Raw genomic sequence first — 115343 nt, 5'->3', positions numbered from 1 at the left:
GCGCAAGGGCTTCGATACTTTGCTGTGGCATATCAGCTATTTTAACGGCGCGGCAATCAAAAACAATATCGAGCTGGGAAGCTATATCGATGCAATGGCTACGCCAAGCATTAGCGCAAGCGTTAAGTCCGTGATGAACATGCAACCCGACACACCGGCGCGCACCAAGCACAAGCACCGCCGCATGTAATAGCACCGTAGAATCAAGGCCTCCGCTGAAGGCGATTGCAACAGACTCGCCACAATGAACGGCTTCGGCTTGAGCGGCTACTGACTGAAAAACTAGATGACTACCGGCTAATTCGCTTGAACTTTTCATGCAATTGAATCCTATATAAAGGCCAGCTTGCGTATGCCGCACAGCCTCTATTAGTTCTTAAGCGGGCCAGATTTATATTTTCCATAATTCATTAACCGTTCAAAGTGACGGGCACACAGATCATTTGCGCTCATGCCTTGAAACTGCCGAAGAGAATCGGCCAGCGCACGACGCAGCATTGCAGCCATGCTTTTAAGATCTCGGTGCGCACCACCCAGTGGTTCGTTAACAATCTTATCAATCAGGCCAAGTGCTTTAAGTCGGTGCGCGGTTAGGCTTAGAGCTTCTGCTGCTTCAGGCGCTTTTACCGCACTCTTCCATAAAATCGAGGCGCACCCTTCCGGAGAAATTACTGAATAGGTCGAGAACTGAAGCATTAATACGGTATCAGCGACGGCAATAGCCAACGCGCCACCAGAGCCGCCTTCACCAATGATTGTCGCAATCGTTGGCACCTTTAATTCAGCCATTACATAAAGATTATGACCGATTGCTTCGGATTGACCACGCTCTTCAGCTCCTACACCTGGATACGCACCTGGCGTATCGATGAACGTGAAAATTGGCAATTTAAATTTCTCTGCCATCCGCATTAGTCGCTCGGCTTTGCGATAGCCTTCCGGGCGTGACATTCCGAAATTACGCAAAGCGCGCTCTTTTGTATCCCGCCCCTTTTGGTGACCAATTACCATGCACGGATGCCCGTTAAAGCGCGCAAGACCACCGACAATCGACAAATCATCGGAAAATGATCGGTCCCCATGCAATTCTTGGAAATCTGTGAATAACTCGTTTACATAATCAAGTGTATAAGGGCGTTGTGGATGCCGAGAGATCTGAACTACTTGCCAAGGTGACAGGTGGGCATATATATCTTTTATCAGTTTTTGGCTTTTTTTAGATAGCCGGTCAATCTCTTCCGAGATGTTAATGGCTGAATCGTCTTGAACGAGGCGTAATTTTTCTATTTTTACTGCAAGCTCTGCAATCGGCCGCTCGAAATCCAGAAAGGTGATTTTCATTTATTTGAGTCCTTGAACTATCTGGTAGCACATATTTTAACTCTATGTTGTACTACCTAAATGAGCTCTAAACTCTCACATTAATATTCTAATAATTTTAGACGCAATATTAAGGGTGGATATTTCACTACCATGCTTAATCCAGGTTAAATAGCACTGTTTAGTCTAATCTTTTGGCGGTTCCAGACTGCGCCACATATACCATGTTGCAACAGTACGCCACGGCTCCCAATTCGCAGCGACTTCTCTGGCTTCACTGCGTGTGACTGGCTCACCGCTAAAATAATTAAGACTAATCGCACGAATTAGCCCAAAGTCATCTAGAGGAAGCACATTCGGGCGCATCAAGTTAAAAATTAGAAACATCTCCGCAGTCCAGCAACCAATCCCTCGTATCCGCGTAAGCTCGCCAATAACCGTTTCATCATCCATTAATGGCCATGCCGCGATATGAAGCACACCAGATGTAAAGTTCTGAGCAAGATCTAGGATGTATTCTGACTTTCGCTTAGATAATCCACACTCGAGCAATCGAGACTGCCCAAGCGTCATGATGCATGATGGCGCAATCAACGGGCATGCAGCTATGAGTCGCCCCCATATTGCTTCTGTAGTGTTAACTGATATCTGCTGACTGATGATAGAGCGAGCAAGCGCTACAAACGGATCACCGCACGCTATCAAATAAACAGGTCCAAACTGCGGGATTAATTTTCTAAGTATACGGTCGCAACGGACTAGGTCTTCGCATGCATGGTCCCAATATTCAGGTCGCCCGCCCCCTTCCCACTGCTGTGTAATGTGACACATCACGCTGTTTCTATTAGGATCATTAGCACGTGCCACATGCTCACAGGCAATACTGTGTTTTACCACTACCGGCGCCCTTACTTCAATGCTGCGCGCCGTTTTCTTAGCCGTTGCCATCCTGCCTCCTGACTACGGATTCATATCGATGTGCCGCGCCTTACACGCGTCGCCATTCAGTCATGCCGTTCGGTTTGTCTTCAAGTAAAATACCGTCATCAAATAATGCTGCTCGGATCCGGTCTGCTTCGATATAATTCTTCATGTGCTTAGCCTGTGAACGGACTTTAATTTGCTCATTGATCTGTTCAATATCGAGGGCTGGAAGTTTATCCGAAGCTAACGATTGTCCCTGTAAATACTCGCTGGGATCGCACTCAAGCATACCAAGTATGCTAGCGAGCCTCTTAAGCTGGCGCCCCAGCGCGGGATCGCGGGTGCGATTCAAATCCGAAACTAAGTCGAACAGTGTCGCGAACGCGGCCGGTGTGTTGAAATCATCATTCATAGCAGCGCGGAATGCTGCTGCATGACATTCACCCCAGTCTAGCTCTTGATTATCGGGCGTGACATCTTTAAGTGCTGTATAGAGCCGCATGAGCGCTGCTCGCGCATCGTCTAGACACGCGTCACTATAATTTAATGGTGATCGATAATGCGTGCGTAAGATTAGCATCCTTATCACTTCACCATCATAGCGCTTCAATACATCGCGTAGCGTGAAAAAGTTACCAAGCGATTTAGACATTTTTTCGTTGTCGACGTTGACGAATCCGTTGTGTAACCAGTAATTCACGAAATGTTGCCCAGTTGCCCCCTCGCTTTGCGCGATCTCATTTTCATGATGAGGAAATTGTAAGTCTTGACCGCCACCATGGATATCCAACCGATCGCCAAGTAACGCGCAACTCATTGCTGAGCACTCAATATGCCAGCCTGGCCGCCCCCAACCCCATTGGGAATCCCACCCAATATCGAGTAGTCTATCTTTTTTAAAACGCTTCCATAGCACGAAATCGAGTGGATCCTCTTTTAAATCATTCTGCGCAACTCGCTCCCCAGCGCGTAGGTTTTGGAGAGACTTGCCGGATAATTGTCCATATGCGGAAAATTTTCGCACGGAATAATTAATATCGCCATCACGCCCCTGGTACGCATAGCCATTACGCTTAAGTGCTTCTATCATGCCCAACATCTGCGGTATAAATTCTGTAGCACGTGGCTCATAGTCTGGTCGTTTAATATTTAGTGTGGCCTCATCTTCGTGCATTGCTTTTATAAAGTAGTCTGTTAGCGTGTAGATTGACTTACCGCTATTCGTCGCGCGCCGAATAATCTTGTCATCGATATCAGTAATATTACGTACATATGTAACTCGATAGTCTAGAGTACGCAACCATCGTTGGATCATATCGAATACAACCATCAGTCGACCGTGACCTACGTGGCAATAGTCGTAAACAGTCATACCGCACACGTACATGTATACCTCGCCCTTGCGCAATGGAACGAAGGTTTCTTTGTTACAACTGAACGTATTGTATAAACGGAGCCGATCCATATAGAAACGTTACGTGTGCCAAGCACTGTAAACGCAGTCGGCTAACACACTGACGCGGTGTAACCCTCGTCTTTAGTAAGAGTGGTAAATAGACGATGTTGTCATGGTTCGGAAATCAACTAATCGGATGCAACCTCGAGTGGTACGAGGACTGTCGACTGTTCTAGTTCTCGGCAACAGACCGAGATATTGTTAGAATAGATTAAAGTATAACACCGCGAAAAATCTATGAATACGACCCGTGTGCGTATCGTGCTTGCGGTAATAGTCTGCTTAGCTAGAATAGCGTTCGCACAACTCTTGCCTGCTGTCACTGATGTCAAGCAAGAGCTTGACGCCACACTCGCAAAATTCGACGATCGCGTCTTTATGAACCCGCGTGATGTACAGGCTCGCTTCAAGCGAGCTAATGTACTTGTACAGCTAGGCCGAGATGACGACGCAATCACTGCATATACAGCGCTGACGCAGACCTATCCGGAACTACCTGAGCCGTATAATAATCTAGCTGCTCTATATGCAAAGCACGGAAAACTAGAAAAAGCCCGTGCGTTACTTGAGATAGCAGTACACGCAAATCCAGGCTACGCGCTTTCACAAGCCAACTTAGGTGATCTTTATCTCCGACTTGGGGCTGAGTCGTTCAAGCGTGCAAGCGAGCTTGAACCATGTGACACGTATTCTGCGTGCCGCAGACAGCAAATCGAACGACTCCTGGGTCTGTCGAGTCTGCCGAAAATAGCCGGTTCAGCCACTACAAGATCTGAGCTTTTATCAATCACGATGCCAAAAAAAGAAGTATTACACTTCCCGACTATTGTTCCTAGCGCTAATACAGGGCCTTCGCTACTACCTTACCGAATACCGAAGATAATACAACCTTAATCCACCTCTCATCGTTGAGAGCATATTATATTACGCATTATCGTTGCTCAAAATATTAGAATCGAAAATATGAAATTGTTGAATTGCTTACTTGGATCGATTTCTACGAGTTATCTAGCGAGCTAGCTTTAGATGCTTTAACGTACTATTCAAGACAGTATCTAGGGATGTGTTCGCTCAAACTACATATCATCAAAATGTCATATACAATCTACAAATACTTATATCTAGCAAATATAACAATGCGCTCATTCATCGCCTTATTTTCCGATCCAGACTATAGGGCGAACTTACGCAAATACTAATTCGGCTAGAAGGTCTAAACAGATTTAGAAACACGATTAATTACTATCCTAGATAGTGAGCGCTAGATGTTTTTGTTTAGAAAACTCTCTGTTTTATCAAAGCTTAACCACTCTCTCGTATATTAAGAGGCGTTGATGTAAAAAGGCTGGAGACGGCACTATTTTATATGGGTAATAAAAAATAAAATTAATCGATAAAATACAGCACTATGCAGCTGTACCTGCGGATTCTATTAGAATGCACTGTCCGCAATGCTTTGATTAAAGAATCAAACATCGTTGTCCAAAACTGAAACGTGTATGTTGAATCTAACTGATAAAAACAGCGCATTGTGCTCGATATTATTAATATCCGATCTGCATTTGAGTGAGGCGCTGCCGCGCACTGTTGCTGCATTCGAGCATTTTATCTGTGTTACCGCAGGCGCAGTCGACTCAGTATTCATTCTTGGCGATCTCTTCGAGTATTGGATTGGTGATGACATGCTCGCCTTACCATTTTCACAATATATCGCCAAACTTATGCATACGCTATCTGAGCGCGGTATCACGCTGTATATAATGCATGGTAATCGAGATTTTCTACTCGGACCCAAATTTATGAAGACTGCAAGCGCAATACTGCTGCCCGACCCGTGTGTTATCACAGTTTTTGGCGAACGCATTGTACTCACACATGGTGATGCGCTGTGCACTGCTGATATCAGCTACCAACGATTTCGACGCGTTACTCGCACTGCTGTAGCACAAAGCCTATTTTTTGTACTACCGTTGCGCTGGCGTGAAAAAATCGGTGAAAATATGCGCCGAAAATGCCTTGTACAACCAATTCAGATGTCACCTCAGCATGATGTGACATCTAATGCGCTTTCACACTTATTCTCTAGAACCCATACCCATACTATGATCCATGGTCATACGCATTTGCCAGCTTACCATTACCACCACGGTACCGCACGGTGGGTGCTACCGGACTGGGAACTTGACCACGGTACGACACGCGGTGGCTATCTGAGGATTGATAAAAACGGTATCCACGTACTACCGCTTAGTCTTTAAGGTGGAGTAACTCGGGCCACTAATCTTCAATGAAATCTTGATATTTTCCAGGGTTATTGATTCTGACTGTATTCACCCGTTGATTTTTAATAATGCTTTCCAAGAAGCTTGGCCCCTGCTATCACTTTATCAAAAGTTAATCGCTTGCTAAGTGGCATTAGCTATAAATTTATAAAATATTAGTATTAATATGTGATAGCATTTATTTTTAATCTACATATAAGAAAAAGTTTTTATAAAATCTTTATTACATGATACTCACTCAGTAGTCTATTAGACATGGGTCGCATGTGATAGATTGTTAATCGTCGTCAGACTAATCTACACCTACTTTATTTCACGAGTATTATATACAATTTTTGTATACTACTATTAACTAGTATAACTACTCAGCACTCTCGCAGCAGCTTTCAGTATATGTATTGCCATACTCATTATCCATTTTAGCTATTTTCTAAATATCACACTCAGTCTATTGCGCTTACGCGCTTATCCCGTCATTGATAATATTCGTCGATCGACAATAAAATTAGGATTTATATCAATATAAGTAACATTGCATAAGGTATAACATCAAACGCTTTAAATAATGCTACTTCGCATTCTAGAAAGAATGCGATAGTACGCGAACGCATGAGATAACGATAATATCGTACAACTTAGAGTAAGAGATTAAGATGAAATAAATAGTGCGAATTATTTAATTAAGCTTTCTCGCCGAGAGCGTACTAATCTAACTTGCGTCAATTGCTAGTTATTACCACGGAATACCATAAGACTTCAGAAGGATATGCTTAGCGATACCATGAACGATCTTAATTTCCTCATGCTCCAGGTTAGCCCTCAAAAATACCCGTCGAAGCCGTAGCATAAGTTTTTTAGGGTTAGCGGGATTAAGGAAATCTAGTGCAATAAGTGCATTCTCTAGATGTTTGAACATATATTCAATTTCGTCATGGGGCACTATCGATGCAGCGATACTAGAAAGCGGCGTCTGATGCGCAGCACTCAATAGCGCTAAGCGTAACTCATAAGCGAGAATTTGAACTGCTTGTGCAAGGTTCAGTGAGCTATAGATAGGATTAGCTGGTATATGAGCCATCGCGTTACAGCGTTCGACATCAACATTAGATAACCCTGTGCGTTCATTGCCAAACACTAATGCGATATCGCCAGTCGCCGCTAGACCACGGGCACACAACGCAAGCATGCGGGGTGTGAGTATCGGCGGGCCCCACTTGCGTTTGCGTGCTGTAAGCGCTACAGACCAGTGAACATCTGCCAATGCATCAGCAAGAGTTGGCATGATTTTTGCGGCCGCTAATACGTCATCTGCGTTGCTAGCCATTGCTTTCGCATCGGGATTAGTGCATACCATCTCGATCCGAGGTGCAATCAGAACAAGGCGAGAGAAACCCATTGTCTTTAAAGCGCGGGCCACCGCACCAACATTACCAGGATGGCTCGGCTCAACAAGCACGAAGCGCACCGACGTAAAGCTTGCATCAAAAGATAGAGTATCGACATCTAGGCTTGCGTCAGCCGAAAATGATCTATGTACAGTAAGACTATTGTTCATAGTGTAGATTCATTAAAAAGATTTAACAATAGCTGTAATGTTCTATTACAAGCGTAACAGCACTAAGACATACACTGATGTACAGTGTGCACTTACTGATAGAATCACAAGTTCAGAGCGCCGCCGTACAACATTCATATGATGTTATGCTCCGCTCTTTATCAATTCGCGAGGTCTAGCTGCGCGGTATGACACCGTAGCAGTAGCTTGCATCTAAGGAAAGCCCATGCATCCAATGCTTAACACTGCTGTCAAGGCTACACGCCGTGCCGGGCAGATTATTAATCGTGCTTCATTGGATATCGACTTGCTGCAAGTAAATAAAAAGCAGCACAACGATTTTGTCACTGAAGTTGATAGATCAGCAGAGACAGTAATTATCGATACGTTACATGCTGCATACCCGGAGCATGGATTTCTCGCCGAAGAGTCTGGCGCTAGCGCTAATAAATCTGAGTATGTATGGATTATTGATCCGCTAGATGGCACGACAAACTTCATTCACGGATTTCCGCAGTACTGTGTGTCGATTGCTCTTTCTTATCGTGGAGTCATTACGCAAGCAGTCGTCTACGATCCAACCCGCAATGACTTATTTACAGCATCGCGTGGTTGTGGGTCGTTTCTCAACGATAGGCGTATCCGTGTATCACGGCGAGATCGACTAGCTGATGGGCTGATTGGTACTGGTTTTCCGTTCCGAGATCAAAGCGGGCTAGACGGGTACCTAAAGCTGTTCGGCGAAATGACATGTGCATGCGCTGGCCTTCGCCGCCCGGGCGCGGCAGCTCTAGACCTCGCATATGTAGCCGCCGGGCGCTATGACGGCTTCTTCGAGCAAGGCATTCAACCGTGGGACATTGCGGCTGGTAGCTTGCTTGTTAGCGAAGCTGGAGGACTAGTTGGCAACTATACAGGTGACTCCACTTTTTTGTACCAGCATGAAATTGTTGCAGGCAACCCCAAACAGTATGCACAGATGGTGCGGATTCTCAAGCCATATAGTCAAGTAAAAAAGGCAGTCTGAGCAAAAAGAAGTTAGTTCTAAGGTACTCTCAGAATATTATAAGTACCGCATTGAATTGAAGTAGAACCCGCCTTAGCCAAATAATCCGAACATCCACGGCGCTAAGAGTGCCTATGCATCTTTGTTATCTCTGCTTACTACGTGTTAGGAAACAGCGTCTAAATTAGAGGTGCGTCTAATATTAAGGAATATACAGATATAATCTAAGCAGCTAGATACCAGTGTTAATAGTGTTTATGGCTATAATCAGTGTTAGAACGGTTGATGCACATCTGTACTGATAAATACAGATGAACTTCCCTGAAAGTTATCGGGCTAATAATTGTTAGAATGCAGGTAGGCTATCTTCCTTTGAAAGAGTTACGCTTGACATGACATAGAAATACCAGAAAATATCAGAATAGCTAGAGACTAGCATACGCCCTGCACGACTAATGCAAATTTTACTAGTTAGCGAACACTCTCAGAACTACTCCTAATTACTATTCAAATTAATATAATAGGTTTAAGAAATAGCTAAGAGTCTAAACAACCTGCTCTCAGAAATAGTCATCGAAAATCACGCACTGATGATGCGTCTAAGTATTAAAGCTAATTACCCTGACACGATGGTGTTAAAATGAGTGGTTATTAAGAACAGTTCTACGAGAATTCAGAAAAAATAGTATGACTGCTGCTTTAGCTCTTGCGCGGTTCGGTATATTGACGGGTAGTTTCAATCAAGATGACTCGAGTACAGCATCATTCTCTTGAGCAGTACTTGGGAAAGTGTCGGGTCGCGACTGATCGATGTTAGCGTAGATAAGATACCAGCCGGAATCGGATATATTGGCTGCTTTATATGCTTGCAAACGATAGTGCTTCATAGCAACTAATTTTACCTAAAACCCGAGAACATGAACGTGATTTCTCACGTGGAACTTTGACCCCGCATTAGGTGTACAACGTCTATATAAATAATTAACAACTATAAAAAAATTTAACAGATTTTCCGCAAGAGCTTAGTACTGTATACGACACAGCCGACGTACTTTTGATGTACGCAGCATAGACCCAAAAGCAGCAGATTCCGCACGTCTGCTTACTAAATATATTAGGCTCGATCCAGCTACGCGCCGCAATCTTAGGTTAACTGAAACGTTGCAAGACATAGATTCTCGATGCTATTCTTGATGTGTGCTATACCCCGATAGGCAGTCGCCTACTGCTTTACTGGCTGTGAGTAGAGCTTACCGATTATTGATAATTAATTATTGCGCGAGCCATCGCGAGCGCGTCTACAACATGATGTACCGCGGTGTTACTGCATCTGACTACAATGCAGCATTAGACAAATAGCATGGTGTTTCATAGAATTTTGGATATTTTCTCGTTGATCTTAAAATGTATGAACGCATTCAAACCAATGTTCGAGTTGAATATAATAAGATCTATTTACGACTTCTATATTAAGGCGACTCATGTACATACTAACACAGTATCAGAAGACTACCGACACCCCCGATTTTAAAAAACGCTGAACGCTAAATCACTCCAGAGTCAATACTAGATAGTACCTTCTCCGAAGGACAAGCTATAGATAGTGAAAGCAGCGCTGATTATGTTTATAGCATACCTCGAAGGAAACTCTGTAACAGAAAGGTAGGTTAGTTTCGCTCTTGTTGACTAGATCTTTATACAAATCGTCGCTACTCATAACTTTATGGGCGACCGCTTGACTTTTATGATCGATATCGCTGAAGTTTTATAAATTCTAAACAACACGAAATCGCATAGTCTTGTACTAGTAGATCCAGTTGACTATACATCGACCTTCGATGGACGTGCTTTCGATTGGACTATTGCATGCTATCTACTCTCATATAAACAGAGCTATACGTTCTTCGCTATACATTACTTCAATTTACGCAATTACAATACTAAACAGTATCAAATATTTACTTTTATCATTAAAACATGAGTGTGGGCATATATTTATATGCCGCCTATGAAGGTCCAGCGAACTAAGGCTATAGATTATAAGTCGCTCGACTGGCTAGTGTCCTGCTTCCGTAATTTTATTAGAGCGCATTATCTATTACCATAGGTAGTCAGCTATTATCACAGCGCAATTGAAAGCTTTTCATATGTTAAGTAGTTTATAAAATATAATTTTTTATAATCCTAAGCTAATTAGCTATTCTTATTAAGAAATGTAAAATACAGGCGCCACTTGACACACCTACCTCCCTCATTTGCTATTTGGCTGTTACGACTAAAATAACTGTCTATGCTAAAGCTAAAAGAGAATTTTATCTGGTCAAGTAATCAATTTCTTTGCTTTATAAGCCCTATTGATTAGACGGCTGTATCATAATTCCTACATAGTAGGAATATAGTTATACTCTTTTTATTGAGCTAATTTTTTTAAAAAACAATTATATTTAAGGGTCATCGAATATGGTAATGCATTCTGGGAATAAAAAATTTCTATTACATTTTAGTTGCAATATCCCGGGTGCAAAGCACATTTAAGTTAAAATGAAGGGGGCGTATTAGTGGGCATCGCTTTTCAAGTAATTAGTCAATGGACCTTTCTAATGAAAGGTTCCTCATACCTTTATATGGATAATAATCGCACAAGCTAACCGTGACTTATTACCATGTTTTGATATCCGGACTAAACTAGCAATAGATTATTATTCTAAATTTTTAATAAAAAGAGATCAATGTAGTTCAGTTCACGACAGTACTACATACATTGGCATCTTTGGGCTTTTTATTATTACCTCAGCAGCATAATGATGAACCTAGTAAAGTTACTGAGACTATAGAGTAATAAGCATAGCCGCACGTCATCTGACATCGGACGAATATTGATTAGATGTACCCTGATGTATTAAGGCCACCCAGGTGGCTTCTCGCGAAGTAAGCATTAACCACACAAAATTAATCATTCAATAAATTAAGGACGCGCTAAGAGCAGGCCCGGTTGATATACTGAGCTATCAGTATACATGCTACTAAAACTACATCTGCACTTATTTCTACTGTTCCAATCGCTTACTCAATACGGAAAGTGCTTGAAGTCAATGCAGCGTCGGAAACAAGCCGTAATTATTCTCAATGACTTCTAGCCCACTATCATCATATGCACGCTCTTGCTCGACCTCATCAGCTGTAGCGTCGCGCACATCTCTAACCGTCAGTAGAAAACGCAAAGCTATGCCAGCTAACGGGTGATTGCCATCAAGCACAACTCTATCCGCAGTAAGATCAGTTACGGTATAAATTATAGGATCGACCCCTTCTTCGTCTTCGCTTTCGAACTGCATGCCCACTTCCAGTGGCTCAGGAAAGCGCTTTCGAGGCTCTATTTTAATACGTCTAGAATCATAGTCGCCAAACGCATCAATGGGCTCTAGCTGGATCTGCGTTGAAAACCCTGTCTCATGGCCCTCTAATACTTCCTCGATCCCCGGGAACGTGCCATTATAACCACCATGTAGATAAACTATCGGCTTATCGCTTTCCTCAATCAAGTTACCTTGTGCATCGGATAGTTTGTAGACAACAGAAACAACGGTATGCTTCGCGATTTTCATTTGCCCTTCCAAAATACAAGATTGATTATACGAAGCCTATAAGCTTTTCTTGACCAAGATTATAGGTTGTATCGCTCACTATTTAGACACTTATACTGATTATCTCGTTTGTGTTTGTTACTTGCTATTTCATGTCTATTTTCTCTTACCCGCCTTACAGCTTCACACTAGCATAGTACATGCGGCCGTGTAAGGCAAAGGTGCTTATGTGACACATGTAATTTAACAATGTCGAGTTTTTCATAATCTGCTAGGATGAATTGCATTAGCATCTCAAGCTGTTCCCGCTTTCTATCAGGTACACGCCAAAATAAAGTCGGCTGATTAATTATAGGATCCATATCCCAACCGAACAACAGATTCTTACTTAAGCTATAATGTCATTGCTGCTAGCTTTATTAAAAAAATCGAATAAGAAGCTTACTTCTTGAGATAAGAGACATGCTTTCACTTACCGAGAAATATTACATGCAATAGCACTGTACTAGGTGAATGTCTAACCTATTTACTCAACTTTGGTATCGCACTAATGTACGTTAGGTTTTATAATTTATTTCCGTCTTATTTTGCTGAAGATGCTGTGTACGCCTAAGCGCATCAGACTTCTACAAATACTTGACCGGCCAGCTATAATTGACTATCCGTCCACTATATTTACGGGGCTAGATGTGCACAACATAAATTTTGTTAGGCAGATGTGTTAGTCATACGAAAAGACCATAAAATTTTTTAGAAGCTAGTTTAGCGAGCTACAAATAGCGTTTGTATACAAAATACTATTTTTTATACATTCTTAGTTTTCTTGCTAAAAAACACACCTCCATCTAAAAACAATTTTTCGTATGAAAATATTCCAGAATAAAGAATCGATCACATTAATACAGAGCTTACTTAAAGTATTATTAAATAGCGTATAGTACGTTATTCTAGGAGGGGTGTAGTATCCTCTTGGTATTTATCCATGACACAATTGTTATACGAATGGTATCGTTCAGACTAGATGCGGATTGGCAATCTATAAAGACTGGTCCTCCGTATCTCACAAAGTGTAATTTTGTTTGTAAAAGGCAACGAACCGGACCGAGATTTATCGACGGGCAATGTGAAAGTACATATAATTCCTGCCCAAGCCGTAGGTGAAGAGATGCAACAAGCATACGACGCACTAGCGGCTATAGGTAGGTGTTAAGCACATAATATCAGTATTATTCTCGCTGTTGCTTATCTGTCACTATAAAAGGACGTGATCATGAAGAAATCCCTCCTCGCAGTATCTCTGTTAGCAGTAATAACTCTAGCGGCTTGCGGCAAGAAAGACGAAGGTGCGGGTTCAACTCCTGCTACCGATGCTTCTACCGCACTGTCTCCGACTGCGATTCTACAATCGCCAGAAGAAGGCGCTACTGCTTCGAGTAACACCACGTCAGCTGCTGCTTCAGCCTCTGGCGCAAACCAGTAGTTACTGTTAGAAAAAGAACCGACCTATGGTCGGTTCTTTTTGACACACTTCCAAGTATATTTCGGATAAATTCTGACTCTTGTGTTGCCGATAATTATATCAATCTCAAACGCAGCTAGAAAAAAGTTAAGATGGATTTTTATCCTGTAATAGCGAGCTATATTAATGCAGTGTGACTTATTTCACTCGATTACCCATTCTTATTATTGCTACATTTCTCTATACACTATAAATTCTGACTAGATGGATATAATCTATGCACGCACATCAGTAGATATAATTCTATTTTATTTATCGTAGCTAGATGAGCATCTTAGTTGAATAAGGTACCTACGGCATGAAATAGCTCACGCCTACCTTACTATAAGTGTATAGTAGTAGTATCTCCAGTGGCAATATTAACTTGCCCTCCGCAACAATGCGGTTCTTATATAGCTTGACAGCGTTTTTTGTAAAATAATGTATCAGAACCTCCAATCCTTAAGCATATAAATTGGCGTATGAGCTCAAACCAACATGTGAACGTTACAGTGATGTGCTCACTAGATGGTGTATGATAGCCTCTAAATACCGATTTTTACACGCATAGCGCTATTTATTAAATGGTTTATCAACTATCAACCGCTTTTGCACAGCCGCTACTAGCTGCTGTGCAGCGATAGATGCATCAGGTTGACCATTCGAATCAATTACCGAAAGTTGAGTGATGTACTCCCGTTTCGGTCTTACATGGATTAGATACTCCTTGACGAGGATATTCGGCTTACTACGATAAAGAAATCTACTAAATAAACGCTCTTTCTTAATCTCTTGCAGAGGATCTGAATAATGGACGTAATATATGCCGCGCTCACGATCACGATCGTCAACAACAAATAGTGTGTGATCAAGAATAAAGCCGATGTGTAACCACGCCCGGTCAAAAGGCTCAGCTATGTGAAGGATAGGGGCACCTGTACTGTTAAGTACTAGCTCTGCTTTTGGAGCAGTATACCGTGCATTACTGATTAACTGTTTGACCTGTTTTTCCGTGAGCCATAAATGCTGTATCAGTTTCACATAAAGAGCCGCCTCTAGCTTCTGATCTCGCGGACGCTTGACCCAGCACAAGAATACCTTATCCCGTTCAACCTGTATTTTTTCGAATGCAGTGTGCGATATTGTGATTACGGTGTCATGACCGTTCGCACTGCCCTCGACCAGCATACAGAATCGATTTCGGGAGATTGGTGAGTATGTGAAATACAATACTTTGTATACAGCGTTGAGAAACCAGTTGCCCGTATAGTTTTCAGACCAGTTTGTCTCTATGATCCCTGTTATAGGAGAGTTTATTTCTAGTATAAAGCCGTTCTCCTCCCAAAATGACCTGAGCCTAGGCCATAGCTCGCCTGGCATGACCCCGTTTATAACTAGCCATCGACGCGACCTATCACGCTCTAGGTATACCCCATAGAAATTCTGAACAGAAGGCATACTTGCAATCATATTTCCAGCTGAAATTGTCTCCAAGCTTCGCTGATCATCTGAGTCTTCAGTCGGGGGCGACAAAACATTATACTGGTCTAGAGGCATAGTTTTCAGATCAGTTGGCACTTGGAGCTGAGGTGCAGAAATTACGTTTTGATAATATATGCAGTCCGAAGCGATAAAATCTTTGGTTGTGTTGCAACCTGCTAGTGATAACGTAGTAACTACATATACAGTTAGGCGTGATCTCCGAGCAGAAAGATAAAAATCTTCTAGGAAATTCTTTAGCATACAGATAATACTAACTAGTCTATTTATGTAACTTGTCTAGCGTATCTAATAAATAACCTGCTCTACGTCACGTAATGCAGCGCGCACGGTTTCATGGTGTTGATTTGCAAGCGGTGTCAGTGGTAAACGGATACCTCCCCGGATTTTCGCCATTTGCTGTAATGCCCACTTAACCGGGATCGGGTTTGACTCCACAAATAAGTGCTTATGCAACGACAATAACTTCAGATGAATAGCCCGCGCAGTCTTCGCATCCCCTACGATTGCAGCACGACACAGTTTGCTCATAGCGCGCGGCACTATATTAGCGGTAACCGAGATATTACCGTGCCCACCTAATAGCATTAATGCAATAGCAGTTGGATCATCGCCACTAAAAATTGAAAAATTGACAGGTGCTGCTTTGATCAAATTTACTCCACGGTCGATATTGCCAGTCGCATCTTTCACACCTGCAATACCTGGCACCTGAGCAAGCCGTAAAATCGTCTCATTGCTCATATCAGCAATAGTTCGACCTGGAACGTTATATAGAAACACAGGTAAGTCAACTGCCTCAGCGATTGATTTAAAATGTCGGTATATTCCTTCCTGCGTTGGCTTATTATAGTAAGGCACAACCTGTAGTGACGCATCAGCGCCTACCTCCTTAGCCGCTCGGGTTAACTCAATCGCCTCGCCAGTCGAGTTGCCGCCTGCTCCAGCAATGATCGGAATGCGATGCGCTGCATGGTCAACCGCTGTTTTAACTAACAACACATGTTCTTCGACAGATAGCGTCGCTGACTCGCCGCTTGTGCCAACTACGACCAGTGCATCACTGCCTTCTTCGACATGCCAGTCGATTAGCGCCCGAAACGCTGGAAGATCCAGCGCTCTATTCTCTAGCATCGGCGTGACAATTGCCGGAATGCTACCGCTAATTAGCGTAGCTTTCATTGCTTGGTTCATGAAACTATCTGAAAGATCAATCGTTAAACTGAGATTGTAGCGGATTGGCTAGAAAAATCGTATCTCGTTATCCTGTCATACGGCTTTTCTAGTCACGTAGGTCAACAGAGGCTTTCTAAATAGAACTAAGCCGCTTCAAGAGTGGGCTTTTCATTGAATAAATATCTCTTACAATGCGAACTATGAATCATTGCACTACCTCTAGAAACTTATCTATTCATAATGAAGAAGAAGCTAAGTTTGAAAGCCTCTATAGTGTTTTATAGCTGCACTAATATATTTATACACTAGCACGCTATATCAGTGCTAGATATCCCGGACGCAGGCTATGAATAAAGGTAAAATCGTTACTGTATAATAACAACAGCCGAAAGTGCTAGTTCGCCTTAAAAATCTTGGTCAACGCATAAGATGTGCAATCTCAAAATTTAATCTGCCCCCCCTTATTACGATTAGATACGATTACTGGACGTGATATCAGGAAACCATTGCATATATAGTTACTGATAGACCCCTGCGTTAAGCGCGGCTCCGGATTAAGTTTAAGTTTCTTAAATATTTATTAGGAAGCAGTGCAGTCTCTATTAACTGTACGATAGTCCCATTGCCTCCCGCACGTCGCGCATGGTTTCATGAGCCAATTTCCGTGCTTTATCACAGCCATCAGAAATAATCGAGCGTAGCAGTGATGGATCATCGATATACTTCTGCGCTCGCTCAAGCATCAGCTGCTGCTCAAGCAGGATTCCTTCGATTACTGGCTGCTTGCATTCTAAGCAGCCAGCTTCAGCATTCTGGCAAATTTTCCATACCCATTTGTGCGTCGCTAGATTGGTATAAGCTTGGTGCAATCGCCATACCGGACATTTATTCGGATCGCCAGGATCACCACGTCTCACGCGCGCTGGATCAGTCGGCATCTTGCGTATTTTTTTCTCTATCGATACCCTATTTTCTCGAAGCTCAATCATATTACTATACGATTTAGACATTTTCTGTCCATTGAGCCCTGGCATTCGTGATGTCTCAGTTAACATTACCTCCGGCTCAACTAAAATGATCTTGCGTGAGCCCTCAAGATAACCAAATAGACGCTCACGATCACTCATTAACAGACTTTGTGACTCCTGTAGTAGTGCACGAGCTTGCTCTAGTGCTTCTTCGTCTCCTTCCTGCTGATAAGCATTACGCAATTCGTAGTATAGCTTAGAACGTTTGCCACCGAGTTTTCTTGCAGCCTCATTGGCTTTATCTTCAAAACCCGGTTCACGTCCATATAAGTAGTTGAAGCGGCGCGCGATATCTCGCGTCATTTCTACATGTGGAACCTGGTCTTCGCCTACCGGTACTAGAGATGCACGGTATAATAGAATATCCGCTGCCATTAGTACCGGATAGCCGAAAAATCCATATGTACCCAGATCTTTGTCATGTAATTTCTCAATCTGCTCTTTGTAGGTAGGCACTCGCTCAAGCCAGCTAAGAGGCGTACTCATACCTAAAAGCAGTGATAACTCCGAGTGCTCTTGTACGCGACTCTGAATAAATAATGTAGCCTGCGCCGGGTCAATTCCGCATGCAAGCCAGTCAATTAAAACTTCCCATACATTTTTTTCTATTATATCTGGTGTTTCATAGTGTGTAGTCATCGCATGTAGGTCAACTATACAGAAGAAGCATGGATACTCGGATTGCAGTTTTATCCAGTTCTTCAATACACCATGGTAATGACCAAGATGTAGGGGGCCAGTCGGACGCATGCCGGAGAAGATACGGTCGGGAAACATAGATCGAGGGGTCGAATGTGAGAAAATCGTCAGAGGTTAACCAATACTCATTTAAGACGTAGTCTCATAAAAATGAGTGGACGTAAGATTCTAAATACAATATCGTAGCCTGCGTTTAAAAGCAGATATAGCTAAAATATATTGAGCACCTTCGTCATAACTAGCGCTGTAATGATAAAAATCTGTAAGGTGCGATCTTCGTGAAGTCATAAACGGCACACACGGACAACAGCGTAGCAATCATACGCCTCCCATCGGGGGAGGCATCAGAAATAGGTTCGGCGTACATAGTATGATGTTCGCGGTGACGCCGGCTAACGACATGCGCACAGAAAGTGATTCTTCGAGGAGGGGATCGCGCAATCCGATTGCAACACATGCCCAAATGATTGCTTGCAATAAGTTGCAAGCAGGACCTGCCAGCGCAAGCCAGAGGCTATCCAAACGAGGATTTCGCGATCGGCTAAAATTAGCTAGCACTGGGTTTCGCATAGTCGAAGATGTACGCACCACTGGCCGTAAATATAACATTATTAGTAGAATAACGATCGTACCACCTATCAGATCGATAAACGTATTGGATTAATTAATATACGCTTTGTTAGGTATGCAGTATTCTCTCTCAAACAATTCGCGATAATACCGTGTGCAATTTTATGTAACGTAATCGCGAAGAGTAGAAGTAACACGCTGACCAAGGTTATCAGTATGGAAGAATCATTATATTAATGTAACAAGGCATCTATAGTCAGCCTCACCTACGGGCACCATGTTTTATTACGGGGTTCAGATTAAGACTCGCAGATAAAATTTATAGGATTCCAATAGGCCCTAGCTAACTAGAACCAGCATTTGCCTCCTCTTGTTTAAGAGAATAACAGTAGCTATCTTAGCTGCACTAGTAACCTATTAGTCAGTATAAATCGAGTTTTTGTATAGATTACTTCCGGTATGCTTAGCATTCATCTTTTCTCAACAAGCTGAACCTTAACGCAATTACCGGTCATTTCAGCTCTGCGAGCCCCGCTGCTTACTTAACCAGCATATTTTCTCTATGCCTTAATACGACTTAAGCGTTTTGCACTTATGTACTCTCTGGTTAGATAAATGCGGGTTATTAGCATGGCAAACCTTATAAGTTAATACGCTATAGACGCATTTGAATGCTTGATAGAAACTTGCCAGGTGGATGCAATATGCAGAACGATTGCACACCGGTGATTGATGTCAAGGTAGCTACTTTTATTTTTCACTTAGAATAGCTGAAATGCGATATTACGATGTACTCTAAGCAAAGTTGCGAAATCTGTCCATTATTTTTGGAGACTAGGCTATCGATTATCGGCTCTGTCCGAGCGGGCACACTCAAGAGCATTCGGTGATACAAGCTGCACGAAGACCTCGCCATCTTTAATCATTCTCATTTCATAGCGTGCTCGCTCTTCTATCGAAGCGGTCCCACCTTCCAGGTCTTGAACCTCTCTAGTAATCTGCTCATTAATCATTTTTAAATTATTGTTTTTCTTCTGTTGTGCCGCGAGCTGCTCCTGTAGCTCGCGCACGCGCAACCAGCCACCGTGGCCCCACCACAATGGAAACTGGATAAGCAAGATTAATCCTATTAAGATAGCTGTTACTATCCGCACAATAATCTAGCACTGAGTAGACGCGGGTTATATATAAGGGCACTAATCCCCTCGACTTTAGGGGCAATAGTCGTATGTGTCACAATAATTTTATTAAATTATTGGCTATAACGCTACATAGTCTAAATGCTATATCAGCGTAAATTATAAAACGCAGAGCGCCCGGAGTAGCTTGCGATGCTACCTAAATCTTCTTCAATGCGAAGCAGCTGATTATACTTAGAAATTCGGTCGCTGCGCGATAGAGAGCCAGTTTTAATCTGACCCACATTTAAACCAACAGCAATGTCAGCTATCGTCGAATCTTCCGTTTCGCCAGAACGATGTGACACGACAGCAGTATAGCTAGCTCGCTTAGCCATTTCAATGGCTTCGAATGCCTCAGTTAGTGTTCCAATCTGGTTAATTTTTATTAAAATAGAATTCGCGACGTTATTCTTAATGCCCTCCTGTAAGATCCGCGTGTTGGTTACGAACAGGTCATCGCCGACTAGTTGCACTGTCTTACCAAGCCGGTTGGTTAGCATCTTCCAGCCGTCCCAGTCGTTCTCATGTAGACCATCTTCAATCGAAATAATCATAAACTTTTCAGCTAATTTCGCAAGATAGTCTGTAAACTCTGAAGATGATAACTGTAGGTTTTCGCTAATCAGCTGATACTTACCATTGTTATAAAACGTACTAGCGGCACAGTCTAATGCGAGCAGTACATCCTCACCAGGTCGATAACCGGCCTTCTCAATCGCCCAAAGAATAGTTGAAAGGCATTCATCGTTACTCCTGAAGTTTGGCGAAAAACCTCCTTCATCACCGACTGCAGTGCTCATACCGCGGTCTGATAGAATATTGTGCAACGTATGGAATACCTCAGCACCGCAGCGAAGCGCTTCTCGGAAGGTTGGCCGGCTCACAGGTATAATCATGAACTCCTGAATATCAAGACTATTATTCGCATGTGCGCCGCCATTTACAATATTCATCATAGGCACAGGTAATTGCATTGCACCGGAACCGCCAAAGTAGCGATATAGTGGCAAACCCGCCTCTTCAGCGGCAGCTTTTGCAACTGACATTGATACGGCGAGCATCGCATTCGCGCCGATCTGAGATTTATTATCAGTGCCATCTAGATCTAGAAGCATCTTATCTAAGAAGGTTTGCTTAGATGCTTCTAGCCCAATAACTGCCTGAGAGATCTTATTGTTAACGTGCCCGACTGCCTTAAGAACCCCTTTTCCACTATAGCGACTAAATTCATCATCTCGCAGTTCAATCGCCTCGCGCGACCCCTTCGATGCGCCAGATGGAACCGATGCGCGACCTATCGCGCCTGATTCAAGCAATACATCGCACTCGACAGTTGGATTGCCTCGCGAATCGAGAATCTCACGACCAATAATGCTTACGATAGCACTCATGCTGTTTTCATAAAAAGGATGAAACGGTTTCGAGTATTTCAAGCTAACGGTGGGTAATTAGATCACGCCACACTATAACAAGATTTATTGGCGATATTACTAAGTGATACGTCTATGTTCAGGAAAAATTTTTTTCCTGAAATGGTGTAGATTTCACTACACGATCGAGAGTCACTAGCGTTTCTAGCAATGCATGCATTCTCCGTAATGGTACTGCGTTTGGGCCGTCAGATTTTGCCTGCGTAGGATCTGGATGTGTTTCCATAAACAATCCGGCAACGCCAACCGCGACTGCAGCGCGTACTAGAACTGGCACAAACTCTCGTTGACCACCAGACTGGGTTCCTTGACCACCAGGCAGCTGCACCGAATGAGTTGCATCAAATACAACTGGAGCACCGCTTTCTCGCATGATCGCGAGAGAACGCATATCAGAGATTAAATTGTTATAGCCGAAGCAAGTTCCACGCTCACAAGCTAGAAAGCGGTCCGCTGATAACCCGGCTGCTTGAGCTGCTGAACGCGCTTTTTCAATTATATTTTTCATATCATGCGGCGCTAGAAACTGTCCTTTCTTAATATTAACGGGCTTACCTGAACGAGCGCACGCACGGATAAAATCCGTCTGCCGACATAAGAATGCTGGCGTCTGTAGCACGTCGACGACTGATGCAACTGCATCGATCTCATACTCTGAATGAACATCAGTTAATACTGGCACGTTAATCTGGCGGCGCACCTCACTAAGAATACGCAAGCCTCTATCTATGCCGACTCCACGAAATGCCTTATCTGAACTACGATTAGCTTTATCGTATGACGATTTATAAATAAACGGAATGCGCATCGTATTACAAATCTCGCTAAGCTGGCCGGCAGTATCAAGTGCCATCTGCTCAGACTCAATTACACAGGTTCCAGCAATCAAGAAGATTGGCTTATCTAGCCCGACCGAGAAATCGCATAGTTTCATATTAATTTAATCCTACGTTAATAGGGTGTGCTTAACCACTACTTTCTCCTAGTGAGGATTTATTGTTGGTGATAGATAAGCGCTGCTTCCACGTAGGCGTTAAACAACGGATGGCCTTTACGCGGGGTTGAAGTAAACTCAGGATGGAACTGACAGCCGACGAACCATGGGTGCAGATCTGCTCGTAATTCCATCATTTCAGGCAGGTTTTCGATCGGGGTGCGCGCACTAATGATCATCCCACTGGCTTCAAGCACTGGAACAAAATTATTATTGACCTCATAACGATGCCGATGCCGCTCATTGACATCATTTCCGTAAATCTGCTCGGCGCGCGTACCCGGCTTAACCGGGCAGCGCTGCGCGCCCAGCCGCATCGTACCACCCAGATCCGAAGATTCACCTCGTTTTTCTATAGTTCCATCACGATCATACCATTCAGTAATTAGAGCAACGATCGGATTCGGCGTCGACGGCTCAAATTCGGTACTATTAGCCTGGTGTAGGTTTGCAACATGTCGGGCAAATTCAATGACTGCCAGTTGCATGCCTAGACAAATACCAAGATATGGTACTTTTGCCTCACGCGCGTAGTGGATCGCCCTAATTTTGCCTTCTGTTCCACGCTGCCCAAACCCGCCTGGCACTAAGATCGCATCTAAGTGGATAAGGTTTTGCACGCCATCTGCCTCAATTTGTTCTGAGTCAATGTACTCGATATTTACGCGCGTTAGAGTATGTAAAGACGCATGACGCAATGCCTCGATTAAGGATTGATATGATTCAACAAGTTCGACATACTTGCCAATTATACCAATCGAGACTTCGTGCTCTGGATGCTCAAGTCGGTATACAAGGTCTGACCATGACGTCAGATCTGCAGGATGCGGTGCAATCTGCAGCTCATCACAAATGATGTCGTCCAGACTCTGGTTATGCAACATCTGCGGGATCTTGTAGATGCTATCCACATCCCATACGGAGATAACCGCATCCCGCGGTACATTCGAGAATAGCGAGATCTTGGCTCGATCACTATCTTGAATCTGACGATCGGCACGACATAATAAAACATGTGGGGAGATACCGATTTCCCGCAATTTCTGCACGCTATGTTGCGTTGGTTTTGTTTTTAATTCACCGGCCGTAGCAATAAATGGGACTAATGTTAAATGTATAAAACAGGAACTGTGGCGGTCCAGCCTTAAACTCATCTGTCGGGCTGCTTCTAGAAAAGGAAGTGATTCGATATCACCAACCGTACCACCGATTTCAACGATCGCAGCATCAGGCTCACTACCCGTCGTCGACGCGGCACCACGCTCTATGAACGCCTGAATTTCGTTCGTGATATGAGGAATCACCTGGACTGTCTTGCCGAGGTACTCACCACGGCGTTCTTTACGAATTACCGATTCGTAGATCTGACCAGTCGTAAAGTTATTAGCACGCCGAGTTTTCGTGCTAATAAAACGCTCGTAGTGACCCAAGTCCAGATCTGTCTCGGCGCCATCCTCAGTTACAAATACCTCACCATGCTGAAATGGGCTCATAGTTCCAGAATCAACGTTAATATAGGGATCGAGCTTTAGCAGGGTGACTTTGAGACCTCGCGATTCGAGGATTGCGCCGAGGGATGCAGCAGCAATGCCTTTACCTAAAGAAGACACTACGCCGCCGGTGACAAATATATATTTGGTCATCGCTAGATGCTCGCTGAAAAGCCAGATTATATGAAAAAATTTATTCTTCTCTAAAAAAGCCTAGCTCTAGGTACCTCAGCAGTTTCCTGCTCGTGTGAGTGATGTTGAGAAGGCGCTTTATTGGGAATAACTTAAGCACTCATTCCAGAATAGAAGTAACCACCACGCATTGCGTTACATTACATTTAGTAGGCCTATAGTCTTCTACATCTCTCAAGATATAAAGTAGTCAATCTAATATTCTTTAAGTAATTCTGTCGGCACTAACATAGACATAGATCTTCATATACGTTGTTCTGTTACGGAAAAGCCGGCTGCGCTTTAGATGCTATCTACCCTTATAAGAACTCAATCAATATAGATATCCCGCTCATCTAGCCAGCCTGTAACTTTCAATATAAAATCAAGTATTATCACGCTTTTAATATAAAAAGCTTTCTTCGAGGTAGCCTTCACTGAAGATTTATATTTTTCATATTGAGGCTTTTGACGCTGATGCTAGTGCAAATCTATATAAACTGGTTTGTCGAATATGTGAACGTAGCGTATTCTACCTTTTCATCCTGCAGTATCCCATCTCGCAAACGCAGTACCCGGTCGCAGCGTGCAGCTAATTCTATATCATGTGTAACAATCACGAAGCTCGTTTCAAACGTCTTTGACAATTCCAAGATTAGCTGGAAGACTGCTTCCGCAGTATAGCTATCGAGGTTTCCAGTTAGCTCATCTGCCAGTACACATGCAGGTCGCGTCACTAGCGCTCGAGCAATGGCCACGCGCTGTCGCTGACCTCCGGAGAGCCTCCTGGGTCGGCATTGCGCAAGATGCGCAATGCCGACTCGCTCCAACATAGCCAATGCCTCGCGCTGCGCACTTTCGAGAGGCATTCGGCGAATTCTAAGTGGCATTGCGACGTTGTCCAGCGCAGTAAATTCCGGTAAAAGATGATGAAACTGATAGATAAAACCTAGAGCACTATTCCGTAAATTATTGCGTTCATGCTCTGTCAAGTTCGAGAACGGTTGATCTAATAGCACTACACTTCCTGCGCTGGGCTCATCGAGTCCACCCAGCAGATGGAGAAGAGTACTCTTACCGGAGCCAGACGACCCTACAATAGCTAGCTTTTCACCGCGATATACTCGTAATTGCGCGTTAGTTAACACTGGCACCGGCTGACCGTTCTGCATAAAGGTCTTCGATATACCGGTTGAAAATAGAACGATTTGCTGTTCCCTAATTATTTTACTCACAACGTAATGCTTTAGCTGGATGTACCCGACCTGCTCGCCAGCTTGGGTATACTGTTGCGAGCGCAGATAGCGTAAAAGCAATTGTGCTGATTTTCAACACGTCAACTATAACCAAGTCGCTTGGCAGCTCGCTAATAAAGTAGATCGATGGTGGTAGGAATTGAAATTTGAATGCATGCTCGATTAACGGTACCAGCCATGGAATACTAACGGCAAGGATACACCCGAGTGCAGTGCCGATGCTAGTGCCTACTAAGCCGATAGTGACTCCCTGAACTATGAAAATTTTCATAATAGATCTAGGCTGAGCGCCAAGTGTGCGTAAAATTGCAATGTCGGCCTGTTTGTCAATAACCGTCATCACTAAAGATGAGACAAGGTTAAATGTAGCAACAGCAATGATTAACATCAGAATGATAAACATCATCCTTTTTTCGATTTTCACCGCTGAGAACCAAGCTCTATTTTGTTGTGTCCAATCTCGAATATATAGATGACTGGATAGTGTCTGAGTAAGTTGTTGCGCAACTTCTGGAGCGCGTTGCATGTCCTTGATCCGTAGGCGTAGACCAGTAGGTGCGCTCGATCGTAACAATGCCTGCGCATCGACAATCGACACTAAAGCTAGAGTTCTGTCGAACTCGTAGTGACCTGACTCAAATATGCCAACTACAGTGAATCGCTTAAACCAGGACAGCATACTAGTCGGTGTGAATGGACTATTTGGTGCCACTAGTGTGACCTCACTGCCAACACTCACGCCTAGTATACTCGCCAAATCAACGCCGAGTATAATACCGAACGATGCTGGCCGAAGATCGACCAGCTTTCCTATCTTCATTTTAGTACTGATGTCAGATACCTGCGACTCTAGTACAGGATTAATGCCGCGCAAAATAATGCCATTAACTATATTTTTCCGAACTATCAGTGCTTGCGCGTCGACATACGGAGCTGAGCCGATCACCGATGAATTTTGGCGCGCTTCGTTACAGGTTAATTGCCAGTTTGGCATTGAGCCAACCGGCGATATAATTTCGATATGTGCTAGTACTGATAGCATTCGATCGCGCACTTCTTTCTGAAAGCCGTTCATTACAGATAGAACAACAATCAATGCCGCGACGCCGAGTGCAATCCCTAACATCGAAATCAAAGAAATGAATGAAATGAATCCATTGTCAGAAGAACGTTTACCAGTACGCGTATAGCGCAAGCCAATTTGCCATTCGTAAGGAAGTTTCAAATCAATCCTTTGATCTATACCAACCCTCACAGCTGCCGTACAGAGCCGCTAGTAATAGTGCAGTTTGCCATATATTTCCGCTTTTCTGCTATGTTTTATTTCTTAGAAATGATTTGACCTTAAACTCCTAAACTGCTATGCCCAGAAAATACGTATAATTCATTCTATTTTTCTGGCGTCCACTGTTTTAAATGAATAAAAAAGATAAACTAAGATTAGTATAGAATAGTTATCTATTGCAATCAGTTACGCCCGAAATATGTGAAATTATAGATAATTTAATCTCTTTAAAATAGATTAAATAAATTTTTCCTCTTTTAAGGGAATTAAAAGTTTTATAATTTTTTAATTACTTAAATATATTACCAATAAATATAGATTTATATACTTATAAATTTTATTGCCCCTCTTTTTTAGAAAAAAATTTCTTTTAAAAAGGAAAATACTTACAAAGTTAATATTTTTCTATATAAAATTTAATTAAGATGTAGATAAGTCTATAAAAATATTTTATATGCTTGTAATTAAATTTGAAAAATTATGCACGTAATTTCTATTGCGAATTTTTGTCTTTTCAATAAAGATTGAAAGAGATTCTTTAGTATGACTGACCGCATCGTGCATCATACGGAATTATGGTTAGCCGTTTAAATTTTAAATACACCAAATTGTCCTGACTATATTACGCTAAACGTAGTGAATAGATTTTTCAATAAGCGTAAGTTAGTATCTCTATCACAAGATAGAGAATACGAAATTAGATGGAGAGTCGATATGATTCGTACATTGTCCTACAATGTACGAATCATGCATGCTATATACCCTCTTTCTCGTCTTCACTTATTAATACCTTTTTCGCTACCGACATTAGCTAATGAACACCACGTTTTCCAAAATCTAAATAAGCCAGCGCTTAATAGTTTAATCGAACGCGCAACCCTCGTCGAACGCGTAGTCGGGAACGATATTCAGCGCTCTTTACCCCATGAAAAATGGGTCGCCAGTTGTTTTGATATCAGCCATGCTCCTACGACTTCTAAGTTAGTCCAGATATTAGGAAATGCAGTATCAAATAGGTTAGAAGATCCAACTGCAGCTGACATCGATGTGCCGATCGCTCCGTATATGCTTCTTGCAGACGGCGGTGAACCGAGGGATGCCGTCTGGATGTGCGTCGAACCTATTCATCTTCAGGTCACACAGACTCATCTACTTCTGAGTGATCCTAATATACTTCAGCTTTCAACGGATAATGCAATCGAGCTACTTTCCGTTGCGAGACCCTTGATTGAAGAACTTGGTATAGAATTAGAAGCTCCAACTCCTCTTCGTTGGTACTTATCAGGTGAGCAACTTGGCTTGTTAGCGAGCGCGACACCACTGCAGGCCGCTAGACATAATATAGAGAACTGGCTATCGAACGAGACCTATACCAGCCACTGGCCCCGCACGTGGATTAAACTGCAAAACGAAGTTCAGATGGCCTGGTTTAACCATCCGGTTAATCAAGCTCGAGAAGAATGCGGATTACTTTCCGTTAATTCAATCTGGCCTTACGCGCAAGGACGTATAATGCCAGTAACTCGACCCTTTGAATATGTGCTATCACGGTCAGCAGCTATACGTGGTCTAGCACTTGCATCCGCTGCCGCATTAGGAGTGCCACCCGTCTCCTTCGATATGCTGCCGCAACAAAGTAGTTTGGCCCCGACTTGTGATCCAAGCGGTGTGGTGCTAGTTGAACTGGATCAACTGAGTGCGCCATTCTTGCAGCAAGACTGGTTACGTTTTCGCACGGTGTTCGCGGTAATGGAGCACGATTGGTTTGCGCCGGCACTCGCAGCATTAAAACGCTATGAACTCTCAGAACTCACGTTGACGCTGTGCGGTGACACTATTGCAACCACACTCGCTATACGCCCTATTGAGATGAAAAAATTCTGGCGCCGCCGAGCGTTTACATCGCTTTTACTGTGATCCTGCGTCTATGACCCGAATCGTCACTCGAGCCTGCCCATTTTCTTGCGTGAATTTCCTTGTAGGAAAAGGAATCCATCCGGTGCTTGCGCGGCTATATGCATCCCGCGGAATTAGTACGCCTGCCGATATAGAAATTCGGCTGTCAAGACTCCTGCCGCCATCGCAGCTCTTAAGCGCCAGTAGCGCAGCAGCGCTGCTGGCCGATACAATTAGTATGCGACAGCGGATTCTAGTGATCGCTGATTATGATTGTGATGGTGCAACTGCATGTGCTGTAGCTGTGCGTGGTCTTCGTCTATTCGGCGCACATATTAACTACCTAGTACCAAACCGTTTTAAATATGGATATGGATTAACGCCGGATATTGTTAAGCTAGTTGCCCGACGCTCTGATGTAAGCCCTAATTTATTGATTACTGTCGATAATGGAATCGCTAGCATAGAAGGTGTAGCAGCTGCTAACAGGCTCGGTATCAATGTACTAATAACTGATCACCATCTGCCTGGCGATACGCAGCCTGCTGCGCATGTAATCGTCAACCCGAACCAGCCAGGCTGTACATTCCCCAGTAAAAACCTAGCTGGTGTCGGTGTGATGTTCTACGTATTACTAGCGCTACGCGCTCTATTTCGACAGCGAGGCGCTTTTAATGGTTATGTCGAACCTAGGCTAGATAGTCTTCTCGACTTAGTTGCATTGGGTACGGTGGCCGATATGGTACAGTTGGATGCAAATAATCGTGTTCTAGTTGCACAGGGCCTTCAGCGTATCCGTAACGGTAAGATGCAGCCGGGTATAGCTTCGCTTTTCCGGGCAGCTGCGCGCGATACACGCAATGCATCCACACTTGATTTAGGATTTGTGTTAGGGCCGCGCCTAAATGCAGCAGGGCGGCTTTCCGATATGTCTCTTGGCATCGAATGCCTAGTTACCGACGATATGCAACGCGCTGATATTCTGGCACGGCAGCTAGATATAATGAACCTTCAACGTCGAGAAATTGAGGCGAAGATGCAAGAGGAGGCTTTAGCTGAGCTTGTAAACTTCAACCCGAGTAATGAATCTACAATCACGCTATTTAACCCGATGTGGCACCAAGGCGTAATCGGTATCATCGCTAGCCGTCTTAAAGAGCGCTTTCATAGACCAGTAATTACGTTCACGTTAACTGACGAATCAGGCAAGTTTGTAAAAGGTTCTGGACGCTCTATTCCAGGGTTTCATTTACGTGATGCACTTGACATAATCTCCAAGCGAGAGCCCGGACTCATTGAGCGTTTTGGAGGACACGCGATGGCTGCTGGGCTTACGCTGCGCACTAGTGATTTGCCACGCTTCTTAGCTGTGTTTGAGGCTCTGGCGCGTGAATGGTTGCATAAAAATAAGCATACTCAACAAATTGAGACCGATGGTGCGCTGGAGGATGCATATCATGCGCTATCATTTATTGAGCTCATAGATAAAGAGGTATGGGGACAAGGTTTCCCAGTACCTGTTTTTTTATCGGAATTTGAGATTCTATCTCAATCACTTCTTAAAAAAAAGCACCTAAAATTGCAGCTTGCGCGAGGGCACTTACGTTTTTCAGCAATCTGGTTCAACCATATCGACGTGCTTCCAGCGCGGGCGTTGTTTGCTTATCGGCTCACGATCAACACCTGGAGTGGCGTGTCGCGTGTTCAGTTGGTAGTTGAGCATGTAGCGATCTAACCCTATCCGGTATAATTTAATCTTTTTTCAAATCCTAATTAATATGGAAGCAGAACGTTTGAACGCGATCGAGGCAACCCTTTCCGACCTGAAAAAACGAGCAGAAGAACTACGGAGGTATCTTTGACTTCAACGTGAAACAAGATCGACTAGCAGTAGTTAATCTAGCCCTAGAAAATCCGAACGTCTGGAACAATATGAAGCAAGCGCAGGCTCTCGGACGAGAAAAGAAGATGCTCGAGACAGTTGTTCACATGCTTTCGACGCTAGAGCGTGACCTAACAAACACGCGGGAATTATTTGATCTAGCCAATAGCGAACAAGAGAATAGTACATTACTTGCCTGTGAAGCAGATGCCTGCGCTCAAGCTCGTCAAGTAGCGAACATCGAGTTTCGTCGGATGTTTAATAATCCGGCTGATCCAAACAACTGCTTCGTCGATATTCAAGCAGGCGCTGGCGGCACAGAAGCACAAGACTGGGCATCAATGCTATTACGCCAGTATTTACGTTACTGCGAGCGTAAAGGCTTTAAGGTCGGACTGCTTGAGCAGTCCGATGGTGAGGTAGCAGGAATCAAAAATGCAACAATTAAGGTTGAGGGTGAGTACGCTTATGGCTACTTACGCACAGAAACTGGTATTCATCGCCTAGTTCGTAAGTCTCCCTTCGATTCGGCTGGCGGCCGCCACACGTCATTCTCGTCGGTTTTCGTATATCCGGAGGTAGATGAGTTGCTTGACATCGAAGTCAATCCGGCTGACCTACGAATTGACACATTTCGAGCATCTGGAGCTGGCGGGCAGCATATTAATAAAACTGATTCAGCGGTTCGTATTACGCATTTGCCATCAGGAACTGTCGTACAGTGTCAGAGCGATCGTTCACAGCATCGCAACCGTTCTGAAGCAATGGCGATGCTTAAGTCACGACTATATGAGGCAGAGATGCGAAAACGGCGGGCTGAGCAGGATAAATTAGAATCAAGTAAAAATGACGTAGGATGGGGGCAACAGATTCGCTCTTACGTACTTGACCAAAGCCGTGTAAAGGACTTGCGCACAAAAGTCGAAATAAGCAATACACGTGCGGTGCTTGACGGGGATCTTGACGATTTCATGATCGCAAGCCTGAGGCAAGGCGTATAACTATGGCGTAACAGACCATGACTGAAAAGAATCTAAATACTGCGCGGGTTAGCATTGATAGTGATAATAATGCGATCATAGCAGATCGCAGGGACAAGTTACGGGTGCTGCGTGAGCAGGGTATCGCATATCCCAATGACTTTTATCCTAAAAATAGCGCGGCGGATTTACATACTCGCTTTTCTAATTTTGATAAAAATGCCCTTGAAGAGCACGCGCTAAACGTATCAATTGCTGGCCGGATGATGCTAAAACGCGTCATGGGAAAAGCAAGCTTCGCGACCATACAGGATGGAACAGGTCAGATCCAGTTCTTCATTACTCCATCTAACGTTGGTATTAATGTATATGATACATTTAAGAAGTGGGATCTAGGAGATATTATCGCGACAAGCGGTATACTATTCCGGACCAACAAGGGTGAGCTGTCAGTGCGTTGCACCGGACTTCGACTTCTCTCTAAGGATATTCGCCCCCTACCGGATAAGTTTCACGGATTATCTGACCAGGAAATGCGTTACCGGCAGCGTTACGTAGATCTTATTGTTACACCGGAGGTGCGCCAGACTTTCCGGATTCGTACACGTTCGATCGCATCTATCCGTCAGTTTATGACGAATGCAGGTTTTATGGAGGTCGAAACGCCAATGTTACATACAATCCCAGGCGGTGCGACGGCCAGGCCATTTATTACACATCACAATGCTCTGAATATGCAGATGTTTCTACGTATTGCACCAGAGTTATACCTGAAGCGGCTGATCATTGGTGGGTTTGACCGCGTCTTCGAACTAGGTCGTAATTTTCGCAACGAAGGGGTCTCACCTCGGCATAATCCCGAATTCACGATGATGGAGTTCTACGCTGCTTATACCGATTACCGCTGGCTAATGGACTTTACTGAACAGTTAATCCAGCAAGCGGCACTGGACGCACAAGGTACGATGGAGATCTCTTACCAGGGGCGCATGCTACACTTGAACCAGCCTTTTCATCGTTTAACAATTACTGGCGCAATCCAGAAGTATGCACCAGAATATAATGATACACAGCTATCTAATAGCGATTGGCTACGTGCTGAATTGCTTAAACTTGGCGTCGACACATACGACACATCGCTCCGTAGTGCTAACGTGGGTGCTTTGCTGCTTGCTCTTTTCGAACAAATCGTCGAAACAAAGCTATGGGAGCCAACTTATATAGTTGACTATCCAGTTGAGGTGTCACCGCTCGCGCGAGCTTCAGATGAAGTTCCCAGCATTACCGAACGCTTCGAATTATTTATTGCAGGGCGTGAAATAGCAAATGGGTTTTCAGAATTAAATGATCCAGATGACCAAGCTATGCGCTTTAGAAAACAGGTCGAACAGAAAGATTCTGGTGATGAGAAAGCGATGTATTATGATTCTGACTACATCCGTGCGTTAGAGTATGGCATGCCACCGACAGGCGGATGCGGAATCGGTATCGATCGACTTATAATGTTGCTAACCGATAGTCGAAGTATCCGCGATGTAATCCTGTTTCCTCACCTTCGACACGAAGATTAACATAGCTACAGCTAATGTCTTAAATAGATTTCTGTGCTAATATTAACCCGGAAGCTACAGACGTGTACCTAAAATAGGTCAAAGAGATATGTAAAAAAAGTAGAGATAATACTAGAATGGTAATAAGCCGCGTTGCAGAGCACACTTTATTACATGCATACTACCTAAATTAAGACTAGCAAGATAATGTATGCTGAAGCGCTGTAACTTTGCATGGCGCACTTAAAGTGAATTAAGATATCTGTATGCTTGATTAGTCAGCGTCTCTAATCCATGCTAATTGGATCGCTTCAAGAATTTTTTCGCCTGAGAACTTAGGTTTATCATCAAAACCATCGAGTTTTATCACCCATTGATATAAGTCCGTAAAACGGATGTATTGAGGATTAATATCTGGGTATGAATTAATTAGTGCTACTGCAATATCGTTTATATCAGTCCACTTCACTTCCGCTATCCTTCCTGCACTTAATAGTTTTTTTTATATTAAAATTAACTGAGTATTTCGGAATTTCAATGACCAGATCTTCATTTTTTACTAACTTAGCCTGACATGCCAACCTGGAAGTTGGCTCTACTCCCCACGCCTTATCTAGTAGGTTATCTTCGCTCTCCTGCGGCTGCTCTAATGCATTAAATCCTTCGCGTATAATGATGTGGCACGTAGTGCATGCACAAGATTTCTCGCATGCATGCTCAATCTCGATCCCGCTATCTAATAACATATCACAGATAGTCATGCTAGGTTCGGCTTCAAACACCGCTCCCTCTGGGCATAACGCAATATGGGGCAAGATTACGATTTGAGACATTAAAAAATAGTCCTATAAAATAACGTTGTTAACAACAGTTAACTGATTTTATCAAGATTGTATCCTGCGAGTGCGACGCGAATACCTTTATTCATTCGCCGTTCGGCGAACTCAGCTGTCACAGCCGCCAGGGCTTTTTTCGCTTCATTAATGCGGGCTATGTCACTACTCCCACTAACGATTGTGCGCAGCTCGTTTAGCTTAGAGTCGACTTCAGCGCGCTCAGAAGCGCTAAGCAATTCATAATCAACCTCAAGCGCTGTATCGCTTGCGTCTATTAGACGCTGTGCATCAATTTGCGCCTCGCGCAGCGTCCTCAAATGCATATCGCACTCCGAGCTTCTGAAGCCATCCTTAATCATACGTGCGATATCGTTGTCACTTAACCCGTACGCAGGCTTGACAATTACTTCAGCTTGTGCCCCCGACTGTATTTCACGAGCAGATACAGATAGAAGTCCATCCGCATCAACCTGGAATGTAACTCGGATCCGAGCACTTCCAGCGATCATTGGCGGAATGCCACGCAACTCGAAACTCGCGAGCGAGCGACAGTCAGATACCAGTTCACGCTCGCCTTGCACGATGTGGATCGTCATTGCGCTCTGGCTATTTCTAAATGTTGTAAATTCTTGAGCCCGCGCCACTGGAATTGTCGAGTTCCGCGGAATAATCTTCTCCACTAATCCACCCATTGTTTCTAGCCCTAGGGACAGCGGTATCACGTCAAGCAACAACCAGCTATCGTCATCGCGTCGGTTGCCTGCAAGCATATCAGCCTGGATCGCTGCGCCTAGTGCAACGACTTGATCCGGGTCTAAATTAGTTAAAGGCATTTTTCCAAAATACTGTGCGACAGCATGACGCACGCTGCGCATACGCGTAGAACCGCCTACTAGTACAATGCCATCAAATTCCTGTGGTATTACTTTTGCATTTCGCAGCGCTTTACGTGTGAGCATTAGTGTACGCGCAACTAGTGACTGAGTCACAATATCGAATTCTGCCTCTGTTAGCGTCAGTGCGATATGACGGCTACAGGATAACCTGAGATTAATAAAAGCTTCGTCCTGTGTAGACAGTATTTCTTTTGCAACACGTACTGCATCTAATAGCGCCCGCACGTCTTGGGGTGGCAGAGTACTAAGCCGCATGCGGCTTAGTACATGCCGATATAGCGCATGATCAAAATCATCACCGCCCAGCATTGAATCGCCGCCCGTAGATAGTACTTCGAAAACGCCATGCGTAAGCTTAAGAACCGACAAGTCGAATGTACCACCACCTAAGTCGTATACTGCGTAGAGTCCTTGTGCCCCACTATCCAACCCATAAGCGATCGCAGCAGCAGTGGGCTCATTTAATAAACGCAATACATTTAAATTGGCAAGCTGTGCAGCATCTTTCGTGGCTTGCCGCTGTGAGTCGTCAAAATACGCGGGAACTGTGAGGACAACACCTATTATTTCATCACTAAGCGTATTTTCGGCACGATGTCGTAATTCGGCAAGAATCTCCGCGGAAATTTCAACTGGGCTGCGTACTCCATCTATAGTCTCCAACTGGATCATGCCAGAAGTATTAACAAAGTTGTAAGGTATATTATCTAGATCTTGTATATCAGCCTTACTGCGCCCCATAAAGCGCTTTACTGAAACAATTGTATTGCACGGATCTAGCACTGCATCTTTCTTTGCTAGATAGCCGATCTTACGTCTACCACCAGATAAATAGCGAACTACAGACGGTAGTAATGGTCTCCCCTTCTCATCACACAACACTTCTGGTATACCATTTCGAACTACGGATACCAAGGAGTGAGTCGTTCCAAGATCAATTCCGATAGCAACTTGGCGTTGATATGTCTGTAGAGCTGTTTTTGGTTCTAATATTTTTAGTAAAGCCATCTTTATCCATGTGAGGTGCGATACTAAGCATACAAAGGTCACATTAAGTATTGGGCAGCTGGCTTTGCACCAGCTCTATTTTTTCTATCTGAATATCGATTTCGTATATAACCCGCTCTATGAACATCAACTGTCGTACTAATTCGGCTGCTAGCTGGTTCGCATCAGAATCGAGAAATTCTCCAAGCCATACTAGACGCTCTGATTCTTCATTCCTTAACTCATATAGCAGTGTCTGAAGCGCGTTGTTATTAGATGCGGCAGCAGCATGTTCGATCTTCTCACGCCATTCTATTTGGTGTATTAGAAATGTAGGCTCCATCACGGTATTATTTTCTGCACCAACTTCTATACCACGCAGATGCAATAAATAGGTTGCACGTCGTAGCGGCGACTTTAGTGTCTGATAAACCTCATTCACACGCGTTGCCCATTGTGTTGCTATGCACTTTTGCGCATAGTCAGCTGAAGCGAAACGATCTGGATGAACTTGCGCTTGTATAGAGCGATAGGCATGTGCGAGAGCATGTGCATCTAACCCGAAGCGCTCGGGTAACTGGAAGAATTCAAAGTGGTTCTGAGTTAGGGACAACATGGTCAAAAATTTATAACTAGTGATACATTACTCAATAGCGCTAAGGACATACGCTGATAGCACTAAAGGCTACATGACAACTCAAACACGGAAAGACGCACCACATCCGCATGCATCCTTCATATTGGGGTTATTAAACTGGAAGCCTTCATTCAACCCTTCGCGCACAAAATCTAGTTCTGTACCGTCAATATACGATAGACTCTTTCGGTCAACGAAAACCTTAATGCCATGACTTTCAAAGACTATATCTCGAGAATCTAACTCGTCGACATACTCTAGTTTATACGCTAAGCCAGAACAGCCAGTTGTACTTACGCCGAGCCGTAGGCCAATGCCTTTTCCTCTGCGCATCAAGTATTCTTGTGCGTGCTGAGCAGCCTTTCCCGTCAAAGTGATTGCCATTATTATTTCCTAATCCGGCCGGCCATTTTAAATTTGTCTCTGCTAGGCTGCTTACTCTTCTAGTTCTATATAACAGATTCATGAGGTGTTATACATTGCTTCTTATAATCGGCCACCGCTGCCTTAATCGCGTCTTCCGCTAGGATAGAGCAGTGAATCTTGACTGGCGGTAGCGCTAATTCTTCAGCGATCTGTGTATTCTTAATTAAGAGCGCCTGATCTAGTGTCTTACCTTTGACCCACTCTGTTAGAAGCGAACTAGACGCAATCGCAGACCCGCAACCATAAGTTTTAAACTTTGCGTCCTTAATAATTCCATCTATGCCAACTCGGATCTGTAACTTCATTACATCACCACATGCAGGAGCACCGACCATACCTGTACCAACCGCGGAGTCGTCTTTTGAAAAGGATCCAACGTTGCGTGGGTTTTCGTAATGATCTAAAACTTTATCGCTATATGACATCACAGTACTCCTAGCTAATATTTACAGGGAATTTAAAAAATAGCTCAATGCGTAGCCCATTTGACTGTCGATAGGTCAATTCCTTCCTGGTGCATTTCCCATAGTGGAGAAAGCTCACGCAGTTTCGCGATTTTGTTATTTAACAACTCGATTACGTAGTCGACTTCCTGTATACGAGTGAAGCGACCTACTGTGAAGCGAATAGAGCTGTGCGCTAGCTCGTCGTTACGCCCTAGCGCTCGTAGCACGTATGAGGGCTCAAGCGATGCAGAAGTGCAGGCAGAACCAGACGATACGGCAACATCCTTGAGGGCCATAATTAGAGATTCGCCCTCAACGAAATTGAAACTTACATTCAGGTTATGTGCCACGCGTGCATCCATGTCACCATTTACGTATACCTCATCAATCTGCAGCAAGCCTTTAAGCAAATGGTCTCGTAGCATCCTCACTCGCTCATTCTCGCTAGACATTTCCTCACAGGTTAGTCGGAATGCCTCACCCATGCCAACAATCTGATGTGTGGCGAGCGTACCAGAGCGCATACCCCGCTCGTGGCCGCCACCGTGCATTTGTCCCTCAATCCGCACGCGCGGCTTGCGTCGAATATACAGCGCACCAATTCCCTTTGGACCATATATCTTGTGCGCAGAAAATGACATTAAGTCTACTTTTAACTTCTGTAAGTTGATTTCTACCTTACCAGTCGCCTGTGCGGCATCAACGTGAAATACGATCCCTTTTCTCCGGCAAATATCACCAATTGCTTCTATATCGTGAATCACGCCAATCTCGTTATTTACATACATCACAGATACAAGAATGGTGTTCGGGCGCAATGTTGCGCTGAATGTTTCTAGATCAAGCAGACCGTTCTCGCAGACATCAAGATATGTCACCTCGAAACCTTGCCGCTCTAGTTCGCGTGTAGTGTCAAGAACGGCTTTATGCTCTGTCTTCACGGTGACGATATGCTCACCCTTACTACGATAAAAATTTGCCGCGCCCTTCAACGCTAGATTGTTAGACTCGGTCGCACCGGACGTCCAGATAATCTCGCGAGGATCAGCATTTATTACAGCGGCTACCTGCCTGCGCGCCTGCTCAACTGCACGTTCGGCTTCCCAGCCGTACGCATGGCTACGCGAAGCCGGATTACCAAATTTATCGCGCAGATAAGGAATCATCTTATCTGCTACGCGCGGATCAATTGGCGTCGTCGCGCTGTAGTCCATGTAGATTGGCAGGGGGAAAGAGGGGGTTTTCATGTAGGAGGCTCCGCAAGTTGGTGTCTGCTTCCGATATATGTATTGCGTTGTTATCTACTCAGAACTAAGCGATATTGAACGTAGAATTCCGTCTTTTTATCCTAATGTAAACTACATCCTGTCTCTCTCGACTCGCCCGGCTAATCGAGATGTTCTAGCGACGTACTTTCTCATAAGTGCTGTTGGTCAACTAAGTTTTGTAGCGATACGGAATCTAGATACTCGACTATCTTCTGGTTCAATGTTGACCACAGTTTATGTGTCATACAATAGCCATTTAGCTGATTAGCTCCTTCGCACGCGCCCTTACCACCACATCGCGTCGTGTCTAGTTGCTCGTTAACAGCCATAACAATATCGGCTACAGTCACCTTATCCGCACGGCGTGCAAGATTGTAGCCTCCGCCTGGTCCGCGTACCGACTCGACAATCTCATGCTGCCGCAGCTTTCCAAATAGCTGTTCTAAATAAGACAGCGAGACTTGCTGCCGCTGGCTAATGCCAGAAAGCGTCACAGGACGCTGCTCTTTGCAAAGAGCTAGATCAATCATCGCTGTAACGGCAAATCGGCCTTTTGTAGTAAGTCTCATAGTGTAGAGTACCTGTGCCATTTTCATAAAGGATAAATATCCTAGCATTTTAGTCAAGTATTTCCAACTGTGACATAGTAAGAAAGGTACAGCGTTCTTGCGGAAACATATGCTGCTATAGGTATGTGTATTTTGGCGTCACTTAGATCGCATAGTGATGCCGTAACTTCGTGAGCAAACCATCGCAGGCGTCCTCGATTTCATCAAGAACACGATCGAAAGCCTTATGATCACCGAAATAAGGATCATTCACTACATTGGTATCGTGACGGCATGCAAATTTCATTAACAGCTGGATCTTATGTCTATGATCTAATGGACAATAGCGTCGAAGCTCAGCATCATTGTCATAATCCATTGGAAGTAATAAATCAAAACGTAAAAAATCGCTAGCTCTGACCTGACGAACGCGTAATGCATCTAATGTATAACCTCGAGATATTGCCGCACGGCATGCGCGAGGATCAGGTGCAGCACCTACATACCAGTCTCCAGTTCCAGCTGAGTCTAGGTAAATTCTTTTAGTTAGCCCGGCTGCGTGTACCTTGGCGCGCATTACTGCTTCGGCGGTTGGAGAACGGCAAATGTTGCCAAGGCAAACGAAAAGTAGAGAAATAGTTTTCATTAATTTGAATACTCAAAGGGCCGAAATTCTACGCGAGAATTAATGCTCATGCTGCATACTGATACTACTAAGCATAATTATCATTGCGAGTACTAACCATCTTGAGAACCTAGCTATTTCGCTATCGGCGTGTTAACCTCCTCCTTAAATTTTTCTTGACTTTATAGGCTTAGCTAGTGCGGCTCGCTTGCCTAATTACAGATCAGACTATTTTGCTAGTATCATTCATACGGCAATTCTCTACCTACTGATAACCTATAATTTTCATGCCCGTTCTTAGTATTAACATATAGATCAGGAAAACTTTGATTTGAGTTAGGATAGGAGTAGGCTATTACGCAATAGACCTCAAGAAAAGACTCCTAGAGAAGTGCTGTGGGTCAGTTAATTTACTTAGCTATGAAATAGCTAGTATTTCGCTGATATGCTCTTCATGTATTTTTTCAAGCACTGATTAGTTATCTATGATAATCAGCTATCTTCGCGTCTCTTCTCAGAAGTCTCCAGGATCGATCCGTGTCGTAAGACACTTTCTATCCAGGGAAGAGTTATATAACGTCTATTTCTGTAGAAATTCCTATAGTATTAATCCGCTAAACATTATAAGAAAATATATATCGTGGGGTACTAAATTCCTTGTGTGCGACCTCATAAGAAGCGGTTAATAAATTCTTGTACAATAATTACAACGATCTCCCAACCGAGTAGAAAGTATTAATTTGTATTATTATAAGCGTCCCTTACAATAGAAAATTGGGGTTTCTAATGCGATAGAATTGCACCTCAGTAAACCATGCAGAAATTAACTTCACCCCGATCGGAGATACTCAACCAAACAATACAAGTACTAGTAGCGCCATAGTATGCACTGATTTTAGCCTTAAGGCTCTTGAGACAACCCTACAAATTTCGTTATTCAGGTAGATGCTGAGTTACCAGCAATTAATAACGGGGGGTACCCACGTTATCGTAATATCTACCTGCGTTAGATGGTATAACCAGACAGCTAGACTTTAGCATAGCTAAAGTTACATATAAAATATAACCATGCTTTACTCACTTAACATATAATACTTATTGTTATTGTAAATAGTTAATGCGCTAAAAACAGACCTAGAATAGAGTGCCGCATAATTGCGCTGAAACTCTCTTAAGAAAAAACTAAACTTAGAATAGCCGTAGCATAGTTAATTCTTTATAAGCTTTATACTTTCTACCTATGTAGAGAGATTTACAATTATAGTTTCATTTAAAAACTAAATCAGTTAAAAGAAATTTTTAAATCAAACCTATAGTAAGGATAAAACTTAATACTAGATAAGTTATATAAAATAACGGCCAGCCGTAGGCTGGCGCAAAGCAGATTCTGCTATATGAGACTATCTATTATCCGTATAAGCGCATATTGCCAATACAAGATAAATTTGTTTAATTAGAGCATAGTGCTAAATCTAGTGGAAAATAATCTTTCTTTCAAAAAGTTACCTCAAAGATAAATAATCTTACTACTTATACTCTAAGTCTTAGGAAAACTCGCCAGCTATCGGGCGATGCTAATAAAAACTAGCTTGAGATCAGAATGCACTAATGTAAGAAAAATATATTTTTCTTACTAATTCCATGGCAGGTCTGAAAAACCTATACATGGTATTTTCAGCTATGTCCTACACATTTATGATGTAATACTATCGTCTGGCTAACTTCTAGCGAATGCATGAGCGACCATAACTACGGGCGCTGCGCAGTAGTAAGGATCTGGTACTACTTTTTGCGCTGCGGTGGTAGATCAGTGCAGATGCCTTTATATAGTTCTGCAGCCATCCCAACTGATTCACTAAGCGTCGGGTGCGGATGAATAGTTCTGCCGATATCTGTCGCATCTGCGCCCATTTCTATAGCTAAGCAAATCTCGCTAATCAGATCACCTGAATTGATCCCAACTATACCGCCGCCAATCACGCGATGGGTCTTCTTATTAAATAGAAGCTTCGTGAAGCCCTCGTCTCGACCATTTGCAATCGCGCGCCCAGAGACAGCCCACGGAAACACAGCCTTACCATATTCGACGCCTTCGACTTTTAGTTGCAACTCTGTTTTCCCAGCCCATGCAATCTCGGGATCGGTATATGCTACTGAAGGAATCTGAAGAGCATCAAAGTGAGATTTTTCTCCAGCAGCAGCCTCTGCTGCTACATGCCCTTCATGAACGGCTTTGTGCGCTAGCATTGGCTGCCCTACAATATCACCTATCGCATAAATATCCGGCATGTTGGTACGCATCTGCTTATCGACATCGATAAAACCGCACTCATTCACTGAAACACCGGCATGCTCAGCGCCGATACGCTTTCCGTTCGGGCTACGCCCGACTGCGACGAGCACTAAGTCATAGGGTTGGGGACCTAGTGGTGCATGCTCACCTTCGAAACTCACATAGATACCATCCGGTTTAGCTTCAGCGGCAGTGAGCCTCGTTTTTAGCATTATATTTTTGAAGCGTTTTGCGTTGAACTTTTCCCATACTTTAACAAGATCCCGATCCGCACCCTGCATTAAGCCGTTGAGCATCTCAACCACGTCAATACTCGCACCGAGCGTCGAATATATTGTAGCCATTTCAAGTCCGATAATTCCGCCACCTATCACTAGCATCCGCTTCGCGATTTTAGGTAACTCTAATGCTCCAGCAGAATCAATGATACGGGCATCATCTGGCAAGAACGGCAATTGTACGGCCCGGGATCCAGCGGCAATGATTGCCTTTTTGAACCATACCATCTGCTTACCACCCTCAGTACACACCTGGAGGCGGTAGGGCTCGACGAACTTACCAACTCCAGTTACTACTTGTACGTTTCGCGCTTTGACCATACCAGCAAGGCCGGTCGTAAGTTTACGTACTACGCTATTCTTAAACTCGCGTAGCTTAGCCAAATCGATTTGAGGTTTACCGAGCATAATCCCATGTACTGCTAGTGCTACTGCCTCTTCAACGACGGCGGCAATATGCAGTAATGCTTTTGACGGAATGCATCCGACGTTTAGACAAACGCCGCCTAATGTTGAATAACGCTCAACAAGTACGGTTTTTAAGCCAAGATCGGCGGCCCTAAACGCAGCTGAGTAACCACCCGGGCCGGCACCAAGAACCAGTACATCACACTTGATGCTATCGTTATCAAGATAAGTTACAGCCGCTGATCGTGCTGTGCTGCGTTTATCATCAGCAGATCTTTTTTGATTCACAACCTCTATAACTGCAATTACGGTACCTTGAGATACGTTATCACCAGCTATAACTTTGACCTCTTCCACAGTGCCGTTATAGTCGCTTGGCAGCTCTATAGTCGCTTTGTCGCTTTCTAGTGTTAACAGTGACTGTCCCTTATTAAGGGTATCTCCAGGGTGGACAGATACCTCAATCACGCTGAGATCTTTAAAATCGCCAATATTAGGAACTTTAATTTCAATAAGACTCATTCCGCCCCTCTTTTCTTATTTGTGTAACGGGTTAATAATGCCTAGTTATACCGTCACGCGGCGGAAATCTGCGAGGATTTCACTCAAGTATGCGTTGAATCGTGCGGCTTCTGCGCCGTCAATTACGCGATGGTCATACGACAATGAGAGCGGTAACATCAAGCGCGGGACAAATTGATTTCCATTCCAAACAGGCTTATAAGTACTCCTAGAAAGACCAAGGATCGCTACTTCTGGCGCATTAATGATCGGTGTAAAATGCGTTCCGCCTATTCCTCCGAGCGACGAGATTGAGATAGATCCCCCCTGTATCTGGTCCGCATTTAGCTTACCCTCACGAGCTAGTTTCGCTAACTCCGCAGTTTCTTTCGCGATGTCAAATACTCCTTTTTTCTCAGCATTCTTAAGCACTGGTACAATTAGTCCGTTCGGTGTATCAGCTGCAAAACCGATATTCAAATATTGTTTAAATATCAGATTATCTCCATCTAAACTAGCGTTAAAAGTTGGTAATTTTTTCAGCGCAGCGACGACTGCCCTAATTACGAAAGCGAGTATTGTTACCTTGATCCCTGTTTTCTCGTTTTCTCTATTTAGTTGTACGCGAAACGTTTCGAGATCGGTAATATCGGCCTCGTCATTGTTCGTCACGTGCGGTATCCTGACCCAGTTACGATGCAGATTCGCCCCAGAGATCTTCTTGATCCTAGACAATGACTTGGACTGTACTGGGCCAAACTTAGCAAAATCGATCTTCGGCCAGGGTAGTAGATCTAATTCTGTATCGTTTGATATGGTGGTTGAGCTCACAGATACACCGCGCTGTTTATGCATCATATCTTTTACATAGGCAGTTACATCCTCACGTGCGATCCTGCCCTTCGAGCGCGTTCCAGGTACGTGCTCTATCTCAATACCAAGCTCTCTTGCAAACTTACGTACTGACGGGCTCGCATGACTAGTATAGTGTTCTTGGGCCATTTGAATCTTTGGCGCTGCCATTGGCGCAGTCGGCAAGTCTAAGCGCTTTTGAGCCAATCTGGACACCGTATCTGATTTATGAGGCTCACTATCAGTGCTCTCTAGAATAACAATCAGCGCACCTTCTGACACCATGTCACCAACATTAACTTTTAATATTTTTACTATGCCAGTAGCCGGGCTCGGCACATCTATCGTAGCTTTATCTGACTCGAGCGTGATTAGCGATTGCTCTAGCTCGACGATATCACCTGGTTTAACTAAAACTTCTATTACAGGTACGTTCTTATAATCGCCGATATCCGGCACCTTTACTTCGATCGCTTCACTCATTTATTTGTCTCCAACAGCTACATTTTTTCGACTGGAAACCATCGCCGTCGCATATAGGGTAGGCAAGATATTTGTGCGACGTGGAAAATAGCGTTAGACAGTTATTGGATTCGGTTTAGCTGGATCAAGACGATATTTCTGAAGCGCTTGCGCTACTAGTTTGTAGTTATTTGTGTCTTCGTCAGCCAACGCGTATAGCGCGGCTACGGTAACCCAATAGCGATCGACTTCGAAAAAATGACGTAGATTTTCACGCGTATCAGAACGACCAAAGCCATCGGTGCCAAGCACTATATAGCGACGTGGTACAAATGCGCGAATTTGCTCAGCTAGCGAGCGTACATAGTCTGTAGACGCGATTACAGGTCCTCGCGTATTCTTCAGTAAGTTTTGCACATGCGATAGCTTAGGTTCTGCAAGCGGATTAAGTAGGTTCTGGCGCTCCACCGCATGCCCTTCGCGAGCTAGTTCAATGAAACTCGGCACACTCCAGAGATCGGCGGATATACCCCAATCATTCTTTAATAACTCAGCTGAAGCAATTACTTCATTTAGAATTGTACCGGAACCAAGTAATTGCACTCGCGGAGCATTTTGATCTGTATCAGCTTTTCGCAATAAGTACATGCCCTTAAGGATGTGTTGCACGACATCCTCACCTTCAGGCATACTTGGATGCTCGTAGTTCTCGTTCATTACCGTTAAGTAATAAAATACATCCTGCTGCTCCTGTAGCATGCGCCGCAAACCATCTTGTATAATCACCGCAAGCTCATAGCTAAATGTCGGGTCATAACTGATGCAATTAGGAATTGACGACGCCCACAATAGCGAATGCCCGTCCTCATGCTGCAATCCCTCTCCATTAAGCGTCGTGCGTCCAGCGGTACCACCCAGCAAAAAACCGCGCGATCGCATATCTCCGGCGGCCCAAGCTAAATCACCAATGCGTTGGAATCCAAACATCGAGTAAAAGATGTAAAACGGCACCATAATCTCATTATGCGTCGAGTATGATGTTGCCGCTGCAATCCAATCGCAAATACCGCCTGCTTCGTTTATGCCTTCCTGAAGAATCTGTCCAGTTATTGATTCCTTATAGAACATTAACTGATCAGAGTCTTCCGGAACGTATTTTTGCCCCTCTTGATTCCAGATGCCAATTTGTCTGAATAACCCCTCCATACCGAAGGTTCGCGATTCGTCGGGCACAATCGGAACGATTCGTTTACCGAGCGACTTCTCCTTTAGGAGAATGTTTAAGATCCGCACGAACGCCATCGTAGTCGAAATTTTGCGTCCTGCGCCGCTTCCATTGAGCATCGCCCCAAATGCGGACAGTGGCGGTACATCTAAAGACACATCGGCTTTCATCCTTCGCTGTGGCAAATATCCGCCAAGCGCTAGGCGGTGCTGACGCATATACTCAATATTTTTTGAATCTTTCTCGAACTTAAGGTAAGGTATCTCCTCGATTTTATCGTCTGAGATTGGCAAGCCGAACTGATCTCGGAACTTTTTAAGTTGGTCTACCTGCATTTTTTTTTGCTGATGAGTAATATTCATCGCTTGCCCAGCCTGACCCATCCCGTAGCCTTTTATCGTCTTTGCTAAGATAACAGTCGGCTGTCCAAGATTATGTTGTGCCGCGTGAAATGCAGCGTAAATCTTATGTGGATCGTGCCCGCCTCGATTTAAGTTCCAGATGTCATCATCCGACCAATCTGCTACTAGAGCCTTAAGTTCCGGTACGTTGAAGAAATGCTCGCGCACGTAGGCACCGGACTCCGATTTGTATGTCTGGTATTCGCCATCGACTACTTCCATCATCCGACGCATTAATACGCCCGTCTTATCTCGCGCAAATAGCGAATCCCAGCGACTGCCCCAAATCACCTTGATCACATTCCAGCCCGCACCCCGAAATTCGGATTCTAACTCCTGGATAATTTTGCCGTTTCCTCGAACTGGTCCATCTAGTCTCTGCAGGTTACAGTTGATCACGAACACAAGATTGTCCAGCTTTTCACGGCCGGCTATACCAATCGCGCCGAGTGATTCTGGCTCATCTGTCTCACCATCGCCTAGAAAAGCCCAAACCTTACGGCCCGAGGTCTTCACAATTCCACGCGCTTCGAGGTAGCGCATGAAACGCGCCTGGTAGATTGCCATGATGGGACCTAAGCCCATTGATACTGTCGGGAACTGCCAGAAATCCGGCATCAACCACGGGTGCGGGTACGATGAAATCCCTTTACCCCCTACTTCCTGTCGGAAGTTATCTAGTTGCTCTTCGGTAAGTCGTCCTAGCAGGAATGCGCGTGAATAAATTCCCGGCGATGAATGTCCCTGAACAAATACTAAGTCGCCACCATGTTGTGCGCTCGGCGCACGCCAAAAATGGTTATACCCGACATCATAGAGCGTAGCAGCCGACGCGAAAGATGCAATGTGCCCACCAACGTTTGTATTCTTACTAGCGCGCAGCACCATTGCTAGAGCATTCCAGCGTGTATATGAGCGAATCTGATGCTCAATATCTTGATCTCCAGGATTCCTGGCCTGTTCTAATACCGGAATCGTATTGATGTATGGCGTATTTTTAGAGAATGGTAAGTGTTCTCCATGAACGCGTGCAAATTCAATCTGCTTCTCAATCAAATAATGCGCGCGTTCAGGTCCTACAGCTGATAGAACACCATCCAGAGCTTCGAGCCATTCGACTGTTTCTTGTGGGTCATTATCTTTCTCGGCGGCGACATACTTTATTACTTCCTCGGGTACAACGGACATGGGTGTCTCCTAGTCCTGATATAGGGAACGTATGACAATAAGGCGACCAGCTACCACATCCTGGCCGGGTCTTTGCAAAGAATTGTAAAGACCCGGCCTAAGCCCGTGCAACAAAATTCTCATATAAGAGATGATTTCTCATTACCTGAAAATAGATGAGATATAACCCTAAAATTTAGTATCCAGCCTATTTCTATCGTAGAATTTCTGGAAACTGATTGCTTTACGCTTTTAATGCTTTCTCACACTCTTTTCATGTTAACTAAACGGCTTTTTAAGCCGCGTAGAGTATAGAGCACGCTATAACTCCAAGTGATTTAACTCCTACTTTTTTATGTAGCTCAAATAATTATGATAAGCCTAATTTTTTAAGATCTAAATTAGCATAAACAATAAAATCAAGAAAACGGGCTGCATTGTGCTGCTGTGTTGGAAGAACAGTAGAGTCCAGGCTTAAGAAGCATATTATTGCCTGTTATAGCGGCGAAAGAACCTTCTGGATAGTTATTATGATGTGATCTTAACTATCCAGTTATTTACATGAACTAGCTCGAAATTCTTGCCAAGCAAGAATAACGTGCGATTATATGATTCGATTCGCCCTTCCTCACTCAATAACGGACTTCATTTAGGTAGATTCGATTATTGACGTCTTATAATAAGTTGAGCAAATACGTTACACCATAAAATAGATCTTCTGGAGACGTGAATTTCTAGAAAGCGTGAATTTCTAGAAAAATAGCCGCTTGTTCTCTGTGTCAGTTAGGCTCAATCAAGATAGGTCAGCCGAGCCAGGCTAAAAGTATCCGATTCATAATTAAATCTAAAATTACTGCAAGCCATCTATGATATCTACCCGCCTGCAGTTACTGAATAAATGCTCATTTTTAACTTTCTGCCAAACTCGATAAACTCTAGGCAGGGAATGTATACACTGATCGCGGTGATGAACTCTCTAAACAATAAGCTAGTATAGCTATTACCGGCCTATCCTGTGTTATATTATAAAGCCTATAGGCTTAAAAGCGCGATAGAAGATCGTAGGGTATAGTGCACTACGCAAAAAATTTCTACGAATGATAGAAAACTTTGTACTAATTAATTTGCTTACTCTCAATTGAGATACTCTGAATTAGAGCTCCCCTTATCATTAGGCTTCTATTTTCGGGTACACTGTAAGGATAGTTAATATTTTGTGTACAACTCTATAGATCCCCCCCCGATCAAAAGCTTTAAGTGTTAGATGAGATGAGATAAATGTGTTAACGGCTTATTTTGCTAAACTTAACCAAGTATATCTTGGTAGCTAAGCTAAAACTAGTGCGAACTTTTCCGATGTGCTCTATGCTTAAACAGTCGCTCGATTCTAGAGATAACCTAGACTAATCTACTGTTTTCTAGACGCTATTGTCAACATCTATTAGGTATCTCCGGCGTGACTACCTAAGATTAGAGAGCTCTACATGTAATACGTCTTCTGGGCATGAATTAACTCAGTTGACACCGCAGTGCCAGCTTTCTAATTAGCGCTGTCAACGTGCCGTTAAAACTCGCGCTAGATTGAAGTATAAAGCACCTAAATATTAGATTGTCGGGTAATATAATCAGTGATTAACCCTCGGGCTTTATAAATTTTATTCTCATAACTATCTTATAGCGCAGGATAAAAATGGAGATTAAACTGGCAATAAAAAATTATACTTTATAAAAAGTAAGAGAGACAACTTCATTACGAATATACAGATCGGATTAGCTATTCGAATCCAAAAATTTGGGCTGCTAGTCGAAAACCTTTCAAAAAGTCTTTCAGTAATGCGTGTTAGGGTGATTCAAAATCTGTATCCGAGAATTTATTAATCCATAAGTCTTCGATGAAGGCTGCTAGTTGTTAGAGCAGTTCCACAATAAATCAGAACAAGTCTCCTAGATAAATTAAGCACTCCTAGAATCGATTAAAATTAACCTAGATTATGATTAATACACACCTAACACGGTTAATTAGGTGTGCAGATTTCATGTTTATATTGTGTCAGATAACAGAAAACTGTTGTAACGATTATGAAAACCCCATAGTAATATTAGCTGCTCTAATGATAACGTTTATTATTAAGCGCCCCTAATCACTAAATAGTTATTCAAGAGTTTCTCGATATTTATAAGTAGTCGTTAGTTGCCTGCCAAAACATGTGCGCACTGAGCGATAAACTACCTCAAGTCATAGATAATAGATGAGAGTTTAAATTAAAATATTAAAATTATTGACTAAGAGATGTATTAATAAATTTGTCAATAACAAAATTCTATATTTTCTAACAAAAATTATGCGATGCAGTCAAGCTACTCAGTTAACTGAGTACATAAAAAAGATGTGCTTAAATAAAAATAAATCATATAAAGGCAGGTTGCTACGTCATCGTCTTTCTAAGACTGATCTTAGTATCCTGGATTAGGATAGTCTTTAAAATGTATAGTGGGTGATTATGAATAAGTAAAGTGAACACAACGATAGACTAAGATAGACTAATCGCACTTAATCTTAATACGAATATTAGCGAACAGAAGCAACATATGTACAAACGAAATAAGTAGTCTGTGATCGTATAATTAAGCTTTCTAAGCTACGTGCAATCATTTTCTGTGTAAGCTAAATTTTGTATGCGCTGTCTATTGCTTTACGCCTCGATAAATTAATCTAATACTCGCTATGACAGCTAGAATCATCGATGGTCTTCTTCTTTCGAAACAGCTGCGTGCCACAGTAGCGCAACGTACTGCAGCACTTACAGCACGAGGTCACCGGCCTGGGTTAGCTGTTCTATTAGTTGGCGACAACGCGGCTAGTCAAATCTACGTACGCAATAAAATTAAGGCATGCGACAATAATGGATTATATTCGGTCTATGACCGCTATACAAATGAGCTTACAGAAGCCGATCTTCTCGCGCGAATCACAGTGTTAAACCGCGATCCTCAGATCCATGGGATCTTAGTCCAACTACCACTCCCGCCACATATAAATACGTATAAGATTATTGAAACAATAGCGCCCGAAAAAGACGTCGACGGTTTTCATGTCGCTAATGTCTCTGCATTAATAACTGGTAAGCCACTGTTTCGGCCTTGTACGCCATCGGGCGTTCTGAAAATGTTAGAATGGAAAAATATTCCTCTGGCCGGTGCTCATGCGGTAGTAATCGGTCGCTCAAATATTGTTGGAAAGCCAATGGCGATGATGCTAGTTCAATCTGATGCAACCGTGACAATATGTGGCCGGAAGACGCAAGATTTAGCGGCACATACACGTATCGCGGATATTATCATCACAGCGACGGGCAAACGCAATTTAGTTACAGCTAATATGATTAAGCCTGGTGCGACTGTTATTGATATCGGTATAAATCGAGACGACGATGGTAAATTGTGTGGCGATGTAGATTTTGCTAGCGTTCGAAAGGTTGCCGGTTACATCACGCCGGTACCTGGCGGTGTTGGTCCAATGACGATAACGATGTTACTATTGAACACAATCGAAGCCGCTAATCGTGCTGCCGGATAATAGGCTCGCTTATGCTGAACTTAGCAGATCAACTCCTATATTTTATTAGGCCGCCACCCTTCAAGATATAACGGAAACATTATGGCTCAAACAGTTACTCCTAATCCGTTTCTGGATTTAGAAGAGCTGCCTCGTTTTACATCAATTCAGGCTAAGCATGTGACTACAGCACTTGACGTGCTGCTTGAATCTGCAAATGATGCTGTACTACATGCTAGTTTGCCGCAGACGCCAAACACTTGGGAGGCAGTGTTTAAATCAGTTGAAGCAGCTACAGAGCCGCTATCACGCGTATGGGGCTTGATTTGCCATCTGAATTCTGTTGCCGACACGCCAGCACTCCGTGCAGCACACGCGAAAAACCTGCCGCGCGTAACCGAATTCTGGGCTAATCTTGGCCAGAATATTGTATTGTACGAAAAATACAAAGCTATTGTAGATGGTAGCGAGTATGCGCAGTTAAGCAATATACGTAAAAGAATTCTTGAAAACGTGCTACGCACTTTCCGTCTATCTGGTGTCGAACTACTAGAACATAGAAAATCACGATTTATAGAATTACGTAAGCAGCAGGCTGAGCTATCTAAGGCGTTTTCCGATCATGTGCTCGATGCGACGAACGCATATGCGTACTTTGTAACGGACAACTCACAGCTTTCGGGTTTACCTGAGGATGTGATCGTCGCAGCAAAACAGGCCGCTCAAAAAGATGGAAAACCAGGTTGGAAATTTACACTGCACTTTCCCTCATACTTTCCAGTACTACAATACGCAGAATATCGCCCAATACGCGAGGCAATGTATTACGCATCCATGACACGCGCCTCAGAACTCTGGCCAGACTGCTACGGTAGTGGAAAATTGCGGTGGGATAATACGGTGAACATGATTAAGCAGCTAAAGCTACGTGCGGAAGAAGCGGTGATGCTTGGCTATCAAAATTTTGCGCAAGTGTCGCTTGAGCCGAAGATGGCTGACTCGCCGGAACAGGTTACAGCGTTTCTTGATAATCTAGCGCTCCACGCGCGGCCATATGCAGAAAAAGAATGGGCTCAGTTACAGGCGTTCGCGAGCGACGAGCTTAGACTTAAAAAGCTTGAGGCATCGGATATTACTTACGCGTCTGAAAAGCTTCGGCAAAAACATTATGCTTTCTCTGAAAGAGAAGTCAAGCAATATTTCCCGGAAACTAGTGTACTGCAAGGCTTATTTCGCATTACTGAAGCTCTTTTCCATGTGCTAATTAAACCCAGTGAGGCAGAAAAGTGGCATCCAGATACTCAGTTTTTCCGAGTCGAAAATCATGACGGTACATTGCTCGCTCAGTTCTATCTCGATCTACATGCCCGTGACGGAAAGCACAGTGGTGCATGGATGGATACTGGGCGTTCCCGCTATCGTCGCTCTGACGGCACACTGCAAACTCCTATCGCCTATTTGATGTGTAACTTCTCAGCGCCGCTCAGTGGTAAACCATCTTGCCTCACGCACGATGAAGTCATTATCTTATTTCATGAGTTCGGCCATGGACTGCATCATATGCTAACGCAAATCGACGAGTTAGGCGCGTCTGGCGCGAATGGCGTGGAATGGGATGCGGTCGAACTACCATCGCAGCTCATGGAAAACTTCTGTTGGGAGTGGGATGTACTAACTGGGATGACTTCACACGTAGATACAAAAGAGCCATTACCCTATCAGCTGTTCAGAAAAATGCTTGCAGCACGTAACTTCCAAAGCGGACTTACCACACTTCATCAAATCGTTCTCTCGAGGTTCGATATGCTATTGCACACGACATACGATCCCAATGGTGAATTGAGTATTAGTATGCTGGCCCAGCAGGTGAATGATAGCTGGCATGTAGTGCCCCAGGCGCCATTTTCGCGATGGCCAAATATGTTTAACCATGTTTTTTCGGGTGGTTATGCAGCAGGTTACTATAGCTATAAATGGGCCGAGGTTCTATCAGCTGATGCCTATGCTGCGTTCGAAGAGGCAGCCAGTGCGCGCGGTAGTGCAATCGATCCTGAGACAGGAGCACGCTACCGCGCGCAGATACTTGAGGTTGGAGGTAGCCGCTCTGCAATAGATTCGTTTAAAGCTTTCCGTGGGCGTGCACCACGCATCGATGCGTTACTTCGACTAAATGGCATGAATAAGTAGATAGATATAGCGCGATCAGATCTCGCATATCGTAAAATACAGCTTTAGAATCGCCTGATATTCGCGTGTCGTGCAACTTTAACTTTTTTAGATAATTGGATTATCTAATATCTGCTAGATAGTTCTAAAATTACTAATAGTCGCATAGTCTTTATAAAAATTATCTCAGTAAAATCGGTGCATTGAGTCTAGCAAATTAGATTAGTACTTAGTTCTCAACATTTTATATTAGTTTCATGTGGAGATAGCGTAATAAAAGTTTTGCGTTTCCATTACTCTTAACCAAGCGAGAATAATGCACGCTGGCCTTAAACTTGCTTACAAGAAATATTTTCTAAGAAAAGAACGCAGTATAGCTAGTTGCATTTAAAAACTAGGACTTCGATGAATTAATAATTGTGATATGCCTTTTAGTTTTCCAAAAAATTTATGCCATATAACGACACCCTATTAGTTTTCGCCTAGATAGATTCTAGATCTTGCTTAAATAGATATTAGTATTCAAGTCGAGCTTGAATTTGTAATTACGTTTAGCGTATGGACGTACTGAATGATGCTATTAACGCAAAACAGCGCTAATCTAAATAGGTCATATAGATATTTTCTTAGAAAGAATTTTAATTATTTTTTAGAGTAACTAATTGTAATTAATTTTTTTAAAAAAGTCTCATTTTTAAAAAAATAGTATACTTTTTTATAAAAACTATGATCTGATTTTTTTCTAAAAAAGCGACTATTATATCTAATAGCTCATTTTTTAGTAAATGCTTTTCAATTGTATAGACGTGATCTGTTTACGGTTATACAATTTAATTATTGCAATTCATTAGTCCGCTCTGCAGGATTTGAACCTGCGACCTACGGCTTAGAAGGCCGTTGCTCTATCCAACTGAGCTAAGAGCGGTAAGTGTAGACTGTATTATACCGTATGCGCTCCGTCTACTCTACTCTAGAGTAGAGATTTTTATCTTAAAAGATAATGCCCTGACTAATTTTTTTTAAAATTGTACTTTGTAATAAAACCACTATAAATTTATAGCGTATACGCCCTAAAATTGATGCTCTTAATAATTCTTATTTATTTAAATTTAAACTAAAAATAGTATACTGCTATAACTAGCTTGGATATCTTAAAAAGATATTATTAAATACGTTTTAATAACGTACTATTAATTATTAGTATACTAATATCGCTATCACTCAGCCACATTTTCACATAAATAGCTAAAGCACTTTAAGTAACTCTTTAGCATAAAAATATCTATACTAGATTAGCGATTCTTAGCCTCTGAGTGAGAAATCTATTTCTATAGTCAGTAACTAGTATTATATGACGCCCATCTAATACGGCCTACTTAAATGCACATTAAGTCCTAGACACATGTGCATGTTATGATTGTATACAAAGCTAAATTTGTCCTTAGTACATAATTTTAGTAAATTAAAGAAGCTACATTAATATTTACTATCACTATATAGAAAATAATTTAAAGTTAACGCTCAAACGCTGTATATAATCTGGTGCTAGTATGTGCTAGCACCAGATTATATACAGTTTTACTGCCTGCAAACAATTTAGTTATACTCTAAGAGACACTTAAAAGTAGTATAAATATAAGGCTCACAAGAGATTTTTTAAAAAATTGTATTCGAACAAATCGATAACAAACCATAAAACATCTCTTTTAAAGACATTTAGCTATATTTCCCAATATGACGATTATCTAATAACTAGTTAGCATACTTAGAATGCACTAGCCGCTATAAATACTTATAATTATAAGCTATACCATAGTATAGAGCATTAATAAAAGTAAAATTCTCAATTTTCGGCACCTCAAGTTATTGAGTAATTTCTATAGTCATAGTAGCAGAAACCTATCTGTTTCTTGGAATGCGCACTATAATGGTTTACTTAATTTAGATATAGTTCAAAACTCTTTAAAAACTTTTATGATCATGTCAATTCATTAAGCATTAAGCATATTATATTCATGCTGTCTAGCTAAACCGCTATCCGCTAAAAACACATAACAATATCAGCGATGCGTATAACTTAAATGCTGTGCACAAACAGTCGAAAAATAACTGATGTTCCATTTTTATAGGCTTTTGTGCTCGGCACGACAGCCTTGTTGTCTAACTTCGAATCTGACATTTAACTATAAAAATTGGGTAATCTTGCTCTTATCCGAAAGAGAGGCATTAATTTAATTAACACAAGGCGGTAACGAAGGCACACTAGTACATGTATAAACAGTCGGGGCGGGAAAAACCGTCAATATAACCTATTCCTGTGTAGCTTATTAGTATTAGGCTATATTGTTTAGGAGGTCTGATGACTATCGAAGATATTAAGAAAGACGTGGAGCAGAAGATGCGCCGCTCCTTAGAAGGTTTTAAAAATGATTTTCTAACAAAAATACGAACAGGTCGAGCTCATATAGGCTTTTAAGTTACTAAAGTATCTTTTTTACTCGTTAATAATATTGTCAATCGGCATGACTATTTCACTAAATCTAGACATAAAATCGGTATACCCTGCATATATAATAGCAGAAATGCACGCATGATTAACCGTTATGTTAACAGATATCTTATTAATTCTAGTGCAATATATTGACACAATACAATTAAAAAATTGACGCTGTATCAAGCATTAGACTATAATAAATTTACGGAGCGTAGCGCAGCCTGGTAGCGCATCTGATTTGGGATCAGAGGGTCGTAGGTTCGAATCCTATCGCTCCGACCAATACACTGTTAAGTACGGATAGTATCCGAGTAAGCTATCTAAGATTATTAGGAATAAAATAAGCAGTTTACCAGGCTGCTTCTTTTCAAGAACTATCGCTGTTTTTTCTGTGTGAGAATCGCAATACATTTTAGGGGCATTAAGGCAAGCCTCAAACCATTCTAGAATGATCTTTAACCGGATATTCTATATATATTAATATAGCGCATCTATACGGCTTGCTTTATAAGAGAGTAAAAATAACAACGGTATATTTAATTTGTAGATGCAAGTAAGCCTTACCTAAAATAGTTAGGTCTCTCGATACTATCAGAGTAGCTAGGAGAAAGCATAGTCTTAGGGCTAACATCTTCTTCTATTCTAGGCACATATTTCATTACTAACTAAGAAATTAGTACCGTAGCTTTTGCAGTTATGGATCGCGATCAAAAATGTAACTATTTATATAGTTACTCGGGTTTCTCTAAAAATTGAATATTGTGGGGACCACGTATATATTGTTTTTGTCTTAAAGGTTATCTATAAATAGATACATGATTGCTTATCTTAGGCGCCTATCTCTACTCCTTAAATTTTTTTAGAATCTGAGGGCTATAGATAACGGAAATCTAAAGATTAGATCCCTAGAAATTTATTTCTCTATATCACTTAGCAAGTCTAACAACTGTAGAAATATTTTAGTATATCTAGTTAGATTTAGCGGGGTTAACATTCTAGAGTTTAGTTATTTCCTTGAAAAAGCTTAAACTTTTAGAAGTTACAAGCTATAAAAATTGATGCAATATGATCAAATATCCTCTTTTAACAAAGGAGGTATACGCCTTCTCACTGAGAGCGTCACGTAGTAAATCTGTACTATTCTGGTACTAATTAATCTATTGCTTCTATAGCCTGACATAAGCTTGCGGTAAGATTATCCGCTCTATTTATTAGAGCTATCTGAGGCAGGAGTACCCTAATACCATAAATATCAGCTGTACGTCCTAGGAAATAGTCGGATTTAAATAAATGAATCAGCTTAAAAGATTAAGTTGTCTGTGATACTTTAGATAAGTAAATTACTATACGTATTTAACGTTAACTTTTCATAGAATGTTAGTCTTGTTTAAGATCTAAAGTTTAATTTTTAGAAATTAAATAACTTTTTAGTTCTAAACTCACTCACTAAATATTACTTAGTTATTTTAACTTTACCACTAGAATTTTTATATAAAATAGTCTTCTTTGAAAAAGAGATGATTTACATTAGTAAAATTTTAAGAAATATCAATTTAAATATAAAAATTAAGTAGGCTATCAGCGCTTAAATTTATTTCTTATTTCACTAGTCGAAATACTATACAAGTTGGGTATTGCTATTATATTTTATATTTCCGTAAAAATATTTAGAATTATATTAGTAATCTTTATTACTCTTAAAATTAATTAATTTATTTAATATAAATATATTTAATGAAGTTAGTTTTTTACTAAAAAACTAAAATTTAGTTGGTAACTTACTGTATAATATTTATCTAAAAATAATTAATTTTTATATTTTAGATTAATCTCCTGATCTCAAGAAGATAATCAACATCTATAATACCTTTATTTTATATAAATTGTATAGAAAATTTATAGAAACTTTTATTTATACAAATAATATTTGTAGAGTGCTTTCCATACCTTTAAACATGTGCTTTAGTACCATGAATTACGTACGCCCTTCTCGATATTTTGAAAAAATGTGTATATAAAATAATTTTTAATAAAAAATATTTTTATAAAAAGTAAAAATTTATTTAGTTAAGTTATCATGATTACTTAATCAGTATTTCTTAAATTTTAACTATTCTTTCATCGGTTTTTTAGACCCTACCCTTTAATGCTATTAGGGCATATGCTTATTATATGTATTTGTTAGTATCGAGCGCTTTCTATTTTTAGAAATTTTAAATTAAATTTTTTTTAAAAAAATGTAAATAACGAATGCTATTCGTTAAGATTTATATGCTTATGGGGTGAGTTACTTATATAACTAAGTATTATCGCCCTTAATTTTTTCGTCTACAAAATCTTATCACTAAGTACAACTAATGTTATTATTAATAGATGTACAAAAAAGATACACAAGACTATACCTATAGCATCGATAGCAATCAAAGACTCTATATAATTAGTCAACAATACTAAAATCTTCCACATCTAAGATGTGCTTTAGGGGCAGAATAGCAGTACACTTAGTACCACTTTTACTCTAAATGTATAACTACCCTCTCAACTTTATATGTATAATCTACACCTACATAGCAAAATAAGTATGTGCGCTATTTAATTCAGTAAAAATTTACTTCTTGTCTGGTATTAGTATGGCTTTGAGCAACTCTTACTTAGCTTGTATCTCTCTTTATTCGGATGAGATGACTATCTGTTAGAGTGCATGAGTAATAATAAGTTTTTCATAGGATCAGTTATAATGGAAGTTAATAAGGAAAATCTAATGTCGGATATAAAAACTGTTCTGTCAGATGCAGAAGACCTGCTCAAACAAGCAGCGAGTACAACTGGCGAGCGTGCGACGGAATTACGTGAAAAAGCGCTTATGCGTCTAAGACAAGCAAAAGAAAAGGCGGGAGATGTCCAAGTTGTAGTTGTAAAAAAAGGTAAGAAAGCCGCTCGCGCTACAGATGATTATGTCCACGACCACCCATGGACATCTATCAGTGTCGCCGCTGGCCTCGGTATATTAATTGGACTGCTGATTAACCGAAAATAGTGTCTAGTGCGACGATGCATTCGCATCATCGTGCTTACTAATGCTTAGTCTCACTGTGTCCCGCATACGCGGCGCGCGTTGGCTAACAAAACGTTCCGTCTGCTGCGCTTCGCGCGGGTCTGCTGATGAGCAAAAACATTCAACCGACATCTCTAATTTATCGCTCGCTTCGACGCCTCATCGAATCGGTTTTTTGTCTTCTCCAAACGCGATTAGAACTAATCAGTATCGAACTCGCAGAAGAAAAAGAACGGCTGCTAAGCATATTCTTCTCCTGTCTTCTAGCTACGATGTTTGCGACGATAGGGCTAATTACCCTTACAATACTAATTGCCTTAGCTTTTTGGGAAACGTACCGATGGCAAGCATTGGCTATACTAACTGTGCTACACTTCGTCGGGGCCTATGTCTGTATGAAAAAAGCGTGCGCCGGTATTCGTAAAGGACCTTTAATCTTCGAGGAAACGCTGTCTGAATTCGATAAAGATCGAGCTGTTTTTCACAAGTCATCGCCATGAATAACCTCTATTCAAATAGCTATCTTACTCAGCTAGCTCCACCCCAAGAGTCAAATTACTCTAAGATTAAGGTACGGAAGTTGCGTAAAGAGGTATTGCTTGCGCGTGCACATCGTAATCGAATTGATATCGCTAATGCTAGTGAGGAGATACGTCAAGGCGTCTCAAAACTTAGCTGGATTAAGTGGCTAATTCCAGGAATTAGCCGATGCCGCGTATTAAGTGGACTTCCAGCAGCTATCTGTGAATCACTTAATCAGTATCCAGTGCTTAGTTCGATAATATCGGCTACATTAGCTGGCTCTGTACGTCGCCTAGTGATCCGAAATTTTAAACACTTACTAAAGTGGACCGTAATCAGTGCTGCTGTCTGGACAAGCTATAATCTATGGAAAGCGGTACGTTAAAAACATCGTGCGACTACCGTTTACTGATGTTCCAAAACAGCGTATAAGAGTAGAACGTGATTATTATCAATTTCTAGAATTGATCCAATTAACACTTCTCTATTTCAGGATGAATATCTTTTCTTGCTGTACTAAAAATTTCTCGCGTAGCGACAGGCTTGCATTTATATTGCTTATATGACGGTTTTTACATGAGAGGTATATCGCAATATAGTAGGTATAGAATATAGAGCTATGCTGGCTTAAACTGCGCAACGCCTACATTGTTGAACAGGCTTAAAATCCTTATAGACTATAAGTTACTATAGCCCTCAATGCGTTAGTGCAATATATTCTATAAGCTAATAATTGTGTATAAGATAGTATCTATCTATTTTTGACCCTCTCCTTAGTCTAAAAAAATAGATAGATAGTTTCGTTAACTACCGAAACATTTACCACCCAGTTAACCCCTATACACTAACAGGTTGAGAAATCTATATTTTACAGTTGACGGCTATTGTCAAATAATATGAATCTAAGCTAGCATAGCGCGATTTTAATAACCCGTAACAAATCGGTATACATAATAGGAAGCAGATGCGCTTTTTATAGAGCGTATTTTTTATTACAAAACAACCCTAAAGAGTATAAAACCGCTGATGGCTCAGCATAATCTATAAATTTATTTTATAGAATAAGAGAATTTTAAACAGTACTGCATTTTATGCTATACGACATAACTTAGTTGTTCTCAGTCATTAGCAGCCTCGATATAGAGATTACAACGATACATGAATCAGTAGAACTCCTCTTGCAAACCTATAGCATAGCTGCTGTTTACGGTGGCGCCTTAACCTTAAAAAGGTTATTTTTAGGTTGGGGAATTAGTACATTAGAGATGTCTAAATCAGAATATATCATCGATGATATATAGGCTCTATAGCATGGAAATTATCTAAAATAGAAACGTGATAACGCCTTTAAAGAGCTATGATAGCAGCCTCTTCGACTTAGGATCGGACTACTTCAGCTGAAGACCGACCAAATTCATCAATTAGATTTTTGAACTCAGAAACATCTTCAAATCGTCTATACACCGATGCAAAACGTACATAAGCAATCTCGTCGATCTTTCGTAATTCTTTCATTACTAACTCACCGAACCATTTGCTATGTACCTCACGTTCACCGGAAGCTAGTAATTGATACTCAATACGCGCAACTACTTCATCAATTGTTTCAGCAGCTATAGGGCGCTTGCGTAAAGCAAGTTGCATACTAGATAGTATTTTTCTACGATCAAATTCTACTCGTGTTCCATCACTCTTAATAACCGTTGGTAATACAAGCTCAATACGCTCGTATGTTGTAAAACGTTTATCACAAGCTGGACATCGGCGGCGGCGGCGAATCGCCGTACTATCTTCCGACACACGCGAATCTACTACATGAGTATCATCATGCCAGCAAAACGGGCAGCGCATAATAATTTATCCCGTAGCTCACTTATACACTGGAAACTGACATGTAAGTTTAGCAATCTGCTCTCGTACTCGCTCAGTTGTGGCATTATCTGGATTGTCAAGCACATCAGCAATTAGATTACCGATATGCTTAGCCTGAGGCGATCTGAAGCCACGGGTAGTTATCGCTGGAGAGCCAAGCCGTATACCACTAGTTATAAATGGCTTTTCCGGGTCATTTGGAATCGCATTCTTGTTTACAGTAATACATGCAGCATCTAGTATAACTTCTGCATTTTTACCTGTGATCTGTTTCGAACGTAAATCGACCAGCATCAAGTGACTTTCAGTTCGTCCAGACACGATCCGTAATCCACGATTTATCAGAGTTTCTGAAAGCACGCGCGCGTTATCTACAACCTGTTTCTGGTAGATTTTGAACTCCGGTGTCAGCGCTTCTTTAAACGCAATAGCTTTTGCTGCAATCACATGCATTAAGGGACCACCTTGGATGCCCGGAAAAATAGCTGAATTAATTGCCTTCTCATACCCCGCTTTCATTAAGATTGCGCCGCCTCGCGGGCCACGTAAGCTCTTGTGTGTAGTCGTTGTTACGAAGTCGGCATGTGGCACTGGACTTGGATAGACGCCAGCTGCAATTAACCCTGCATAATGGGCCATGTCTACCATGAAATACGCTCCGACTGACTTTGCAATCTGTGCTAGGCGTTTGAAGTCGATATGCAGAGAAAATGCCGATGCGCCCGCAATTAGAAGCTTCGGTTTATGTTGGTATGCGATTTGCTCAGCGGAATCGTAGTCGATATCCTCATTTTTATTTAGCCCGTAGCTAACAACATTAAACCATTTACCGGATAAATTGACTGGTGAACCGTGTGTTAAATGTCCGCCGTGCGCAAGACTCATTCCCATAATCGTATCGCCTGGATTAAGGAGCGCAAAGAATACTCCCTGATTAGCCTGCGAACCCGAATTAGGTTGTACGTTTGCAGCTTCTGCGCCAAATAGCTGTTTAATTCTTTCGATTGCCAACTGCTCAACCATATCAACGTACTCGCAGCCGCCATAGTAGCGCTTTTTAGGATACCCTTCTGCGTACTTATTAGTTAGTTGAGATCCTTGAGCTGCCATTACTGCCGGGCTTGCATAGTTTTCCGATGCGATAAGTTCAATGTGGTGTTCTTGTCGGTGGTGCTCATTTTGAATCGCTTGCCAGATTTGTGGATCACAGCTTGCAATAGTTTGCTCAGCTTTACCAAACATGCGTAGTTTCCTTTAACGTTTAAACGATTAAATAAATCGATAGATAGTAACACCCTGGTAGGGATGTACTCCTATAACGTCTTAACGAAAAGAGGTTTCTGGTAACGTAAGGACAAGATAGCCGGGCTAGCATAACGCTAGTGATATAGTCAGATCACGGTTGTTTATACGGAAGCAAGACTACTGTCACTGTCTTATAATAGCTTTATTTTCAGATTTATAAGTCGCTAATTATTAGTTATCTTAAACTAGAGTATTGGAAGGGTGCTAAATAGGCAACCAAACTTGTCATTAAAATAACTGTTTATTTATTTAGAACCATCATATCCGTTCCGGTAGAATCTTGCAAATGGACATTTGCTTACCTAAAACGATAGACCAGATCAGATATGCTTGTCTGATATATGTATATCCTGAACAGACCCGGCCCGTTAGATATACGAAGAACTGCTATTGCTTATCAGGCGATGATACTTATTTATCTAGCTGACGAGCTTATTATTAGAGCCGAATAGAGAAGCCTGCCTCTGCATCACTTCATATTTATTAGCAGGGGTTAAGTTTCGGCCTAGATGCTATCTACTAGCATAACCTGTTCAGATTATATTCGGCTTATTAATATCTAGCTTGTTCGGCCTCCTGAAACTAGATACTAATCGCTTCTTGGCGCATTACATTTCCCGGAACTTATAGTGCGCGAACACGTAACATACATTGACACGCATAGCACATAAATCGATCTAGTTCATTCGATAAATCATTATGAATAACGTACAAGACCTTTCGATTATTCCGCTCGTATTAAACGCTAGTCTGCTAGCACAATCTATCATGGCATTATTGCTATTGTTGTCACTGATATCCTGGACTTTTATTCTCCAAAAATGGGTTTCGATTCATCGTGCTCGCAGACAGACCGAATCCTTTGAGCGCGAATTTTGGTTAAGTAGTGACTTGTATACTCTTTACCAAAAGGCGGAAAACAATCGACTTACAATTGGCGCTCTCGAGCGGATATTCGAGTCGGGTATGCGAGAGTTTTTAAATGCTAAGGAAACACTGGGAGTCAGACCTAGCGCGATATTGGATAGCGCACGTCGAGCGATGTGTGCTACTTTCCAGCGTGAAATAGACGCCCTAGAGATAAATCTTGCATTTCTTGCATCAGTTGCCTCAGTAAGCCCTTATATTGGTCTATTTGGCACCGTGTTGGGAATTATGAATGTATTCCGCGCACTTTCGAACGTGCAACAGGCCACACTGCCTAGCATCGCACCAGGTATTGCCGAGACGTTAGTCGCTACTGCCGTTGGTCTGTTCGCTGCCATCCCTGCGCTAGTTGCTTATAATCGCTATGCTCATAATATTGATCGGCTATCAATTCACTTTGAAAGCTTTATCGAAGAATTTTTAAATATTTTGCAACGGCAAGTTCACTCAAGGGAAACCCGATGGCCGGCGCTCTAATCGGTTCTAATCTACGCGGCAGTCGTTCGCGACGCGCGATGTCTGATATTAACGTCGTTTCGTACATCGACGTACTATTTGTTTTGCTTGTTATTTTTATGGTAACTACTCCGATTCTCTCGCCATCAATTATCAAGTTACCTTCGGTTAGCAATACTGTCTCAGAACAACAGAAACCGCCTGTTATCGTTAATATTAAGTCTGACAGTACAATAAGCGTTAAGTATAACGATGATACATCAAATTCTATGCAAGAATTGCCAATAACACTATCAGATCTGAACTACTTCATTGCCAAGCGGATGCTAGTATATCCCGGCCAGACGGTTGTGATTGGCGCAGATAAGTCACTCAAATATGAAATTGTGATGAACCTTGTATCAGAGCTGAAAGTAAACGGCGTGAAGCACATCGGGTTGTTTGTTAATCCGATATGAAACCAAAATTAGGATATTTACTTCAATGTATACCAGCGCGCAGCACACTGTATGCATTTATGCTTGCTATACTCATGCATATTTTGCTCTTGTTCTTTTTATGTAACAGAGTTCAATGCCCTCCTCCTATAGCTACTATCAGTACCGCAGTAGAAATTTGGGCGGATATACCGAAAGTACCAGCTAAGTCTTCTCCTACTTATACGTCTCTACGAGAATATCCTAAGGAAACAAACATTACGTTACTACGGGAAGATCAGCACAGGCAACAGGAAATGAAACATCAAAGTCAAATAACTGAACGGGAGCTCCTGCATCAGAAATCTGGACAACAAAACTATAAGAAATATAAGCAACACGCCTCGAAAAAAATAGCAGACCGCAAACTACAGAAGTGGCAGGAAAAGCCTACCCCAGCTACAAAACAACAAAAACAGCAAGCAGTTCAGATAAAACAGGCGATGCACCCAAAGCTTGAGAAGGAACGACAAGTATGGCTATCTCAGTTACAGGATTTGTCTAACAGCGATATGGCTAAGAATGATGCCGCAGTGACCTCAAAAAGCACAGGTACAGGAAACGATATAACAGAAATATCAGCTGGCTATGGGGACAAGGTACGGCACCGTGTACGACCTAATATTTTTTGGGCTGGGACTACTAAAGGATTAGATACATTAATTACTGTATGCTGCGCACCCAACGGTATGATACTTAATCTACATATTATACGTAGTAGTGGTAACCCACAGTGGGATGAGGCGGCGCGGCGGGCAGTTCAGCGGTCTAATCCAATGCCGCTGGATATCTATGGCAAGGCACCAAGGAGCTTCAATATCCAAATACGGCCTACCGATAGATGATGACAGCTAACCGAGGCGCATCTATTACTTACCTCAATGGATGCTCAATATAAATTTAGCTTGGGGAGACTAGTTACCTCGTTTCCCCTAATTACCCCGTCTAGATAAACGTATTGCTATAACGTAGTTAGAGAATAAATCTATGGGATTGATAAAAAAACTAGGGCTAAAAGCGCTAGTTACATTATTATTTGTTACTACTAGTACATTAGCAATCGCCGACCTAACAGTGCTCGTTACTGGTATAGGCTCGACTCGTTTCCCAATTGCGGTCGCAGATTTTTCAAACGAAACTAGTTTTCCGCAAAAAGTTACTAAGATTATACGGGATGATTTAGTAAGCAGTGGAAAATTTACTAATATCGACACAGGTAGTTCACCAATATCCGAATCTAACGCTGTTGATTTTGGGATTTGGAAGACTAAGGGGGCAAGCGCATTTATTAGTGGCAGCGTTACTCAGATCACAAATGGCCAGTATGAAGTGCGATTCCGCCTGTATGATACAATCAAGCGACAAAGTCTTGGTGGGCTTTCAATTGTAAGTTCAAAAAGTGGGTTGCATATAAGTGCACATAAGGTTGCTGACTATATCTATGAAAAGCTACTTGGATCACGCAGTATATTTTCTACACAGCTGTCGTATGTAACGCATTACAGGGGGCGCTATCAACTCGTAGTCTCTGACTGGAATGGTCAAAACGAACATGTTGCCTTAACGAGTTCAGAGCCGATTATTTCTCCAGCATGGTCCCCAGATGGCACGAAGCTCGCCTATGTGTCTTTCGAAAGAAAAAAACCAATCGTCTATATTCATAACTTGTTAACCAGCCAGCGCATGATAATATCCGACCAAAAAGGGAATAATAGTGCGCCAGCATGGTCCCCAGATGGCACGAAGCTCGCGCTGGCGCTATCAAAGACCGGTAATACGCAGATTTTTATCGTCAATAGTGATGGATCCGGCTTACGGCGGCTCAACCGCAGCTACTCAATTGACACAGAGCCAACTTTCTCGTCAGATGGCCAATCGATTTACTTTACTAGCGACCGGGGTGGGCAGCCTCAAATTTATAAGATGTCTATCCAGGGAGAATCATATAGCTCAGCGCAGCGCGTGACGTTTAATGGAAGTTATAATACGAGTGCCCGCATTTCGCCTGACGGTAAGAAGTGTGCATATATTTCATGCGTCGAAAATGTATTTAGGCTAAAGTTGCAAGACTTGACGACGGGAATAGTAACAGTACTGACTAATACAAGATACGATGAGTCACCAAGTTTCTCTGCAAATGGAGAATATCTTCTCTACGCGACCCAGGTCAATGGTCGTCAAGTACTAGCAATAGTTTCGACTGATAACAGTATGCATTATATATTAACAATCTCTGGCGGAAACGTTCATAATCCAGCCTGGGGTCCTTTTATTCAGTATTAAAAGTAAGGCTCGAAATGAAGTTTAAATGGCATATTTTATCTACGATCCTAATGGTAGCATCATTAGCGGCGTGCCACTCAAATATTAAACTAGATGAAGTTGCAAATACTAATAGAGATACTGCAGGTGTACAACTAGAACCAGCTGACGTGCAACAAGTCCATGTTGACAAGCTTAATAACCCACTTAATAAAGACAGCATCTACTTTGACTTCGATAGCTTTGCCCTCGACAAGGAGTGCCAGCCAATATTGCAAGCCCATGCAGAATATCTGAAAAGTCAGCCAAACTGCTATGTATTAATTCAGGGTAACACTGACGAGCGCGGTACTAGTGAATACAATCTAGCATTAGGACAAAAACGTGCTGAATCAGTGCGTCGCGCGCTAGTGTTACTCGGCGCTAATGAAAATCAGCTAGAAGCAGTTAGCTTAGGCAAAGAAAAACCAGCATCGACGTTCCACGATGAAGCATCATGGGCGCAAAATCGCCGAGCCGATCTTATCTATCCATCAATAATTGATGCTAACGAATGAATGTTCGTTTTAGTAGACCGAAAATTGCCATAGCTGTAGCTGTGACAAGCGTTATATTTTCTGCTTTGCCCGCGCACGCTAGTCTATTTAGCGATAACGAAACGCGCCAAGCAGTAGTTAATCTGCGAGCGACAGCCAATTTGTTATCAAATCAGATACTTGCTGTGCAGCGCGCAATATTTGATCAAGTAAATTGTTTTGAGCAGTTAAATCAGCAGGTAGCAATATTGCGTGGAAAAAACGAGGACTTAATTAATCAAGTTACTGTACTGCAGACGCAACAGCATAATTACTACACAGATCTAGACTCCCGGCTAAAAAAGCTTGAATGTCATCAAAAAATGATTAGCCGCTTACAAGGCAAGGCACAGTCAAGTGAAGCAGATGAATTTAACGCAGCGCTACAACTTTTTAAAAAAGGCCATTTCAAAAGTGCAGCCTCTGGATTCAAGGCATTTTCTTTGAAATATCCAAACAGCCTATATCAACCGACAAGCCAATATTGGCTCGGCAATGCATTATACGCACAGCGTAAATATAAGTTGTCGACACTTATCTTGCGGGGTATTGTAACTAAATATCCTACCCACCCGCGTGCACCAGAGGCGTTATTTGCTATTGCAAATAACCAATGGGAGCAGGGGCGAAAAAATGATGCGAAACGTACATTAAAACAAATCCTTTCACAATATAAAACATCAAATGCAGCGCAGGCTGCACAAAAACGGTTATTGCAGATTCAATAGAGGGAAGGAGAGGGCACCTATAGCTTATTATACTACTCCTTGACTAGTCTATTTTTTAACGATATCATTTAGATTAATTGGGTCGTTAGCTCAGCTGGTAGAGCAGCGGACTTTTAATCCGTTGGTCACTGGTTCAAGTCCAGTACGGCCTACCATTAATGTTTGATAGCATTAACTTAACAGTTTTCTAAAAAGATTACTAAAAAGTAGAAATTCTTTTCTGCTTTTTAGTAATTAAGTGAACTAATGTTTTAGATTCAAATCTAATTGCTCTATTATATATATATTTGACTCTCTAAATTTTAGAAAACTCTATATTATATTTTTTTAACTGAAAGAGTTCTATCTCTTCTTGAAGAAGAATCATTTGTATTTGAAAAATTTAATTCCACAAAAATAATTACTTCATTAATAATGATAAGCTATCTCTAGATAGCTAGAAATTTTAGCCTGCTATCTATGTAGCCCTAGCAAGCTTTATTAAACGTCATTCTCTATTAGGGGTTTATATAAACATGATTTGATAGGATAATAGTAAACAAAAAACTTTAGTATTAATAGCATATTATTCCTGTGCTACGTTCTATTCAGAATTCATTTTTAGCTATCTTGATATCTAGATAAAAATATATTATTAAGTCAGTCTAGAGCCTTAAGGTCTTAGTGAACATTAATCTAGAGAGATTAAAAATATTTTAGGAGTGAGTATTACCCAGTAATACTGGGTATATAAGTTATTAATAAGTTGAAGCGTATTATCTTGTCGCTTACCTAGACCACAGTTAATAAACTGCGGGTAGTCTCGGATAGTAGGGTTTAAGTATCTCGTATCGGTAAATTGCTTACTATTCAAACGATAAATTTAAATGAAATTGCGGGCGGTCGTTTCTTTCTCCAGTTATATTACCCTCTAACTGCTGTGGTATTAGATTAAATCGAATCTGTTCTATCTTATCTAGATACTCAGCTGTTACGTCACCAGTAATGTAGTGTCCATCAAAGCACGATGCCTCAAAATTCCATAGCTCTGGGTTCGTATCACGCACCGCCTGTTTCATATCCTCGACGTCTTGGTAAACAAGTGCATCAGCGCCTATAATCTGCGCTACTTCTTGGTCAGTTCTACCATATGCCACTAATTCACTACGGGTTGGCATATCGATTCCATACACATTTGGAAAGCGTACTGGTGGTGCTGCTGAAGCAAAAATGACTTTGTTCGCGCCAGCATCGCGTGCCATCTGTATAATTTCTTGTGACGTAGTTCCACGTACGATTGAATCATCGACAATCAGTACATTACGCCCTTTGAACTCGACCGCCATTGCATTAAGCTTTTGGCGTACTGATCTCTTGCGTACCGCTTGACCGGGCATAATAAAAGTACGACCAACATAGCGATTCTTGAAAAAACCTTCTCGATATTCGATCATTAGCTTTTTTGCAACCTGCATCGCCGCTGGCCGTGATGAATCAGGAATCGGCATTACAACATCAATCTGCGTGTCGGGTAGAGTGCGCTTAATTTTCTTAGCTAAGTAATCGCCCATGCGTAGTCGCGCGTTGTAGACGGGTACACCATCGAGTACTGAATCAGGCCGCGCTAGATAAACTAGCTCAAAAATACACGGATTTAGACTAGGATGCTTTGCGCATTGCCTTGTGTGCATCATGCCATCCATACTAATAAACACAGCCTCTCCAGGTGCTACGTCTCTTACGAACTTAAAAACGTTTCCTTCAAGGGCAACTGATTCAGACGCAATCATCCATTCAGAACCCTGCTTAGTCTCATGCTTACCAATAGCTAGAGGCCGAATACCATACGGATCGCGAAATGCTAGCAATCCATATCCAGCAATCAGAGCAACAATCGCATAAGAACCCTTTACTCGTCGGTATACCCCAGAAACTGCTTTAAAGATTGCGTTAGGCTCTAGGGAAAATCCGGTCGTAGATAACTGAAGCTCATGTGCAAATACATTAAGTAAGACTTCAGAGTCAGAACTTGTATTAATGTGTCGGCGGTCAATACGGAACATCTCGTCCTTGAGCCGTTCACAGTTTGTTATATTTCCATTATGTGCAAAGATAATACCAAACGGGGCATTTACGTAAAACGGTTGGGCTTCTTCAGCATTACTAGCCGAGCCAGCAGTTGGATAACGAACCTGCCCGATTCCGCAGTTGCCTAACAGCGAGCGCATGTTGCGAGTACGAAACACATCGCGCACCATACCGTTAGCTTTGTACATGTGAAATGTACTGCCGTTAACTGTTGCAATACCAGCAGCATCTTGGCCTCGATGCTGAAGCAGCAGTAAGCTATCATAGATCAACTGATTAATGGGAGATTGGGAAATTACACCTACGATGCCGCACATGGCATGTCCCTTGAAAATTGAACTAAGATGATGCTTAGAAGGGCATATATACTGCTATTACAGTTGGCAGGAACGGTTTTAGTTCATGCAAGCAACGTTCGGTATAAGGCCTAAATATCGCATGGCACCAAAAATTCTGTTGTGGCAGTTCTGTTAACTGAGCGAGTGCCACTAATAAGAGTACCAGTAGAAATCCTCGTATTAGACCAAATAGCATGCCTAACATGCGATCAATACCCTGTAGCCCGCCGATATTAGCAAGCCGTATAATTAACGCTCTGCTTATACTAAAAATAAGTAATATAGCTAAAATCAAACCAAAGAACGCGACTAGGTACTGTATTAACGCGCCGCCAGGCCAGTTCGCCGGTATATAGCTTACTAGTATTGGTACATAGATCGCAGAACTAATCATAGCGACGACCCATCCAATTAATCCAAATAATTCTGCTAAGAGCCCCCGCCATATACCGCGCAGCACTGATAGAATAATGACCACGATTACAATATAGTCGAAAGCGGTTAACGTCTTATCTATCATGCATTAGCCGTTTTTACTAACCACTATTTCGTTAGGGTCTTAATATTAGGTTGACCGCGCGGCGTATCTTCGTCACCGCATCAGCGGCCTCCGAACGATCAGAGAAAGGACCGGCGAATAATAAAATGCGTTCCTCCCTGCCGTCGGATTTGTACTGTCGTTCTAAATAAGCCGGTACACCAATAGCCTTTAGGTGACTTACCCAATTCTGAGCGTCTCTATTATTATTCAATGCACCTAATTGCGCCACGTAGCGATTACCGGTAGGAATATTCGGTTTACTACCAGAGCTTACCGAATTGAGTGACGTGTTTGCATTGCTTGGTGCTCGAGTCTGTCCAGCTGCGATTAGAGTTTCTCTACGAGATAGATTGTCTGGCACTAACTCATATTTCGATGGGATCTGAATGACAATATCGTCAGTTATGGTTTTTGGGGAAGAGTCAAGAATCAGCGGTAGTGTAACTACAGCTCCTATAATAAGCACAATCGCACTGATCAAACGCTGACGAGCACGGCGTTTATCAAGCGGCTTTAGGTCAAACAACATGGAATGTAGATTAGGATGACGATTAGCGGCCCGCCGCCGCTGGCTTATTTGGCTAGCAAAGTCCCGCGCAGTGGCCTGTAATGGGTCTAGATTATCCTTACTACGGAAAGAAAATAATTTCATATGGTCATAGCGAAGCTAAACAGGATACTAGCTTAACTGGTCTTCGCTTTGTACGGATACTTCCCTGATTTTAAGGTAGGCCATTACGCTGGATACCGTATAGAAACTACCCCAAACAACAATTCTATCACTTTTAGACGCCCGGCTGAGTGCATTCTTATAGGCAAGCCATGGATTTTCAAACTGCTGAATAGATGTACCTGAGGATGCGCTAAAATTGTCGTGCGGTATACCAAGTGCTATTAATCTTTTCTTAATATCAACCGCACTGATCGCACGCGATGTAGGTAATTTAGTGATGCACCAATAATGGACTTCGTCTTTCAAGTACGCAAGCATACTTGAAATATCTTTGTCAGCCATGGCTCCGAACACTGAATAAGTATATGGAAAATAGCCCATATTGCTTAGATTCTTTGCCAGAATAGCAGTCGCGTGAGGGTTATGTGCCACATCTAGCACAATCACTGGTCTACCAGGTAACACCTGGAAACGCCCCGGCAACCTAACACTCTCTAATCCAAGATGTATATCCTGTGAGTTAACTGGTAAGAGCTCATGCAATGCTTCAAGGGCAGCGAGTGCGGACGCAGCATTTAGTAACTGATTGGCACCGCGTAGCGCTGGATATGCTAACCCTACATGTTTCAGAGAGCGGCCGCGATAGCTCCATTGCTGTCTCCCGCTACTAATATGACACTCATAGCAAAAATCACGGTTGAATAGCCACAAGTCAGCGCTAATCGACTTTGCATGTTGAGCTACGCTAGACGGAGGTAACGGATCACCAATAATTGCTGGCTTTCCAGAACGAAAGATCCCTGCCTTTTCGTGGCCAATTAGCTCCCGCGTATCGCCAATATAATGCTGGTGGTCTAAATCGACGTTAGTAATGATGGTACAATCAGCGTCGATAATATTTACTGCGTCGAGGCGGCCACCTAGTCCAACCTCTAGGATTACTACATCGAGCTGTCGGGATGCAAATAAATGCATAATTGCTAGTGTCGTAAACTCAAAATAAGTCAATAAAACTGCTTGTGGTAACGACAACCTTGCAGTCTCGATGGCATAAAAATGCGGTAGCAGTTCATCATTGGTTGCGTTAAAGCCATCCAGGCGTGCCCGTTCGTTGAATTCCATTAGATGCGGCGACGTATGGCATCCTACGTGATAGCCAGCATTTAGAAGAATTGCTTCTAAAATAGCGCACGTTGACCCCTTTCCATTAGTGCCACCTACTACGATTACGGGACAGTTAAACTGTAAATTAAGCACTGTCTTGATGGACTTAACACGCACTAGTCCCATATCAATACCAACTGGATAAGCAGTTTCTAGATATAAAAGCCAATCCTGAAGGTTTATAAAAACTGTCATAAAGCCCTAGTACAGAGCGCCAGCGCTTTATATAACTGCGTCCGCTGGCCGGCGCGTTAATAACGCGATTAATTGAGCGATTTTGTTCCGTATTTTGCGCCTGTCCACAATCATGTCAATCATACCTTTTTGTAGCAAGAATTCTGACCGTTGAAAACCCTCCGGAAGTTTCTCTCGTACCGTCTGCTCAATCACGCGTGGGCCAGCAAAGCCGATGAGTGCACGAGGTTCAGCAATCACAAGATCGCCCAGAAAAGCGAAACTAGCGGATACGCCACCCATCGTTGGATCAGTTAGCACCGATATGAATGGCAGATTAGCCGTGGAAAGCTTTGTAAGCATCGCCGTAGTTTTAGCCATTTGCATCAGAGATAGTACGCTCTCCTGCATCCGCGCGCCACCTGATGCGGTAAAGCAAATAAATGGGACCCGTTGCTCAAGCGCATTTTTCGCCCCACGAACAAAGCGTTCGCCAACAACTGATCCCATCGAGCCACCCATGAACCCAAACTCAAAGCAAGCAACTACGACTGACAACGTATGGATCATACCACCCATCACAACTATCGCATCAGTCTCTCCAGCTTCATTCATCGCTTCCTTAAGTCGATCTGTGTATTTACGGCTGTCTTTAAACTTTAGGGCATCAACCGGTAGGATCTCATAGCCAATTTCATAGCGGCCATCCGGATCAAGCAACATATCTAAGCGCTCTCTTGCACTAATTCGTATATGCTGATCGCACTTTGGGCACACATGCATATTTTCCTGGATATCATTACGGTAAAGCACAGCTTCACAGTTCGGGCACTTGACCCATAGTCCTTCCGGGATACTTTTTCGGCTACGCGGATCTGTCTGCTTGATCTTTGGAGGAAGTAGTTTATCTAGCCAACTCATGAAAATTCCTTGATGCGTAGTTGCATCATACTATGTCATCATAGCGTTAGACTATATAGTCTAACGCTTGACGTACTTCAGAAACAAAAGTCTTAAGCATCCGAATAGCATCTTGCTTTGGCGTCTGTTCAAGTAGTTGAACAATACAACTACCAATTACGACCGCATCACTGACCTCGGCGACCGCTCGAGCAGTTTCAGCATCGCGAATTCCAAAACCGACCCCTATCGGTAAAGGTATCTGTGCCTTGATAGCCGGTATTTTACCTGCGATATTAGAAATATCGAGATTTATAGCACCGGTTACTCCGTTAAGGGATACATAATAGAGATAACCACTTGCCAGGCGTCTTACCTTAAGAATACGCTCTGCGGTAGATGTCGGCGCAATCATAAAAATTAGATCAATATCGTGCCTGCGTATTGTGTCTGAAAATTCAACGGCTTCCTCGAGCGGATAGTCAACTACCAATACACCATCAACGCCAGCTTTACGTGCCTCGACCCCGAAAACCTCGCGCCCCATCTTCTCAATCGGATTAGCATATCCCATCAGAACTACAGGTGTATCACGGTTATACTCACGAAATGTGCGTACGTCGTTGAGCACGCGCCGTAATGTGATACCACGCGTTAGTGCACGCTCAGATGAGCGCTGAATCACAGGGCCGTCAGCCATAGGATCTGAGAACGGCACACCAAGCTCGATAATATCAGCGCCGCTAGAAGCTAACACGTGCATAAACTCGACTGTACGAGCGGAGTCTGGGTCGCCTGCAGTCATAAATGAAATGAGCCCTTTACGGCGATTTCGAGCCAACTCCGCAAACTTTATTTCAATTCTAGACATGCTATAAGGTCTCGTTTGGGAGAACGCTGCCCACGTCTAGTTTAGCTAATCTCTGGCGAGCAAGTGCGCAGTATTCTGGATTAATCTCATAGCCAATAAAGCGGCGTTGGTGACGTGCACAGGCTACAGCAGTAGTGCCACTGCCCATGAACGGATCAAGCACTAAACCCCCGGGGGGACAACTGGATAGCACCATTCTTTCAATAATCTCTAGTGGCTTTTGTGTTGGATGCGAGACACGCTCGGCGTGCTGGCGATGTAGGCGTGACACTGACCAAATATCTTTTGGGTTACAGCCAAGCTCAAGCCATTTACTGCCTTTAAAAATACTGCGAGTTCGAGCTTTCTTCATAAGGGAATTATACGGAATACGCACTGAGTCTAGATCAAAGTAATAGTTTTTTGATGTCACGAAAAAGCCAATATTATCGTGCACCGATGTAAATCGACGTGTCGTTCCACCCATGCTTGGCACACGTCGGTCCCAAATAACCTCGTTGATCATTTTAAGCCGGCGCTTTAAGAAGCAGAAAATCTCTGGCGCATATTGCCACGTGCAGAATATGTATAGTGATCCGCTTAGCTTAAGCTTTGGAAGCGCTATTTCAAGCCAGCGGTAGGTCCACGCGATAAAATCTTGGCTAGTGCGCTTGTCTGAATCATTACCATAGTCTTTTCCTAGCCCGTATGGCGGATCACCTAAAATGAGGTCAACTGACCGGTCTTCCACGCTATCCGCGTCAGTGAGAAAATCGAGATTGCATAATGCAACTCCGGGTAAGATATCGCACGACTGTAGCGCGACGAGCGCTAACTCACTATATTCTCTGTCATTCAGTTTGACTTGATTACTTCTAGGTTTAACTCGTTTACAAGATCCGTCATCCCGTATCATAATTAGTATCGTATTACGGCAGCGCCCTTAAAATGTAATGTCGGCACGCTCAGCTACTGTATGTATATCTTTATCGCCACGGCCTGATAGGTTCACTAGCAATAGCTGGTCGCGTCCCAGGCTAGGGGCAATCTTTGCCGCATATGCAAGCGCGTGGCTGGACTCAAGCGCAGGGATGATACCTTCAATGCGGCAGCAGTTATGAAATGCGCTTAGAGCTTCATCATCTGTGATCCCAACATATTGTGCACGGCCGATATCGTGTAGCCACGCATGTTCAGGCCCGACACCTGGATAATCCAGTCCAGCAGAGATTGAATGCGTATTGATAATTTGTCCGTTTTCATCTTGTAACAGATAAGTTCGGTTACCATGTAGGACGCCAGGCGAGCCGCTGATCAGTGATGCCGCGTGCCTACACGTTTCCACTCCATCGCCAGCCGCTTCCACGCCAATTAATTTAACTGTTATATCGTCAATATATGGATAAAAAATGCCCATTGCATTTGATCCGCCCCCTACACACGCAATCACTATGTCTGGCTGACGACCGACTAACTCTATCATTTGCACTCGACACTCGTCGCCAATCACGCACTGAAAATTACGCACCATCATTGGATAAGGATGCGGGCCAGTCACGGTACCGATAATATAAAATGTGCCCTCAATATTCGAGACCCAATCTCGCATCGCCTCATTCAATGCATCTTTCAGCGTTTGCGAGCCTGAGTTAACAGGCACAACGGTTGCCCCGAGCAGTTTCATTCGATAAACATTTGCCGCCTGTCTACGTACATCTACGGCACCCATGTATACTACGCACTCCATGCCTAGACGCGCAGCAATCGTCGCTGTAGCTACGCCATGTTGTCCAGCTCCTGTCTCCGCAATAACACGCAACTTACCCATGCGCTGCGCTAGCAGCGCCTGTCCAATCACATTATTAATCTTGTGTGCGCCAGTATGATTTAAGTCCTCACGCTTTAAGTAAATCTGCGCACCACCGAGTAGCTCACTCCAACGCTTCGCGTGGTAGATCGGTGATGGACGTCCGACAAAATGCTTCAGCTCGCGCGCATATTCATCAACAAACTCGGGATTCTGTCGGTATTTTCTGTATGCTTTACGCAACTCAGTAAGTGCATGAAGTAGGGTTTCAGAGACGAAGATACCGCCATATGGACCAAAATGACCCCGCTCATCAGGTAAGTTATACATTACAACACTCTCCTCAGATAAAGACCGCCCTATGAAAGCCCACGTGCTATGCGAGTTCACTATTTAGTGGCTTTCTATAGCAGACCATGCCATATCTGCAGCCTGAACGGCAGCAATAAACGCTGCCATCTTGGTATAATCTTTTACGCCTTTAGCACTCTCAATGCCGCTAGATACATCCACAGCGTACGGTCGTATTTGATGAATAGCATTCGATACGTTTTTTATATTTAATCCACCACTAAGAATAGCTTTATGCGCAATCTCCAATGGTATTAGTGACCAATCAAAAACTTCTCCGCCTCCGCCATACTCATCAACCAACGTATCGAGTAGCAAGCCTGTCGCGCAACCATAATGGCGGGTTAATTTAATTAGATCAGTTGACCTAGTATCTGGCCCGACATGTAGTGCACGCAGCCAACGCAGCTTTGCGCGGTCTGCCAAGGTCTTGCAACGCTGCGGCGTCTCGTCACCGTGAAATTGCAAGATTCCAAGCGGCACTGTATTAATCACTCGCTCAAACAGAATGTCATCAGCATTAACAAAGAGCCCTACCACAGAAATAAATGCAGGAACACGGCGTACTAAAGCTGCAGCAAGCTCAATACTTACATAACGTAGACTAGGTGGGTAGAAGACGAGGCCAATTGCGTCTGCGCCGAGTGTGACCGCCCAATCGACATCTTCCTCGCTGCATAAGCCACACAACTTCACGCGCGTACGTCGCACGTGGCAATCTGATTTGAAGAACATAATAGCAGTAAGCTTAATTATAAGCTTATTCCTTGTTGGAACGGCAAACATGTAAGATTAGACGGTGGCACACCAAAATAATCAGGATAACTTACTTGTAGCAAGTATAGGCCATCTGGCATGAACGTTGATGCTGCGCCCTTGCGATCTCGAGTAGCAAGTACTTCAGCTATCCAACAAGCTGGATACTTACGCCGGCCTACTAATATCAAGCAACCCATGATATTACGTACCATGTGGTATAGAAACGCATTCGCGTGAAAGCGCAGATGCACAAACAACCCATCTTCAACGATATCAATCGCATATAGATGCTTGACAGGTGTCTTCGCTTGGCAATTAGGCGAGCGAAACGACGAAAAATCGTGCTTACCAATTAAATGCTTAGCAGCTTCTCGCATCATCTCAACATTTAGCGCTGCATGAACCCAGCCGGCACGCCTAGCAAGCATTGGCGAGCGTACAGCGTGTGCATACAGCACATAAAAATACACACGCTCAAATGCAGCAAAGCGCGCATGAAAAGTCGGAGATACTGACTTAGCCCACTGTACTGCAATACTCTCCGGCAAAAACGCGTTAACTCCACGAACCCATGAAGATTCTGATCGGTCAAGTTGAGTATCGAAATGCACAACCTGACCAAGCGCATGTACACCTCTATCAGTACGGCCAGCTACAACAGTAGACAACGGTACTCGTGCGAAGTGCTCTAACGCGCGCTCAAGTGCATTTTGCACAGTATTACCATGTGGCTGCGCTTGCCATCCGAGAAATTCGGATCCATCATACTGGAGTCCTAGCGCGATACGCATTATTCACCCCCGCTCAATGCGGGGCAAGCGCGTTGCGCAGCCCCCGCGTTTCGCGCAATAATATTGAATTACTTGACATGGTGATTTTTCTGTCGTATGCATGCGCTAGATCGCTTAAATCGATGTATTCTGCGTCTAGATCAAACTTATTACAGGTAAGCCTTATCAGTTTACCAGATCAATAATAATTACTAAATCGTACACACTCGATAGCTAAATGCTAGTGCTGCGACAGCGTATAGTAAGACGTCAGATAATCAGCAAACTGTGATTAGTGGAAGTGCGGTACGATAATACCGTTTAGATCTTCTTGCATAAATAGAGGGCTGTATTCACGGCCTCAGCAAAAATACTTTGATTATTACAGTAATGGTATAGTACACAGCCTCTAAATCTAAAATTTATTAGAGCACTTTCAGTGTCGTTAAAATATACACCTATTTAGGATAAATCTATAATGTGTATAGTCGTTAAAGTAGTTTTTTTATAAAAAAATTATAAAAATTGTTACACGATTTAAAGTACTATTATTTTTTCGCATATAGGTTTATTACCTTACAGATCAGTGCTCAATTAAAATTCTCAACATTCGGCGCAGTGGTTCGGCAGCGCCCCATAACAACTGATCGCCCACCGTAAATGCTGCTAGATATTCTCCCCCCATCGCAAGCTTGCGCAATCTGCCGATCGGCACCGATAATGTACCGGTCACGTTAGCTGGCGACAGCTCATGTGTTGATGCATGACACTCATTCGATATAACTTTTACCCAATCGTTTGCTGTTGCCAGCATATGATTAATCTCGTCGAGCGGCACATCTTTTTTTAGCTTGATTGTCAGTGCTTGAGAATGGCAGCGCATTGCACCAATACGTACGCATAATCCATCAACTGGAATAGGCTTAGACTCACTAATTCCTGAGCGGCCTAGGATTTTATTCGTCTCAGCACTACCCTTCCATTCTTCTTTTGACATGCCATTTCCTAGATCTTTATCGATCCATGGAATAAGTGAACCAGCCAGAGGCACGCCGAAATATTCTATCGGTAGAGCGGCACTATTCATTATAGAAGACACGCGGTAATCGATATCTAAGATAGATGATGTAGGATCAGCTAATTGCAACTCAACCGCGTTATACAATGTTCCCATCTGAGATAAAAGCTCGCGCATATTTTGCGCGCCAGCCCCAGATGCAGCCTGATATGTCATCGCGATTACCCAATCGATCAGATCACGCTGGAATAATCCACCTAGTGCCATTAGCATTAAGCTCACAGAGCAATTCCCACCAATGAAATCGCGCCCGCCACGCATCAGTGCATCATGAATCATATCCAGATTAATCGGATCTAAAATAATTACCGCATCATCTTTCATCCGCAGAGTAGATGCTGCATCAATCCAATATCCATGCCATCCAGATGCGCGTAGTTTTGGATAGATATTTTGGGTATAGCTACCTCCCTGGCATGTAATAATTGTGTCACAGCGCTTTAATTCATCAAGATTTGATGCTCCCTTCAGCTTTGAATTTGAAAATACTGGTGCTGAACCACCTACATTACTAGTACTGAAGAAAACTGGTTCTATTAAGTCGAAATCGCACTCCTGCTGCATACGCCGCATTAGGACGCTGCCGACCATGCCGCGCCAACCAACAAAACCTACGTTCATGACTTGCCTTTGGGATTAATTCTTGTATGCACTCATCCCTAGTATGGCCGCGTAGAATAGATAGAGCGGACACAACCGGACACGATTAAGTTTTAATCGTTTTACGAGTATGAAAATAGTAGCTGTGCTAATAAACTAACGTTACTTACAGTAGCTAGTATTTGAGAGTTGGGTGCTAATATTAGCCTTTTATTATATAGAAATAAGGGGGGAAATGGTACCAAAACTGTTTAAAAAACGAACTTATTTAATAATTTAAATTACCTTAGTTTAAATATACCGCGCAATTATCAGTGTGTTAATGCTGCAATGACCGCATTACCCATTTCACATGTGCTAACTTGCTTACAACCCGGCGTCATTATGTCTAATGTACGATAGCGCTGCGCGAGCACGCGCTTAACCGCATCCTCGATTCTATTCGCCTGTTCAGGTCGTCCTAATGAATAACGTAGCATCATTGCAGCTGATAGGATCATTGCAAGTGGATTGGCTATACTCTTTCCCGCAATATCTGGCGCTGAACCATGCGATGGCTCATATAAGCCTTTATTATTCTCATCAATCGATGCAGATGGCAACATACCGATCGAGCCAGTTAACATTGCAGCTTGATCTGATAGAATATCTCCAAACATGTTACCCGTAACAACCACATCGAAAGCTTTAGGTGCTTTTACTAGTTGCATCGCCGCGTTGTCAACATACATATGCGATAATTTTACATCTGGATATTCGCACGCTAGATCAATCATGACTTCCCTCCACAGTTGTGACGTCTCTAGCACGTTAGCTTTGTCAATCGATGTCAACTGCTGCGTTCGCTTTCTTGCGGCTTGAAAGGCTACGTGCCCGATTCGCCGAACTTCTCGCTCTGTGTAACGCATCGTGTCGAAACCTTCCCGACTACCGTAGAATAGGCCATCAGGTGCATCTCGAAGACCGCGCGGCTGCCCAAAGTAGATATCGCCATTTAATTCTCGTACAATTAAGATGTCTAATCCGGAAATGATTTCCGGTTTTAGCGAGGATGCATTTGTTAGTTCTGGATAGCAAACTACCGGTCGCAAGTTAGCAAATAACCGTAAGTACTTACGTAATCCAAGGATTGCTTGCTCTGGGCGTAACATGCGCTCCAGGCTATCATATTTCCAATCGCCAACTGCGCCAAATAAGATAGCGTCAGCATGCTTAGCCAGTTCTAGTGTGGCATCTGGTAAAGGATGCCCGCTAGCCTCGTAGCCTGCACCGCCAATCGGTGCAGATTCGAGCTCAAAGTGCTCGTCGAGCGTATTTAATACTTTTACTGCCTCAGTGACAATTTCTGGACCAATTCCGTCACCAGGCAAAATAGCAATCTTCATGAATTATATTTCATAGAAATTTTACAAAAACAAAACGTATAGGGGTAAGTATCGCTTTACTTGACAAGTTGATTAGTCAGCCATGGCTGATGGGCTAGTCGCTTAGCCTCGAACTGAGTAATTCGCTGACTATGGCGTAGAGTAAGATCAATATCATCGAAACCATTAAGCAAACAATACTTACGAAATGGTGCGATATCAAAATTAAACACATCTCGCCCACACATAGTACGTACTTTCTGCTGTTTCAGATCAATTGTTAGCTGGAAGCCATTAAATATAGCAGTATCGTTAAATAGCTGATGCACGTTAGAGGCAGGTAAAACGATTGGTAATAAGCCATTCTTAAAGCAATTGTTGAAGAAAATATCTGCAAAATAGGGTGCAATAATTGCCCGGAAACCATACTGTTGTAATGCCCAGGGTGCGTGTTCACGTGAACTACCACAACCAAAATTCTGGCGGGCAAGCAAGATTGAGGCGCCTTGGTAGCGCGGCCAATTAAGTACAAAATCTGGGTTCAATGGGCGCCTCGAACAATCTTGGCATGGCTCCCCATGGTCTAGGTAGCGCCATTCGTCAAACAGATTGGGACCAAAGCCTGTACGCTTAATTGATTTTAGGAATTGCTTTGGAATGATGGCATCAGTATCAACATTCTCGCGATCAAGAGGTACGACAATACCAGTATGAATAGTAAATTTTTCCATAACTTCCTCGAACTTGATTGAATTAGGTCAGGTTCGACTTTATAAGTTGCATTAAGTAGCTTTGCATAACTCCGTCGACATGACCTGTATTAGTCTGTACCCTCTCAATTCTCGCACTGACTGCGTGGCGCCCTACTTTAAAAAGCTAAATATTAAAAGGTAGTGGCTGCCCCACTGCTGAAACCGCTTTAACCTACCTAATAATCGCATGCATTGTATGCTTTGTGTAGCGCTTTTCAAGCTAGCTGACGCACATCAAAAAAATGTCCAGCTATGGCAGCTGCAGCTGCCATAGCTGGACTAACCAGGTGAGTACGCCCACCGTTTCCCTGGCGCCCCTCGAAATTACGATTCGATGTCGATGCACAGCGCTCGCCCGGTTCAAGTTGGTCTGCGTTCATTGCTAAACACATTGAGCAACCCGGCTCGCGCCATTCAAACCCAGCGTCTTTAAATATTTTATCAAGTCCCTCACGTTCGGCCTGAGCCTTCACTAGCCCAGAACCTGGCACAATTAGCGCTTGTCGAATACTCTTTGCAACGTGTCTCCCAAGTTTATGCACTACGTTTGCAGCAGATCGTAGATCCTCTATCCGTGCATTCGTGCAAGAACCAATAAAAATCTTGTCTGGCTTAATTGCCTCTATCGGCATATCAGGCTTTAGTGCCATGTACTGCAACGCTCGCTCCATCGCATCGCGTTTAACTAAATCTTTCTCTCGCTCTGGGTTCGGCACTCGTGCATCAATTGATGTAACCATCTCTGGCGACGTTCCCCAGGTCACTTGCGGTACAATTTGTAGGGCGCTTAGCTCAACGATCTGATCAAAATATGCACCCTCGTCAGAGCGGAAAGTACGCCAATACTGCGCAGCTTGTTCAAATTCAGTGCCTTTCGGAGAAAATGGACGTTCATGCAAGTAGTGGATTGTCGTATCATCAACCGCTATCATCCCAGCACGTGCACCAGCCTCAATAGCCATATTACATACAGTCATGCGACTCTCCATAGAGAGCGAACGGATGGTAAATCCACCAAATTCAATTGCATAACCCGTACCACCAGCTGTACCGATACGTCCTATAATTGAAAGTACAATATCCTTAGCTGTACATCCATGCTGTAATATACCATCAATTTTGATCAGCATATTTTTGCTTTTTTTCTGAAGCAAAGTCTGGGTGGCAAGGACATGCTCAACCTCAGAGGTGCCAATCCCGTGTGCGAGTGCACCAAACGCGCCATGCGTTGATGTATGGGAATCACCGCATACGATAGTCATGCCTGGCAACGTTGCTCCCTGCTCTGGCCCAATGATATGAACAATGCCCTGCCGCTGATCGTTCATCTTAAATTGAGTGATGCCATAAGCGTCGCAGTTAGCATCTAGCGTATCAACCTGCAATTTAGATACCGGATCAGTAATACCGTAACTGCGATCAGTAGTCGGTACGTTATGGTCCGATACGGCTAGGTTCGCGCTAATACGCCATATTGGTCGGCTCGCGAGCTTTAAGCCTTCAAATGCCTGCGGCGAAGTTACCTCATGCAATAGGTGCCGGTCAATATATAGTAGTGTGGTACCGTCTTCCTCAGTATGGACGACGTGCGAACCCCACAGTTTGTCGTACAGGGTTTGGAGCATAGCGTTCAGTTTTTAGTCGGGGGGGGCTGGATCGTGATATTGAAGGAACGGAAGTTCAGGCGCACTTACCCAACAGCTTAGTGTGCTATATCTTTTCCATAGCTGACCGTGACAGCTAGTTTACCTAGACTGGCTTTTCATAAAGACATCAGTTTTAAACTATCTTTGCAACTGATACTACAAAGAGTAGGTCTTCTCTTATCAAGAGTTGCCCTGTTTAGCTGAGCGAGGTATATATCCAATAAATAATTGGCGCGGACGCCCTATTTTTTGATCTGGCTCTGCAATCATCTCACTCCACTGTGCAATCCAACCTACTGTGCGAGCCATCGCAAAGATACACGTAAACATTGACGTTGGAATACCAAGAGCACGCTGCACGATACCGGAATAGAAATCTACATTTGGATATAACTTGCGTGAAACAAAATATTGATCTTCAAGTGCGATTTTTTCTAGTTCCATTGCTAACTTGAATAAAGGGTCGTTATATAAACCAAGCTCATTAAGCACTTCATAACATGTCTCGCGCATCAACTTCGCACGCGGATCGTAGTTCTTATACACGCGGTGGCCAAAACCCATTAGCTTAACGTTTGAGTTTTTATCCTTGACCTGCTTAATAAATTTAGGAATTTTGTCTGGCGAACCGATTTCTTTAAGCATGTTCAGCGATGCTTCATTAGCTCCGCCATGCGCCGGTCCCCATAGGCATGCGATACCAGCAGCAATACATGCAAATGGATTAGCACCAGACGAGCCAGCTAGACGCACGGTTGATGTGGAAGCGTTTTGCTCATGGTCAGCATGCAGGATTAAGATTCGATCAAGTGCTCGTACCAGAACGTCGCTGACCCAATACTCTTCACACGGGTTCGAAAACATCATGCGCATAAAATTCGCGCTGTATGAAAGATCATTACGTGGATAGACGAACGGCTGGCCAACACTATATTTATAGGCCATCGCGACAAGCGTTGGCAGCTTTGCGATTATACGAATTGCTGATACGTCACGATGATAGGGATCATTAATATTCAGGGAATCATGATAGAACGCTGACAGCGCACCGACAGACGCTGTTAGAATTGCCATCGGATGTGCATCGCGCCGGAAGCCTCGAAAGAAAAATTGCATTTGCTCGTGAACCAGCGCGTGTTTTGCTATAGTCTCAGCAAATTTCTGCTTCTCTTGTTTTGTTGGCAAATCACCCTTAAGTAGCGCATAACAAGTCTCAAGGAAGTCCGCATTTTGCGCCAGCTCATCTATAGAGTATCCACGGTATAGTAATTCGCCTTTATCGCCATTAATGTAAGTAATCGCAGAATTACAAGACGCAGTAGACATGAATCCCGGGTCATACGTAAATTTTCCGGTCTGGCTATACAAACTGCGAATATCGATTGCATCTGGCCCCATCGTACCCTTGTAGATCGGCAGTTCGACACTTGGCGAATTGTCGCTGAACGATAGCGTGGCTTTAACATCTGACGGGGTCATGGCACATCCTCAATCGTAGTATGGGAAACAATTTTCGATATAACAATGCATGACTCACACCGTGCGTAGCCAACTTAATACGCGCGCCACTTCAGGTAGCAAGAATTGTGCGCTAAGTTCGCTACGTGAGAGCAATAGATCCATTAGTTCATTATCGGATAGTTCGAGCAATTGCGTGAGAGCTTCGACATCTACATCGCTGAGCGCATATTCATATCGATTAAAAAAACGCTCTAAAATTAGGTCGTTTTCAAGAAGTCCGCGACGCGCTCGCCAGCGCAGTCGCGCTCGTCGTATAGGGTCACTCTGATAAGTTGATAACACGATAACCTCAAATTGACCGGCGCAGCATCAGTTCCTTAATCTTGCCGATTGCTTTCGTCGGATTGAGCCCTTTTGGACATGCGTCAACGCAGTTCATGATCGTATGGCATCGAAATAAACGATACGGATCCTCTAGGTTGTCCAGCCGCTCGCCAGTTGCCTGGTCTCGGCTGTCAGCAATAAATCGATACGCTTGCAATAAACCTGCTGGACCAACAAACTTGTCCGGATTCCACCAAAAGCTGGGACATGATGTTGAACAACTCGCGCACAGGATACACTCGTACAGACCGTCGAGTTCATCACGCTCTTCTGGCGACTGCAAGCGCTCTTTTTCCGGGGGTGGCATATCGTTTATCAGATACGGCTTAATCGAATAATACTGATTAAAAAACTGTGTAAAATCAAAAATTAGATCACGTACTACTGGTAGACCTGGCAATGGACGCAGAACAATCTTATGTGGCAACTCGTTCAAATTTGTTAGACATGCCAGCCCGTTTTTCCCATTGATATTCATTGCATCCGAACCGCATACGCCTTCACGGCATGAACGGCGAAAGGAGATAGTCTCATCAATTGACTTGAGCTTAATTAGGGCGTCAAGAAGCATTGGGTGATGTGAATCGAGGTCGATCTCGTACGACTGCATATGTGGTGTAGCATTTTTGTCGGGGTCGTAGCGATAAATCTCAAAAATACGTTTTGCCATATTCGTCTCTTTTATTTTCTGCGTATTTCTTAAAAGGTTCGTGGCCTAGGTGGGACTGGATTAACTGTTAATGGCTGCATGTGAACTGGTTTATAATCTAGGCGGTCGCCTTCGCTGAACCACAACGTGTGGCGTAGCCAATTTTCATCATCACGTCGTTCATAGTCACTCTGTGCGTGCGCGCCTCTACTTTCTTTACGCGCCTCAGCTGATACTAGCGTCGCACGAGCAACTACGGTTAAGTTAGCCAACTCCAATGCCTCGACACGTGCAGTATTAAACACTTTTGACTGATCTTTTAGATGTAGGCTATTAGCGCGAACGCATATTTCGCGAATCTTCTCGATACCCTCGGCAAGTAGTTTAGAGGTTCGAAACACACCCGCATGTTGTTGCATTGTTTTTCGTATATCCGCTGCTACTGCATGCGTATATTCGCTAGACGAAGAGGCCTCGAGCCTAGCTAGCCTCGATAACGTAAGATCTCCTGCATCAACGGGGAGCCGTTTATGCGCTTTTATATCTTTCATGCACTTAATAATATGATTACCGGCTGCTCGGCCGAACACTACGAGATCTAGCAACGAGTTGGTGCCGAGCCGGTTCGCACCGTGTACTGATACACACGCACATTCTCCAACTGCGTAGAAGCCATTAACTATCTCTTCGTGCCCTTTTGGGGTGCCAACGACCTGGCCATTAATATTTGTCGGGATACCGCCCATTTGATAGTGGATTGTCGGCACTACCGGAATTGGATCCTTAATTACATCAATATTTGCAAACTTTAGTGCGATCTCGCGAATTGACGGTAGACGCTTCATGATCGTCTCTGAACCAATATGCGATAAGTCTAGCAGAACATAGTCTTTGTTCGAGCCACAGCCCCGACCTTCTTTTATTTCCTGATCCATCGATCGGGATACAAAGTCACGTGGTGCTAGATCTTTTAGAGTCGGTGCATAACGTTCCATGAAGCGCTCGCCGCTCATATTTCTCAGGATGCCACCCTCACCACGCACTCCCTCTGTAATTAACACGCCAGCGCCGGCAACGCCGGTCGGATGGAATTGCCAGAATTCCATATCCTGTAGCGCAATTCTGGCCCGTGCAGCCATCCCTAAACCATCACCAGTATTGATAAAAGCGTTCGTTGATGCGTTAAAGATACGTCCAGCCCCACCGGTTGCGAACAGCGTACACTTACCTTCTAGAATAGAGATATCACCAGTTTCTATCTCGAGCGCAGTCACACCTAGCACGTCGCCTTCAGCGTCGCGAATCAGATCTAACGCCATCCACTCGATGAAAAAATGCGTCTTAGCTCTTACATTCTGCTGATACAAAGTATGTAGTAATGCATGACCAGTACGGTCCGCAGCGGCACAAGCGCGCTGCACTGGTTTTTCACCATAGTTCGCGGTATGCCCTCCAAATGGGCGCTGATAAATCGTGCCATTCGGATTACGGTCAAACGGCATGCCGAAGTGCTCAAGCTCGTAGACTGCGCTTGGTGCTTCTCGGCACATAAACTCGATCGCGTCTTGGTCTCCGAGCCAATCTGAGCCCTTAATCGTGTCATAAAAATGGTAATGCCAATTATCCTCACTCATATTGCCCAGTGATGCGCCAATGCCACCTTGTGCGGCTACTGTATGAGATCGAGTTGGGAATACTTTAGATAGTACAGCAACTGATAAACCAGCTTTTGCAAGTTGAAGCGATGTACGCATTCCAGAGCCGCCTGCACCGATGATTACCACATCGAACTTATGACTTAATAGCGAACTCTTGATTGCAACCATGCTTTTAAACTCTCCAGAGAATCTGTGCAGCGTAAGCTACGCATGCAATGAGCCAGATAATTGTTAACACATGCAGAATTAGGCGAATACCGGTTGGCTTCACGTAATCCATCCAGATATTACGTACGCCAACCCAGGCATGGTAGAAAAGAGCGACGAATGTGACAAATGTCGCGATTTTCATCCATTGAACAGAAAAGATCGCCGCCCAACCAGCATATGAGAAGTTTCCAGACAAAAAGAAATAGACAAGCAAGATGACCGTATAGATCGCTATGATCACCGCCGTCGCGCGCTGTATAATCCAGTCGCGTAAACCATAATGGGCGCCAACAACTAGACGCTTCGAGCCAACGCAGTGATTTGTTGCCATTTAAAAAACTCCGAACAATTTGAGCGCAATAGCAACCGTAAGTGCCGATGACATCACGAACACGATGATCGACGTTTGCTTGCCACCCTGCTTTGTTACCGCGTAGTGCATATCCATTAGCAAATGACGTAGTCCGGCACAGAAGTGAAATAGGTACGCCCACGACAATATCAACAGAAAGAAATTAAACGGGGGATAAGAAAAACAGGTCTTTAGGTATGCAAAGCTAGACTCTGAAGTTAGGCTTTGATCAAAGAGGTACAGTGAAAGAGGCAGCAATAGAAATAAAAGAGCACCACTTACACGATGTAGAATAGATACACGACCCGCAAGCGGTAATCGGAACATCAATATTTGACGAATATTGATGTTCCGATACTCTGGTCTTAATTTTTTTACGGCCTCAATCATCTTCAGCCCCTAATTAGACGTAAGGCCCAATTTTAACGCCTTTTTTCTAGGTGCATTACAATAATATTGCGTCTATATTCTTTTAAACATAGGCGTTTTGCTATTATTTTGACATATGCGTAACAACGAACACTACGTTAGTAGTATTGACTTTTGGCAGCTCAAATCGTTTTGGTAAAAATATCTGGATTACTCTATGCAGCTAGATTGCCTTAGCCTTAACTCAATCACATATTTAATTGACGCCACTAGATTGCAGTCTTAAGTCTAGATAGTACGTAAATCTCCCTCAGTGAACTCAAACGTCACACCCCTAACAAGGGGTTCTTGTAAGGCCATAACTTACCTGAGTCAGGTAACAACTGCAAGAAATGAAGACGCTTGCTTTTCATTATTGATCACCAGGAGCACATCTTTACCTGCGCAGTACATAAGTAGATTACTAGAGCCTGGCGGGCAGTTTCTTGCTTATAGTGAGCACCCAACTTAACTTTGCTCGGACCTATCTTTTCTAGATTCTCTTTAATCGATCGTATTAGCATCGTTCGCTGTGTTGTCTGAGCTACATAGATTGAATCTATAGCACTATTTAGACATAAAATACTATATATATCTTATATAAATTACAATATATAAGATAAAATTGACATTTTATACTTTTACTCTTATAGTAAAGTTTCCATAAATATGGAAAAAGTAAAACACTATTAGTGTGCTCTGTTTTGGCTAAGAACGTAATCCTCCATTTTACAAAAGTAATTGCGCGTTACTAACATGCGATGGATATCCGCCCGAGCCTGCTGTAAAGAGCTACAGGGCGTTCGTTGTTGCGTTAAACCTCTCGTCCTGGAGATTTATCAATGCTTAAGCCTGTTAAGCGCATTGCTGTCACCGGTGCAGCAGGTCAAATTGATTACTCGCTGCTATTTCGTATCGCGAATGGCGACTTACTTGGCAAGGATCAACCTGTTATCTTGCAGTTGCAAGATTTGCCCCAGACGCAAACTATTGTAAAAGGCGTAGTAATGGAGCTTTCGGACTGCGCTTTTCCGCTACTCTCTAATGTGATCGTCACAGATAATCCGAAAGTTGCATTCAAGGATGCTGATATTGCAATGCTAATCGGTGCCCGGGCGCGTTCTAGGGGAATGGAGCGTAAAGATTTGTTGTCAGCTAACGCCGGGATCTTCGCAATGCAAGGTCGCGCGCTCAATGAGGTTAGTAATCGCGATGTAAAAGTGTTGGTGGTAGGCAATCCAGCTAACACTAATGCTTATATTGCTATGAAGTCAGCACCAGACCTACCTAAGAAAAACTTCACTGCAATGCTGCGTCTCGATCATAATCGGGCACTATCGCAATTAGCTAATAAGGCTGGTAAGCCGGTCAGCTCTATTGATAGGCTTATAGTATGGGGCAACCATTCATCAACGATGTATCCCGATTTTCGCTTTGCAACAGCTGAAGGGCATTTTTTAACCCAGTTGATTAATGACGATGAATGGAACCGAAGTGTCTTTATACCAACAGTAAGCAATCGTGGTGCGGCGATCATTCAGGCTAGAGGACTGTCGTCAGCTGCGTCTGCGTCTAATGCGGCAATTGATCATATACGCGACTGGCTCTTCGGTTCCAATGGTAAGTGGGTCACAATGGGCATACCATCAGATGGCTCGTACCATATCCCAGAAGACGTTATCTATGGCGTGCCCGTAATTACCGAGAAAGGCGAGTATAAGCGTGTCCAAGGTCTAGAGATCGATGCTTTTTCCCGTGAAAAAATAGATCTCTCTCTCAGAGAGCTTCTCGAAGAGCGAGAGAGCATTAAACCCTTGATAATTTAATCAGCGTGCTTATGCGGACACTGTACGCCTTGACGCTCACAAAAATTTCATTGAATGATCAAGATAAATTCCTGTGCTTATGCGTAGCCCGTTCCACTCGCACCCTAGGACGTAAGAGGACAGGTTTGCTATTTTTAAACATATTGGGATTCTATAATATCTCTTATCTGGACGACGCTTTTTTATATAAAAAAGATAAAAACACTTGCTAATAAATAGTTATTAGCGCGCCTTTTATTATTTCTGCACCAATAAACCCCAGCGTGGCCGCAACTAATACTAGTTTCGTCTTCGTAATATATAGATAAATAAATCCACTCTAGGACAGAGTTTTTAGACATGCATAAAGAACAACTAGAAATCACTATTTATTAGACAAGAAAGAAGTTGTTGTACCTAGAAATAACAACTGGCACTGATTATTTCTATGACATAACAATAGGCTGGACTGGATTACAATAACAATCAGAGCGTTCTACCCTCTACAAGAACAGTTCTAGAATAGTCGTTAGTATCAATAAGAGGCTTTGTATAGGTTGTAAGCATTATTCTGCCTAGTCTTATGCGAAGCTATTTGTTATTAGGACTAATCTTTAGAAAGATTTTCAAAACGGGGTAGGTAGGCGTATCAATCTCCCCTTACCCAGGATCCGCTACAAGTAGTCTTCGAGGCATTGATTGCGCAGCATAACAATATAGCAAGTTTAGGCCTCTAGACGAGCCTGGTATGTCCGCATACATTTAGGACCAAGGCGCACTATTAAAAAGTAAGGCTCGATAGTTAAAATAAGTGTACTAAATTGTATTCGACTTTAACTGAGTCCACGCGCATCAATATAAAAGAGACATGATGGCCCATAATATTTACAAAACGCTGAAGGTATTCAACAGCGATTCAAGTGAAGGTAAGTACTATTCTCTGTCTCAGCTCGGAAAATCTCTCAACATTCAGATCAACCGCTTACCTGTGTCGATTCGAATCATACTCGAATCTGTGCTGCGTAATTATGACGGCAAAAAGATCAGTGAAGAGCATATCAAACAGTTAGCGCGATGGCAGCCAAATGCTATACGTACTAACGAGATCCCGCTTGTTGTATCACGCGTCGTGTTGCAAGACTTCACCGGCGTGCCACTGCTAGCGGATATCGCAGCAATGCGCAGCGTCGCACAACGCGCTGGTAAGAATCCGAAATGTATCGAACCCTTGGTGCCGGTTGACCTAATTGTCGATCATTCGGTGCAAATCGACTACTTCCGACAGAAAGATGCGCTAGACTTGAACATGAAACTAGAGTTTCAGCGCAATAAAGAACGCTACCAGTTCATGAAGTGGGGTATGCAGGCATTCGATACATTCAAGGTTATACCACCAGGTGTGGGCATTGTGCATCAGGTAAATTTAGAGCACTTAGCGCGGGGAATACATAAAAAGAGTGTAGATGGGGATGTACTCTACTATCCAGATACGCTGGTAGGCACCGACAGCCATACAACAATGATTAATGGCATTGGCGTAGTCGGTTGGGGCGTAGGTGGTATAGAGGCTGAAGCAGGTATGCTTGGTCAGCCAGTATATTTTTTGACACCTGATGTTATCGGTGTCGAACTTAAGGGCCGGCTACGTGAGGGCGTAACTGCAACAGACTTAGTGCTGACAATTACTGAAATATTACGCCGGGAGAAAGTAGTCGGAAAATTTGTCGAATTCTTTGGAGAGGGTACTGCATCATTGACACTGCCGGATCGCGCTACGATAGCCAATATGGCGCCAGAGTATGGCGCGACTATAGGCTTCTTCTCCGTTGACGACAAGACAATTGACTACTTAAAAGGCACCGGCCGAACCAAGAAAGAAATAACCCTACTCGAAAACTACTTCAAAGCCCAAGATTTATATGGCACTCCGAGCGCTGGGCAGATTGACTATACAAAGACGCTAACATTAGATCTGAAAACGTTTGCACCGTCGCTTGCCGGCCCAAAACGACCACAAGATCGGATTGAAATAGGCGACGTGAAAAGTAGATTCACCGAATTATTTTCACTGCCTATCTCAAAAAACGGTTTTGCAAAGAAAGCCGATAACCTAAATAAGGTATACGAAACTACGGATGGCATTAAGTTAAAGAATGGCGACATACTTATCGCTGCAATTACTTCATGCACGAATACATCGAACCCAAGCCTGATAATTGCCGCTGGCCTACTCGCAAGAGCAGCCGTTGATGCAGGTCTTATAGTAGCACCACATATCAAAACATCGCTCGCACCAGGATCGCGGATTGTTACAGAATACTTGCGTAACACTAGCTTGTTGCCATATTTAGAAGAGCTAGGCTTCATAGTTGCAGCATATGGTTGCACGACCTGCATCGGTAACGCAGGTGATTTAACTCTTCCGATCAATAATATAATTACTAAGCATAATATAGTTGCTGCCGCAGTGCTATCAGGTAATCGTAACTTCGAAGCACGGATACACCCGAATATCCGAGCGAACTTTCTTGCCTCACCACCGCTAGTAGTTGCCTACGCTATTATGGGTACAATTACACGCAATCTAATGACCGATCCAGTTGGTCAAGGAAAGAGCGGACGTAATATCTACCTTGGTGATATTTGGCCCTCTAGCGAAGAGATTAATAAGCTTCTCAAATATGCACTAGACCCAAAAAAGTTTATAAAAAATTATTCGCAGTTAACTCAAAAAAATAACTTATGGAACCAAATCGAGGGCGGTAAAGGCCAGGTCTATAGTTGGCCGAAATCTACTTATATTGCCGAGCCCCCGTTCTTCGGAGAACACTTCTCAGTACAGTTACCTACTAAGTTAATTGGATCAATTAAGAATGCCAAAGCATTAGGCGTCTTTGGCGACTCGGTGACGACTGATCATATCAGTCCAGCCGGATCAATCCAAGAAGAATCTCCAGCTGGCCAATGGTTAAAAGAAAACGGAGTGCAGAAGGCTGACTTCAACAGCTATGGCTCACGACGGGGTAACCATGATGTTATGATACGAGGTACATTTTCTAATGTTCGGATTAAGAATCTTATGATTCCAGCTGAACTTAATGGCTCCAGGGTAGAGGGTGGCTTAACTATTCATCAGCCAAGCGGCGAACAAATGTCAATCTATGACGCTGCAATGAAATACCTTGCTAAGGGTACTCCAACTATCATATTTGCTGGCGAAGAGTATGGTACTGGCTCGTCGCGTGATTGGGCGGCTAAGGGTACTCATCTACTTGGCGTGAAGGCGGTCGTAGCTCGCAGTTTCGAGCGCATTCATCGCTCAAACTTAGTAGGCATGGGTATCCTACCGCTACAATTTCAGAATAAGGATAGTGTTATATCGCTTAGTATCACCGGTAAGGAAACATATGACATTGATGATCTAACAGCAGAGTTTAAGCCGCAGCAGGAGGTTACGCTGGTCATCCGCAAGGAGAATAGCTTAAAAAAAGTACCGGTCTTGCTGCGTATCGACACGCCGATAGAGGTTATTTACTATAAGCACGGCGGAATTTTACCGTTCGTACTACGCCAGTTATTAGAAGCATAACGGGAAGGTAAGCGTAGATTTGCGCTCTAGAGCAAAAAGTCTGGTGCTATTACACCTCAAAAATATAAATTAGGGTGACACTTAGCAGCGCTGGGCTTTTATTTCGAACTTATTAGACTACGACTTTGACACTACGATGTTTTAGCCTGGATTCTTAAATCTTTTTTCGCATTCTGTTTATTATCCATGGTACATGATTTAATATCGCCAGTTATGTATATATTACTATGCTAGTAAATAGTAATCAAAAGTAGATTTTTCCACGGGCATAATAATAGAGAACACTATACCAGTAGTTCTAAACTTCACGCTTACTATAACAACGAATGCTATACCATAAAATCCGTATCAACCAAGAGTGTAAAATGCACTATTAGCTTAGATCCAGACTATAATCCAAAGGTTTTCGCATTTCAATTGGTACACCATGCGCTCGCGTATCACTAAACGTCTTCCACCTGACGCCGGCAGGCTTGTAAGTTTATCACTTGCACTTTTCGCATCCAGAAGCCGTATTGAAGACCGTTTCTGGGAAGCAAAGATCGATACGCTAATAGAAAAAGTGATTCGAAATGGTAATCAGACAGCACTAGATGCCGCTTTAGAGCATTTGCAAAAAAAACATGCAGATGCCTATACAGCTCTTGCCGACTTAGCTGAAACTCACAGCGAATCAGCCTACATAGAGCACAATGATCAATTGTACAATGCACTACTCATTGCGGCGCCGATACTAACCTGGACGCGTTATATAATCCCGTCCGGCCCTCTAAAAAAAAATATCGTTGATATACTGCATGCACAATTACAAACACACATTTTTTCAGTACGTGCTCGTACTGCTTTAGCGCCATATCTATACAGTATCGACCAATTACCTCGCCACCACGTTGAGACACTCCAACTTACGCAGAAACTCAGCCAAGCCGCGCTTTCTGGAGGCTCAATTAAGCTAAATCTTAATGATTCACAAGAAACGTCGCCAATCCTCGCTGATCCTCGTTTTCTAATATCTGTAGTTGCTGTTCCGGCTGGAGAGCCGTTATTTCGCTGGCAGGAAGAAATGACTAGTACACGGATCGAGCGTGGATTCTGCTTAGAACAATGGCGCGCGCAGTGCAGAGTACATCTGCCGGGCGTGCTACCTGGCTGTGAATTCGACTGTCTGTTACCAGATGCATATTACTGGGCCTGCCGACACGCAGATGAGCAAATACGACCATATACTATACGTAGTGCAGTTAGGTATCTAGGCGACGCAATCGTTGCGAAACCAGACGAGCTACGCGCAATTGTAGCAGGTTTCGGAGAACAAGGCATAGATGAATATCGAATCTCTTTTACTCGGCGAGGCAGCAACGACGTAATTTATGGTGTAGTGTGGCCTCTATATGGCCGTGAAAGCGACGATCTTAGCTTAGATAGCGAAGTAATTACTATTGAGGATCCAGCTAGCAGCATCTTCGACAAGATTATTAGACTCCTTAAAGAAATTGGTGTTGCCAATATCCGCCGGCATGCGGCTCGCTTTGAGCAAGAGTACTGTGATGATTGTGGTGTACCACTATATGCTAATCCACTTGGTGAGATTGTGCATGCTGAAATGCCTGAGGATGCCGAACAAACGCAACCTCACTTTCACTAATATTTACGCTTTAGAAAACGTTTTTTGGTATCCTGTTAACATAGTGTTAGCTCAAAAGATAACTCTATACAAAACTCTATACAATCTAGCATATTAGCTTATTATATAAATATTTAATTTAAAAACAAAAGGGCCTACTGAATAAGTTATCTATCTACTAGATAATTAAACTACCTACCTAAGTAGAATGCCCAGACCATGTACCAGACAGAATTTTTTCTAGCCAAAATGCACCAATAATCGTCTTCGCATCGCTTACCTTGCCGGATTGAATCCACTCATATAGCTGTTCTAGTTTGACGATAATCGTCTCTAAAAACTCACCGTCATCTAATCTAGGCTCCCCTGAGGTAAGTCCACGAGCTAAATATAAGTCAATAAATTCAGTTGAATATGCAACAACCGGATGAATACGGGTCAAATAAACAAATTCATTTGAGTGATAGCCAGTTTCCTCGCGCAGTTCGCGTCGAGCACACTCGCACGACCTCTCCTGCAAATAAAGTTTTCCGGCAGGAAACTCTAGTATTACACGACCCATCGGGTATCGATACTGGCGTTCCATGAGCACGCGACCATCATTTAATATTGGTAATATCATGACTGCGCCAGGATGTTCAACGAATTCGCGTGTAGCTATCTTATTATTTGGTAGCCGAACTGTATCTCGTTTGAGAGTTAAAAAATTACTTTCATATAAAATTTGTCCATCAAGACGAATCTCGCTTAGATGCGCATCGTTAGTTATTTTACTCATATAAAAGTCTGCTTTATTCTAAGCAATTATCTAGCTTTCGGTTAGCATATAGTGACTCAAGAAATATTGTCTAGTCTAAACTAGAGAGAGGTGTCTAAATATCATAAATAAATAGTTTAAATGACTCAACTAAAGTGAGATTTTTTATGAGGACAATAATGTCCGGCGTACTATCTGCAAACAACCTGACATTAACGGTCCAGGAAATATGCCTAGAAATAGTACTATAAGACCATTACATGCAAGCATTACTTGACTAGCGCTATATGCAATAATTGGCGTTATATCTATTGGCTTACTAAAATACATTAGCTTAATAATGCGAAGATAGTAAAATGCACCAAATAAGGATGTGATAACTGCAAGCACGGCTAGCCATATCAAGCCTGCATTGACGGTAGCTTCAAGCACTGCTAATTTTGCATAGAAACCAACTGTAGGGGGAATACCAGCTAAGGAGAGCATCATTATTAACATCATGAATGCAAAGACTGGACTGCGTTTATTTAAGCCTCTGAAGTCATCTAGCGTATCAGCCTCAAAATTACGGCGTGCAAGCAGCATCACTATACCAAACGCGCCTAGCGTAGGCAGCATATACGCGATGCTATAAAAAACTGCAGATCCATATGAGTCTGCTAAATTAGTTGTTTTGCCACAAATAACACCAGACAGCAGTCCAAGTAATAAGAAACCCATATTTGATATCGCTGAGTAGGCAAGAATGCGTTTTATATTACGCTGAACAATACCGGTGATATTACCTACTATCAATGATAGTGCGGCTAGAATAGAAAACATTACTTGCCAGTCTACTGCTAGTGGTAATAGTCCTACCACAAGGAACCTGAATGCCCATGCAAATACGGCAGCTTTTGCCATCCCACCCGTAAGCAATGTCATTGCTGTTGGTGCGCCATGATAAACGTCAGGAACCCACATGTGGAATGGTACAACCCCCATTTTAAAAGAGATGCTAGCAACAACAAATACTACGCCAAATAATAAAGCAGCATAGTTAGTACTACCCAATATAATTGAAGCAGATACATCATTCAGATTAAATAAGCCGGTTGCCCCGTATATCATTGAAATGCCGTACAGCAGAAAACCAGACGATAGTGCTCCCAACACACAGTACTTTATTGCTGCTTCGGTCGACTGTAGAGTATCACGACGCAATGCGATAAGTGCGTAGAGGGATAGCGACATTAACTCTAATCCTAAATAGAGCGTCAAGAAACTATTGCCTGACACCATTATCAGCTGCCCTAGTAGCGAGAATAACGCTAGAAGATAAAAATCGCTACAAAATAGGTCACGTTCTTCAAGATACTTGCGTGAATAGACTAACGAAACAGCAAAGCTAAGCGAAATGAGTAACTTCATTAGACTCGCAAACGGATCGACTACATATGTACTATGAAAATAGTAGTATAAATGCGGATCAATTACGATTGCCGCATACCAGATCGCGGCGATGAAAGTAGAGGTAACTGTAACCACATAAGTTAAACTCCGTCCTCTCTTACCCGTAATAATATCGTTCAGCCATATAGCAATGGTCACGATTATTAGAAATACATCTGGTAATAAAGCACTCAGAGGAGCATTGTGCATATGTTTATCCCCTCTTTTCTACTAGAGCGTCGTTGGCAGTTTAGATTGCGCTAGATGGAATAGCAAATTGATAACTGATTCGTGCATCAGATTCATAAATGGCTTTGGAAAAATACCGATGTATAGGACTAGAAAAGCTAGAGTAGTTAATACTAAGAACTCGCGGCAATTTAGGTCAACGAGCTTTGCGACATAGTCGTTCTTGACTACACCAAAATAAACACGCTTAACCATCCCCAGCGTATACGCAGCGCCTAGAATTAAGGTGATTGCCGCAAGAAATCCAATCCAAAAATTAAATTTAATAGCTGACAGAATGACCATAAACTCGCCTACGAACCCTGATGTGCCTGGCAGAGCACAGTTCGCCATAGAAAATAGCACCGCGAATGCGGCAAACTTCGGCATCGTGTTTGCAACGCCACCATAGTCGACAATCTGGCGAGAATGCATACGCTCATATAAAATGCCGATACAGAGAAACATTGCGCTTGATACGAAACTGTGCGAAATCATCTGCACAATAGCCCCTTCAATACTAAGCTGAGTAAATAAGAAGAAACCAAGTGTAACAAAGCCCATGTGTGCAATTGATGAATATGCAACTAGCTTCTTCATATCCGTTTGTGCTAATGCGACAAAGCCTATATAGATTAGAGCGAAGAGCGAAAGCGTAATCACAACTGGCGCCATTAAGTGGCTAGAATCCGGCGTAATAGGCAATAAAAACCGGAGGAAACCATAGGCACCTAGCTTCAGCATAATCGCTGCTAGCACAATAGAACCGCCGGTCGGTGCCTCGACATGCGCATCAGGTAACCACGTATGTAGTGGCCACATAGGCACTTTTACTGCAAACCCAAAGAAAAGTGCGACGAATAACAATACTTGAGGCATCATCCGAATCGGCAATACATGCCAAGCTGACAGCTCAAATGATTGAGACTGGATATACAAATAGATTAATGCGATTAGCATTAATAACGAGCCAGCCAGCGTGTACAGGAAAAATTTGAATGCTGCATATATACGGTTCGTGCCACCCCAAATTCCAATAATTAAGTACATCGGAATTAACGTTGCCTCGAAGAAGCTGTAAAACAGCATTCCGTCAGCTGCTGAGAATACACCTACCATGAGACCTGATAAAATCAGAAAAGCGGCCATATACTGCGCTACATGGTCTGTAATCACCTCCCATCCAGAAATCACAACGAGAACTGTAATAAAAGCAGTAAGCACAACGAACCACACCGATAGTCCATCGACACCTAGATGGTACGTAATTTTGAAACGTGCAATCCAAGGAACGACCTCAACAAACTGTAGTGCAGACGTATTTGCATCAAAACCGCTAATCAAGGGCAATGTAACAATGAAGCTAAGCACTGCGCCGCTCAGCGCGGTCCAGCGTGCAATATCTGGCGTCTTGCACGCGCCGACTATAAGAACGATGATACCGAACAAAATTGGCATCCAGATTGATAAAGTTAAAACAAGAAAATGAGCGTGCATACCTATCCTTGTCTTATCTTCTTAGGGTAACGAACAGGGCTAGCAACCCTAACATGCCAATAACCATAGCAAAAGCATAGTGGTATATGTAACCGGTTTGTAAAAGACGAATTACGCTAGCGAATCTTGTAACCGCGCGCGCACTACCATTGACTAAACCGTCAATGACTATGACATCGCATCCTCTCCAGAGTTTTTTACTAAACGTCACCACGCCTTTAGTGAACACGATGTCATTAATTTTATCTATATAATACTTATTGTCTAGAAGCGTATAAATGATTGAGAAACGCTGACAAATTACAGCAGGAATATTCGGTTGCTTTAGGTATAGAAACCAAGCAGAAATGCTACCAGCAAGCGCAAGCCAGACTGGCAAGTCTAAAATAGAACGAAACGCCATCGGAATCCAACCACGGAATTCCATAGTCATCTTACGAATTGCCCCATGGTACTCGCTAACGTATATAACTTTATCCAGTACAACACCATGCGAAAAAAAGTCACCAGAAATCATTGGGCCAACTGCAATTGCACCAATTACAACAGACGGAATTGAAAGTACTACTAGCGGTAGTGTAATCCTCCATGAGGGCTCAAACGGCTCATGCACGCTGTGATTATAATTATAGCGCGGTTGATGATGTAAGCCACGGAAACGCTCATGACCGTAAAACACCATAAAAAACATCCGGAATGAGTATAGGGCAGTCACAAACACGCTAACACTGACCGCAAAATATGCAAATCCAGAGCCTGGCAAATGTGATAATTTCACCGCCTCGATAATTGAATCTTTAGAATAAAATCCTGAAAAGAAAGGCGTGCCAATCAGCGAAAGAATGCCAATGAGAGAAGTACACCAGGTAATAGGCATATACTTACGCAACCCACCCATATCCCGAATATCCTGGTTATGGTGCATGCCGATAATTACTGAACCTGCACCTAAGAACAGTAGCGCTTTGAAGAACGCATGTGTCATTAAATGGAATACTGCTGCTGAGTAAGCGGAAGCGCCAAGCGCTACCGTCATATATCCAAGCTGAGACAATGTCGAGTATGCGATAACTCGCTTAATATCATTCTGAACGATGCCAAGAAATCCCATAAAGAGTGTAGTAATCGAGCCGATTACTATCACGAATGATAGCGCAGTATCTGACAACTCAAATAACGGCGACATGCGTGTCACCATAAAGATTCCTGCAGTTACCATTGTGGCAGCATGAATTAGTGCAGAAATAGGAGTTGGGCCCTCCATTGAGTCAGGTAACCATACATGCAACGGGAACTGTGCGGACTTACCCATAGCACCGATGAATAAGCAGATGCAAGTTACTGTGATTAGCTGCCACTGCGTTCCCCACAAAACACCTGCGCTAGTCAGCATCTCCCGATGCAAGAATATATCGCCATAGTTTAATGAACCAACATAAGAAAAAACTAGGCCAATACCAAGCAAAAAGCCAAAGTCGCCGATGCGGTTCACAAGAAACGCTTTTAGATTCGCGTGAACTGCGGTTGGACGACTATACCAGAAGCCAATTAGAAGATAAGATACTAATCCAACCGCTTCCCATCCAAAAAACAGCTGCAGAAGGTTGTTGCTCATTACAAGCATTAACATTGAGAATGTAAATAATGAGATGTACGAGAAGAAACGTTGGTAGCTAGGATCCTCAGCCATATAGCCAATCGTGTAGATGTGCACCATCAGGGAGACAAAAGTGACTACGCACATCATCATCGCGCTTAGTGAGTCAACTAGAAAACCAATTTCAAGCTTTAAAGTAGCTTGCCCGGACGCGATACCTGGTAATATAGCCCACTCATAGATCGTGCCATTAAAACTAGCACAGTCCATTACCTGGAGAAGGACTCTTACAGAAATTATAAATGCAATCGCTATGCCAAAAATTGTCACGCGATGCGCGTTATAACGGCTGATAGTCTTGCTACACAGGCCGGTAATTAGTGAACCGGCTAAGGGCGCTAATGGGACTGCTAGTAGCAGGTTGGGATTAAGTGTCATTGCCATAACAGTCAGAGCCTTTCCTTAACCCTTGAGTCGGTTAAGATCTTCAACGTTAATTGTGTTGAGATTACGGAATAATGTAACTAATATGGCAAGGCCAATTGCCGTTTCTGCAGCGGCCACAGTTAGTATAAAAAACACAAAAATCTGACCATGTGCGTCGCCAAGATAGTGCGAGAATGCAACGAAATTAGTATTTACAGCGAGAAGCATCAACTCGATTGCCATCAGAATTAGAATTATGTTACGGCGGTTTATAAAAACCCCAACGATCGAGATCGTAAACAAGCTCGCACCAAGTATTAGGTAATGAGCGAGAGTCAACATAGTTTTTTCCTTATCTTAGTCAGCAAGTATCACTGCCCGCTTCAGTACCGGTATTTCTAGGCATTTTCGCTTGCATTCATAATATCCGAAGACTGCTTTTCGGAAGCCATGCATACAAGACGAAGTCGTTCCTCACGGCGTACCCGTATCTGCTCACTAACACGTTGTCGCTTTACGTCCTTACTACCGCGGATTGTTAAGGAAACCGCTGCAATGATCGAAGCTAGTAGTACTAGACCCGCGATTTCAAAAGCGAAAATATAATCGTTGTACATGATCTGGCCAATCAGATGGGTGTTAGAGAGCGTTTCCTTAACTCCAGTCGTTTGCATCGATTGCATAAAGTTATGTGCTGGCGAAACGATCGTACCGTAACTATGCCAGATAATCAGCGTAGTTTCGATTATAATAATTGTGCCTATAATCGTTGCCATTGGAACAAAACGGCAGAAATTGCACCGTAATACGTCAAGGTTAATATCCAACATCATTACGACAAATAAGAACAGTACCATCACAGCACCAACGTAGACGAGTATTAACATAATTGCAAGAAACTCAGCTTCCAGCAGCATCCAAATGCCTGCGGCGTTAAAGAACGCAAATACTAAAAAAAGTGCCGAGCTCACTGGATTGCGAGAGGTAATAACCTTAAGACCTGACACGATCATCAGAAGCGCGAATATATAGAAAAGAGCGGTTGTGAATTTCATATTTACCGGATTATCTTTAGGCGTGTTGTAGCGCGTATCGCATATCGGGATAACAGACCTATGCGATAGTTAATTACCGGTATGGTGCCTCCATTGCCTTTGCTTCCGCAATTTGAGATTCGTAACGATCGCCAATCGAAAGTAGCATATCCTTTGTGAGATATAGGTCACTACGCTTTTCGCCGTGATACTCAAGGATTTGAGTCTCAACAATTGAATCGACTGGGCAGCTCTCTTCGCAGAAGCCGCAAAAAATACACTTTGTTAAGTCAATATCATAGCGTGTCGTGCGGCGTGTGTTATCAGTACGCATTTCAGATTCTATCGTGATCGCCTGTGCCGGGCAGACTGCTTCGCATAGTTTGCACGCAATGCAGCGCTCTTCTCCATTTTCATAGCGACGCAATGCATGTAATCCGCGAAAGCGCGTCGAAATTGGTGTTTTCTCCTCTGGAAATTGCACAGTAATTTTTCGACGAAACGCATACTTTCCAGTTATGACAAGTCCTTTGAGCAACTCAATTAAAAAAAATGTTTTAAAAAAACTCTGAATCATGTTCATAGCAACACCTTATTCCCAAATATTTAGTGGGGACACAATCCAGAAGCTAACTATTATTAGCCATATAACACATACTGGAATGAAGATTTTCCAACTCAAGCGCATAATTTGGTCATAGCGATAACGCGGGAAAGTAGCACGAACCCAAATAAATATCGACAACAAGAAAAAAACTTTTAGCAGCAGCCAGACAATACCAGGAATAAACGATAAAAACGCAAACGGCGCGCTCCAGCCACCAAAGAATAGTGTCGCTGCAAGAGTAGATATCACAATCATATTGATATACTCTGCTAGGAAAAACAGAGCAAACGCCATACCTGAGTAGTCGATCATATGCCCAGCAACAATCTCTGACTCTCCTTCGACAACATCGAAGGGGTGACGGTTAGTTTCGGCAATACCCGAGATGAAGTAGACAATAAACATTGGCAGCAACGGTAGCCAGTTCCATGACAAGAGGTTTAGTCCAAGTCCGGCAAATAATCCACGCTGTTGTGAATATACTATATCGGATAAGTTTAGGCTGCCTGATGTCATCAGCACAACGACCAGAGTCAGGCCCATCGGAATTTCATAGGAAATCATCTGAGCAGCTGCACGCATCGCACCAAGGAATGCATACTTCGAATTTGAAGCCCAGCCTGCGAGGCTAACGCCATATACTCCGAGTGAAGAAATTGCGATTACGTACAATAAACCCGCATTAATATCACCTAGCACTATCTTAGTTTGGAAGGGAATTACCGCCCAAACGCCAAATGCCGGCACGACGACCATGACTGGTGCAATAAGATAAAGCCACTTAGTGGCCTGTACCGGCAGAATTACTTCCTTAAGTAGTAATTTAATCACATCAGCAATCGGCTGTAACAGCCCTTTTGGGCCGACTCGGTTCGGCCCAAGGCGCCCATGCATCCAACCAATTAGCTTACGTTCCCACAGAATAAGATAGGCAACACACAGTAGAATCACAACTAACATGACAAGAATACGTACCAGCGCCCATATAGTTATCCAGGCACTGCCTAACAGATGGTTGCCAGTAGAATTGATAGCTTCGAGCACGCCCATTTAGGCCTTCTCCACTAGCAAATCACCAAACAAGCTGCCCAGTTTGGCAGCGACAGATGTGGCTGCTGGCACGCGTATTACTACATCGTGTAGCCTAGAATCTAGCGCTGCAGGTAGCGTTATAGATGACTCGCCCTGTCGCACGCACACAGCATCTCCTTCTCTTAGTCCAAGTTGTTTAAATAATGTAGTTGGTAAGGAAACATGTAGAGAAGCTTGGGCCGTCTTGGTCATGTGTAGTGATGGTGCCCGCCGAACTAACGAATCGGCGTCATAGATTGATACGTCAGAAATCCGCTCAAATGCCCTAATCGAACGTGCTGATGCTCCGCGTTCTAACGGTACACGGTGCATTGGAACATTCGATAGACGGGACTGTACGTCAATGTTCTTTAATGCTGAAGTAGCTACCTCTTCGGCACTAGCATAGTTAAAATTCTGTAGTCCAAGTAGATTACCTAGCATGCAAAGCACCTTCCAACCTGGCTGGGATTCACCTAGTGGCCGTACGGCATTTCTGAACGATTGTACTGTGCCTTGAGCATTAACAAATGTTCCATCTGTCTCCGTGAAAGGTGAAATTGGCAGTAATACGTCTGCATAATCAGCACCGATTTTAAACGACGATAATGCAACAACCATATCAGCTTGAGCCAGCGCTGTACGGGCCTGATGTGGATTCGCAACGTCGAAGGGCGGTTCGACATTAAACAATACATATGAGCGACACGGTGATGAGAATGCACGTGCGGCATCAGAACCGCCTTCGCCGGGTAGTGCACCAACCAAATACGCCCCGACAGTATTAGACGCTTCCGGCAGAAAGCCAAGCGTTGCACCACTTGCCTGAGCAATCCACTGCGAAATAGTGTACAGTTTTGAAAATTCAGGATGGTTGGCTGCGCTCGCACCTAACAGGATCGCGCGGTGCTCACCATTTGATAGGGAGGTAGCGATATGCTTTGCAGTAGTATTCGACTGTATACCAGTTAGCTCAACTGGAGATGCTGTACCACAGATTTCAGCTAGCGCAACAGCCACGCTAGCTAGCGAGTCAACCCAAGCCGATGGCGGTACAACAATCTTATGTGCAACATGGATTAACGAATCATCAGCGCTCGCGTGTAGCAAGCTCACCTTAGCACCGTTAGTAGCGGCTAGCCGCAGCCGTGCGGCTATCAACGGATGATCATGACGCAGAAAAGATCCGATCACGAATGCAGCATCAACGTTAGACAGCGTTGCAAGAGACATGCCAAGCCACGGTACACCTTGCGGCAGCATCGAAAAATCACTTTGGCGCAACCGAAAATCTAGATTCGTACTACCTAGTCCACGCGTTAACTTCTTGAGCAAGAATAATTCTTCAAGCGTGCTATGCGGACTAATAAATGTAGCGATTGCATTTGATCCATATGCAGTCTTAATATCCTTTAGGCTATTTATGACAAAGGATAGTGCAATTTCCCAGTCTACTCTGCACAATTTCCCATTTTGCCTCAACATCGGCTGCGTCAGTCGCTCTTCACTATTTAGCGCTTCATAAGAAAAGCGATCTTTATCCGAAATCCAGCACTCGTTAATTGACTCATTCTCTAGAGGTAGTACACGTATAACCCTATTATTCTTCGCCTGAACAATAAGGTTTGCGCCAACCGAGTCATGTGGGCTAACTGAAGGACAATGCGATAATTCCCACGGGCGTGCGCTATAGCGGAAAAGCTTGCTGGTAATAGCACCAACTGGACATAGATCAATCATATTACCTGATAATTCAGAGTCAACTGTATTACCAAGAAACGTTGCAATCTCTGATCGCTCACCACGACCTAGCATACCAAGCTCCATAATCCCAGCTACTTCCTGCCCAAAGCGCACGCAACGTGTACAGTGAATACAGCGTGACATCTCTTCCATTGAGATCAGCGACCCAACATTCTTATGGAGTACAATACGTTTCTCTTCTGAGTATCGTGATGCAGGCTTACCATAGCCGACCGCTAAGTCTTGAAGCTGGCATTCGCCACCCTGGTCGCAGATCGGACAGTCTAGCGGGTGATTAATTAGCAGAAACTCCATTACGGACTGCTGCGCTTTCACCGCTTTCTCCGATGTTGTCCGTACAACCATACCAGCGGATACCGGGGTCGCACATGCAGGTAAGGCTTTTGGCATTTTTTCTACTTCTACTAGGCACATTCGACAGTTCGCCGCGATTGATAACTTCTTGTGATAGCAGAAATGAGGAATGTACGTATTAACCTTGTGGGCAGCCTGGATTACCATGCTACCTTCCGGTACCTCAACTTTCTTGCCATCTATTTCAAGTTCAACCATACTAATAAGTGCCCCAACCTAATCTTGTGAGTCCGTTTTTAATGGACGATTTCGCGTTTAAAAGCCTGTTCATACGATCGCAGTGGGCGTTGCATCGCTGCGTTTACCACGTTGCATTGTGGCGAGGCAATTCTTGTTCTCAATGTGATACTTAAATTCGTTCCAAAAATGCTTTAGCATCCCGCGCACAGGCATTGCTGCTGCATCTCCTAGCGCACAGATTGTCCGCCCCATTATATTCTCAGAGACTGAATCTAATAAGTTTAAGTCTTCTGGACGTCCCTTGCCATGTTCTATTCGATGCACTATTCGATAAAGCCAGCCGGTGCCTTCACGACATGGCGTGCACTGTCCGCAAGACTCCTCGTAGTAGAAGTACGATAGACGTAGAAGCGAGCGTACCATGCAACGCGTGTCATTCATTACGATCACTGCACCAGAGCCAAGCATCGAACCAACTTTCGCGAGCGAATCGTAGTCTAGTTCGGTCTGCATCATCTGCTCGCCCGGTACCACCGGTGCAGATGAACCACCTGGGATTACAGCCTTAATTTTTCCGCACACGCCGCCAGCTAGCTCCATTAGCTTCATGAATGGAGTTCCAAGCGGTACTTCGTAATTACCTGGAAAGTGTATGTCTCCGGACACCGAGAAAATCTTCGTGCCACCGTTGTTTGGTCTTCCTAGTTTTAGGTACTGCTGTGGGCCGATCGCTAGAAGAAATGGTACTGCTGCAAACGTCTCGGTATTATTAATTGTCGTTGGTTTACCAAATACACCATAACTAGCGGGAAACGGCGGCTTAATACGTGGTCGCCCTCTCTTTCCCTCAAGAGATTCGAGCAGTGCGGTTTCTTCGCCGCAAATATAGGCTCCATAGCCGTGGTGCGCATGCAACTCAAACGAAAATTTGCTATCTAGAATGTTATGGCCTAGATAACCAACAGAATTTGCCTCGTTTAGCGCTATCTCAAAACGCTCGTAGACTTCCCAAATTTCGCCATGAATATAGTTGTAACCAACAGTAATACCCATCGCGTATGCGCCAATTGTCATGCCCTCGATTAATGCATGTGGATTCCAGCGCAGGATATCACGGTCCTTGAATGTACCGGGCTCCCCCTCATCGGAGTTGCATACTAAATATTTTTGTCCCGGGAACTGACGTGGCATGAAACTCCACTTAAGTCCCGTTGGAAATCCTGCTCCGCCGCGACCACGCAGACCGGAGGCTTTCACGTCTGAAATTACTTGCTCTGGTGGGATCTTCTTCTCGAGAATGTAACGGAGTTGCTGATAGCCACCACGCGCAACATAGTCTTGTAAACGCCAGTTCTCACCGTTCAGGCCTGCGAGAATTAGTGGATTAATATGCCGACCATGCAAAGATGTCATTTAGAGAGCTCCTCGATCAACCGGTCAATTTTATCGCGGCTCATGAAACCGCACATCCGATGATTGTTCAGCAACACTACTGGCGCATCGCCACAGGCGCCGAAACACTCGCCCTCTTTTAAAGTGAACTTGCCATCTAAGGTCGTCTCACCAAAATTGATTCCAAGTTTCTGCTTGAGATAATCTGCGGTCTCTTCCGCACCACCCAGTTCACATGGCAAGTTTGTGCATAATGTAATCTTGTATTTACCGACTGACGTAGTCTCATACATGTTATAAAACGTCGCAACTTCCTGTACTGCGATAGCCGGAATTTTTAGATAGTCGGCGACGAATTGCATCAGTTCTGGCAATAGATAACCTCGCTCTCGTTGCGCAATTGCAAGTGCCGCTATTACGGCGGATTGCTGGTGACCGGCAGGGTATTTGGCTACCGCCCGATCTATTTCCTTAAGACCTTCAGGAGAGATCATTTTAAACACAACTCATTCTATGTTTACTAAAATAAAATCTATAGACTACAACTAGGAAATCTACCGCTTATTGTATTGATAAGGTAATATTATATTATGCTCGATACTTAAGGTAGTAACGCTATCGGTCAACTTCTCCGAACACAATATCTTGTGTCCCAATAATTGTGACCGCATCAGCGATCATATGACCACGAGCCATCTCATCAAGCGAAGAGAGATGAGCATAGCCAGGCGCGCGAATCTTTAGTCGGTATGGCTTATTCGCGCCATCTGAAATTAGATAAATACCAAACTCACCTTTGGGGTGCTCAACGGCAACATAGGCTTCCCCCTCGGGTACGTGCATACCTTCTGTAAAAAGCTTAAAATGATGAATAAGCTCTTCCATATTCGACTTCATATATAGCCGAGACGGCGGCGCGACTTTATGATTGCTAATCATTACCGGCCCTGGATTCTTACGTAACCATACAACACACTGTTTGATGATGCGATTTGATTGACGCATCTCCTCAACGCGAACGAGATATCGGTCATAGCAATCACCGTGTCCGCCGATCGGGATATCAAAGTCAAGTTGATCATATACTTCATAGGGCTGCTTTTTACGTAAGTCCCATTCAATACCTGAAGCGCGCAGCATCGGGCCAGTCATACCTAATTGCAGTGCACGCTCTGGCGTAACGATACCTATACTTACTAATCGTTGCTTCCAGATACGGTTGTCGGTTAGTAACGTTTCGTACTCATCGACATAGCCGGGGAAACGGTTCGTGAAGTCTTCAATGAAATCAAGTAGAGAACCCTGTCGATTTTGGTTGAGTCGAGTAAGCGCTTTCTTATTTCGAACTCTTGAGGCTTTATATTGCGGCATTTTGTCTGGTAGATCTGAGTAGACGCCACCTGGTCGATAGTATGCTGCATGCATGCGTGCACCAGATACCGCTTCATAGATATCCATCAAGTCTTCGCGTTCACGGAACGCGTAGAGAAATACGGCCATCGCACCGACATCAAGCGCATGAGCTCCAATCCACATTAAGTGATTAAGAATCCGAGTGATCTCATCGAACATTACACGGATATATTTTGCCCGGATGGTTACATCAATCCCGATCAGCTTTTCAATTGCCATGACATACGCATGTTCATTAACCATCATTGATACGTAGTCGAGCCTATCCATGTACGGTATTGACTGGATAAACGTCTTATGCTCAGCTAACTTCTCAGTCGCACGATGTAATAAACCGATATGCGGATCAGCATGCTGGATCACCTCGCCATCTAATTCGAGTACGAGGCGCAGCACGCCGTGAGCTGCAGGATGTTGAGGACCGAAGTTCAACGTGTAGTTCTTGATATCAGCCATTTTCTCATGGTTTACTGGAAATTGAGTGACTCGGACGAACCCGCCTTCACTTGTGCAATAGCCTATAGATCAATAGTAAGCTATCAGTGCTTAAAGCCGCCGTAGCATTCGTCACGAATCACACGCGGCGTGATCTCACGTGATTCGATAGTGATAGGTTGGTAGATCACGCGTTTTTTTTCTGTGTCATACTGCATCTCGACATAGCCAGATAGCGGAAAATCCTTACGGAATGGATGACCGATAAAACCATAATCGGTAAGGATGCGACGGAGATCAGGATGACCTTCGAATATGATCCCATACAGATCGAATGCTTCACGCTCATACCAATTTACTGAATTCCATATGTTAATTAGCGATGGTAAAACTGGCATATCGTCATTCGGCGCAAATACGCGAACGCGTAGGCGCCAATTATTTCTGATCGATAATAAATGTGATACTGCAGCAAAGCGTAGACCGTCGTATCCGCTATTACCGTATCTTGAATAATCAACACCACATAGATCAATTAATTGCTCGAAGCCAAGAGTCTGATCTTCTCGCAACTGGGTCGCAAGAGTAATTAGATCTTCAGCATCGACAATAATAGTTAATTGCCCAAGCGATTCGCTCATACTTTTGAGCTTGTTGCCAAACGCTTTATCGAGGCTCTCTTTTAGGGTATCGAGTTTTCTTTTCATGTTGGATATCCCATATTACTGCCGTGCAATAGTATTGGTGCGGCGAATTTTAGCCTGCAACTGGATAACTCCATACACTAGCGCTTCGGCAGTCGGCGGACAACCGGGTACGTATATATCAACTGGTACGATCCGATCACATCCACGCACAACCGAATACGAGTAGTGATAATAACCTCCGCCATTAGCGCATGAACCCATAGATATTACCCATCGTGGCTCGGCCATCTGATCATAAACCTTACGAAGTGCGGGAGCCATCTTATTGCAGAGTGTTCCAGCCACAATCATAACATCGGACTGACGTGGGCTCGGCCGGAACACAACACCGAAACGATCTAGGTCATAGCGGGCAGCACCGGCATGCATCATCTCAACCGCACAGCAGGCAAGCCCAAACGTCATTGGCCATAGGGAGCCGGTCCTTGTCCAGTTGATAAGCTTATCAACTGTCGTGGTAATAAATCCTCTATTTGGCATTTCTTCAACACTCATTTTTCTGACTCCAAATGGGCGGTAATTCTTGCGCTCTATTAAAGCGCAATTCACGATTATTCCCAGCTTAGCCCACCACGTCTCCAGACATAAGCAAAGCCTAGCATAAACTCAAGCAGAAAGATCATCATTGCAATGAAGCCCGGCCAACCGATATCGCGTAATGCAACGGCCCAAGGGAACATAAAAGCCGTTTCCAGATCAAAAATGATAAAAAGGATGGCTACCAAATAATAACGCACGTCAAACTTCATGCGCGCATCTCCGAATGTCTCAAAACCACACTCGTATGGAGAATTTTTGTTAATATCCGGTTTTTTCGGACCCAGGAGCTTACCAAGACTAATTAATCCCCCCCCAAAACCAAGGCCAACAAGAAGAAATAGCAGAACGGGGAAATAGGCGGCAAGGTTCAAGAGAATTCTCTATTAATTGTTTGATAGGTTTTGTCCCAACAGCTGTATCTGACTAAGATGTCCCGTGAGGATGCTTCACTTTAAAACCTAAGCATCATACAAAATAGTACCAAAAAATAATGCCAGCCGAAGCGTAAATGCAAGCGGCTGGCATTAGATAACGTTGGTGCCGACAATGAGATTCGAACTCATACGGCTTGCGCCACTACCCCCTCAAGATAGCGTGTCTACCAATTTCACCACATCGGCACTGTTTGTAATATGGGAGGATATTATGAGCGTAAGTTTTTGTTACCACTGTTACCGCGCACTACGTCTAGTGTCTCGATTGTAACTTGGTTAAGTTCTTTATTCAATGTACAAAGCATTTTTTCTATGCACTATGAACTAGATCGTAATACAGGCGCAGCTATAGAGAATGCTGTGCCGCTCAGTACTTCAGTACCAGACGTCAGTACTGAATGCCTCCTCGAAATACCCTCCGCTAGTGGCGAAGTATTGCTTAAAAAGCTATTTCTGGCTATTTTCGGAAGAGAGCTACCATTGCCCAGCATACTCATCAACAGCGTGCTAGTAAAAAATACGGTAGCAAAAATCGCTGTTGTACGGGATAGAAAGTCGCCTGAGCCACTAGCGCCAAATAAACTGCCCGAAGCCCCACTGCCGAATCCTGCGCCTATGTCAGTAGCCTTGCTATGCTGTAGTAAAACAAGCCCAATTACACCAAGCGCAGATAGTATCTGTACCACGATAATTAAAGTTTTCAGGAATAAAAAATGCATTACTTAAAATAATCTAGATTTTCGGAAAGTACAGTGCTGGCGGCCTTAGCAATCGCAAGAAAATCAATAGCAGACAATGATGCAGCACCGATCAAAGCACCATCAATCTCTGATTGCGAAAACAATTCCTGCGCATTACTCGGCTTAAGACTACCCCCATACAAGAGTGGGACGTGTACATTTACTTCCGCCATAAGTTGCGTCCGTATTACAGTGTAGACTTTTTGCATCTGTTGCGCAGTTGGGATCCGCCCTGTACCAATAGCCCAAAATGGCTCGTATGCGATAATCAGTCGCGCCACGTCAGCTTTTTCTAGAACGTTTAGCACTGCTGAGAGCTGCGTATACACAACGTTATCAGTCTGCCCAGCTCTCCGCTCATCTAGTGTTTCACCGACGCAGATAATTGGTGTAATACCAGCCTCAAGGGCACGCTGCGCTTTCACCGCTACCAATTCAGAAGATTCCGAATGAAATATACGACGTTCTGAGTGACCAACAATCGCTAGTGTTGCACCAAACTCAGCGACCATTGGAGCAGAAACTTCGCCTGTATACGCGCCATGCATGTACGCAGATACATCCTGCACTCCATAATCGATTGGAGTATTTTCAAGCGACGTTTGGGCCTGTGCAAGATACGGATATGGTACGCATACAGCAAGCTGTACTTGCGGCCCCAGCGTGGCAGCACGCTGTACAAGCGTATGCAGTAGCACTGCATTGCTAGCAAGGCGCCCGTGCATCTTCCAGTTTCCAACTAGAAGTTTAGATTGTTGTTTTTTCAACATACATTTTGTACCTGTGACGCGTATGTGTCACTCAACAAAATAGAGCGTACACAAACTTTTTAGTCTACTGTGTAGTGCGAATAATGGTCAAGGTGCTATTTATTTACCATATGAATACAATTTTTTGATGTTCTCTCCTATCTCCATCATCGTATGTGCTACGGCCGCATGGCGAGTTAGAAGCACCTGGTGAATTACTGGCTTGATCACACTTTTTCTATTAGAGGCTATACTCGCTTATATAATTGCGCGGAAATAGCGGCTTTAAAATTCACTAGACGCGGCCGAAGCATCGAGCCAGTTATAATTAAATTCCGATGTAATATCTTGCTTAAATTAAGCTGTGCTTTACTTCCCCTAAACAGTGCGATTAGTAAGATACGCTCACCACCAGCTAGCGTATTTAACTCATGATTTATATAAGAGCCGCCAACCATATCTAGGATTACATCGACACCACGGTCGTGGGTTAACAATTTTATAATCGTAACAAAGTTCTCGGTTTTATAGTTAAGCTCGCGCTTATCACCTAACACTTCGTATGCAACGCACTTCCGTGCATTACCGGCTATAGCAGATACTAGATGACCGGGCGCATGCGCCCGCCGAATCGCTGTCATACCAACCCCACTGGCTCCGCTCTGCATTAACAACACTGCCTTAGAGTCGCTCTTACCCGCACCGAGGGCGACTAAGATCGAACACATTCTCCAAACGGTAAAAAACGTCTCTGGTAACGATGCTGCCTGCACATCCGACCAACCTACTGGTGTAAGGAAGCACTATACGAGTGGTACGTTTACATATTCAGAGTATCCCCACCTTGCACTAAAGCACAAATATGTTGTCCCTATCTTGAGTTAAATGGATTATTTGATCCGTTAAGAGCATCATCGATGATTTCGCCAAAAACTTCAAGACAAGGAACGTCAGACGCTCCTTGTGGTACGAAATAATTGGCCTATGCACTGAAAAATATCTAGTCGATTCACCCCGGCTGCCGCTACTTTAATTGGCACTTCACCAAGCTTAAGTTCGGGTATTGAGCCGTTCGCTAATTTTTAATACATTAGGATGGCCGTATTCTGCAATCTTGATCGCTTTCATTCGGAATTCTGTGCAGTTTCATATTGACAAAAGGCTGTTATAAAACAGCCAGTAGTATGTGAAACACTCCAGTTATATAAGCTTACTATTACCTCTAGTTGTACTATTCAGATTTTTGGGTGTTTCCTCAGCGTTCTAGATAGAAACACTCATACTTCATTAAGCAATGCCTTTGCGGATAATCGCACACGACCCTTTTCGTCGGTCTGAATCACTTTTACTTTTAGATGCTGACCTTCTTTTAGGTAATCGTTAATATCTTTGATCCGCTCGTTTGCAATCTCAGAAATATGCAGTAATCCATCGCGTCCTGGTAAAATATTTACGATCGCACCAAAATCTAGAAGTTTTAAGATCGCACCCTCATAAATCTGGCCGACCCCTACTTCCGCTGTGATATTCTCGATACGCTTTTTTGCCTCAGCTAAGCCTTCAGAACTTGTACTCGCGATGGTGACGATACCGTCATCAGAAATATCGATAGTTGTATTAGTTTCCTCTGTGAGTACCCGGATTACTGAACCGCCCTTTCCGATTACATCGCGAATCTTTTCTGGATTAATCTTGATTGTAATAATTCTCGGTGCGAACAACGACAGCTGTGTATTCGTTGATGGCACTACCGCAATCATTTTATCTAGGATATGTAAGCGTCCTTCCCTCGCTTGCGCGAGCGCGACTTGCATGATTTCTTTCGTAATACCCTGTATTTTTATATCCATTTGCAATGCTGTCACCCCCTGTGCTGTACCTGCTACCTTGAAGTCCATATCTCCAAGATGGTCTTCGTCACCCAAGATGTCAGTTAGTACTGCGAACTTGTTACCCTCCAGAATTAGCCCCATTGCAATGCCTGCTACGTGAGCCTTCATAGGAACACCTGCATCCATTAGTGCTAAACAGGCGCCGCACACGGACGCCATAGATGAAGAGCCGTTCGACTCGGTGATCTCAGATACGACACGGATCGTATAACCAAACGTATCATCACTTGCTAGACATGCGGCAAGGGCTCTCTTGGCGAGTCGGCCATGACCAATTTCGCGGCGCTTTGGCGAACCGACGCGACCTGTTTCGCCGGTCGCGAATGGAGGCATGTTGTAATGCAATATAAACCGCTCGCGATATTCACCCTCGATTGCATCTATTATTTGCTCATCGCCTCTTGTGCCAAGCGTAACGATTACTAGTGCTTGAGTTTCGCCTCGGCTGAACAGCGCTGAACCATGCGTGCGTGGTAATACCCCAGTCCGGATTTCAATCGGGCGTACAGTGCGAGTATCGCGCCCGTCGATCCGCGGCTCGCCATTTAGGATCTGACTGCGCACGATCCTAGCTTCAAGCTCAAATAGAATGTTGTTAACCGACTCAATATCAACACTAGACGTTCCATCATATTCATCGAGTTTAGCTATGACCGATGTATATACCTCCCCAAGCTTTTCCGAGCGCTGTTGTTTCTGCTGTATCTGGTATGCTGCTTTTAGCTTGTTTAGCGCGAACTCCGTCACGCGCGAAACTA

The 115343-nt window shown here is 43.3% G+C and carries 88 protein-coding genes, 4 tRNA genes and 6 pseudogenes (2 of these 98 only partly in view); 26 read left to right on the top strand and 72 right to left on the bottom strand.

What is annotated here, in order from left to right:
* The 4 genes from tilS to cysS all read right to left on the bottom strand — a co-directional run.
* On the bottom strand, positions 1 to 319 hold the 5' end (the start) of the coding sequence (gene tilS, locus K0T93_RS01720; RefSeq protein ID WP_225721675.1) for a tRNA lysidine(34) synthetase TilS. The gene continues 1112 nt to the left of window position 1, outside the view; the window shows 319 of its 1431 coding nt (coding positions 1-319); its start codon is at positions 317 to 319; its stop codon lies beyond the left edge, outside the window.
* A 50-nt stretch (positions 320 to 369) separates the two neighbouring features.
* A complete protein-coding gene (locus tag K0T93_RS01715) occupies positions 370 to 1341 on the bottom strand; it encodes an acetyl-CoA carboxylase carboxyltransferase subunit alpha (RefSeq protein ID WP_225721674.1) in 972 nt (323 codons plus the stop codon).
* A 165-nt stretch (positions 1342 to 1506) separates the two neighbouring features.
* Entirely contained in the window at positions 1507 to 2268 is a 762-nt protein-coding gene (locus K0T93_RS01710; RefSeq protein ID WP_445082797.1) for a DNA-3-methyladenine glycosylase family protein, read from the bottom strand.
* 40 nt (positions 2269 to 2308) lie between these two features.
* Positions 2309 to 3709, bottom strand: a complete 1401-nt coding sequence (gene cysS, locus K0T93_RS01705; RefSeq protein WP_225721673.1) for a cysteine--tRNA ligase — start codon at positions 3707 to 3709, stop codon at positions 2309 to 2311.
* A 228-nt stretch (positions 3710 to 3937) separates the two neighbouring features.
* Here cysS and K0T93_RS01700 point away from each other — a divergent pair, with 228 nt between their 5' ends.
* Both K0T93_RS01700 and K0T93_RS01695 read left to right on the top strand, forming a co-directional pair.
* Positions 3938 to 4594 (top strand): tetratricopeptide repeat protein, encoded by a 657-nt coding sequence (locus tag K0T93_RS01700; protein ID WP_225721672.1) that lies wholly within the window; start codon positions 3938 to 3940, stop codon positions 4592 to 4594.
* Between the two features lie 605 nt (positions 4595 to 5199).
* Positions 5200 to 5958, top strand: coding sequence for a UDP-2,3-diacylglucosamine diphosphatase (locus tag K0T93_RS01695; protein ID WP_225721758.1), 759 nt, complete (start codon positions 5200 to 5202; stop codon positions 5956 to 5958).
* Positions 5959 to 6715: 757 nt separating this feature from the next.
* Here K0T93_RS01695 and K0T93_RS01690 read toward each other — a convergent pair.
* Positions 6716 to 7537 (bottom strand): RNA methyltransferase, encoded by an 822-nt coding sequence (locus tag K0T93_RS01690; RefSeq protein WP_225721671.1) that lies wholly within the window; start codon positions 7535 to 7537, stop codon positions 6716 to 6718.
* A 226-nt stretch (positions 7538 to 7763) separates the two neighbouring features.
* On the opposite strand from K0T93_RS01690, the gene K0T93_RS01685 reads away from it, so the two are divergent.
* On the top strand, positions 7764 to 8564 hold the full coding sequence (locus K0T93_RS01685) for an inositol monophosphatase family protein (RefSeq protein WP_225721670.1): 801 nt from the start codon (positions 7764 to 7766) through the stop codon (positions 8562 to 8564).
* Between the two features lie 1750 nt (positions 8565 to 10314).
* Complete coding sequence (locus K0T93_RS04510; RefSeq protein ID WP_225721757.1) at positions 10315 to 10524, top strand: MutS-related protein; 210 nt, start codon at positions 10315 to 10317, stop codon at positions 10522 to 10524.
* 1108 nt (positions 10525 to 11632) lie between these two features.
* Here the strand turns inward: K0T93_RS04510 and K0T93_RS01675 are convergent.
* Positions 11633 to 12148, bottom strand: a complete 516-nt coding sequence (locus K0T93_RS01675; protein WP_225721669.1) for an FKBP-type peptidyl-prolyl cis-trans isomerase — start codon at positions 12146 to 12148, stop codon at positions 11633 to 11635.
* 1249 nt (positions 12149 to 13397) lie between these two features.
* On the opposite strand from K0T93_RS01675, the gene K0T93_RS01670 reads away from it, so the two are divergent.
* Positions 13398 to 13607: a hypothetical protein gene (locus tag K0T93_RS01670; RefSeq protein ID WP_225721668.1), complete on the top strand. Its 210-nt coding sequence runs from the start codon at positions 13398 to 13400 to the stop codon at positions 13605 to 13607.
* A 591-nt stretch (positions 13608 to 14198) separates the two neighbouring features.
* On the opposite strand, the gene bamC is transcribed toward K0T93_RS01670, so the two are convergent.
* The 10 genes and pseudogenes from bamC to K0T93_RS01620 all read right to left on the bottom strand — a co-directional run bounded on the left by bamC (position 14199) and on the right by K0T93_RS01620 (position 26345).
* Entirely contained in the window at positions 14199 to 15368 is a 1170-nt protein-coding gene (gene bamC, locus K0T93_RS01665; protein ID WP_225721667.1) for an outer membrane protein assembly factor BamC, read from the bottom strand.
* Positions 15369 to 15413: 45 nt separating this feature from the next.
* Positions 15414 to 16319, bottom strand: coding sequence for a 4-hydroxy-tetrahydrodipicolinate synthase (gene dapA, locus K0T93_RS01660; protein ID WP_225721666.1), 906 nt, complete (start codon positions 16317 to 16319; stop codon positions 15414 to 15416).
* 584 nt (positions 16320 to 16903) lie between these two features.
* On the bottom strand, positions 16904 to 18106 hold the full coding sequence (locus tag K0T93_RS01655; RefSeq protein ID WP_225721665.1) for a tryptophan--tRNA ligase: 1203 nt from the start codon (positions 18104 to 18106) through the stop codon (positions 16904 to 16906).
* 240 nt (positions 18107 to 18346) lie between these two features.
* Positions 18347 to 18637 (bottom strand): hypothetical protein, encoded by a 291-nt coding sequence (locus K0T93_RS01650; protein WP_225721664.1) that lies wholly within the window; start codon positions 18635 to 18637, stop codon positions 18347 to 18349.
* A gap of 806 nt (positions 18638 to 19443) precedes the next feature.
* Positions 19444 to 19752 (bottom strand): annotated as a pseudogene (gene ftsB / locus K0T93_RS01645) (cell division protein FtsB); the annotation flags it as partial.
* Between the two features lie 134 nt (positions 19753 to 19886).
* Positions 19887 to 21170, bottom strand: a complete 1284-nt coding sequence (gene eno, locus K0T93_RS01640) for a phosphopyruvate hydratase (protein WP_225721663.1) — start codon at positions 21168 to 21170, stop codon at positions 19887 to 19889.
* 118 nt (positions 21171 to 21288) lie between these two features.
* Entirely contained in the window at positions 21289 to 22143 is an 855-nt protein-coding gene (gene kdsA, locus K0T93_RS01635) for a 3-deoxy-8-phosphooctulonate synthase (protein WP_225721662.1), read from the bottom strand.
* 59 nt (positions 22144 to 22202) lie between these two features.
* Complete coding sequence (locus K0T93_RS01630; RefSeq protein WP_225721661.1) at positions 22203 to 23846, bottom strand: CTP synthase; 1644 nt, start codon at positions 23844 to 23846, stop codon at positions 22203 to 22205.
* Between the two features lie 509 nt (positions 23847 to 24355).
* Entirely contained in the window at positions 24356 to 25099 is a 744-nt protein-coding gene (locus K0T93_RS01625) for an ABC transporter ATP-binding protein (protein ID WP_225721660.1), read from the bottom strand.
* Complete coding sequence (locus K0T93_RS01620) at positions 25092 to 26345, bottom strand: lipoprotein-releasing ABC transporter permease subunit (protein WP_225721659.1); 1254 nt, start codon at positions 26343 to 26345, stop codon at positions 25092 to 25094. Before K0T93_RS01620 ends, K0T93_RS01625 begins: the two co-directional genes overlap by 8 nt.
* Positions 26346 to 27119: 774 nt before the next feature.
* Here K0T93_RS01620 and K0T93_RS01615 point away from each other — a divergent pair.
* The 4 genes from K0T93_RS01615 to lysS all read left to right on the top strand — a co-directional run bounded on the left by K0T93_RS01615 (position 27120) and on the right by lysS (position 32734).
* The gene (locus tag K0T93_RS01615; RefSeq protein WP_225721658.1) at positions 27120 to 28322 is read left to right on the top strand and encodes a regulator; all 1203 of its coding nucleotides are present in this window, start codon (positions 27120 to 27122) and stop codon (positions 28320 to 28322) included.
* Positions 28323 to 28332: 10 nt separating this feature from the next.
* Positions 28333 to 30036: a single-stranded-DNA-specific exonuclease RecJ gene (gene recJ / locus K0T93_RS01610; RefSeq protein ID WP_225721657.1), complete on the top strand. Its 1704-nt coding sequence runs from the start codon at positions 28333 to 28335 to the stop codon at positions 30034 to 30036.
* Positions 30037 to 30079: 43 nt separating this feature from the next.
* Positions 30080 to 31184 (top strand): peptide chain release factor 2 gene (prfB, locus tag K0T93_RS01605; protein WP_225721656.1). Its coding sequence is split into 2 segments (ribosomal slippage): positions 30080 to 30151 and positions 30153 to 31184, totalling 1104 coding nucleotides; the frame shifts between segments, so codons are not numbered across the junction.
* A gap of 17 nt (positions 31185 to 31201) precedes the next feature.
* Positions 31202 to 32734 (top strand): lysine--tRNA ligase, encoded by a 1533-nt coding sequence (gene lysS / locus K0T93_RS01600; protein WP_225721655.1) that lies wholly within the window; start codon positions 31202 to 31204, stop codon positions 32732 to 32734.
* A gap of 253 nt (positions 32735 to 32987) precedes the next feature.
* On the opposite strand, the gene iscX is transcribed toward lysS, so the two are convergent.
* From iscX to aceE, 13 genes and pseudogenes are all read right to left on the bottom strand, one after another.
* Positions 32988 to 33182, bottom strand: a complete 195-nt coding sequence (iscX, locus tag K0T93_RS01595) for a Fe-S cluster assembly protein IscX (protein ID WP_225721654.1) — start codon at positions 33180 to 33182, stop codon at positions 32988 to 32990.
* Entirely contained in the window at positions 33169 to 33546 is a 378-nt protein-coding gene (fdx, locus tag K0T93_RS01590) for an ISC system 2Fe-2S type ferredoxin (RefSeq protein ID WP_225721653.1), read from the bottom strand. The genes iscX and fdx overlap by 14 nt, the downstream gene beginning before the upstream one ends.
* Before the next feature lie 38 nt (positions 33547 to 33584).
* The gene (hscA, locus tag K0T93_RS01585) at positions 33585 to 35453 is read right to left on the bottom strand and encodes a Fe-S protein assembly chaperone HscA (RefSeq protein ID WP_225721652.1); all 1869 of its coding nucleotides are present in this window, start codon (positions 35451 to 35453) and stop codon (positions 33585 to 33587) included.
* Positions 35454 to 35496: 43 nt separating this feature from the next.
* Complete coding sequence (gene hscB, locus K0T93_RS01580) at positions 35497 to 36048, bottom strand: Fe-S protein assembly co-chaperone HscB (protein ID WP_225721651.1); 552 nt, start codon at positions 36046 to 36048, stop codon at positions 35497 to 35499.
* Positions 36049 to 36129: 81 nt separating this feature from the next.
* Entirely contained in the window at positions 36130 to 36453 is a 324-nt protein-coding gene (gene iscA / locus K0T93_RS01575) for an iron-sulfur cluster assembly protein IscA (protein WP_225721650.1), read from the bottom strand.
* 65 nt (positions 36454 to 36518) lie between these two features.
* The gene (gene iscU, locus K0T93_RS01570) at positions 36519 to 36920 is read right to left on the bottom strand and encodes a Fe-S cluster assembly scaffold IscU (protein WP_225721649.1); all 402 of its coding nucleotides are present in this window, start codon (positions 36918 to 36920) and stop codon (positions 36519 to 36521) included.
* Positions 36921 to 36964: 44 nt separating this feature from the next.
* A complete protein-coding gene (locus tag K0T93_RS01565; protein ID WP_225721648.1) occupies positions 36965 to 38188 on the bottom strand; it encodes an IscS subfamily cysteine desulfurase in 1224 nt (407 codons plus the stop codon).
* A 179-nt stretch (positions 38189 to 38367) separates the two neighbouring features.
* Positions 38368 to 38778, bottom strand: a pseudogene (locus K0T93_RS01560) (Rrf2 family transcriptional regulator); the annotation flags it as partial.
* Positions 38779 to 38920: 142 nt separating this feature from the next.
* The gene (locus K0T93_RS01555) at positions 38921 to 39403 is read right to left on the bottom strand and encodes a low molecular weight protein-tyrosine-phosphatase (RefSeq protein ID WP_225721647.1); all 483 of its coding nucleotides are present in this window, start codon (positions 39401 to 39403) and stop codon (positions 38921 to 38923) included.
* A gap of 1761 nt (positions 39404 to 41164) precedes the next feature.
* A pseudogene (gene lpdA / locus K0T93_RS01550) lies at positions 41165 to 42571 on the bottom strand (dihydrolipoyl dehydrogenase); the annotation flags it as partial.
* Between the two features lie 81 nt (positions 42572 to 42652).
* A pseudogene (locus K0T93_RS04505) lies at positions 42653 to 42883 on the bottom strand (biotin/lipoyl-containing protein); the annotation flags it as partial.
* Positions 42884 to 42928: 45 nt separating this feature from the next.
* Positions 42929 to 44197, bottom strand: a complete 1269-nt coding sequence (gene aceF / locus K0T93_RS01545) for a dihydrolipoyllysine-residue acetyltransferase (protein ID WP_225721645.1) — start codon at positions 44195 to 44197, stop codon at positions 42929 to 42931.
* 93 nt (positions 44198 to 44290) lie between these two features.
* On the bottom strand, positions 44291 to 46990 hold the full coding sequence (gene aceE / locus K0T93_RS01540) for a pyruvate dehydrogenase (acetyl-transferring), homodimeric type (protein ID WP_225721644.1): 2700 nt from the start codon (positions 46988 to 46990) through the stop codon (positions 44291 to 44293).
* 2704 nt (positions 46991 to 49694) lie between these two features.
* On the opposite strand from aceE, the gene folD reads away from it, so the two are divergent.
* On the top strand, positions 49695 to 50546 hold the full coding sequence (gene folD / locus K0T93_RS01535; RefSeq protein WP_225721643.1) for a bifunctional methylenetetrahydrofolate dehydrogenase/methenyltetrahydrofolate cyclohydrolase FolD: 852 nt from the start codon (positions 49695 to 49697) through the stop codon (positions 50544 to 50546).
* 81 nt (positions 50547 to 50627) lie between these two features.
* Positions 50628 to 52712: a M3 family metallopeptidase gene (locus tag K0T93_RS01530; protein WP_225721642.1), complete on the top strand. Its 2085-nt coding sequence runs from the start codon at positions 50628 to 50630 to the stop codon at positions 52710 to 52712.
* Positions 52713 to 53542: 830 nt separating this feature from the next.
* Here K0T93_RS01530 and K0T93_RS01525 read toward each other — a convergent pair.
* A tRNA-Arg gene (locus tag K0T93_RS01525) sits at positions 53543 to 53616 on the bottom strand.
* A 1434-nt stretch (positions 53617 to 55050) separates the two neighbouring features.
* Between K0T93_RS01525 and K0T93_RS01520 the strand changes: the two are divergent.
* The 5 genes and pseudogenes from K0T93_RS01520 to K0T93_RS01500 all read left to right on the top strand — a co-directional run.
* Positions 55051 to 55161, top strand: a pseudogene (locus tag K0T93_RS01520) (ribosome recycling factor); the annotation flags it as partial.
* A 229-nt stretch (positions 55162 to 55390) separates the two neighbouring features.
* A tRNA-Pro gene (locus K0T93_RS01515) sits at positions 55391 to 55467 on the top strand.
* Between the two features lie 2452 nt (positions 55468 to 57919).
* Positions 57920 to 58222 (top strand): DUF883 family protein, encoded by a 303-nt coding sequence (locus tag K0T93_RS01510; protein ID WP_225721756.1) that lies wholly within the window; start codon positions 57920 to 57922, stop codon positions 58220 to 58222.
* Between the two features lie 125 nt (positions 58223 to 58347).
* Complete coding sequence (locus K0T93_RS01505) at positions 58348 to 58740, top strand: phage holin family protein (protein ID WP_225721641.1); 393 nt, start codon at positions 58348 to 58350, stop codon at positions 58738 to 58740.
* Positions 58737 to 59147, top strand: a complete 411-nt coding sequence (locus tag K0T93_RS01500; protein WP_225721640.1) for a DUF3318 domain-containing protein — start codon at positions 58737 to 58739, stop codon at positions 59145 to 59147. The genes K0T93_RS01505 and K0T93_RS01500 overlap by 4 nt, the downstream gene beginning before the upstream one ends.
* Before the next feature lie 992 nt (positions 59148 to 60139).
* On the opposite strand, the gene nrdR is transcribed toward K0T93_RS01500, so the two are convergent.
* Both nrdR and glyA read right to left on the bottom strand, forming a co-directional pair.
* Complete coding sequence (gene nrdR / locus K0T93_RS01495) at positions 60140 to 60613, bottom strand: transcriptional regulator NrdR (protein WP_225721639.1); 474 nt, start codon at positions 60611 to 60613, stop codon at positions 60140 to 60142.
* Between the two features lie 18 nt (positions 60614 to 60631).
* Entirely contained in the window at positions 60632 to 61876 is a 1245-nt protein-coding gene (gene glyA, locus K0T93_RS01490; protein WP_225721638.1) for a serine hydroxymethyltransferase, read from the bottom strand.
* 762 nt (positions 61877 to 62638) lie between these two features.
* Between glyA and tolQ the strand changes: the two genes are divergently transcribed.
* The 7 genes from tolQ to K0T93_RS01455 all read left to right on the top strand — a co-directional run bounded on the left by tolQ (position 62639) and on the right by K0T93_RS01455 (position 67518).
* Complete coding sequence (gene tolQ, locus K0T93_RS01485) at positions 62639 to 63343, top strand: protein TolQ (RefSeq protein ID WP_225721637.1); 705 nt, start codon at positions 62639 to 62641, stop codon at positions 63341 to 63343.
* Positions 63328 to 63780, top strand: coding sequence for a biopolymer transporter ExbD (locus tag K0T93_RS01480; protein ID WP_225721636.1), 453 nt, complete (start codon positions 63328 to 63330; stop codon positions 63778 to 63780). Before tolQ ends, K0T93_RS01480 begins: the two co-directional genes overlap by 16 nt.
* A 74-nt stretch (positions 63781 to 63854) precedes the next feature.
* The gene (locus K0T93_RS01475; RefSeq protein WP_225721635.1) at positions 63855 to 64643 is read left to right on the top strand and encodes a cell envelope integrity protein TolA; all 789 of its coding nucleotides are present in this window, start codon (positions 63855 to 63857) and stop codon (positions 64641 to 64643) included.
* A 142-nt stretch (positions 64644 to 64785) separates the two neighbouring features.
* Positions 64786 to 66081: a Tol-Pal system beta propeller repeat protein TolB gene (gene tolB / locus K0T93_RS01470; protein ID WP_225721634.1), complete on the top strand. Its 1296-nt coding sequence runs from the start codon at positions 64786 to 64788 to the stop codon at positions 66079 to 66081.
* A gap of 14 nt (positions 66082 to 66095) precedes the next feature.
* Positions 66096 to 66617 (top strand): peptidoglycan-associated lipoprotein Pal, encoded by a 522-nt coding sequence (gene pal, locus K0T93_RS01465; protein ID WP_225721633.1) that lies wholly within the window; start codon positions 66096 to 66098, stop codon positions 66615 to 66617.
* Entirely contained in the window at positions 66614 to 67363 is a 750-nt protein-coding gene (ybgF, locus tag K0T93_RS01460; protein WP_225721632.1) for a tol-pal system protein YbgF, read from the top strand. The genes pal and ybgF overlap by 4 nt, the downstream gene beginning before the upstream one ends.
* 79 nt (positions 67364 to 67442) lie before the next feature.
* Positions 67443 to 67518, top strand: a tRNA-Lys gene (locus K0T93_RS01455).
* Positions 67519 to 68208: 690 nt separating this feature from the next.
* Here K0T93_RS01455 and purF read toward each other — a convergent pair.
* The 20 genes from purF to sdhC all read right to left on the bottom strand — a co-directional run bounded on the left by purF (position 68209) and on the right by sdhC (position 88301).
* Positions 68209 to 69747 carry an amidophosphoribosyltransferase gene (purF, locus tag K0T93_RS01450; protein WP_225721631.1) on the bottom strand — a complete coding sequence of 513 codons (1539 nt, stop codon included), beginning with the start codon at positions 69745 to 69747 and terminating at the stop codon, positions 68209 to 68211.
* 34 nt (positions 69748 to 69781) lie between these two features.
* Positions 69782 to 70288: a CvpA family protein gene (locus tag K0T93_RS01445; RefSeq protein ID WP_225721630.1), complete on the bottom strand. Its 507-nt coding sequence runs from the start codon at positions 70286 to 70288 to the stop codon at positions 69782 to 69784.
* A gap of 31 nt (positions 70289 to 70319) precedes the next feature.
* The gene (locus tag K0T93_RS01440) at positions 70320 to 70961 is read right to left on the bottom strand and encodes an SPOR domain-containing protein (protein ID WP_225721629.1); all 642 of its coding nucleotides are present in this window, start codon (positions 70959 to 70961) and stop codon (positions 70320 to 70322) included.
* 27 nt (positions 70962 to 70988) lie between these two features.
* Complete coding sequence (gene folC / locus K0T93_RS01435; protein WP_225721628.1) at positions 70989 to 72341, bottom strand: bifunctional tetrahydrofolate synthase/dihydrofolate synthase; 1353 nt, start codon at positions 72339 to 72341, stop codon at positions 70989 to 70991.
* A 27-nt stretch (positions 72342 to 72368) separates the two neighbouring features.
* Positions 72369 to 73241, bottom strand: a complete 873-nt coding sequence (gene accD / locus K0T93_RS01430; RefSeq protein ID WP_225721627.1) for an acetyl-CoA carboxylase, carboxyltransferase subunit beta — start codon at positions 73239 to 73241, stop codon at positions 72369 to 72371.
* Between the two features lie 46 nt (positions 73242 to 73287).
* Complete coding sequence (trpA, locus tag K0T93_RS01425) at positions 73288 to 74091, bottom strand: tryptophan synthase subunit alpha (RefSeq protein WP_225721626.1); 804 nt, start codon at positions 74089 to 74091, stop codon at positions 73288 to 73290.
* Position 74092: 1 nt separating this feature from the next.
* Entirely contained in the window at positions 74093 to 74986 is an 894-nt protein-coding gene (locus K0T93_RS01420) for a DNA-methyltransferase (protein WP_225721625.1), read from the bottom strand.
* A gap of 27 nt (positions 74987 to 75013) precedes the next feature.
* Positions 75014 to 76207, bottom strand: a complete 1194-nt coding sequence (gene trpB / locus K0T93_RS01415; RefSeq protein ID WP_225721624.1) for a tryptophan synthase subunit beta — start codon at positions 76205 to 76207, stop codon at positions 75014 to 75016.
* Positions 76208 to 76270: 63 nt separating this feature from the next.
* Complete coding sequence (locus K0T93_RS01410) at positions 76271 to 76963, bottom strand: phosphoribosylanthranilate isomerase (protein ID WP_225721623.1); 693 nt, start codon at positions 76961 to 76963, stop codon at positions 76271 to 76273.
* Positions 76964 to 76980: 17 nt separating this feature from the next.
* Positions 76981 to 77778: a tRNA pseudouridine(38-40) synthase TruA gene (gene truA, locus K0T93_RS01405; RefSeq protein ID WP_225721622.1), complete on the bottom strand. Its 798-nt coding sequence runs from the start codon at positions 77776 to 77778 to the stop codon at positions 76981 to 76983.
* A 562-nt stretch (positions 77779 to 78340) separates the two neighbouring features.
* Complete coding sequence (asd, locus tag K0T93_RS01400; RefSeq protein WP_225721621.1) at positions 78341 to 79456, bottom strand: aspartate-semialdehyde dehydrogenase; 1116 nt, start codon at positions 79454 to 79456, stop codon at positions 78341 to 78343.
* 290 nt (positions 79457 to 79746) lie between these two features.
* The gene (gene leuB, locus K0T93_RS01395; protein WP_225721620.1) at positions 79747 to 80820 is read right to left on the bottom strand and encodes a 3-isopropylmalate dehydrogenase; all 1074 of its coding nucleotides are present in this window, start codon (positions 80818 to 80820) and stop codon (positions 79747 to 79749) included.
* Positions 80821 to 80876: 56 nt separating this feature from the next.
* Positions 80877 to 81530 carry a 3-isopropylmalate dehydratase small subunit gene (gene leuD / locus K0T93_RS01390; RefSeq protein WP_225721619.1) on the bottom strand — a complete coding sequence of 218 codons (654 nt, stop codon included), beginning with the start codon at positions 81528 to 81530 and terminating at the stop codon, positions 80877 to 80879.
* A gap of 236 nt (positions 81531 to 81766) precedes the next feature.
* Complete coding sequence (gene leuC, locus K0T93_RS01385; RefSeq protein WP_225721618.1) at positions 81767 to 83176, bottom strand: 3-isopropylmalate dehydratase large subunit; 1410 nt, start codon at positions 83174 to 83176, stop codon at positions 81767 to 81769.
* Between the two features lie 201 nt (positions 83177 to 83377).
* Complete coding sequence (locus K0T93_RS01380; RefSeq protein ID WP_225721617.1) at positions 83378 to 84676, bottom strand: citrate synthase; 1299 nt, start codon at positions 84674 to 84676, stop codon at positions 83378 to 83380.
* Between the two features lie 54 nt (positions 84677 to 84730).
* Entirely contained in the window at positions 84731 to 85000 is a 270-nt protein-coding gene (locus tag K0T93_RS01375) for an FAD assembly factor SdhE (protein ID WP_445082796.1), read from the bottom strand.
* A gap of 7 nt (positions 85001 to 85007) precedes the next feature.
* Entirely contained in the window at positions 85008 to 85712 is a 705-nt protein-coding gene (locus K0T93_RS01370; RefSeq protein WP_225721616.1) for a succinate dehydrogenase iron-sulfur subunit, read from the bottom strand.
* A gap of 29 nt (positions 85713 to 85741) precedes the next feature.
* Positions 85742 to 87517, bottom strand: a complete 1776-nt coding sequence (gene sdhA / locus K0T93_RS01365; RefSeq protein ID WP_225721615.1) for a succinate dehydrogenase flavoprotein subunit — start codon at positions 87515 to 87517, stop codon at positions 85742 to 85744.
* A gap of 4 nt (positions 87518 to 87521) precedes the next feature.
* Entirely contained in the window at positions 87522 to 87890 is a 369-nt protein-coding gene (gene sdhD, locus K0T93_RS01360; protein WP_225721614.1) for a succinate dehydrogenase, hydrophobic membrane anchor protein, read from the bottom strand.
* Positions 87891 to 88301 (bottom strand): succinate dehydrogenase, cytochrome b556 subunit, encoded by a 411-nt coding sequence (gene sdhC / locus K0T93_RS01355; protein ID WP_225721613.1) that lies wholly within the window; start codon positions 88299 to 88301, stop codon positions 87891 to 87893.
* Positions 88302 to 89161: 860 nt separating this feature from the next.
* Between sdhC and K0T93_RS01350 the strand changes: the two genes are divergently transcribed.
* The 3 genes from K0T93_RS01350 (at position 89162) to K0T93_RS01340 (ending at position 95358) form a co-directional block, all read left to right on the top strand.
* Positions 89162 to 90145 (top strand): malate dehydrogenase, encoded by a 984-nt coding sequence (locus K0T93_RS01350; RefSeq protein ID WP_225721612.1) that lies wholly within the window; start codon positions 89162 to 89164, stop codon positions 90143 to 90145.
* A gap of 850 nt (positions 90146 to 90995) precedes the next feature.
* Entirely contained in the window at positions 90996 to 93713 is a 2718-nt protein-coding gene (acnA, locus tag K0T93_RS01345) for an aconitate hydratase AcnA (RefSeq protein ID WP_225721611.1), read from the top strand.
* A gap of 427 nt (positions 93714 to 94140) precedes the next feature.
* Positions 94141 to 95358 carry a DUF2863 family protein gene (locus tag K0T93_RS01340; RefSeq protein ID WP_225721610.1) on the top strand — a complete coding sequence of 406 codons (1218 nt, stop codon included), beginning with the start codon at positions 94141 to 94143 and terminating at the stop codon, positions 95356 to 95358.
* Between the two features lie 178 nt (positions 95359 to 95536).
* Here K0T93_RS01340 and K0T93_RS01335 read toward each other — a convergent pair whose 3' ends face one another.
* The 20 genes and pseudogenes from K0T93_RS01335 to pnp form a co-directional block, all read right to left on the bottom strand.
* Positions 95537 to 96115: an NUDIX domain-containing protein gene (locus K0T93_RS01335; RefSeq protein WP_225721609.1), complete on the bottom strand. Its 579-nt coding sequence runs from the start codon at positions 96113 to 96115 to the stop codon at positions 95537 to 95539.
* A gap of 144 nt (positions 96116 to 96259) precedes the next feature.
* Positions 96260 to 97735, bottom strand: coding sequence for an NADH-quinone oxidoreductase subunit NuoN (gene nuoN / locus K0T93_RS01330; protein WP_225721608.1), 1476 nt, complete (start codon positions 97733 to 97735; stop codon positions 96260 to 96262).
* A gap of 21 nt (positions 97736 to 97756) precedes the next feature.
* Positions 97757 to 99250: an NADH-quinone oxidoreductase subunit M gene (locus K0T93_RS01325; RefSeq protein ID WP_225721607.1), complete on the bottom strand. Its 1494-nt coding sequence runs from the start codon at positions 99248 to 99250 to the stop codon at positions 97757 to 97759.
* Between the two features lie 13 nt (positions 99251 to 99263).
* Positions 99264 to 101291, bottom strand: coding sequence for an NADH-quinone oxidoreductase subunit L (nuoL, locus tag K0T93_RS01320; RefSeq protein WP_225721606.1), 2028 nt, complete (start codon positions 101289 to 101291; stop codon positions 99264 to 99266).
* Between the two features lie 18 nt (positions 101292 to 101309).
* Complete coding sequence (nuoK, locus tag K0T93_RS01315) at positions 101310 to 101615, bottom strand: NADH-quinone oxidoreductase subunit NuoK (RefSeq protein ID WP_225721605.1); 306 nt, start codon at positions 101613 to 101615, stop codon at positions 101310 to 101312.
* A 56-nt stretch (positions 101616 to 101671) separates the two neighbouring features.
* A complete protein-coding gene (locus tag K0T93_RS01310; protein WP_225721604.1) occupies positions 101672 to 102328 on the bottom strand; it encodes an NADH-quinone oxidoreductase subunit J in 657 nt (218 codons plus the stop codon).
* Between the two features lie 73 nt (positions 102329 to 102401).
* Positions 102402 to 102890: an NADH-quinone oxidoreductase subunit NuoI gene (gene nuoI / locus K0T93_RS01305; protein WP_225721603.1), complete on the bottom strand. Its 489-nt coding sequence runs from the start codon at positions 102888 to 102890 to the stop codon at positions 102402 to 102404.
* Positions 102891 to 102899: 9 nt separating this feature from the next.
* The gene (gene nuoH / locus K0T93_RS01300; RefSeq protein ID WP_225721602.1) at positions 102900 to 103964 is read right to left on the bottom strand and encodes an NADH-quinone oxidoreductase subunit NuoH; all 1065 of its coding nucleotides are present in this window, start codon (positions 103962 to 103964) and stop codon (positions 102900 to 102902) included.
* A complete protein-coding gene (gene nuoG, locus K0T93_RS01295) occupies positions 103965 to 106301 on the bottom strand; it encodes an NADH-quinone oxidoreductase subunit NuoG (RefSeq protein ID WP_225721601.1) in 2337 nt (778 codons plus the stop codon).
* A gap of 69 nt (positions 106302 to 106370) precedes the next feature.
* A complete protein-coding gene (gene nuoF / locus K0T93_RS01290; protein WP_225721600.1) occupies positions 106371 to 107696 on the bottom strand; it encodes an NADH-quinone oxidoreductase subunit NuoF in 1326 nt (441 codons plus the stop codon).
* Entirely contained in the window at positions 107693 to 108169 is a 477-nt protein-coding gene (gene nuoE / locus K0T93_RS01285; protein ID WP_225721599.1) for an NADH-quinone oxidoreductase subunit NuoE, read from the bottom strand. The genes nuoF and nuoE overlap by 4 nt, the downstream gene beginning before the upstream one ends.
* Positions 108170 to 108290: 121 nt before the next feature.
* The gene (locus K0T93_RS01280) at positions 108291 to 109544 is read right to left on the bottom strand and encodes an NADH-quinone oxidoreductase subunit D (protein ID WP_225721598.1); all 1254 of its coding nucleotides are present in this window, start codon (positions 109542 to 109544) and stop codon (positions 108291 to 108293) included.
* Positions 109545 to 109627: 83 nt separating this feature from the next.
* Entirely contained in the window at positions 109628 to 110230 is a 603-nt protein-coding gene (locus K0T93_RS01275) for an NADH-quinone oxidoreductase subunit C (protein ID WP_225721597.1), read from the bottom strand.
* 15 nt (positions 110231 to 110245) lie between these two features.
* Positions 110246 to 110725: a NuoB/complex I 20 kDa subunit family protein gene (locus K0T93_RS01270; RefSeq protein WP_225721754.1), complete on the bottom strand. Its 480-nt coding sequence runs from the start codon at positions 110723 to 110725 to the stop codon at positions 110246 to 110248.
* Positions 110726 to 110781: 56 nt separating this feature from the next.
* Positions 110782 to 111141 carry an NADH-quinone oxidoreductase subunit A gene (locus tag K0T93_RS01265; RefSeq protein ID WP_225721596.1) on the bottom strand — a complete coding sequence of 120 codons (360 nt, stop codon included), beginning with the start codon at positions 111139 to 111141 and terminating at the stop codon, positions 110782 to 110784.
* 164 nt (positions 111142 to 111305) lie between these two features.
* Positions 111306 to 111390, bottom strand: a tRNA-Leu gene (locus K0T93_RS01260).
* 131 nt (positions 111391 to 111521) lie between these two features.
* On the bottom strand, positions 111522 to 111923 hold the full coding sequence (gene secG / locus K0T93_RS01255) for a preprotein translocase subunit SecG (protein ID WP_225721595.1): 402 nt from the start codon (positions 111921 to 111923) through the stop codon (positions 111522 to 111524).
* A complete protein-coding gene (gene tpiA, locus K0T93_RS01250) occupies positions 111923 to 112711 on the bottom strand; it encodes a triose-phosphate isomerase (RefSeq protein ID WP_225721753.1) in 789 nt (262 codons plus the stop codon). The genes secG and tpiA overlap by 1 nt, the downstream gene beginning before the upstream one ends.
* Before the next feature lie 102 nt (positions 112712 to 112813).
* A pseudogene (locus tag K0T93_RS01245) lies at positions 112814 to 113821 on the bottom strand (zinc-binding dehydrogenase).
* Between the two features lie 149 nt (positions 113822 to 113970).
* Positions 113971 to 115343 carry the 3' portion of a polyribonucleotide nucleotidyltransferase gene (gene pnp / locus K0T93_RS01240; protein WP_225721594.1) on the bottom strand. The gene runs 724 nt beyond the window's last position, so 1373 of the gene's 2097 nt are visible here — the last part of the coding sequence; its start codon lies off the right edge, out of view — the gene reads right to left on this strand; the stop codon is at positions 113971 to 113973.

It is taken from the genome of Candidatus Vallotiella sp. (ex Adelges kitamiensis), assembly GCF_020342435.1.
Lineage (GTDB): Bacteria > Pseudomonadota > Gammaproteobacteria > Burkholderiales > Burkholderiaceae > Mycetohabitans.
This window is presented reverse-complemented; position numbering and strand designations above follow the sequence as displayed.

Coding starts and splice junctions, on each gene's coding strand:
- K0T93_RS01715 (WP_225721674.1), bottom strand. CDS start 1,341: ATGAAAATCACCTTTCTGGATTTCGAGCGGCCGATTGCAGAGCTTGCA.
- K0T93_RS01710 (WP_445082797.1), bottom strand. CDS start 2,268: ATGGCAACGGCTAAGAAAACGGCGCGCAGCATTGAAGTAAGGGCGCCG.
- cysS (WP_225721673.1), bottom strand. CDS start 3,709: ATGGATCGGCTCCGTTTATACAATACGTTCAGTTGTAACAAAGAAACC.
- K0T93_RS01700 (WP_225721672.1), top strand. CDS start 3,938: ATGAATACGACCCGTGTGCGTATCGTGCTTGCGGTAATAGTCTGCTTA.
- K0T93_RS01695 (WP_225721758.1), top strand. CDS start 5,200: ATGTTGAATCTAACTGATAAAAACAGCGCATTGTGCTCGATATTATTA.
- K0T93_RS01690 (WP_225721671.1), bottom strand. CDS start 7,537: ATGAACAATAGTCTTACTGTACATAGATCATTTTCGGCTGACGCAAGC.
- K0T93_RS01685 (WP_225721670.1), top strand. CDS start 7,764: ATGCATCCAATGCTTAACACTGCTGTCAAGGCTACACGCCGTGCCGGG.
- K0T93_RS01675 (WP_225721669.1), bottom strand. CDS start 12,148: ATGAAAATCGCGAAGCATACCGTTGTTTCTGTTGTCTACAAACTATCC.
- K0T93_RS01670 (WP_225721668.1), top strand. CDS start 13,398: ATGAAGAAATCCCTCCTCGCAGTATCTCTGTTAGCAGTAATAACTCTA.
- bamC (WP_225721667.1), bottom strand. CDS start 15,368: ATGCTAAAGAATTTCCTAGAAGATTTTTATCTTTCTGCTCGGAGATCA.
- dapA (WP_225721666.1), bottom strand. CDS start 16,319: ATGAACCAAGCAATGAAAGCTACGCTAATTAGCGGTAGCATTCCGGCA.
- K0T93_RS01655 (WP_225721665.1), bottom strand. CDS start 18,106: ATGTTTCCCGACCGTATCTTCTCCGGCATGCGTCCGACTGGCCCCCTA.
- K0T93_RS01650 (WP_225721664.1), bottom strand. CDS start 18,637: ATGTTATATTTACGGCCAGTGGTGCGTACATCTTCGACTATGCGAAAC.
- eno (WP_225721663.1), bottom strand. CDS start 21,170: ATGAGTGCTATCGTAAGCATTATTGGTCGTGAGATTCTCGATTCGCGA.
- kdsA (WP_225721662.1), bottom strand. CDS start 22,143: ATGAAACTATGCGATTTCTCGGTCGGGCTAGATAAGCCAATCTTCTTG.
- K0T93_RS01630 (WP_225721661.1), bottom strand. CDS start 23,846: ATGACCAAATATATATTTGTCACCGGCGGCGTAGTGTCTTCTTTAGGT.
- K0T93_RS01615 (WP_225721658.1), top strand. CDS start 27,120: ATGATTCGTACATTGTCCTACAATGTACGAATCATGCATGCTATATAC.
- recJ (WP_225721657.1), top strand. CDS start 28,333: ATGACCCGAATCGTCACTCGAGCCTGCCCATTTTCTTGCGTGAATTTC.
- lysS (WP_225721655.1), top strand. CDS start 31,202: ATGACTGAAAAGAATCTAAATACTGCGCGGGTTAGCATTGATAGTGAT.
- fdx (WP_225721653.1), bottom strand. CDS start 33,546: ATGTCTCAAATCGTAATCTTGCCCCATATTGCGTTATGCCCAGAGGGA.
- hscA (WP_225721652.1), bottom strand. CDS start 35,453: ATGGCTTTACTAAAAATATTAGAACCAAAAACAGCTCTACAGACATAT.
- hscB (WP_225721651.1), bottom strand. CDS start 36,048: ATGTTGTCCCTAACTCAGAACCACTTTGAATTCTTCCAGTTACCCGAG.
- iscA (WP_225721650.1), bottom strand. CDS start 36,453: ATGGCAATCACTTTGACGGGAAAGGCTGCTCAGCACGCACAAGAATAC.
- iscU (WP_225721649.1), bottom strand. CDS start 36,920: ATGTCATATAGCGATAAAGTTTTAGATCATTACGAAAACCCACGCAAC.
- K0T93_RS01565 (WP_225721648.1), bottom strand. CDS start 38,188: ATGAAAACCCCCTCTTTCCCCCTGCCAATCTACATGGACTACAGCGCG.
- K0T93_RS01555 (WP_225721647.1), bottom strand. CDS start 39,403: ATGAAAACTATTTCTCTACTTTTCGTTTGCCTTGGCAACATTTGCCGT.
- aceF (WP_225721645.1), bottom strand. CDS start 44,197: ATGAGTGAAGCGATCGAAGTAAAGGTGCCGGATATCGGCGATTATAAG.
- aceE (WP_225721644.1), bottom strand. CDS start 46,990: ATGTCCGTTGTACCCGAGGAAGTAATAAAGTATGTCGCCGCCGAGAAA.
- folD (WP_225721643.1), top strand. CDS start 49,695: ATGACAGCTAGAATCATCGATGGTCTTCTTCTTTCGAAACAGCTGCGT.
- K0T93_RS01530 (WP_225721642.1), top strand. CDS start 50,628: ATGGCTCAAACAGTTACTCCTAATCCGTTTCTGGATTTAGAAGAGCTG.
- K0T93_RS01505 (WP_225721641.1), top strand. CDS start 58,348: ATGAGCAAAAACATTCAACCGACATCTCTAATTTATCGCTCGCTTCGA.
- K0T93_RS01500 (WP_225721640.1), top strand. CDS start 58,737: ATGAATAACCTCTATTCAAATAGCTATCTTACTCAGCTAGCTCCACCC.
- nrdR (WP_225721639.1), bottom strand. CDS start 60,613: ATGCGCTGCCCGTTTTGCTGGCATGATGATACTCATGTAGTAGATTCG.
- glyA (WP_225721638.1), bottom strand. CDS start 61,876: ATGTTTGGTAAAGCTGAGCAAACTATTGCAAGCTGTGATCCACAAATC.
- tolQ (WP_225721637.1), top strand. CDS start 62,639: ATGAATAACGTACAAGACCTTTCGATTATTCCGCTCGTATTAAACGCT.
- K0T93_RS01480 (WP_225721636.1), top strand. CDS start 63,328: ATGGCCGGCGCTCTAATCGGTTCTAATCTACGCGGCAGTCGTTCGCGA.
- K0T93_RS01475 (WP_225721635.1), top strand. CDS start 63,855: ATGCATATTTTGCTCTTGTTCTTTTTATGTAACAGAGTTCAATGCCCT.
- tolB (WP_225721634.1), top strand. CDS start 64,786: ATGGGATTGATAAAAAAACTAGGGCTAAAAGCGCTAGTTACATTATTA.
- pal (WP_225721633.1), top strand. CDS start 66,096: ATGAAGTTTAAATGGCATATTTTATCTACGATCCTAATGGTAGCATCA.
- ybgF (WP_225721632.1), top strand. CDS start 66,614: ATGAATGTTCGTTTTAGTAGACCGAAAATTGCCATAGCTGTAGCTGTG.
- purF (WP_225721631.1), bottom strand. CDS start 69,747: ATGTGCGGCATCGTAGGTGTAATTTCCCAATCTCCCATTAATCAGTTG.
- K0T93_RS01445 (WP_225721630.1), bottom strand. CDS start 70,288: ATGATAGATAAGACGTTAACCGCTTTCGACTATATTGTAATCGTGGTC.
- K0T93_RS01440 (WP_225721629.1), bottom strand. CDS start 70,961: ATGAAATTATTTTCTTTCCGTAGTAAGGATAATCTAGACCCATTACAG.
- folC (WP_225721628.1), bottom strand. CDS start 72,341: ATGACAGTTTTTATAAACCTTCAGGATTGGCTTTTATATCTAGAAACT.
- accD (WP_225721627.1), bottom strand. CDS start 73,241: ATGAGTTGGCTAGATAAACTACTTCCTCCAAAGATCAAGCAGACAGAT.
- trpA (WP_225721626.1), bottom strand. CDS start 74,091: ATGTCTAGAATTGAAATAAAGTTTGCGGAGTTGGCTCGAAATCGCCGT.
- K0T93_RS01420 (WP_225721625.1), bottom strand. CDS start 74,986: ATGATACGGGATGACGGATCTTGTAAACGAGTTAAACCTAGAAGTAAT.
- trpB (WP_225721624.1), bottom strand. CDS start 76,207: ATGTATAACTTACCTGATGAGCGGGGTCATTTTGGTCCATATGGCGGT.
- K0T93_RS01410 (WP_225721623.1), bottom strand. CDS start 76,963: ATGTTCTTCAAATCAGATTGCCACGTGCGACGTACGCGCGTGAAGTTG.
- truA (WP_225721622.1), bottom strand. CDS start 77,778: ATGCGTATCGCGCTAGGACTCCAGTATGATGGATCCGAATTTCTCGGA.
- asd (WP_225721621.1), bottom strand. CDS start 79,456: ATGAACGTAGGTTTTGTTGGTTGGCGCGGCATGGTCGGCAGCGTCCTA.
- leuB (WP_225721620.1), bottom strand. CDS start 80,820: ATGAAGATTGCTATTTTGCCTGGTGACGGAATTGGTCCAGAAATTGTC.
- leuD (WP_225721619.1), bottom strand. CDS start 81,530: ATGGAAAAATTTACTATTCATACTGGTATTGTCGTACCTCTTGATCGC.
- leuC (WP_225721618.1), bottom strand. CDS start 83,176: ATGCTCCAAACCCTGTACGACAAACTGTGGGGTTCGCACGTCGTCCAT.
- K0T93_RS01380 (WP_225721617.1), bottom strand. CDS start 84,676: ATGACCCCGTCAGATGTTAAAGCCACGCTATCGTTCAGCGACAATTCG.
- K0T93_RS01370 (WP_225721616.1), bottom strand. CDS start 85,712: ATGGCAAAACGTATTTTTGAGATTTATCGCTACGACCCCGACAAAAAT.
- sdhA (WP_225721615.1), bottom strand. CDS start 87,517: ATGGTTGCAATCAAGAGTTCGCTATTAAGTCATAAGTTCGATGTGGTA.
- sdhD (WP_225721614.1), bottom strand. CDS start 87,890: ATGGCAACAAATCACTGCGTTGGCTCGAAGCGTCTAGTTGTTGGCGCC.
- sdhC (WP_225721613.1), bottom strand. CDS start 88,301: ATGATTGAGGCCGTAAAAAAATTAAGACCAGAGTATCGGAACATCAAT.
- K0T93_RS01350 (WP_225721612.1), top strand. CDS start 89,162: ATGCTTAAGCCTGTTAAGCGCATTGCTGTCACCGGTGCAGCAGGTCAA.
- acnA (WP_225721611.1), top strand. CDS start 90,996: ATGGCCCATAATATTTACAAAACGCTGAAGGTATTCAACAGCGATTCA.
- K0T93_RS01340 (WP_225721610.1), top strand. CDS start 94,141: ATGCGCTCGCGTATCACTAAACGTCTTCCACCTGACGCCGGCAGGCTT.
- K0T93_RS01335 (WP_225721609.1), bottom strand. CDS start 96,115: ATGAGTAAAATAACTAACGATGCGCATCTAAGCGAGATTCGTCTTGAT.
- nuoN (WP_225721608.1), bottom strand. CDS start 97,735: ATGCACAATGCTCCTCTGAGTGCTTTATTACCAGATGTATTTCTAATA.
- K0T93_RS01325 (WP_225721607.1), bottom strand. CDS start 99,250: ATGCACGCTCATTTTCTTGTTTTAACTTTATCAATCTGGATGCCAATT.
- nuoL (WP_225721606.1), bottom strand. CDS start 101,291: ATGGCAATGACACTTAATCCCAACCTGCTACTAGCAGTCCCATTAGCG.
- nuoK (WP_225721605.1), bottom strand. CDS start 101,615: ATGTTGACTCTCGCTCATTACCTAATACTTGGTGCGAGCTTGTTTACG.
- K0T93_RS01310 (WP_225721604.1), bottom strand. CDS start 102,328: ATGAAATTCACAACCGCTCTTTTCTATATATTCGCGCTTCTGATGATC.
- nuoI (WP_225721603.1), bottom strand. CDS start 102,890: ATGAACATGATTCAGAGTTTTTTTAAAACATTTTTTTTAATTGAGTTG.
- nuoH (WP_225721602.1), bottom strand. CDS start 103,964: ATGGGCGTGCTCGAAGCTATCAATTCTACTGGCAACCATCTGTTAGGC.
- nuoG (WP_225721601.1), bottom strand. CDS start 106,301: ATGGTTGAACTTGAAATAGATGGCAAGAAAGTTGAGGTACCGGAAGGT.
- nuoF (WP_225721600.1), bottom strand. CDS start 107,696: ATGACATCTTTGCATGGTCGGCATATTAATCCACTAATTCTCGCAGGC.
- nuoE (WP_225721599.1), bottom strand. CDS start 108,169: ATGATCTCTCCTGAAGGTCTTAAGGAAATAGATCGGGCGGTAGCCAAA.
- K0T93_RS01280 (WP_225721598.1), bottom strand. CDS start 109,544: ATGGCTGATATCAAGAACTACACGTTGAACTTCGGTCCTCAACATCCT.
- K0T93_RS01275 (WP_225721597.1), bottom strand. CDS start 110,230: ATGAAAAGAAAACTCGATACCCTAAAAGAGAGCCTCGATAAAGCGTTT.
- K0T93_RS01270 (WP_225721754.1), bottom strand. CDS start 110,725: ATGAGTGTTGAAGAAATGCCAAATAGAGGATTTATTACCACGACAGTT.
- secG (WP_225721595.1), bottom strand. CDS start 111,923: ATGCATTTTTTATTCCTGAAAACTTTAATTATCGTGGTACAGATACTA.